Source organism: Bacteroides sp. 14(A), from assembly GCF_000526555.1.
Taxonomy (GTDB): Bacteria; Bacteroidota; Bacteroidia; order Bacteroidales; family Bacteroidaceae; genus Bacteroides; species Bacteroides cellulosilyticus.
Genome location: NZ_JAGH01000002.1, coordinates 2825902 through 2941244, shown reverse-complemented (window position 1 = coordinate 2941244; position 115343 = coordinate 2825902). Strand labels below are relative to the sequence as shown.

Genomic DNA, 115343 nt, shown 5'->3' with positions numbered 1-115343 from the left:
TTCATGCTGGCACAAACGCCATTCTGATCTGCATGTACCACCTCACCCGCCAACAAAGGCACATTAGCGGCAGATAATCCTAAATCGTTCAAAAGATTATCATACACTCCCTTTACTTTTAAGGCCCAGTCTTTATCATTTGTATTCGACTCTCCCTGATGTAACAGAATACCTTTAATCACTCCGTCTTTTTGAGCAAGCTTTGCCATCTCAACCAAACGCGCATAAGGATTGCCGCCATATTCCTTTACCATATTCTTCAGCCAGTCCGGAGAAGTTTCTACATAGGATTGATAGTTATCCTTGTCAAACAGTTCTATCCTACAACCGCCTACGGCAACATTGATAATTCCTACCCGTACATTAGATGGAAGATTAGCCACCATAGCCCGGCCGAAATAATCTCCCGGGGTCAAGCCCGTATAGCAACGAGCCAAAGGAGGAACCGCCTTATACCAATTCCCTTTGGTCCTCCCCAAATTAGGACAATCGACAGCCGCTAATACCTGAAAGCGACTGTCAACTGCCACTGTATCCTGTTCTTCTACCTTTGCATTTCCTTCCATGTTCGATTGTCCCAAACACAGATAGATATGGAAATTCGCGTCTTGTGCAAATGTCGTCATGCCTAAAAGAAGCAAGCATGTAAATACAAATGTTCTCATAATCTGTCTATTATTGTTTGTTTATATGTATATTCATTCCTTACCAAATATCCGGGTTACGAAAGGTAAACACTGATAAAGAGCCGAGTGCCAATATTCCCAATCATGTCCTCCATCGCGCACCCTGAACTGGCAAGGTATACCGGCATTACGCATTGCTTGATAGAACTCTATATTACGATCAAGCAGGAAATCATCATCTCCACAATCTACAAACCAGGCAACATTACGTAAATCAGCCTTACGGTTCTCATCAGCCTCAGTCACATATTTCACACAGCTATTTTCAATAACACTACGAGTCAGTATCGCTATTTTAGAATTCGGATCATCAGCAGATACTGCTCCCTGCTCAGGAATAGACATCAGAGCACTCATCGCATAGACTGCACAAAACATATCACTATGGCGCTGGCCATAATTAGTAGCTCCGCCACCTCCCATCGACAAGCCGGCAATGGCACGATGCAGCCTATCGCCTATCACCCTGTATTTTTTCTCTATATAGGGCAAGAATTCCGTATAAAAGAATGTCTCATATTTCCAACCAGGCATATCAAAATATCCGTTCCATTCCATATGTATATTGCCACCGGCATTCGGAGTAACAATAATCATCTCACATGCTTCTCCACTGGCTACAAGGCGATCCATCACATCTTTTACATGTCCACGCTCGGCCCAGACAGGATTGGTCTCCCACATACCATGCAAAAGATACAGGACCGGATATTTTTTCTCTTTATTTTGTTCAAAACTCTTTGGCAGAAAAACGGTATAAGCACGCTTTGAATTTAACACTTTACTGAAAAGAGTATCCGTGACTACTTTACTCTGGAAATTCCAAGGTGCATTTTGTGCATAACCGGACAATGTATACATCATTACAGCCAACCATACAATTATCTTCTTCATCATATCTTTTATTTAAAGTTTTTCAAACTATTCATATGTATCTGCAAAAATAAGGCATGAATCTGATCACCGTTTTACAATTTTAGATATTTGAATATCAATATTAGATAATACTCAATCCGCCAAAGTAATATTAGCTATTACAATCGACTTGCCACCCATAGACCAAAAACCTATTATATAAAGATGTGAAGGATCAATCTTCACTCCATTCTCATCGACCATCCGGTTCAATTCAATAACAACCTTTCGTGACGAACCAAAATCATAAGTAGCAGGCTTTGTCCAATAACTGGTTTTATCAAACAAGCGGAATGATACATTACTCTCATTATCGTTACCCAACTCTACAGTCAGTGTCTTATACCCTGACAGATCAAGCCCGTCAGTATACTGCCAACCACCAAAACCATACTGCCCCGTCACCAAAGTCCGGGTAGCTTCATCAAAAGTTCCATTTTCCCAAATAGACGGATTGAATACATCTGTGGTCAAAGAGAAAGGAGATATTACCGTAACTTCCAGTGATAACTGTTTACTAACACCAGTCGCAGATTGATAAGAAACGCTCACTATAGCTTCACCCGGTGCCATAGCCACCAATTTGCCGGTTCGTTCTACTTTTAATACAGACGTATTCGAACTGCTGACAACCGCCTCCGCCGTCACCATTCGTGATGTTCCGTCCGAATAAGTAGCTTTCACTTTGAGATAACTTGCACCTCCCATTTGCAGGCGAAGTTCTCCCTCCTGGCCCATCAGCTCCAAGGTTTCTAACTCTCCATTCACTACCATACCTTCAGCATACTCTTTGAACCAATGATACATAGCCCATGGGCATGCTTCAGGATCATTGAGAAAAGTATAGTTGCCCGGTTCTCCCAGTACATCCTTAAATGCTGCCAGTTCATGAGACTTCGTAGTAAAAAACAGCCAAGAAACATTGCCCGAATTATCAGCTATATACTTGAAGTTAGCACCAAAGCCTTCACTACCAGCTGTACCCGTAACACTTTTCCCCCAAGTAGCGCCATACTTCTTGGGCGCCCAGTCTATCTCCGTCACCATGATAGGAGCAAAAGCAGCCACTGGTCCTACCTGCGCATCCCATCCACGCTGAAAAGCTTCGTATCCTCCCCCTGTAGAAGAGCCAATTTCTTCACCGCTATCCTGCTCCGCATCACTACCGTACCAACCCGGATAACAGTGAACTGCAAAACCTATATTTTCACCTTCAATACGATGAGTGGCATATCCCGCATAGGAAGACTGATACGCAAGTCCGGGAACCCAAATAATGTTATTGCAATGGCTTCGTATTTTATCAACAATAGCTTGAAAATAGATTTTCATGTTAGCAAAGCAAGCATCCCCCGTACTTCCATAGTTTCCGTCCGTCCCTTTTATATTGACCGGTTCATTAGCCAATTCAAACATGATTCCGGTATTGTTCTTCAACTTTGAGTGTTGTGATACGATATCCCAGACTTTTAATAAGAACTGCTGATAAGTATCCCCTACTTCTATCCCCTGATATTTGTCAGCAGGTTCCCTGTTAGGACACACGCCGGGCGGACGCATCACTACATACATCCCTTTGGAAATGAAATATTCCGCCATCGGCACAAATAATTCATCCAAATATTTCCGGAAACGCGTTTCAGAGAAACGTTCATGTCCCTCATAACGCACATACGGCATAGAAGCGTCATCACTCCAATAAGGATCCAAGTGCAAACGAACAAAATTAAACTTCCAGCCCGCATTCAAAATCCCGTCCACCATACGTTTATTATAACTCAAGCAGGCCTGCACATCATAGTTTCCCCAAGCATTGTTGTTGAAGAAAGGACTGTAAGTCTGTGTAAATCCATGTAGGTTTACAATCTCTCCTTTCGCGTTTTTGAGATAACGACCTACTACACTTAAGAGAGGTAACGTATTATTATCTCCTGGTTCAGGATCAGGATCAACGGGTGCCACAGGTTCTTCGGGCAGTACTACTTCTTGTATCGTATTATCGGAGCAAGATGACAGTAATATAAAACCTACGAAGAAAAATACCTTTATAATTCTTTTCATTTTAATCAAAATATTGTTTTCACACCTACCATGTTACATTTCAAAGTTTTGTATTCCTGCACACTCTTCACAGAGGATGCAGGAAAGATATTATAAAATGCACAAATTATATCCAGTTCTCGGAAAGATGAGAACCGATATATTTTTTCTAATATTACTTTTTCTCTATTAATTCTGTTACAAAAGGCTTCGGTTGATAACTCCGGTCGAAAAGTAATGGATAATCACGACGACCTCTTACCGGAAAATCGTTTTTCCAAGAATCACCATCAGTCACTCCCCATGCCGTCACACGGGTAATAACATCAGAATGTTTAATAAACAAGTTGAAGAAAGCTTCCATTCGCGCATTCCATTGTTCGGAAACGCTATCAGGCAAAGCCTCTGGATACGGATTCAATATTTTCCGGTAAGCCACTGTATCTGAAATATTAGCACCCTGTTTTGCAGTAGGCAGCGCGCTCATATCCCATTCCGTAATCATCACCTTAGCACCGGTAGAAGCAAAAGCCCAAATACTCTCTTCAAACTCTTTTATGTCCGGATAATCCATACCCATATGTCCTTGCATACCGATAGCATCTACCCGCAGGCCTTTTTCCTTCATATCCTTCACCATCTTCACTACCGTATTTCGACGACCTTCTACATTCATGCCGTAATCATTGTAATAAAGTTCGGCATCCGGGTCCGCTTCATGGGCATATTGAAAAGCCAAAGGAATAAACTCTTCACCCAAGATTTCATAAAATTTCGTCTTGCGATAAGAACCATCTTCAATTATAGCTTCATTCACTACATCCCATCCTTTCACACGACCTTTATATCTACCTACCACTGTATAAATATGATCTTTCATACGTTGTTTCAGTACTTCCGGTGATACATTCTTCCCTTCGGAATCTGTGCAGAACCATCGTGGTAACTGAGAATGCCACATCAGACAGTGTCCTATAATAAACATACCGTTTTCCTCTCCGAATTTAACGAATTCATCTGCCTGAGAGAAATTATAACGATTTTCTTCCGGATGAATAACCGCACTCTTCATGCAATTTTCGGCTACAATTGAATTAAAATGTTTCTTTATCAGTTGTACAGCTGTAGTATCACGTCCTGATGATTGCGCCGTATTTATGGCGACACCAATATAAAACTTATCACCAACTGATGCTTTCAAAGAAGTTTCATCATCCGTTGTAGAATTGCTTCCACAGGAATATAAAGAAAAGCCTATTAATAGTGCAAGCAAAAAAATCTTGTTTTTCATACTATTTCATTTTATCTTTAACTACAAATTCTGATATCATTTTCCGGTCCCAAATGTAACAGATAGGAATAGAACAACTCACATTTTCATGCTACATAGTTATTCACTGATGTTACATCTTTAATATCCATGTTACATTTTCTTGTAGAAACATACCATCTTCCTTTCTTAATACTCGTTATATACTAACAGAAAGGATAAATAAACGCCCATACAAGAGGTCCTGTATGGGCGTTTATCATAAAGAGCTCTTATTTACCAGACAAGCCATCTGCAAATCCGGCATAAGTATGCTTACGACTGTAGTTCGCATCCCACAAACCTACGGGTTCGCCACCACGCCAGCTGGAATTACTTGGACTATCAGTAGCACACCACTGAGTGATGCCATATTGTTGGGCAGCAGGAATAATCTCGAAGTACTTTTTCACGATGAACTTGTAATAATCGGACATCGCCTTATGCTGTGCTTCAGTCATATTCTCCGTCTTCACACTAGTGCCATTCTCGTCTATATAGCCCATATCGAGTTCGGTAATCTTCACGAGTTTACCGCTCTCTGCCAAGATTTGGAACATCTTTTCCACATGATCTTCCTTGCTCTTCTGTGTAACAGCATTAGCATAGCAACTCACGTGCATCTGTGTACCAATACCGTCAATCTTCGTCACACCGTCAGCTTCCCACTTTTCAATCCAATGTACCAGACTCTTAACCTTCTTATTGTCATCCCAGTCAGACTCCAGATTATAGTCGTTGACAAAGAGTTTCAGAGGATTAACACCACCATTCTCGGCATAATACTTACGGGCAGCAGCCACAACAATGCGCACATAGTCTTCGTTACCCAAGTAGTCTTGCCAGTAGAAGTTATTCTTAGCATCTTCTGCAGAGACATTTTTGGCAGACTGCAAAGTATAGAATCCTTCACCGTCATCACCGCCTCCGGAAATAGCTTCGTTCACTACATCCCAAGCGGTCACATAACCGCCAGTAGCTTTCATCATACCTTCTACCCAGTTGTTCATGGCCCATGTAAGGGTATCTTTCTTCTCTTCGGGAGTCAAAGGAATAGAATTCATCTTCACAACTTTGCAAACAGTAACAGATCTAAGGTCAAGTGCAGCATCAGCTGTTTGTGGTTTAAGAATAACATCATAATTGCCACCTGCAACATCAGGGAAATTCAACCTAACCTTATGATTACCTTCCTTAATAGGTACAGCAACTGTTATACTCTGAGCATCTCCACCCCATCCATTCTGCATTGTCAGTTGTACGCCACTAGCATCTTTAGAAGCTGTCAAATCTAGATAGATAACGTAATTTCCTTCTTCAAGCGGATTATCTCCACCGGGAAAAACAAAGAACTGCGCCCAATCACCGGTGGGAACAAAATGTAGGCAACTATTTATAACAGGAGGCTCGCACCCCATTGCATAAAATGGGAAAGGACCATCTTTATAAGTCTGTACATTCACCTCTTGTTCAACTTCTACAGTAGGAGCTTCAGAATGGAATATTTTAACGTATTTAATTTGAATAGTTCCAGCAAAAAGCCCAGATTGTGTCATTACATGACCACCATCTGCCACTGCTGTAAAAGTAAAATCATACTCTTTCCATTCAGTATCGAAAGAAAAAGCCCCCTCGGCTCTACCACTCCAAGGTCCTACTCCGAAATTAAGACTACCGGCTGCCGAACCTTTAATCATGATTCTTAACTTATATTCCTTACCTATAACAGTCGGCAGATTGTCAGCGATATGATACTGAACATAGTGATTCTGAGCAGCAGCAACAGAAGTCTTAATTTCCAAACAACCTTCGGCATCATTTTTGCCTATAGTCGTAGTTTCTTTTACTTCTGCATTAACTTCATTCCAGAAAGTATATCCGGAAGTAGAGTAATCCACCGCATAATCTTCGACATCAACTTTTTCGTCAGGATCTACGTCCATCTCTTTATCTTTCAGCAACCCATTTAAATACTTATTATTCTGTTGCGCATGCCAGCCCAATGTGTGTCCGTAAATAGTAAGTCCTCCAGCTTTAGCCGCAGAGACAAAGTTCTCTACAGTTCCAAAATTCATAGATCCGTCATCAGCCACACACGAAGCGTACTTCATTGCATTCCCTGCCGTCATATCATGAAAATTAGAGTTGGCCAAGCGTGTTACCAGCCCACCTGCAATATAATCATTCGCAGCCAATGCAATTCCCAACTTAAAGTCGGGATTGGCACTGCTGTTTACATAAGTTTTCAATGCGTCATACGCATTGAGATACTCCATATCTGCAATGGATGTTGGCTTCTCAACACTAAACAGCAACTTACTGTCGTCCACACAAGAGGTGGCTACAACAGCCGCAGCCGTCAAAAGCATTGTACCTAATATTTTTTTTGTATGTTTCATATAAATACTTTTTTTAGTAAGAAACCCTATTATTATTTCTTCACAGGAGTAAACCATTCAGCCTTCACGCCACGGTAATGCGTCACCAGAGTGTCTTTAGTAGCACAATGAATGCCAGCGTAGTCCATGGTGTAGTCCAGATAGATTACATCGCGGTCTTTATTTCCCCAGCTGTTCTTGTCACCTTTGGCAACGAACTTACCGCTACCGTTAGCTTCTACACCTTCGGTATTAGAAGTAATGACGCAATTGCCGCTCTCGTCGAAAGTGAGTATTAAATTGGCTTCAACATTCTTTCCAGCAGCATCTTTAGTAGGACGCTCCCACTGCACTTTGTTCAAGCCCAGCGTACTAAATCCGCCAATGGTTTCATCCTTCTCCACATTAGCAGCATGGCGAACTTCCGTACCGGTCTTGTTACCAGTATAAGTATCAACCCCCCGACGCAAGTAATGTGAATCGTATTTACTGATATACTTCACGGCATAGAGAATATAATCTTTGGATTGTACTTCCCAATCTTCCTTGTTCACGCGATCGGGAGTATCCACCGAAGGTTTACCTTCCAAGATGGAATCAGCGTTCTGCACACCGGTCATTACTACCGGAATAACATAGTTCAACTCCGTAGCCTTGGGATCATTAAAGAATGCGTCGGTCAAGTTCACCGTAACGCCACCCAATACCTGACCTTTCTTGATAACAATCTTGTCATCACTCAGCGTGTAGTGCGATGTGGGCAAAGGCATGATATCACCTTTTGTGCTTTCGAAAGTGTAACCATCGCACAACGAATTGTCTACCCGGATACCAATCTCCACATTCTTTTTGTTCTCATAAACACCAGCTATCGTAGCCATAATCTGACACTTGTGCTCGTTATCCAATGAGTTATCTACGGATGGATCCTCGCCCAGTGTGATGGTACGAATGGGACTTTGATAGGCAAAGTAGACCGCAGAATATTTAAAGTCTGGGAAATCCCGGTCACCGTTTTCGCATGCAGTGAACAAGACTCCCGCCATAGCGGCTATTATCCAGAATGATTTTTTCATTGCTATTTTCATTTATTCAGTTTATATAAATTCGTTTACATACAGCCTGTCGCTTACCATCCCTTATTCTGGATGAGAGCATCAAACTTCAACATTTCGCTATAAGGCACAGGACCATAGTACATATAATCTTTATAGTCGCGTTTCTCTACGTCCACCACCTCGTGGTGAGTTCCCGTAATCTTCATACCCTTTGCAGTTTCGTTCAGTTTGCTGATATCTACCTTCCAACGGCGAAGATCCCAGAAACGGAAACCTTCGAAACAAAGTTCTAGACGACGTTCGTTGCGGATGAGTTCGCGCATTTTGTTCTGGTCATTCTTCACCGATTCCAGATAGGGATCACCACCATTCTCACCGACACCGGCACGCTGACGGATAGCCTTAATCACATCATAAGCAGAGTAGCTGTTTGCACCTTTACCTTGCGGCCCCCAAGCCTCGTTAGCAGCTTCAGCATAACCCAAGAAAATTTCAGTATAACGAATCCAAGGCTTAATGTGATAACCGTTGGTCGTATTGCTGGGATTAGCATTCACGTTCATATCCAAGAACTTGCGAAGATAATAGCCGGTACGTGTAGAAGCACCGTCGAACTTGTTCATGGCATCATTGTTGGTGCCATCTACAGCAGTAGTGATGACGCTACTTGAGTTACCTGCCTTGCTGCCATTATAAATAATGTATAGAGCTAAGCGAGGATCGCGATCAGCATACGGATTCTGAGCATTGTATCCGCTCTTCGGATCGCTGATGGGATAACCGTTCAGCGCAGGAAATGCATCTACCAAATTCTGCGTCGGGTTAACGCGACCTTTTCCGAAAAGTGAAGGAGGATACTGATCCTTTTCAAGGTCGGCACTCTCGTTCTTGTTGCTACGCCACAAGAATTCGGGGCGGTTGTAGCCTGCTACCAAGTTCTTGATACCGTTGGAATCCTCGTACCACTTGTTACCCGTAGCATCAATAGCCGCAATGGGGTTAGTGCCAAGATTCGCCAATATTTCAGCCATACGGTTGGCAGCCTGTTCCCAAGTAACACCTGAACCTTCACTATAAGCGGGACTGGCAGCCAACAGAGCGGCCTGAGCACGAACAGCGCGAGCTACGCGGGCACTCATACGATTCTTGGCATGATCGCCAAAGACACGGTTGTACTGACTAAAGTCAGCACCCATCTGAGTATATTTAGTGGGCACCTCAGCCGTAGTTTCCACATCGCCATACTCTTCCGGAAGCATTTCAATAGCTTTCTCCACATCCCGGTTCAGCTGGTCAAGACATTCACGGAATGTGTTGCGCGGTTTATTGAAATCGGAATAGATAGTCTCAGACTCCAGCAGAATGGGTATGCCCAGCAGTTGTCCATCGGCAGTCCATCCGGCACAACTCATCAGCAAATGATACATATAGAGAGCACGCATACCATACGCATCGCCTTGAAAACGTATTCTAAATAGCTCGGAAGCCATTTCGTCTTTGGCCCATTCCACTTTGTCGGATATTTCGAGAAATTGATTGAGGTATTGCCAAGAGGCACGCAAGTATTGCCAACTATCCACAGGATTGTTGTCGGCACGCCATGCACCGGTCGCCATTCTCAGATATCCATTGCCCACATCGTTGGACACGGCATCGTCAGTAGCCACATCGGTAAACTTCCAAGAGTTGGCGTTTTCACCCAGCGGATTACTGATATAAGCATGTCCCAGCAAACCGACAGCCCATGCAGGCATATTCTCCAAGTCTTCCACAGTCTTATGGTTTTCTATAGCCGGCTCGAATAGGTCATCGCAAGCACAGAATCCCACCAATAATGCTGTTGACAAGATGATATTTTTTAGTTTCATAACTTCTTATTTTTCAATCTTCATATTATTTATTATTCACATTATTAGAACGTACCCTTGAAACCAAGTTGGTAGAAACGTGTCTGAGGTGCGCTTCCTACATTCATTTCCAAAACCTTACGTTCCTTGGCAATCATCAGCAGATTGTTAGCATTGGCAAAAAAGCTCAAGCCTTTAATGAAAGTTCCTCGCAACACATTTTGGGGCATAGCATAAGTAAGCTGCACCTGAGACAGATTAAAACGGTCGTTCTTATATATCCAGAAGTCCGAAGTACGGAGATTGTTAGCACCATTGGTAGTTGTCAGACGCGGGTAAGTAGCTGTAGCCGCAGTCTCGGGAGTCCAGCGGTTGCGTGCTATTTCTGAGTATTTGCTATCGCCACTCATCCAATAATAAGAGTTGTCTTTCATGCCGTGACCACCCAAGTAGAGGTTACCCATTGCAAAGAAAGTAAAGTCACGCCACTTGACAGTGAGGTTGATGCCGCTCATAAGCGGAGAGTCCCAACGACCCAGGAATACGCGGTCATTATCATCAATCTTGCCGTCGTTATTCTGATCCTTGTAGCGGATGTCACCCGGTTTCACGTCACCAAACGTCTGTGTAGGAGCCGAAGTAATTTCAGCTTCATCTCGGAAGAAGCCTTCGCTCTCCAAGCCCCAGTATCCGTTCAGCGCACGTCCCACAGCCGATAGATAACTGAACTCGATGTTCTCGTCACGCTTTTTAGCAGTGCTCTTATAATACATACCGCTAACCCCCAGAGTCAGATCTACCTCGCCCACCTTCTTATTGGCATATACGCTGAAATCGAAACCTGTGCGCTGATCCACATTGAAGTTTACATAAGGGATGATAGATGATGACGGATAACCAATCTGCGTGAAGTAGTTAGGATACAATGAACCGGGACGAACCAATCCGCCATCCATCTTGCTGGTGAAGAAATTGATGTCAAAATTGATCAGATTGCTCCACATTGAACCACGCAAACCGGCAGTGAACTCTTTACGCTTCACATAGGTCATATCGGGATTGTTACCACGCTGAAACTCTGTTGCAGCCAGACCACCGTTATCTCCCCAACTATACCAACCACCTTTTTGTACCACTGTCTTGTAAAGGTAGTAGCCGTCTTCATTGTCACTGGCAGTGATGTCGAGATCCTGATTAATGATACCTACAGAAGCTGTGAGCATCAAATTGTCGAAAATAGAGTTTTCTAGGAACTTCTCATTCGCTAGATTCCAGCCTAAAGTCACCGTAGGCGAGAAGGCCACGCGGTTGCCGGTGGGCAACTTTGTAGAATAAGGCATTGCAACGCTGAAATCAGCATAGTACTTGTGCTGATAATTGTAGGATGCCTGGAAGCCCAAGTTGGCGTTAGTGGTACGATGATAATGTCCGCTGCGCTGTGTCTGCCAGGCATTGGCCAGAATCATACCGAAGACGTTATGATCTTCGTTGAAAGTATTCTGATAGTCGAACTGACCGGACACGTTGTATGTATAACGATAAGCCGAGTTACTGATGTTCTCAGTGCCACTCTTCTCATCTTTACCATACTGAGTGATGCTTGAAATGATATCCTCGCCATTGTAGTTACTCCACGTAGGGGCAAAAGTGGCATAACTGTTGCTATAACCCTGATTGTAGGTCGATGCATAGTCGATACCGTATTTAGCACGGAAATAAAGCCCTTTGAGCAACGGAGAGAGATTGACGTCAAAACGGGTATTGAACTGGAACTGACGGCTTACGAACTTGCTATCGCCGGCTGCATAAGCATCGGCCACCGGATTGGTGGGATGTTGCTGCGTACCACCGAAGAAGAATTTGCCATCTTGAAGATAGCTACTGTTCAGCACGGCATTCAATGAATTCTGATCGGTTGCCTCAATGTAACTCAAGGGAATGAACGGAGTCACCAAGTGTGGACGCAACGTGGCTGTCTGTCCCCACCAGTCTACATTAGCCGAATAGGAATCATAAAAAGTAACATTGGCATCAGCTTGAGCAGTGATAAACTTATGAAGCTGCATGTCCACGTTACCACGTACAAAGAAACGGCTGACATAGTTATCCTCAGTCTTGCCCACCTTCAGCAATGATGATTCGCGATAGTAACCGGTAGTCGTATAGTACCTTACCTTCTCACTACCACCTGAGATTTCGGCTATTGCTTCCGAACGGTTGTAAGCTTTTTTTAGGTATTCAGAAGAATACATGTCGAAGTTGGGATAGCGATAAGGATTCGAACCGGAAGCATGATTAAATATATCTTCCTGCGAGTAGTTCGCAGCCAGTCCATCATTGGCACGAGCCTCATTATAGAGAGTCATATACTCTGCCGAACCCAAATATTTGGGATAAGACTTGGGAGTATAGAAACCGGTATTGGCATGAATATTAATTCTGAGATCGCCAATTTCACCACGTTTGGTGGTGATGGAGATAACGCCTTTGGCCGCACGCGGACCATAAAGCACTACGGCCGACGCCCCTTTCAAAAGCGTAATCTGGTCTATCTCGTGAGGGAGCACGTTATTCGCATCGCGTACCATACCGTCTACGATAACGAGGTATTCGGTATTTCCCCAGATGTTTCCGTTGAAACCGCCCACCACATTGTCTACAAAGCCTAAACTATTGCTTGTATATGCTTTCTCTGACATTTCCTTCATATCAATCACTGATACTCCACCCAGCAGGTCACGCTGGTCGATGGAGCGGAATGCCACTTGCACCTTTGAGAGCGTATCAGCTTGAGTAGCTTCCAACATATCTGCCAGCGGTTCTTGAGCGGCAGTATGTGTGTAAGCGAAAGCCAACGTTGCACAAAGTACAAGTCCTTTATATATATGTTTCATTTTATTAGAGTTTTTACGTTAATAAAACCATTACCAACCGGGATTCTGGTAGAATTCAGGATACATCGTCACATCATCGGTCTTGAATGGTAGCCAGTAGTGCTTGCTGGAGAGCTTGCGCTGCGTCACTACCTCTTCGCGGAAGTTAACGACTTTACGTTCTTTCGGGTCGGCATTAGGGTCAAATGCTTCCGCGCGATCGAACCGCTGCGTGGTCTTGATGTTGTAAGGAGATTCGGTCAGCAGTTTCCAACGACGCAGGTCGTTGAAGCGATGTCCTTCGTAAGCTAGTTCAACAGCGCGTTCACGACGAACCTCACCCATGAATTTTTCAAGATCGGCAGTGTATACAGTGGCAACATCTTCCACACCCGCACGTTGACGGACTACGTTAACCGCTTCCACAGCATTCTTCGTGAAAGAAGTAGACTTGCCGGAAGGCGAACCGTAACCTTGCGCAGCAGCTTCGGCATACAGAAGATATACTTCTGCCAGACGCAACCATGCTAAATGGAAATGGGTAGCCTTACCGTATCCGTAGTCGTTATCAGCCTTGTTGGCTCCCAACGGAATAAACTTATAGTTGAGATAGCCCGTACGGCTGGTTCTCTTAGGATCGTTGCAGGCATTACCGCCTTCATAGAGGTTAGCATACTCAAAAGCTTTGAATTTATCGTCCGTCGGCGCTTTAATCATCTTCACACCATCATAGAGAAAGTTATTGTAGAAACGCGGGTCACGACCTTTCCAAGGTTGCTCCTTACTGAATCCGGAATTGGGATCACTGAGTGGCAGACCATTCGCCATACCGAAATAATTTACATAGTTGGCAGCAGGACAGAGAATGATACCATCACCTTCTGCAATATCCTGAATCTGATAGGAGTTCATCTGACGCCAGTAAGAGTCGGCACCGTAAGTAGGGCTACGCATAATGGCTTCTGTACCACCGGGCATCAGCCAGTTCTGCTCTTTAGTATAAAACAGACTGCTGTATTTGTCAAAGTTTACCAAAGCATATTGTGTCTGACCACCTTCAACCATAGCAAGCACCTTGCCCAAAGCATCAGCCGCACGTTTACAATAATCCGCATCGTATGAACGGTTGCTATTTTCACCACCATTCACCATTAAAGGGCTACCGGCATAGAGCAGAGACTTACCTAGGTAAGAAAGTGCCCAAATCTTGTTGGGACGGAAAGCGTTGTTACCCTTAGTACGGTTGCCTGCAGCAGTGTTATCCCAGTCAATAGGAAGCAGCTCGGCAGCACGCTGAAAGTCTCTCGCCATCTTTTCGGCATTCTCCTGATAGCTTTCGCGCGGCAAGTTGAACTGTGCATCGGATGGCAATACACTTTCCATATATGGCAAGCCACCCCAATAAGTAGTAAGCTGGAAATAGAACCAAGCGCGGAAGAAATAGAGTTGCCCTTCGACAAAGTCACGTTCCTCCTGCGTGGCATCCTTCAACAAACCACTCTGCAGAGCTTCAAGACCGAGATTGGCCTGACGAATGGCATACCAGCCACCACCCCACAGAGCCTTAGCAAAACGGTCTCCATCAACTTTCCAGCTTCTATCCAGGAAGCAGTCACCTTTACCAATATAAGTGCGGTAGTTACCACCATCGATAGCATACCCCATCAAACCTTCACCATTACCGGTAGTAATAACCTCATCGTCACCCCAGTTGAAGGAGCTTACCCAGTTATGCTTGGCCACGTCGGGGATAACGTTATACATCACTTCGATAAATCCTTGGAAGTTATTGAAGTTTTTGAACGCATCTTCTGCTGACAGCACAGAGTCAGAATCTCTGTCCAGATAGTCGGTACACGAAGTAAACGTGAATCCGGCGGCGAAGAATACGAAAAGTATGTGAATAATCTTATTTTTCATCTTATCTCAGATTAAAGTGTTATTTTAAAACCTAAATTGAAACGACGTTGAGTGGGGTATGCGCTCCATCCACCGGTATTCGACTCACGGTCATCGGGCATATCAGTCCAGAGAAAGAGGTTGTTACCATTGATAAACAGCTTCAAAGTGCCCAAACCCGATGCCTTCAGCCATTTTTCCTTAGAGAAGGTATATGAAAGTTCAGCATACTTCAAACGTGCGTACGAACCGTCGAAGAGGAAGCGTGTACCATCGGTATACCGGCTTGTCTGGTTCAACCAGCGAGGCAGAGGTACATCACCGTTTTGATTCTCCGGAGACCAGTAGCTGCCCTCGTGGAAAGCGGTGTTTCTTGTACCGCCCAAGCTACTGAGGCCTACAGAACGGCTTACGTTAGTCACACCGTAAAACTGAACGAAGAAGCTCCAGCCTTTGTAGTCAGCACCGATCTGAAGGTTCATTGTATTCTGCGGAGTACCTGTATAGCCATAAGGAATATTGTCGTTCACGGAAATAATACCGTCGGCATCATAATCGAGGATGACATAGTTACCGGGCTTACGTCCTTCATCGTATTCATCGTGCGCCGTACTACCATAGAGTTCATCCCAACTATTATAATATCCATGATCCACATAAGAATAATTCTGATCAATGGCCTTACCAGCCTTCTTCTGATAGTCAGGTTTCAGTCTGGGATCATCCGCCTCCTTGATCTTGCTGACAGCATGAGTCAAAGAGCCATTACCCCAAAGACGCCAGTCTCGGTTGAGCTGCTTATTCCAACGAATATCCAACTCGAAACCTTCACTGTCTACCTTGCCGAGGTTGGCTACAGGAGCGGAAGTACCAAAATATGAAGGAACGGCACGATTGGCACCGGTTACTAAAATATCGGTACGCTTTTCCTTAAAATAGTCAAACGAACCCGAGATAAGGCCGCCCAAAATAGCGAAGTCAGCAGCGATATCAAGTTTGGTAGCCGTCTCCCATTGCAAGTTCTTGTTGCCAAGCTGGCTCTGTTGCCACCAGCTGTAAGGGCTCTTGGAAGGATCTACACCCGTCAACGACTGACGATAGCTGCCACCATTGCTCCAAGTATCCATATAAAGCCAACGTCCGCTTACATTGTCATCGCCAATCTGACCATAAGACGCGCGAAGCTTCAACATATCCAGCCATTTGAGATTGAGTTTCTTCACAAGGGGCTCTTCTGAAACCATCCATCCGATAGCACCCGAGTTGAAGAAGGCAAAACGATTTTCCTTAGCAAAGATCTCGGAACCATTGTAAGCACCGTTATATTCCAACATGTAGCGATTTGCAAAATCATATGTGCCACGGAACACCCAGTTCTCACGATAATGGGGCTGTTCGCTACCTGTAGCATACTGTTCGCGGCTAAAGTTACCCATGGCACCCACAGTGTGATTTCCAAACTTATTGGAATAGTTCAATTGAACAGAATAGTTCATACGGCGGTAGGTAGCCCAGTTTTGAACAGCACCCGCACCAGTCATCCAAGCGCTGTTATTCTTAAAGTCGAACTTATATAAGGCATCAGGAGAAATGTCGGTATACTCTATACCTGTATCGGGATCGATCCATTTGTGCATTTCACTTTCCCAGTCGTTTGTGTCATCCACTCCACGACCTGTTTCACGGAAGGCGTTGTCGAATGCTAACTTAGCCTGTATATTCAACCCCTTGAGTACGAAACCAAGATCTTGTTCGAGGGTGAAGTCAGTGTTCAGGCGATCATCTGTTGTATAACCTATACCGTTGACGCTGAGTCCCTCGTAAGAGTTAGTGGCAGCCTGTGTGGGGTTGGGATAATAGTAACCAAAGGTACCGTCACTGTACACCGGCATGAAAGAGTCGGGAGAGATGCCATAGAAAGCACTCCAAACAAGATTCTCGTACTGACCTTGCGTAGCCTTCTTCACAGCATGCGAACCGGAAAGATTGACGTGCAATTTAGTAGTCTTGGTCAGGTTGAAATCGAGGTTACTGCGCACGTTGATACGGTCGTATCCGAATCCTGGGTCATAGCCCTTAATATTGGTTACCTTCTTATATATATCGCCTTCATGCGTATAGTCCACACTGGCGAAATATTTCACGAACTTAGTACCACCACTGATGTTGACGTTAGCATTATAAGAAGTAGCTACGTCCTTCAACAGATAGTCCACCCAGTCCATATTGGGGTAGCGTTCAGCTTCTGCCTGATTGGCCGGATAGCGATACTTGTTCAAACGGTCCTGCGTCAGATAGTAACTCCAGGCTTCCGGCTTATAAGCCAGTTCACTCTCAATAACTTGGTTACGGAGCGAAAGCGCATCATACGAGTCCATCATATCGGGCAATTTAGAGTAGGTCTTCAATGTCGTACTGGCATTGATGTTGATCACTGCCTTGCCCTCTGCACCACGTTTGGTGGTAATCAAGATTACACCGTTGGCACCGCGTACACCGAATACGGCAGTTGCCGACGCATCCTTCAATACAGAAATGGTTTCCACAGAGTTGATATCCACCGAATTCATGGGACGTTCTACACCGTCCACCAATATAAGCGGATCGCTTGAGTTCCAGGATGTCACACCACGAATGGTGATCTTCGGATCTTCTTCACCCGGCATACCGGTAGTAGTCATAGTCACTACACCCGGGAGGTTACCCGTCAGCGCCTGACCTAAACTGGAGACACCACCGGTGCGCTCCAAAGCTTTCGAAGTGGTTTGTGCAATGGAGCCCACCACCGAGGCCTTCTTTTGCTGACCAAAACCCACTACCACAACTTCTTCCAGCTGTTGGCTGTCATCTTCCAACACGACTCTGATCGATTGCTGAGGGGGTACTTTCACCTCTTGTGATTTCATACCGATATATGAAATAACAAGAGTTACATTATTATTAGGAACAGTCAACGTAAAATTCCCATCTATATCTGATATCGTACCTATTGAAGTGTTGCCTTTCACAACGACAGAAGCACCGATAATCGTTTCACCGGTACTATCAAGAACTGTTCCTTTTACCGTTACTCCATTTTGCGCTAACGTTGGCAAGCAACTTAATAGCAACAAAAGCAATAAGTAAGGTAGCTTTTGATTTTTTTTTGTTACATTTTTCATTACCATTAGTTTAAGATATTAATAACTACATTCTCTCTTCATTAGCTATTAAAGATAGCATCAACTGTCATCGTACTTGCATTTCATAATCAATCAGTCTTTTAAGATTAATAATTTGACGGTTAATAATCATATTACTATTATTACATATATTAGCGTTTCATGTCATAAGAGGAAAGAAAAATGTTTTCCATACGCATCTCTCCCAATAATATAGTCGCTTTTTCTCAGCAGCAAATGTATGCATCAGAAATGGAACATCAGACACGATCATGCTACACGTTTTTTTGATGGCATTACATCTTTCTCTTCGATGTTACATTCTTTTTTGACTGCATTTCGTAAAACAACATATCAAGCTATATATCAAACAATTACAAACAAAACAAAGAACCCTTTTTTAAGACAAAAAGAGAGCTTAAGAAATCACTTTAGAGAGAGAAAAACAGTATAATAATGAACCCAAAATATCAAGAGAAATGCAAGAAAAGACAGCGTGGTAACGTATCACAAAAAATATGTAACCCATTTGTTAAAGCTAAAAAATAACTTTCATTCATTTATTGCAGCAATACATCCATTAACACTTTTAAGCCTTTTTGATTATTTTCTATCAAGATCAGACAGGGGATGGACATATCTTTCGGAAATGAATATAAACAAGCGAAAGAAATAGTAGAAGAAAGTGCACTTGATTAGACTCACTATGCAAGGAAAGAGATCCTTGAGAATGGAGGGGTTATATGGCAAAAGAAATATGCTGACAGATAAAGATAGAGTAAAGGGAAAACCTGTCAGGCTACTTACGTAATTTGAGCAAAATGAGCAGCTTGAGCGAAATGGGCAATATGACAAAATGTAAATCGTGATGTCTGAGGTTGCTTTCTTTCGTACCATTAGTTGCCGTGATACAAAAAAAGCAAGGATTACCTGTTAGGCGAATGCAGTATGATTTGTAATGGTAAAAGGAAGCGCATTTTAGAAAGAGATTCCTTCTTATTTCGTTCTTATTAATTGCGCTTTGATCGTATTTTCTTCAAATATGATTATTTGATTCCGCCACTTATCTTCTTTGAAATAGAAGAATATTACCTGCTTTTCAGAAAGGCTACACCCTTTTTGGGTGATGGTGTCACCTTTTGGTAAGGATGGTGTAGCCTTATGGGGCAAAAGGTGTAGCCATTTCTCAAATTATATCAGCCGTTTAGGGAGAATAGATGATCTGATTGATTAGAATAGATCATGTAATGGAGCAGAATAGACCATCTGTAGCATAACAATAGATGATATGAATCAGATAAAACAAGGTTTTATCCTTCTGGAAGTAACTTTCTGATTGGGACCTTTGTTATTAATAATGAAAAAAAACAGATGTATTGCAACGAAACACATCTGTTTCACTATCTTATTGTCATATTGCACCGGGCGCGTAAATTCCGGTGTTTCTCAGTCAATCAAGTTTAGGGAATCATGGAACATCCATTTGAAACGGCGAAGCCGGAAGTCCCGCCTTATTCTTCAAATTAGCCTCTTGCGGATTATCATCCCAAGCATAGCGAACCTTTGTGGGCTGAGCAATCCCTTCACTCCAGACTATCACTTTATTGCCTTCCACGGTCGCCTCAGCCCATTTATAACGTCCGTCCGTTCCCGCCAATGCAAAACCTTTAAGTTGAGCTACAGGCATTAAATCATCCGTTCCCGCCTCAAAAGATAGAATGACCTTTCCTCCCTCAATAGCGGCGGCAGTGCACAGCGGACCACTATGAACTATATCTTTGTGCCCGTATACTTTCTTCTTGACCTGAAGCGCCACTCTCCTTGCCAGTTCCTTCTTATTCAGCGGATGAATATCATTCCACTCTCCTAAGTCTATTGCCACAACCAAAGAGGTATTAGGCAACTTCAACGTCACCTGCCGCTGTGCTTCACGCATACCTGCCCAACCACTTTCTACAGGCTGCTGATGCGTCTGCATAAAATTGGGTAGCTGCATTATAAAGAATGGCAAGTCTTCATCTGCAAATTTCACCCGCCAGTCTTTGAGCATGGCAGTCAATAAAGCTTCATATTCACCCGGACGTCCTGCATTCGATTCGCCTTGATACCACAAAGCTCCCTTAAAAGTAAGATTCCTCAAAGGAGAAATCATGGAATTATACATACCGGTCGGAATGTTCTGAAAAGATACACCTCCTCTTCCGGCAGGCATTTCACAACCCAGCCTATACTTCCACTGCTCGGACAAGCGAACCGTATCCCCATCTATCGCCATGCAATAGGGTTTACCTTTTACAAAACTGGGACGACCACCGGAATTAATAAGACGTACCGTAACCAGATTCTCTCCCGCTTTCAACACCGATGCAGGAACTTTATAAATGCGCGGCGGATATTGATAAGAAGTAGTGCCTACAAAAACACCATTCACATATACAGAGTCCGCATTTACCATACAGCCTAAACGCAATATGGCATCTTTATCAGCCTGCTCGGCTGTAAGGCGAATGTTCTGCCGGAACCAGTGCGATCCGCTTACCGGATAACCATCCTTGCTGCCCAACTGATAAGAAAACATATTCACCTCCTCCCAGTCGGAATCATTCAATTCCGGTTCATACCATTTAACCGGAGCATGAAGGCCTTCATCACCTTTATATAAAGAGAGGCTCCAGAATCTCGACATCATTCCTCCCGCTTTATTCATCAAGGCCTTGTATTCGTCGGAGTTATAGATATCCCGCTCGCGCAGGTTCTTCGGAAATGCCTGAAGCGCATCTTCACTCATCCAAGCTTCAATGGAACTTCCTCCCCAACTGGAATTAATAATGCCGACAGGAACTTTCGTCTCATTATACATCTCTATTGCAAAAAAGTAAGGTAATGCGGCATAAGACTGGGCAACCTGCGGATTCAACGCTGTCCAGTTCATTTGGGATATGTCTTCTTTGGGACCATGCAAATCATTACCATAGGGAGTCTTGACATAGCGGACCATTGAATTCTCGTAAGTAGCCGTCTCTCTACCGAACATATCCGCTACACGCGCCACCGTCAGTTCCATATTCGATTGTCCCGAGCACAACCATACATCTCCTATCAGGATATCCTTCACTGTCATTTCGTTCACTGTCAGCTCATAAGGGCCACCGGCCTTCATTGCAGGAAGTGTTACCAGCCATTTGCCATTTTCATCGGCTACTGCCGTATATTTCTTCTTCTTGAACGTGACAACCACATTCTCACCCGGATCAGCCGTTCCCCATATTTTTATGGGACGTTCACGTTGCAATACCATCCCATCCGAAAGAACGGATGGGAGTTTCACTTTAGCCTCAGCCAACACAGAACAGATGCAGGCCAGTACTATCAATAAAGCAAATCTGTATTTCATAATCTTTTTTTTAGGAGTTATGGGAGTTCCTTACAAACATTCCCTTCTCACAGAACTCTCCGGCGCTCCCAGGAAAGAAGGTTTCAAACCTCCGAAGTCAATCATTATCTTCTGCATGACAAGTGCCGGATCAAGCGGACGGATGCGCAAGGTATGCTTTTCTTTCTTATCAAGCAAATGTTTCGTTTGGGTAGTGATGATATGCTCCGCCTGCAATCTGCCAAGTTCACCTTTATAATCACCGTTGATGTTGACTATCTGTTCGTCACCGCCATCCAGTGAAACCGCATATCGCAGTCCTTTATAATCATTGAAATTCAATGTCGAAGAGAAACGTACGATAACTGTTGCTTCACCACTCTTCTCCGTTTCAAAATCATATTCCAGATACATATCTTCGCTCGGAGTAGCTGTGGAAGGCAAAGTAGTGACGGCTGACAAGGTACGTCCCAGGTTAGGGATCGTAATCCAATCAGCAGATGTACCATTTGCTGAACGGGTATAATGTTCTGCTTCAATAGATATATATCCATCCTTTTCTACAAACACAGGTGGTGCAGGAGCTATACGGGGCTCGGGTACAAAGGTCACTTTAGGCATTATATTGCGCTTCGGATCATTCCAGGATCTATATCCGATGTGAGTCTGATCCATGATATGATTCCATTTGCCCCCACTCATTACATGATTATAATGATAAGTCAGCACGGAGTCGCGCTCGAAACAAGCACGTGCCTTATCCGCCCATTTATTGGCTTTCACATCATTGACCTCTGCCAGTTTACGGTTCATTGCCACGGCATAGTACATATCATATAAGTTGGAACATGCCTGTATCGGGAAAAGTACCAGTTGGTCGAAAGCATCCCGGTATTCGGCAGGCATCAGATAATAAAGTTTCAAGGCATCTAGACACAATGCAGCGTATTCATCTTTTACACTTTGCCATTCGTTATAATTTTCCAGGCTGTAAGTCCGGTCATTCAACATTTCCGGAGTAACCCTACGGTTGTATTTAGTATAAGTGTCGATCAGACGAGCCGCTTCTTCGGCATAGTATCCGCCAAATTGCTGACGACAGAAATCCACCGTATGCTGAAACAGATTATTTTCATTGAAACGTTTCGGTTCCCAGGCCATATCTAAAAAGCAGGTGATGGGATATTCCATCGGCTTCAAGTCACCTACGTTCACCACCCACAATTCGCGCACGCCATAGTCATAGGTCAGCATCATCTGCTCCCACGTGCGTTGTATCTGAGTAATATTTATCCATTTGGAGTTACGGGGAGCCCCTACATAGTCGAAATGATAATACATGCCGTAACCACCTTTACGAGGCTTCGCTTTCAAGTCGGGCAATTTACGTACATTGCCCCAGTTGTCATCACAGAGCAGCAACGTTACATCGTCGGGCACTCGCATACCTTTATCATAATAATCCTGCACTTCCTTATAAAGCGCCCATACCTGCGGAGTTTCTTTAGCCTTCTTACCGGTTACCTTCTCTATGATTTTCCGCTGATCTTTCACGATATTCTGCAACAAGGAGATATTGGCATCTTCGCTCATCGGTTCATCGCCGTCGCCACGCATGGCAAGGGTGATCACCGCTTCCCAATCCTTGCAGCGTTCCATCCCCTGCTGCCAAAAGTCGCGCAACACGACACCGTTCGTAGTGTAATTCCACTCTCCTTTTCCACGACGTTTCCAGTCCTTTTGAGCCTGTCCCATCGGTTCATGATGGGAAGTACTCATCACAATTCCCATCTCGTTGGCCAACGGACCGTTCATCGGGTCATCATCGTAGAAAGCACTGTTCCACATGGCAGGCCACATAAAATTTCCTTTGAGGCGAAGCACCAGTTCGAACACCGTTTCGTAGAACTTACTATTGAACCCACCAAAGGTAGCAGACGCCCAGCCGCCTAAGCTGGGCCATTCATCATTCAGGAAAATACCGCGGTACTTCACTGCCGGTTCACCATCGGTATATACACCTTCTTTAATAGATATAATATCATGCTTCTCCACCGGAACATCTGCCCAGAAATACCAGGGAGAGACACCCATCTGCCGGGAAAGCTCGTAAATACCGTAAATAGTTCCCCGCTTGTCACTACCAGCAATGACAATTGCCTCTTCTACTCCTTCCACGGGCTGCTTCACCGTCTGAAGAATGTACTTCTCACGTTTCCCTTTCAAATCTGCAGCTGGGATCTTTCCTGCCTGCACCAGCTGTTTGATCCAGGAACTATTTTCAACAGAACCGACAATCAGCATACGATTACCGGATGGGGAATAAATAATTTCCGGAGTAGCGCCTGTCACTTTACCTGCATCTGTCTGCAAATTGGCAACAGCCCTCAGTACACCTTTATCTTCCTGCGAGTCTACCAGTATCGGATACGCCTTTCCTTGCTGTATCCAGGTAAAACCATTACTCTCATTTGTCACAAAACGCTCTGCCGCCGACAAAGAGGGAAGTAACATGAAACTTACTAAACAATAAAAAATCCAACTAATTCTTGTTTTCATGGTAAGATACTTTTTAATTAACCTTCGTTTTGTACAAAGATAGTTCATTACAAAGTACTTTTCGAATCTTCGTGTTCCCATTTGCTACGGTCAATGTTACATCCCGTCTTTTCATGTTACATAAACTTACATTGATGTAACATTCGCTCAAAAAATGGCTCTGGTCGGCCCTAAAACTGCATCTTACCTTTGATTTACCTCCATCACTCATGTCCCCTGGCCTTGGCCTATCATCAATGCCGATGATGCCCACCATCAATACCATTGATGATAGGCATCACACTCAAAGTAAAGTTACTCCATCTGGTCAGAGTTTTACCGTCACCTTCTTTCCTGTATAAGTAACCGTCTTACTGTTACCGTCCACTGTCTTCACCGTAAACTGGCGTTTTTCAAGCATGCCGTTATATTTTCCCTTGCGTGCACCGATAGTGAGCGTACGGGAAGCATTATTCCATGTCATAGGAATTTCCGTATATGCTCCTGATTCATAGTTATAATTATCAAATTCATCTTCGTAAAGGGTGAAACTGCCATTAGCACCTGCATACACTTTCAACTCAAGATTATCCCAGGTTTTTTCTGTCGCATATTGCACATCGGGGCCGATGGGAACAATACTTCCGGCTCTGACGTAAAGTGGAATCATATCAATAGTCGTTTCTCTTGATATTTCCTGGCCGCCATCATATTTCTCATTAGTCCAGAAATCATACCATACAGTACCTGCGGGCAGATAAACCTTTGCAGTTTTCTTTGTAGTGAAGTCTACTGTCATGCTGCCTTTGCTCTTATTTTTATTGTCATCCCTGTCCCAGCCTGTCTCTTCCGATGCAGTAGCTGCCACTTCCGGAGTATATTGCGCTTCCACAATCGGAGCCACCAGGATGGACTTGCCAAACATATATTCGTCATTCATGTCCCACACCTTCTTGTCATCGGCAAAATCCATCATCAACGCACGCATAAAGCTTGACTGCTTATTGGTGACCTGCCAGGAAGTAGAATATATATAAGGTAACAGAGAATAACGCAAACGGATAGCTTTTTCGATAGCATCGTAAATGGGTTCTCCTTTCTTTCCAAACTGATAAATCTCTCTCGGAGCTTCCGTTCCGTGCGAACGCATCATCGGATTGAACGCTCCAAACTGTACCCAGCGTACGTATAATTCCTGATAGGACGGATTCTTTGTAGCCGATCCATCATTCCATCCCTTGTTGTAATGGCCTAAGAAAAAGCCCCCGATATCACTATTGAAGTTGGGATTTCCCGTAAGGGTAAAGTTCAGCCCGGCAGGTATCTGTTTACGCAATGATTCCCAAGTAGAAACGATATCACCCGACCATACATTACATCCGTAGCGCTGCTGCCCAGCAAATCCTGAACGGGTAAGAATAAACACACGCTTGTCTGAAGTAGTAGCGCGTTGGTGATCATAAACACCACCTACGGCCATCAACGGATAGGCACTGCGTACTTTGCGGAATGAACCTAAATAGGTAGGTGTATCAAAATCTTCGGGTTTTGCATCCAGATGATCTGGTTCGGTGGAGTCCATCCACCAACCGTCCATACCCAAATCATAGAGGCGGGTCAGATGTTTCCAGTAAATATCACGTGCAACGGGGCTGTAGGCATCATAAACTCTCACGCCCGACAGATAGTCTTCTCTGGGAGGCCACGTATCAGTGCCTGCAAGAGGCCAAGTCCTAAAATTAAACAATAGTCCTTTTTCATTCAGCTCCTTATAAGGCTTGGTCTGTGGACCGAATGAAGACCAGATCGTGATAATCATGTGCGCATTCTTTGCATGAATCTCATCCAGCATCTGCTGGGGATTATAGTAATTACCATCCAAAAATTCCATTGCATTCCACAAGTAGTTACTACCCCAGTACTGCCAATCCTGCACGATACCATCCAAGGGAATCTGTAATTCACGGTATTTGTTCAGTACGCCCAGTACTTCATTCTGACTTTTATAACGCTCTTTGCTCTGCCAGTAGCCATACGTCCACAAAGGGAACATGGGTACTTGTCCGGTAAGAGTACGCATTTGGGCAACTACGCCATCGGCATCTCCACCATACATGAAATAGTAGTCTGTGCAATCACCAACTTCCGATTCAAATGAAGTCTCATTCTCATCATCAGCAAAGTTAGTCGGAGAATAGTTATCCCAGAAAAGACCATAGCCTTTCACGGACTGGAAGAAGGTGATTCCGTCTTCCACATTGCCCGGCATCAGATACTTCCGTTGGTTACGTTGCGACATTTTTCCATTCTGAAGTATTCCTAATCCATATATAGCCTCCTCTTTTTCAAGCATAAAGGCCTGGCGAACTTTATAAGTGCCCTTATCGGCTTTGCCCTTATTCGGATAAAAAGAAGGGGTTCCCTTTTCTGCCAGTAATTCGTTGTTTTTTGTATCGGTGAAGCGTACCGTTCCATCGGTCTTGTTTAAAGTAACAATCATATCAGACGTTTTCAATCTGACATCATCTCCCTGTTCCTTAAAATCAATCTTAGTTTGTTCCGGCACCAATGTTACGGAAAGACTTTCTTTGTCCGGCATCTGATCCTTTACCGAAGGATACTTCACTATACGGACAATAGAAGGAGAATAAAAAATAACTTCTGCATTGAAGTTTCCTTCCGCCACATTTACCTTTACACCCTGTGGCGTCCTATTCACATTTTGCGCCATCAGTAAACCGGATATTAAAAGAAATATACCGGTAATTCCTACTTTTACTTTTCTCATGATATTTCATTTAAAAATTGAATTATGAGGGCAAAAGTAGCCTGAAGCCTATAAAACACGTGGTACAAATGTTGCAAGAAGCAACAATCTCGTTGAAATGTGACTATTTCGGTTGTTCTTTCAGACTATTAACGTACTGCAAAGGACGCATACCAAACTCTTCCTGAAAACATTTACTCAGATAACTGGATGTACTGAATCCAACCCGGTCAGCAACTTCGGCCACCGTATGTCCTTCTTCCAAAAGTTGTGCGGCACGTTTCAGACGAATGGAACGGATAAAATTTGTCGGTGTCTTTCCTACCACTGAAACCAGTTTTCGATACAGCCCCGTGCGATCCATTCCCATGTCCCGACTCAATACCTCTACTGAATACTCGGGATTGTCTAGATTCTGTTCTACAAATTTCAAAGCCTTACGAAGAAACAATTCATCGGCCGCCGATAGCAAGGAGTTGTCCGGCGCAGCTTCCGGAGTTGCTTTCAGTTGTTCTTTCCTTTTCTCCTGTTGTTCCAGCAACTGGCGCATATTCATCAACAGTTCTTCCAAAGCCAATTCATTTTCAGCAGGCGACAGAGGGGACAGGACTCCTTCCGAAAGCTGGTCAACCAGTTCTTTCAACTCTACGGCATTATTCTGTATTTCCTTCAATTGCAGTTTGGTTCTGCCTTCATCCGTATGTTTTAAAATGGTATCCAAGGGAGAGATTATACGACTAATAGGTTCTGCCAGTTCCTGATTGATGTTTTGCAGGAAAGTGGACTTCATTTCATCCAGTTTCTCTCTTTGTTCACGTACCAGTTTTCGGCGTTTGCGTCGTATATATACAAAAACTAGGGCGATCAAGCTTCCCGTTGCGAACAGGAAATAAGAGAGATAAGCATAAGTGGTTTTCCAAAACGGAGCTTTTACGGTTATTTCAATTTCCGCATATTTTCCCGTCCACGACTCACTATTATCAGCGGCTTGCACTCTGAAAGTGTAAGTGCCAGGCGGCAAGTCAGTATAAGTGGCAGTACCCTTACCATCGGAAGAGCGGATTTCCCGTTCCGAATAGTCAATACCCGTCAGTTGGTAACGATAATAGGTCTGTGTGGGATTGATATAATTCAAGGCAGAAAACTCTAAAGTGAAAAAGTTCTGATCATAGTTCAGGATAATCTCTTTGGTCAAGGTTATAGGGCGTTGAAGTATCCTGTTACCATGATACATTTTTCCACTTTCCACACGTTCACCAAACAGATCAAAGCCCACGAATAAAGGTGCGGCATACGCCCGCTCCATTGTGGTATGAAGCGGAACAAACTTATTAAATCCATTAATACCACCCCAGTAGAGAGTTCCATCTTCTGCGACAAAAGAGGACCGCTCGCAGAATTCATCCGTAATCACACCATCGTACCGATTGAAATTAGCAAACGAATATCGTATCTGTTCTCCCTCTCCTGTTACAGTGATACGTGTTATCCCGTTAGAAGTAGATACCCAGATAGCATGATCTTGTGTTTGAATGATGGAACGGATAGAGTTATTGACCAAGCCGTCCATGGTATGAAACGTTTTTTGTTGTCCGGTAGCTGTGTTGCAAAGCAACAACCCATCTTCCAGACCAATCCAAACTTGCTTTTGTCGGTCTACAAAGATGGAAGTACACACATGAAAACTGGGGTTAAAGGTATATTCTTTTTGGGTACAATCATAAACAAACCAACCTTTCCGTGTAATGCCTGCTAAACGATCCTTCCCCAAAGATGCCAATTGGTAGACAGTCAAATTCTCCGTCTGAGGTAGTCCCTGCTCCTTTTCATATTGTCCGGTTTCGGGAGTAAATGTACCGAAACCCTGGTTTTCAGTACATAAATACAGAGTTCCGTCCGGTTGCTCCATAATGGAATGAATTGTCTGGCCGGACAACGGATAATGTCTGGTTTCTCCATCCGGCAGCATACAATAAAGTCCCTGTCCGACACTTCCCAACCAAGTACGTTGCCGACTGTCCTTAAACAGGGTATTGCAATTGACTGTGGACAATTCCTTGGAATATAAGTTTATGTCTCCATTAGAAAGATGATAGGAGAATAGTCCTTTCCGGGTCCCCACCCACATATTCTCCTGGTTTTGTGTTGCAATGCAAGTTACATAAAGATTCATATTTTCCGTAACGGGAAACAATGTCCTGCCAATATTCTGAAAACGGAAACGGTCCGGATGATAATACAGGATTCCCCGGTTCAAGGTCCCTACCCACATGCCACCTTGGCTGTCATTGTAAAGCGTACTCACTTCTGTATTTATATTGCGTCCGTCCACTAATTTCAAGGTTGGTATATATTGTTTTCTTTCCAGCCCCGCATCTATATTCCATAATCCTTTATGACAACTAATCCATATGCTTCCGTCTTTATCAACAGACAGGTAATTCAGCCAATAGCTTGTCTGCAACACGATGTTCCATTTTCTTCTTTCTACATCATAAGCCAACATTACCCCGCCTCTGTTACCATTGCATAACTGGTAGAAAGTATTCGTTCCCGGCACTACGTAAGATGTATTCCCATACACTCCTTCAGGAAGTTCATCCGACAGTTTCTGCCGATATATTTCCTTTTGTGACTCCATAGCGTAACAAATCAATAAACCGGAACGATAGAACAGATATAAGTTCCCGTCCAACACCCCAAGATCATAAACCTGATCGGTGGTATCTCCAATCAATGAAACACGATTCAGAAAAGTACTTGCCTGCAGAGTTGTCTTATCTATGCGTACCAAATCATCCTTATCCGTTATGACCCATAAATTCTTTGTCTTATCCATGAAAAAATCCTTCATCGGAGTATCTATCCCCCATAAAGCCAGCAAACTGTCCGGTCGCTCAATAAAACATTCACGTCCTATATCCACCACCATCAGTTGGCGTTGATTTTTAAGCCACATATATCCGTGAGCATCTATATATTCGTGATGAAATCCGGAATAGTCTGATAAACGGCAGATATCTTCCCGATCATAGTGCAGGTAACTGAAATTAGTACCGTCATATAAGTTCAGTAATCCTTCCGTAGTTATCATCATGCGCCCGTCCGGCAACTGAGTGATATTGCGCACCTTATTTCCGGACAATCCATGCGTTCCGTTAATTGGAGTAAAGACACAATGCTTTTCCGCAATACCGGATAGTGGAAAAATCAACAGAAGTAGCAGAATCAATATGTATTTCATAGCTTGGCATATACTTTTAGTATTGCAAATATACATCTTTATCACCATATAAATGAGGTATGAATGAAATGAATATTTCAATATTGAAGAGATGAGGTATAGACATAAAAAAAGGAGTACCGCTGTACTCCAACCTTTGTTAACCTTAAATCTAATACTATGAAAAACACAGTGCAAAGGTACGCACTTTTTTGAAAGTAGCAAGTTCCGTGTGCGAAAACAACGCATTTATAACACCATTTAAGAGAAGGCATTCTCTTTTTCACTTCCTTTTTCATATTTAGCTTTAAAACGAAGACAAGCTGCACTTTAGCATTAAAAATAATCAAGCTTATTTTGTATTGCTTTCGGTTTGCATTATCTTTGTAGAAAAATAATCAAAACGACTTATGCCTGACTATGATTTGATAGCTATATTAGGTCCTACCGCTTCCGGTAAAACTCCTTTCGCCGCAGCACTGGCAGATGTTCTTGACACAGAAATCATCAGTGCAGATTCCCGGCAAATCTACCGTGGTATGGATCTCGGTACAGGTAAAGACCTGGTAGACTACACTGTAAATGGTAAACCAATCCCCTATCATCTGATTGATATTGCCGACCCGGGTTATAAATACAATGTTTTTGAATATCAGCGTGATTTTCTGATAGCGTACGAGACTATTAAACAAAAAGGGAAACTTCCCGTTTTGTGTGGAGGTACCGGTATGTATCTGGAATCCGTATTGAAAGGCTATAAGTTGCTGCCAGTTCCCGAAAACCCGGAGTTACGTGCACGCCTTGCCGATAAATCCCTGGAAGAACTGACTGAGATGCTGAAGCAATACAAAGCCCTGCATAATACTACAGATGTCGACACCGTAAAACGAGCGATCCGGGCCATTGAGATAGAAGAATATTATGCACATACACCGGTAGACGAACGGGAGTTCCCGAAACTGAACAGCCTTATCATTGGTGTAGATATAGACCGGGAATTACGCCGTACGAAGATATCCAACCGCCTGCGTCAACGTCTGGACGAAGGGATGGTAGATGAAGTACGACGCCTGATAGAACAGGGTATCCAACCAGATGATCTTATCTATTATGGCCTGGAATACAAGTACCTGACTCTGTACGTTATCGGCAAATTGACATACGAAGAGATGTACAGGGAACTGGAGATTGCTATTCATCAGTTTGCCAAACGGCAGATGACCTGGTTCCGGGGAATGGAACGACGCGGCTTTACTATCCATTGGATGGATGCCGGGCTGCCTATGGAAGAAAAGATTGCTTTTGTACAAGCGAAACTCGAAGGGAATTAGTATCTTTGGGGCAACAAAGACAAAGACTGCGGGGAGAGTACAAAAATGATTATGTAGGACTTTACTAAGAGATAACAATATGAGCGTAGAACCCGAAAAGTGGGGAGTGATATACAATCCCAAAGCCGGCACGCGGAAAGTGCAGAAACGGTGGAAAGAAATCAAAGAATATATGGACAGCCGAGGCGTGTCTTATGACTATGTGCAGTCTGAAGGGTTCGGATCTGTGGAACGTTTAGCCGGCATTCTTGCCAATAATGGATACCGCACCATTGTTGTGGTGGGCGGTGATGGAGCACTAAACGACGCCATCAACGGTATCATGTCGTCCAATGCAGAAGATAAAAGAGAAATCGCCATAGGTATCATTCCCAACGGTATCGGAAATGACTTTGCCAAATACTGGGAAATGACTTCGGAATACAAAGATGCCGTAGATTGCATCATAAATAACCGACGCCGGAAGATAGACGTCGGATTTTGCAACTATTACGATGGTGAAAAGCATGTAACACGCTATTTCCTCAATGCAATCAACATTGGTTTAGGAGCCCGTATCGTGAAGATTTCCGACCAGACCAAACGTTTCTGGGGAGTGAAATTCCTGTCCTATCTCATGGCCCTCATCTCACTTTTTTTTGAACGGAAGCTCTACCGGATGCATCTCAAAATAAACGGAGAACACATCCGGGGACGTATCATGACGGTATGTATTGGCAGTGCATGGGGATACGGACAAGCACCAAGTGCCGTGCCGTATAACGGTTGGCTCGATGTATCCGTTATCTATCGTCCGGAGCTGTTACAACTCGTATCAGGACTGTGGATGCTTATCCAGGGACGTATTCTGAATCATAAAGTCGTGATGCCTTACCGTACCCAGAAAGTAAAAGTACTACGTGCACAAAATGCTTCGGTGGACTTGGACGGACGTATTCTCGACCGGCATTTTCCACTGGACATCGGAATTATGCATGAAGCGATAACATTGATTATACCCAACTAAGAATAACGATTAACGTTAAGCACTATACACTAATTACTTATGATTGAATTAAAGAATAATCCTGCCAGAAATTTCTTTTTATTGGCAGGTCCTTGTGTGATTGAAGGAGAAGAGATGGCAATGCGTATTGCCGAACGTGTGGTAAATATCACGGAGAAATTACAAATACCTTATGTATTTAAAGGCTCTTATCGCAAGGCCAACCGTTCACGCCTGGATTCATTTATGGGAATAGGCGATGAAAAAGCGTTGAAAGTGTTACAGAAAGTACACGATACTTTTGGTGTGCCTACTGTTACAGATATACATTCTGCAGAAGAAGCCGCAATGGCCGCCGAATATGTAGATGTACTGCAAATACCAGCATTCCTTTGCCGCCAGACAGACATTCTGATAGCTGCTGCAAAAACAGGAAAGGTGGTTAACATCAAAAAAGGACAGTTCCTGTCTCCACTCGCCATGCGCTTTGCTGCAGAAAAGGTAGTAGAAGCCGGAAATAAGGAAGTTATGATTACCGAACGTGGAACAACTTTCGGATATCAAGACCTTGTTGTAGACTACCGTGGCATTCCTGAAATGCAAACCTTCGGTTATCCGGTCATTCTGGATGTTACACATTCTCTGCAACAACCCAATCAGACAAGTGGAGTGACAGGTGGTATGCCACAGCTTATTGAAACCGTTGCCAAAGCCGGTGTTGCGGTTGGTGTAGACGGATTGTTTATTGAAACACATGAGCACCCCGAAATAGCCAAAAGCGATGGTGCCAATATGCTGAAGCTCGATTTACTGGAAGGACTACTGACGAAACTGGTACGAATTCGTGAGGCGATAAAATGATAATTTGCTAAATTATCATTCATATAAAAAATATATCCTTCCTGTGATTTCTCCTCTCCCTCTTCGACAAATAGGTCAAGAAACAATTTTAATTTTCATCAACATGAAACATTTATTTCACAGTTTACTGGCAGTAGCATTCGTTCTATGTGCCGGTTTCCAACAAGCGGTAGCGCAGCAAATGCAGTTTCCGCCCCTTCCCGTGGACAAAAATGTCCGTATCGGCCAATTAGACAATGGCCTGACGTATTACATACGCCACAACAAATTACCCGAAAATCGGGCTGAGTTCTATATTGCCCAGAAAGTAGGTTCCATTCTTGAAGAACCGCAACAACGCGGACTTGCCCACTTCTTGGAGCACATGGCCTTCAACGGTACTAAGAATTTCCCCGGTGATGATAAAGGCCTCGGCGTCATCCCTTGGTGCGAAACCGTAGGTATCAAATTTGGTACTAACTTAAATGCTTATACCAGCATAGACGAAACTGTTTACAACATCAGTAATGCTCCGATTGACCGCACCGGTGTATTGGACTCCTGTCTGCTGATCCTGCACGACTGGTCTAACTATATCCTACTCAAAGACGATGAAATCGACAAAGAACGTGGTGTGATCCGTGAAGAATGGCGCAGCCGCAACAGTGGTATGTTGCGCGTCTACACTGACCTGCTCCCAACTATATATCAGGGTGACAAATATGCAGATTGTATGCCTATCGGCTCTATTGATGTAATCAACAACTTCCCTTATAAAGATATCCGCGATTACTATCACAAATGGTATCGTCCTGATCTGCAAGGTATCGTTATTGTAGGTGATATCGATGTAGACACCGTAGAAGCTAAACTAAAGGCAGTATTCGCCGATGTACAAAAACCGGTAAATCCGGCAGAACGCACTTACTATCCTGTTACTGATAATAAGGAACCCATCGTAGCTATCGGTACAGATAAGGAAGTAGACGACCCGTCAATTGAGATTTACTTCAAGCAAGATGCGACTCCTGATTCAGAAAAGAATAATGTAGGCTACCTTGCTTCACAATATATGACGAGCATGATCAGTAGTATGTTGAACGCCCGCCTGAGCGAATTGGTGCAAAGTGCCAACCCACCGTTTACCCGTGCAAGCAGTTACTATAGCGACTTCTTTGTCGCCAAAACCAAAGAAGCCTTCGCACTTTCTGCCTCAAGTAAAGCCGACGGCATTGAAACAGCTTTGAAAACCTTACTACAAGAGACTGAACGTGCACGTCGCTTCGGCTTTACCGAATCAGAATATGCACGCGCACGCGCCAACTATTTGCAGAGTTTAGAGTCTGCCTACAACGAACGCGAAAAGACCAAGCACGGTTCTTACGTAAGAGAATATGTACAGAACTTCTTGAATGGCGAGCCTATCCCGGGGATTGAAGCTGAGTACGCTATGATGAACCAACTGGCTCCTAACATTCCCTTACAGGCCATGAATATGGTAATGCAGCAACTCGTTCCGGATAGCAATCAAGTAGTTATAATTGCCGGTCCTGCAAAAGAAGGCTTGAAATACCCGACAAAAGAAGAAGTTATCAACTTACTGAAAGGTATGAAAGATCTCGACCTGCAAGCATACGTAGACAAAGTATCTGACGAACCGCTGATGAAAGAAGCTCCGAAAGGTGGTAAAATCATTTCTGAGAAAGAAGGCGATATCTATGGTAGTACAAAATTAGTTCTTTCAAATGGTGTAACTGTCTATGTAAAGAAGACTGATTTCAAAGCTGATGAAATCCGCATGAAAGGTACCAGTCTGGGTGGTAAATCCATTTTCCCCGACAAAGACGCACTGAACTTTGCCGTTATGGACAACGTAATAGCTGTAGGTGGTTTGGGTAACTTCAGCCAAGTGGACTTGACGAAAGTACTGGCTGGCAAGAAAGTTTCCGTCAATGCCGGTCTGGGTGCTACCACTGAGAATGTATTCGGTACCTGCTCACCAAAAGATTTTGAAACTATGATGCAGCTGACATATCTCACCTTCACCGCTCCCCGTAAAGATGCGGAAGCATTCGAATCTTTTAAAAACCGTATGAAAGCCCAATTGGAAAGTGCGCAGGCAAATCCTCTTTCTTCTATAAACGACTCTTTACAGAAAGCAATGTACAATAATCACCCGCGTGTAGTAATGATGAAACCGGAAATGGTGGATCAGATTGATTACGACCGTATTCTGGAAATGTACAACGACCGTTTCAAAGATGCCAGCGACTTTACATTCTACTTTGTCGGAAACATTGACCTTGAAACTGCCAAACCACTGATTGCCGAATACTTAGGTGCACTGCCTGCCATCAATCGCAAAGAGACCTTCAAAGATACGAAGATGAGTATACGCAAAGGTGTGTACAAAAATGAATATGCCAAAGAGCAACAAACTCCTACAGCAACCATCGTATTCCTGTACAGCGGTAAAGCTCCTTATACTCTAAAGAATGACATTTTGCTGAGCTTTGCAACTCAGGTTCTTGATATGGTTTATACTGAAGAAGTACGCGAAAAAGAAGGTGGTACATATGGTGTAAACTGTTTTGGCGACTTACAGAAGTATCCGAAAGAACAATTATTGTTGCAGATTGTCTTCCAGACCGATCCTGCTAAGAAAGATAAACTGGCAGGTATTGTAGTAGATGAGTTGAAGAAACTTGCAGCCGAAGGACCGTCAGACGTACACTTGCAGAAAGTAAAAGAGTACATGCTGAAGAAGTATGCCGACAACCAGAAAGAAAACGGATACTGGATGAATAATCTGAACGATTACTTCTATTATGGCATGGATATGACAGAAGGATACACGGATATCGTAAATAGCATCATAGCTAAAGATATTCAAAAGTTTGTATCTGACCTGTTGAAACAAGGAAATGAAATCGAGGTAACCATGACGGTACCCAACAAATAGTGATAAAGGATAAGTGATTAGTGATAAGCGAGTGCATTCTTACTTATTACTAATCACTACCTTCCAATCACTCCATTAATCACTAACAACTAATCACTAAACAGCATGAATCTATTTCTTGAGCTACGCAGACACGGAAAGTTAGCTGAAAAGCGGCATCCGATGTACGAGAAAAGTAAGTTCGGAAAGTTTTGGATGTACTTCATGAGTGTATTCTGGGCAGGGTATCTCATTTTCTTCGGAACAACATTCGCTTTCGCCTTCGACGGAGGCGCCAAAGAAGCCTATCACGTAATGAACAGCGGCCTGATCTTCATACTCGCCCTGGACTTCCTTTTGCGGTTACCCTTCCTGAAAACACCGACACAGGAAGTTAAACCATACTTACTGCTCCCCATCAAAAGGAGTCGTCTTATCGACTTCCTGCTCCTACGCTCGGGACTTAACAGCTTTAATTTGCTTTGGCTCTTCCTGTTCGTTCCGTTCGCTATTATCACTGTTACCAAATTTTATGGAATAGGAGGTGTATTGACCTACTGCATTGGTATTTGGTTGCTCATCGTATTCAATAATTACTGGTATCTGCTATGTCGTACGCTGATGGACGAACGCATCTGGTGGGTTCTCTTGCCGATAGTCGTATACGGAGGTATTGCAGCTGCACTTTTCGTTCCAGATGACAGTCCGTTATTCGGTTTCTTCATTGATCTGGGTGAAGGATTTATCACGGGAAACATACTCACATTTATCTGTGTCCTGGTAGCCATTTCCCTTATGTGGTTCATCAACCGGAGCATTATGCAAAAACTGGTCTACAATGAACTGAATAAAACAGAAGACACTACCGTTCAAGTAAAAACAGTATCCGAATACAAGTTCCTGGACCGTTATGGCGAAATAGGCGAATACATCCGACTGGAGTTGAAATTGCTACTACGCAACAAGGTGTGCAGGAAGTCACTTTATTCCGTTACCGCTATAGTACTGATTTTCAGTCTTACCATCAGTTTTTCTGATATTTACGATGGTGGCTCCCGCGACTTCTTCGTACTTTACAACTATATCATCTTCGGAATTCTGTTCCTCTCTCCGCTGATGAGCTACGAAGGCAACTACATTGACGGACTGATGAGCCGCAAGGAGTCCATCTATTCATTGTTGCGTGCCAAATACATCTTGTACAGCATCGCACTCATCATCCCGTTTGTGCTGATGATACCGGGTATGGTGACGGGTAAAGTATCTGTACTGGAATGCACCGCTTGGATTATATTCGTTCCGGGTGCCGTATACTTCTGTCTGTTTCAGTTGGCAGTGTATAACAACAAGACGCTTGACCTTAATGCCAAAATGACTGGACGGCAAAATGTGGGTACCGGTTTGCAGAACCTCATTGCAGGAGGTGCATTCGGAGTGCCGTTGCTACTATTCTTCGTACTGAATGCGACGGTGGGCAAAGAAGTAACCCCATGGATTCTCTTAGTTGTCGGCATACTATTCATCGCAACTTCAAGATGGTGGCTACGGAATGTATATCATCGCTTTATGAAGCGCCGATATAAGAATATGGAAGGATTTCACGATAGTAGACAAAAATAATAACGAATATGATAGAGATTAACCAACTTCAAAAAAACTTCGGCGAAAAGAAAGCCGTAGATATCGAGAAATATAGCATCTACCAGGGCGATATGTTAGGATTGGTAGGCAACAATGGTGCGGGTAAGACTACCCTCTTCCGTCTGATACTGGACCTGCTACAGGCAGATCTGGGAAATGTGACAATCAATGACATCGATGTATCCAAAAATGAAGACTGGAAACAATTCACAGGTGCTTTCATCGATGATGGTTTCCTGATTGATTACCTCACTCCCGAAGAATATTTCTACTTCATCGGTAAAATGTACGGTCTGAAAAAAGAAGAGGTAGACGAACGTCTGCTTCCATTTGAACGCTTCATGAGTAACGAAGTCCTCGGACAAAAGAAATTCATCCGTAACTTCTCTGCCGGAAACAAGCAGAAAATAGGTATTATCTCCGCCATGCTGCATCATCCGCAATTGCTGATCCTGGATGAACCGTTCAATTTCCTTGATCCGAGTTCACAGTCCATCATCAAGCACCTGCTGAGAAAATACAATGAAGATCACCATGCCACAGTCATTATTTCAAGTCATAACCTGAACCATACGGTGGATGTGTGTCCGCGTATTGCTCTGATGGAGAATGGAGTGATTATCCGTGATATTCAGAATGAGAATAACTCGGCAGAAAAGGAGCTTGAAGACTATTTTAATGTCAGAGTAGAAGAAGAAATTGAAGAAGAGAAAATGGAAATGACGGCTCAGGAAACAGCAATTCAAGAAGTGCCAGTTCAGGAAACGCCCGTTCAGGAAACAATTGTTCAACCGGAAGAGAAAGAGGAACAAGCATGAAGAAATACCTCTCTTATATAGTTGCACTTATTGGACTGACCTTTAGTTTAAGTTCTTGCCATACATCAGCACCTCGTCTCGACTACAAAGCGCTGGCAAAAGCTTCTGTCCGCATGGGAATAGACATAAATAAGGAAGATAACCACAAATTGTACATAGCCTCTGCGGAGTGGATAGGTGTCCCCTACCGCGCAGGCGGTGACAACAAACGCGGAACAGATTGTTCCGGACTGGTATCACAACTCTATAAGCAGGTATACAACATCCGTTTATCCAGAAGCACCGATGAGCAACTCAAAGAAAGCAATAAAGTCTCCCGTCGCAACCTGCGTGAGGGAGATTTGGTGTTTTTCACCAGTCGTGCGTCCAAGAAAAGAGTGGCCCATGTAGGTATCTATCTTAAAAATGGGAAATTCATACATGCCAGCACAAGTAAAGGAGTTATTGTCAGCAGTCTCAACGAGCAATACTACACGCAATACTGGCTTCGCGGAGGACGAGTAAAATAATAAGCAATATTCAAATGAACTCTAAATAGAAAAATAATGAAAAAGATTTTAGGTATTCTCCTTTTTATCGGCATCGCACTGAATGCCAATGCGCAGTTACTCTGGAAAATATCCGGTAACGGCCTGGAAAAGCCCTCATACATTTTAGGAACGCACCATTTAGCTCCGCTAAGCATAAAAGACAGCATTGCCGGCTTGCCACAGGCAGTAGACGGGACTTCACAAGTATATGGAGAAGTAGTTATGTCCGAAGCAATGTCTCCTGAATTCATGCAAACGATGCAGCAAAACATGATGATGGCGGGAGACACGACCCTTCAAGTTCTCTTCACCCCCGAACAATATGAGTTAGTAGGTAAGGCTGTAAAAGAAAACCTGATGGCGGATATTGCCATGTTAGCTAAAATGAAACCGGCTTTCATCACCCAGCAATTGACTCTTATTTTATGTATGAAGCATTTGGGTGGTTTCAATCCACAAGAACAACTGGATACTTACTTCCAACAACAAGCTATACAGAGTGGCAAGAAAGTAGGCGGTTTGGAAACTCCGATATCACAAATCAACGTACTGCTCAATAGTCAGACATTGCAACGCCAGGCAAATCTGCTTTACTGTTTAGTAAGTGACATCGATAAAGCTATGGATCAAACCAAACGCTTGAACAATGCCTATAAAGCTCAAAACCTGGACGAAATGTTGAAACTGATGGAAGAGCGTGACGGCAACTCTTGTGACCCTCAACCGGGAGAAATGGAAGATCTGTTAGACAACCGCAACAAAGCCTGGATTGAGAAGATGCCTTCAATCATGAAAGAAATCCCTACTCTCTTTGTAGTGGGTGCAGGACATCTGCCAGGAACAAATGGGGTATTGAAGCTATTGAAAGAAAAAGGTTATACAGTGGAACCTATGAAATAAAATACTATAAATTCTCTCTTTACTAACATTACCTAAACACGAAAACAATGAAAATATCGGGTGATCGCAAGTGGTTTGTGATCACCCGTTTTTTTGATCAAAGTTGTTTTTATCTTCTCTTCTTTATACTATCGAAGTATAAATCTCAGCACTCCACCTTTTACCAGTTCTTCATGACTGATACGGTAGCGGGATAATTTCTTCCCTCCTAACTCCATCTCACGAATGTATAAGGACTCTGTTGAAGGGCGCCCAGTTTCTATCACCAGCTTATCGCTTCCCCAAGTATCAGAGTCAAGACGAATCACCACCTTGTCGAATACAGGCGTAGTAAGGGTATAATACGGATCACCAGGACAGTCGGGGTAAAATCCTATCATGTTAAAGATGGCCCAGGTAGACATGGTACCGGTATCATCATTACCGGGAATACCATCGGGAGCATTTTTAAAATACTTCTGCAAAAGCCTTTGAGTCTCCTTTTGCGTACGCCATTCTTCGCCCTTGAAATAAGAAAAGAGATGAGCATAGGCAATGTCGGGTTCATTGGCAGGATCATAGAGACCATCGTCAAAGACACGCTGAAGTTTTTCAATGAAAGGTTTCTGTCCACCCATGAGACGGGCAAGCCCTTTCACATCGTGGGGAACATAGAAACTGTAATTCCAGGCACATCCTTCATGAAAACCGGGATTCGGTTCAAAATTCTCTCCCTGTCTCGGATTGAAAGGTGAATAGAACTGACCGTCAGGCAGAATGGGACGGAAAGTACCAAATTCCTTACTATAATAGTGTTTATATCCCAATGAACGGTTATAAAAAAGACGGGCATCAGCCTGATATTTCCGTGCTTCTGCTTTTTTACCCTGTTCCGCAGCCCTCTTACCTAATGCATCCGCCAGCAGGGAAAGAGAATAATCCGCAATATAATACTCCAATGCATGAGAAACTGAATTATCGTACTGTTCACGCAAAGGAACATATCCTAATGACATATAATCATCATTATCCGGCCTTAGCAAATTCTCTGCACCGGGCAAAGTGGCAGATTTATACATAGCCTCATAAGCCAGATCGATATCAAAATCACGTAATCCTTTCAACCAGGTATCAACGATGACAGGAATAGACGGGTCACCCTCCATAGTCAACGTTTCACGTCCGTAGAGTTCCCATTTAGGTAGCCAACCATGTTCGCGATACATATCGAGCATGGAACGCACCATTTGTAACTGACGTTCGGGATAAACCAACGTAAGGAGTTGGTGAACATTACGATACGTATCCCAAAGCGAGAAAACAGTGTAACGCTCTCCCTTTGTTGTCAGAATCTGATCACTTTCCATGGCGGGATACTGACCATTGACATCTTGCAGGATATTGGGATGTATCAATGTATGGTAAAGAGCAGTATAAAAGACAGTTTTCTGTTCTTCCGTTCCGCCTTCGACAAGGATACGCGAAAGATCCTCATTCCAACGCATACGGGCATCAGCCAATACCTGACTGAAATTCTTTCCACTTTGCTCTGTATCCAGATTCAAACGGGCATTCTCAATGCTTACAAAAGAAACTCCCATTTGCACTTCGATCTGTTCACCTTCCGTCGTGTTGAAAGTAAGAAAAGCACCGATATCATCTCCGGCTATTTCCTTACGATAACGGGTATAAAGTTTGTAGCGTCCGTTGTCGGGATCCCATTCAGCTTCCACTCCGGTCATGGGACGCTGCTTTTTCCAATAACCGCTGGATGCCGGTTGCTTGTTGACACGCATTACAAAATAAATGGGAAATACCGCCTGGGGGTTATAGCAGAAAGTTCCCAATAATTTCATACCTTCAAATTCGGTGTCGCTCACCTGTTTCAAGAAAGCACCGGTTTCATTCGTCAGTCCTTCACCCAAATTCAGTAATACATGACTCTGTCCGGCAGGAAACGTAAAACGTGAAACACCCGTGCGGGGAGTGGCAGACACCTCAGTCTTTACATTATAGCGAGTGAGGAAATTACTGTAATATCCCGGAGAAGCCTGTTCATCTTTATAACGACTTCCATACTCTTTATAATCTACGGACAATTCACCCGTAGTAGGCATCAGCAATAAAGATCCCAGTTCGGGACACCCTACACCACTCAGATTGACATGCGAATAGCCGGTGAAAAAACAATTGTGATACTCGTAAGGAGTAGACCACCAACGAGCATCTTTATCATACTTATTATCTTCCGATCCCATCACATTGAAGGGGACCACGGACATCATTCCATTAGGACAGACCGCTCCGGGATTAGTGGTTCCAAAGTTGGTAGTACCGATGAAAGGATTGACATAGCTTATAGGTAAAGCCCCCTCTCCACCTCCGGCAAACGCCGGAAGCAGACAAAGGGCAGAAAGTGTGTAAGCCAATAAAATACGTTTCATAGTCGACTGATTCTTTAAGGGATTAACTATACAATGCTGTTTTTCTTCGTAAATTCTATGATTTCCGAAATATAGCCAAAGGCCATGCCAACAACTGTATCGGCAGCGCCATAATATACAGCTACTTTATCTCCATCCTGCAAAGAGGCGCAAGGAAATACTACATTGGGCACATCTCCCTGCAATTCATAAGGAGCAGCAGGTGCAAGCAGATACGGACGGGTGCGATATAACACTTTGGCAGGATTCTCTTTATCAAGAATGGCCGCTCCCACAGAATAGCGGAAACCGTTGCAAGTAGTAATAACTCCATGATAGAATATCAACCAGCCCTCTTCAGTAAGGAACGGAACAGAACCTGCCCCTATCTTCGTACACTGCCATGCACTTTCGGGGAAAGGAGTAACTTTCATCACACAACGGTGTTCCCCCCAATATTTCATATCCGGACTGTAACTGATGTAAATATCTCCAAACGGTGTATGACCGTTGTCGCTCGGACGACTCAACATAGCATATTTACCATCTATCTTCTGCGGAAAAAGTACCCCATTGCGGTTAAAAGGCAAGAAGGCATTTTCGCACTGGAAGAATTCTTTGAAGTCGAATGTATAACCGATACCAATTGTAGGTCCGTGGTAACCATTGCACCAAGTAATCCAATAACGATCTTCAATCCAGGTGACACGCGGATCATATTTATACTCGGACTCTATCATCTCCGTATTCCCCGCCTTAAAGCTAATGGGCTCGTGATTTATCTCCCAATTGATTCCGTCTTTACTAAAGCCCGCAAAGATATTCATCTGCACCGACTTATTGTCACAACGGAACACACCGGCAAACCCATCTCCGAACGGAACTACCGCACTGTTGAAAATACTGTTGGAACTCGGAATGTGGTAACGCCCGATAACCGGGTTCTTAGAATAGCGCCACATGACATCTGAGCAACCTTCAGGACGTTCTTCCCAAGGCATTATAATTTTACTGTCCATAATTCTTCTTATTTATATTGTTAATAATATCATTTTTTCTTTTCATCCGGATAGGTAAACGGCACAAAATACGTTATCAGGAATGCCGGAATAGTAGCAAACATCGTGAAGATGAAGAATGTCTTATATCCCAACGCGTTACTGACAAAGCCACTGATAGAACCCGGTAACATCACACCCAAATTCATGATGCCTGAAGCAAAAGCATAATGAGCCATCTGGTGCTTACCGGGTGCCACTTGCTGCATCATAAACAGCGACAAACCTACGAATCCGAAACCATAACCGAAATATTCAAGCACAATGGCACCGCCTATCAACATGCCGTTCTCCGGCTGATAAATGGCCAGTAGCGTATAAGCCAGAAACGGAAGATTGAAAATGCAGCACAGTGAAAACAGCGTGCGACTCAACCCTCTGTGAGATATATAATAGCCGGCCAACAGGGAACCCAGTACAAATGCAGCCGCCCCATAAGTACCATAGTACAAACCGATCTCCTGTTCTCCCAGTCCCAGACCACCGACTGAACGTTCCGCCTTCAGAAACAACGGCACTATCTTCATGACAAAGCCTTCGGCCAAACGATAAAGAATGATGAAAGTAATGTAATACCAGATATGTTTCTTCTGAAAGAAGTTCCGGATAACTTCCACCAACCGGTTCCAGGTTTCCTTGCCGGATGTCGTGCCCGTGGCAGCAGTGCCTCCCGAAGGCAACATACGCATGTGATACACTCCCAGCAATACCATTACAGCAGCCAGAATGAACATAACCGTCATCCAAGCCTGCACAGTAGCCTCATGACGAACAGTCTCCTCCACTCCCGGAACTCCCCCATAGTGTTTCAACAACCACCCTGCCAACCAAACCAACCCACCGGATGCGACAATCTTAGCAATATTATAGAAAGCACCTTGCCAACCGATATATTTAGCCTGATCCTGCTTATTCAATTCTGACATATAAACACCATCGGTCGCAACATCATGCGTTGCCCCGCTGAAAGCAATAATCGCCAGTAAAGCAATACATACAGCAAAGAAAGCCGGAAGATGCAACGCCAACGCTACCAGGGCAAAACCTGCCCCGGTAATCAGTTGTGTCAACACTACAAAGAATTTCTTCGTTTTGAACATCTCCAAGAACGGACTCCAAAGGAATTTCAGTGTCCAGGGCAGCATAATCAGTGATGTCCATAAAGCAATCTGCGCATCATCGATGCCCAGGCCTTTAAACATCAGTACAGATACCATATTCAGCACCACAAAGGGAAGCCCCATAGCAAAGTAGACGGTGGGTACCCAGGAAATCGGATTACGACTATTTCGACTCATACCTATTTGACTTTTATTTCAGCGGTTCACCGCCCATCGTTAATTCCAGAGTACCACCGTCTATCATATCTTGATGTGCAAAAAAGGGCGCATTCAGTTCTTTACCATTCAGGAACATCTTCTGCACATACTTGTTCTCGCGACTATTGTTATGTGTTACGATGGTGAAAGTCTTCCCGCCTTTCAGGTGAATGGTTGCTTTATCAAATAAGGGCCGGCCAATGGAATACACAGGCTTACCGGGACACACCTGATAGAATCCCATCGAATTAAGGATAAACCACGCCGACATCTGACCGCAGTCTTCATTGCCCGACAATCCATTCGGATCATTGAAATAGAGTGTGTGCAACACCTCGTCCACCAATTCCTGCGTTCTCCAAGGCTGACCGACATAGTTATATAGATGTGCGATGTGGTGGCTTGGCTCATTTCCATGCGCATACTGCCCTATCAGACCTGAAATGTCAACGGATACCGATTCACCTTCCATAGCCGAAGGAGCGATGAACAAAGAGTCCAGCTTGCCGATAAAAGCCTCCCGGCCTCCCATAAGATCTACCAATCCGTCCACATCATGAGGCACGAACCAGGTCCATTGCCAAGCGGTACCTTCACAATAATCATCATTGCGGTGATTGGAAGAACGAGGATTGAAAGGTGTACGCCAGTTGCCTTCACTGTCCAGTCCGCGCATGAAGCGGGTGGAAGCGTCGAAATAAACCTGGTATCCTTTGGCGAATGCGGCATATTTTTCCCGATTAGGGCCATCACCCAGAGCTTCCGCTAATAGCGAAATGCACCAGTCATCATAAGCATACTCCAATGCTTTGGCCACCGATTCGTTGTCTTTATCGCAAGGCACATAGCCTATTTTATTCTTCCAGTATTTGGCTTGCGGCATCAGATGAGGCAATACCAGCGGAGGACACAGGATGCCGGTAGTGTCATATTCCGCAGCACGGATGCAAGCCTTGTATGCGTCTTGCACATCAAAATCACGATAGCCTTTTGTGTAAGCGTCAGCAATAATGGATGCGGCATGGTAGCCAATCATGGTTCCGGTATAATTGCCTGCAAGTTCCCACATAGGGAAGATGCCGCCTTCGCGCTGCTTCAGGATGAGCGAACGGATAAAAGCCTGATTCAAATCCGGATCGATAATCGTCATTAAGGGATGATAGGCACGGAAAGTATCCCACAATGAGAAAACCGTGTAGACAGGATTTTCCACACTGCCTTGGTGGGGCTTCAGATCCATGCCCAGATAGCGTCCGTCGACATCCGTAAACAGATTGGGTTGCACACCCGTATGATAAAGTGCGGTATAGAACATAATCCGCTGATCATCATCGTCGGTTTCAATATCTATTTTCGACAAATAATCGTTCCATGAATTGCGGGCGGCACTGCGCACACTGTCAAAGTCCCATTCGGGTATATCAGCCTCCACATTCCGACGTGCTCCGTCCATATCCACGGCAGAAACTCCGACCTTCACAAGAACTTGTTCATCAGCCCCGGTCTGGAACTGCAACAGTGCTTTAGCTGTGGACAGCAACGGCCCGCCTTGGTCCAATGCCATAGAATCGGTCACCAAAGTATAGGTGAAAGGTTTGGAGAACTTGGCATAGAAATTAATGTATTGGTCGAAAGCCCAATATACCGTCTTCTTACGCCCGCGTATCTCGGTGTCGCTGATTACTTCCAGCTCCATTTCTTCATTCGTCTGGCGTTGCAGACTGTAATCCAGGTCAAGGATGAATCCCGCATCTTCCGCTTTCGGAAAAGTATAACGATGAATAGCCGCCCGCTGGGTAGCGGTCAGTTCGGCCTTCACTTTATAGCGCTCCAGAAATACCGAATAATAACCGGGTTGAGCCGTCTCGTTCTCGTGAGAGAAAGCGGAAGCATAAGCCATCTGCTGACTCTCCTCTCCCATCGCATGATAATCTTGCCTGCCCACGGTAGGCATCAACAATACGTCACCATAATCTCCACAGCCCGTACCGCTGAGATGCGTATGCGAAAACCCGTTAATGGTAGAATCTGCATAATAATAACCTGAACAGGCATCCCACTGATAAATGCGTGTATCCGGACCGGGCTGTATCATTCCGTTAGGCACTATAGCCCCGGGATAGGTATGTCCATGTCCTCCCGTACCAATGAACGGATTGACGTACGATGAATAGTCCTGCATTTTCGGAGTGCAACCATACATCCCGAGCAACAGAATTCCACCCATCATCATGGAATTAAATCTCATATTTTTCATATCTCAATAGTATTACATATTCATATCAAAGTGGCATAAAGGTAATGGCCTGTCCGCCCCCTTTCGCCATATTCACTGATAAAATATCAGTAGCGGTCACTTGCTTCTCTATGATTTCATAGGCCGTAGGATTCGTCACCCAGTCAGCATCCTTGCCATCGGCATAGATGACCGCCCGATACGTCTTACCCTTTTCCAGAAAATCCAGCGCGACAGTGACTTCACGGGCTTCCTCATTCGTAGCTGCACCCAGGAAGTATTTCTCTCCTGCCCGGCGTACGATAACCACAAATTCCCCCGGCTCACCCGCCAAAGCTTCCGACCAGTCGCAATCAGCATCAAAATCACGGAAAAACTGGAAAGCTGGATGGCCTTCATAGTTCTCAATCATATCGGCAGCCATCTGCAAAGGAGAATAAAGTATCACCCAGTTTGCAATTTGCTTCGCCAGCGTAGAGTTTATACGGCAATCTTTGCTGTCTTTCATATTCCACTGCTTGCGATAAGGAGAGTTCTTGGCACGCTCGTACATGATATCGAATATGCCCGGCGTATAATCCATCGGTCCGGCAAGCAAACGGGTGAAAGGCAACATGACATGATGTTCCGGCGGATTACCTTCGCTCCAAGCATTCCATTCCATGCCACGGGCACCTTCACGGGTCATCATATTGGGGTATGTACGTCGAATTCCGGTGTCCTTGATGGGCTCGTGCACATCGAGGGTGGTGTGATATTTAGCCGCGGTTTCTACAACATTGCGATAATGACGCACATTATACTGCCCGTGATGATTGTGTCCGTCGGGAAGTCCGCCTGCATAACCGGTTTTCACAGAATGAATGCCCAGATCAGCATACCATTTATATGACTTATCCAGTTGTTTCTCATAATTTATAATATTGCCTCCCGTCTCATGGTGTCCGATAATCCCGACTCCTTTTTCCCGGGCGTAGCGGGCAATTTCCTCTATATCAAAATCGGCATACGGACGGGTATAGTCGAACGTCTGAGAACCGCCCCAGTTTTCCCAACCTTCATTCCAGCCTTCATACATCACTGCTTCGATGTTGTTGGCCGCTGCAAAGTCGATGTACCGCTTTGCGTTCTCTGTTGTGGCACCGTGACGATCATTTATCACCCAACTTTCCACTCCCAGATGCATTCCCCACCAGATACCTACATATTTCATCGGACGTATCCAGTCGGTAGTTTCCAGCGCACAGGGTTCGTTCAGATTCAGGATAAGACCGGAGTTGATAAGCCCGACTGCTTTCGGGGCAATCTGTATGGTGCGCCAAGGTGTCTTAAAGCTTCCTCCGTTGAAGCGGGCTTTTATGCCGTCCGGCCAGGGAGCCAGTTCGGATTTAAAATTGCAGTTTCCCGTATTCTTCAAGGTCATCTCCGGAAAATCGGTCAATGCTGCTTCATGGATGCTGGCATATAAACCTCCGGTTTTGAAAGTCATGGGAGTATTGGCATTGTCTATCCGGCTGACAGGCTGTGTACGATATAGCAACTCATAAGTATCATAATTGGCAGGTATGGACCATGAAGTGCCATCCTGTGCTATATTGAACGCAGTCAGCTCGTCCGTCACCAGAATACTGTCAGCTCCGGGAACTTCATATTCATAGCGAAATCCCAATCCATCATCAAAGATGCGGAAGCGCAGGGTTAATTTGGTATTTGTCGTATCGGACAGGTGGACAGCCATTTCGTTGTAATGGTTGCGGATATTTTTGTTTTCTCCCCAAGGTTGGGTCCAGGTTTCGTCATGGGTGGTGAAGCCGGTGTTTACGACCTTGAAACCTTCGGCAAGATTCACTCCGTCCTTGGCTGTGAAACCTAACATGGAGGGCTTGATAAACAAGGTATCTCCAATATTTACCTGATAAGCTATCCTACCATTATCATCCAGAGTGAGGGCAAGCCGAATATGACCATCAGGCGAGGTTACTTCTGTCTGTTTAGGAGAAGTGCAACTTATCAAAAACCAAAAGGACACAATTATATATATAAAGCGTTGTTTCATATGTTTGATTGTATAGGAGAAGAGTAGCTACTACTTATATCATTGCGAGCCTCATCCTGGTGTCAGCATGAGGCTCGTTCTGACATATATAAAATTACCACTGTTTTACTTTTATTTCTTAACCAGCGTATACATACCGCTCGAATGTGGATTCTTCAGTTCTTCCACTGCATTATAGGTATCACCGTCCTTTGTGAACAGGCTGAAACCATAGCGTTTTCCCGAGTCATACATATAGACAGCTCCGCCACTCATAGATGTTTCAAGAACGAAAGCGTCGTCCGATGCTGCCATAGCAGCCCAGGCAGCACCGCTATATGTGGCACGAGACATGGCATAAGTCGTGCCATCAGCAGTACCGATGACCTGAGGAGAAGGACAAAGAGCTATTCCTCTGTCATCATAGTTCATAATGAACGGATATGTACCGGTAATATCCTTACCGTCCCAACCATAAACCTTGTAACTTTTTCCCTGAACATCCTCGGTAATAGTGATATCGAAAGCTTCTGCATTTGTCCAATCCCACCACTTAGGAACATCATTTTCATGATAAACATACAATGCTGCGCCCGGAGTTACTGTCCACTCTCCTAAATAGAATTCATAGCCGGGTACAGAACCTTTTTTGGCAGTCAGGTCAGTGCGGGTGTAATAATTACCGGTCCACGATACATTCTTGTTCCAGAGCTTCGCAGCCACCTTGTCGAAATAGGATTCGTACATACGGCTTGAACCCAGATTGTAGAATGCAAAGTATTTATAACCACCATTCACCACATTATCCAGATGAGTATCGTTCACACTAATCTTATTCAGATTTCCACCATCCTCACTCACTAATGTAATGGCATACGGTGCCTGAATTTCTTTCGGTATATCTTGACCGTAATAGTCACGGAATGCCCCATAAGTACCATATACAGAGTAGTCAATCAAATTTTCCAAACCGCTGCCTATCGGATGGTCGTCAGCAGTATACCAATAAATTCCGAATGTTACATCCTCTTCTTTTGGCATGATTTTACGACATTCTTCCAATAGTTTCTTGTAATTCTCCGGCGTACATTCGCTTTCGCTGGATACTACGCTACCGGAAGTACCTTTATAGTTACCTTCAGCATAAGAAGAATATTCATCATCAAAGTCAAACCCGTCCAGACCATAAATGTCGATATATGCTTTCAACTCTTTTGCAAAGGCTTTAGCACCTTTTTCATTCAAACTACGCATACCGGCATCATCGTGATTACCCAAGATAGATAAGTGAACCTTGATACCTTTTTGCTGCAACGGACGGATAATCTTGTCGGCATTTGCCAACACAAAAGATACCTGATCATTACAGAAAATATACGGTCTGCCATCACTATCCAGATTGATATTGGCTGCAAAAATACTGACGATATCAAAGAAAGGAACACCATCTACCATATATTCACCAGCATTCAACGGACTTTCATTGTTCACCTCTACATAGACCAGATTCTTAATATCACCCTTCGTAGCAGGATCAGGAGTTACCCCCAGATTCTCAACCAAATAAATGTAGGACTGAGTATTGGAAGACACCTCCACACCATTGCCGGCTGTTGCCGAAATGGCAACGGCATAAGTGGTGCCCACTGTTCCACCGGGATTGATATCCAGCTCCAGTGATTCGGATCTCTTACTTCCGGCAGCAATCGTCACCTTACCGCCATTCTCCAAGGACAACTTGTCCGTGGGGTACATCTGATAATTCGTACTATTGGCGGCATTATAAGCGGCCAACGCATCTGCATCAATTTTGAAAGTTACCTGTACATCCGTTTCTGCATTCTTACTCAATTCAAAGAACAAGTGACCGGCACCGGCTTTATTGTCCTTGATGGCAATAGTGGTCAGTTGCTTTGCTCCGGCAGCCGAACGCACACTACCATAAGTTCCGTCAACAGTCTCAAAGATATTATCGTTGCCTGTTGAGATGGTGAGGTCGTCTTCGCAAGCTGTAAATACAGCTCCGAACAATAGCAACGACCATGCAGCGATTCTTATTTTATAACAATGTTTCATAATAAGCACTTTTAATTAGATTAAGGGTTATCACTTTTTTGCAGGGAGTTCTACATCTACCCAAGTCAATTTAGCGGATGCTGTAGCATCATTTCCGCTGTTGCTGTAATCTTTGATAATATCTGCTCCGTCATCAAATTTCCAGTAGGCCACCAGATTTTGAGCATCTTCACTTACGGCATAGAAATGGTTTTCGGCATTTATTTCATCTTGAGTCAGCACTCGGTTCCAGATACGTACTTCCGAGATGTCGGCATCCAGAAAACGTTCGTTATTATAAGAGTAACCAATCCAGAAACAACGTGGTTTACCGTCCGATTCATCAGAATGAGGTATACCCCAGTTTACCGGACCATACGTAGCATCTGTAAAATCACCTACAAGTTTGCCATTGAAATAGACCCTAATAGTTTGTGCTTCCGAATCGTAAGTTACAGCAACATGTGTCCATGCATTCAGTGGAGCCACCATTGAGCTATTCGTAAAGTTTCCCTTGCCTGTTGCTATCTGCAATTGATTAGAAGGTACGCCCGAATCACCGAAACGGAACAAGAATTGTCCTTCGATACCCATCAAAGTATTCAACTGGTTATCAAAGCTATACGGATGAATCAAAGCTTCAGCCGTCATCGTCTTCATATTTTGAACAACATTCGGATTTACCCAGTCTACATATACATTATTTTTATTAATATTCGCTACTTTATTAATCAACGCAGCACCTTTGAATACATAATAAGATGTATTCGACGAGCCCAGCACATTGATACTTGCATCAACAACCGTAACCGGCAATACATAGGTTTTATTGAGGTCTAAGCTGCCGAGTTCGGTAAAAGAAACTGTGATTGGGGTCGATTTCAAAGCACCGGCTGCAATTTTTCCTTCCGTTGCGCTGAAACTGTAGTGACCTTCCGGGAGCATCTCCATATCACTGACATAATAAGTGTCCTCATATACGGAAACCAAACTTGCATCTGCTTTTATAGTGAAGGTGATATCCTGTTCTGAGGGTTTCGGAATAGACATAGAAAATTCTCCTGTGGCATTTTGAGTAATTGCCTTTACAAAAAACGTGGTCGGAGTCTTCGAGGTCATGAACAATTGGTTGTCAAAATTCTCCGTATCATCGGCACAACCGGAGAACATACCGGAAATCAGTGCCAAGGAGATAAAATAGATATTCTTAAGTTTCATAATAGTAATCATTTAACGGGAGCTGGATTCATTATATCAATCGCTTCTTTCACATAGGTGCAAGCACCACTGGTAGAGTAATAGTCATTCTGGACATTATAGATGGCAATGCCGGCTTTCTCATATCCAACAGCCTCTACAGTGGCCCAATAGGCTACCTCGCCCAATGCACGAGTACCATCCCAATATCCTGTCTTCTTATCAGTTGTATCATAAGAAATCGTAGACACAGCCATAACAAAACGGTCACTCGGAACCCCCTCCTCTAAGGCATTGTCCACCAGCAGATTTAACTCGGCAGCAGTAGTTGCACTTCCACTGTCCAAAATGATGTGCTTACAACTATTCAAGATGTTTTTGTCAATCAGATTCTGCGGTTTTCCTTTGAATGCAAAAAACTTATCTGCATTAGCTGTTTTCCATGTATTGACTGCATTCAGAAAAATGTTCTGTGTTGTCTGATAAGTTGCCAAATCAGTTACTGACATGAATGCCGGATTTTTTCCGGAAAACTCTGCAATCAGTCCGTCATAGTTAGGCAAATAGGCAAGCTGTGTGGTAAGTTCCTTTTGCAGGTAACTATCAAAAGCTTCCATAGAACCGCTTCCATCTGAAGCCAAATCATCATAAGCCGCCTTTATAGCATCATAACTAATGGTATAAACAACTTTCGTTCCTTTCTGATGAACAGTTTCTATATCAGCTTTCTCGAAGTCGGCTAACTCGGGATACATCATTGAAATAACATCAATACTGTCCGACATATTAGTAATGTGCTGCGCCGGACTATAAGGCGCCTTATTACTGTTATCGAAATAGGCATACACTACTTTATGCTCAGAAGCTTTATAGGCGGTCAGGTTGTTCAGGTACTTTGCATATGCTTCGGGGTTCTGATCTTTTATAGTAGACTCGTTGATGGAAAGGCTCTCCACATCCGTACAGGAAGCCAAAACAATGCTTGCCAAAACGAACAGACCGGTAATAGGTTTTATTATATTTTTCATAACTTATCGAATAAAATAGGGTTATCTGATTTTGGAATTACAATCCCACCATACACGGGTAGCATAATTGTCCGCACCTTTCAGGTAGCTTGACACTGCAGCTTCCACATTCGCCTTATTGCTGACATATTCGTCAGTGGGGAAAGGCATACGACGCGCTCCTAATTCATTGTCGACTACACCACCGCTCTTGTTTCCAGCAGGATCCGCAGGAATCAAGCGAGGATAGCCTGTACGACGGAAATCCGCCCATGCTTCGTTTCCAAGCATCCAGTTGGCAATCCATTTCTGGGTAATGATACGCTCTTGTTTCACATCCGGCGTATCTCCTTCATTCCATTTCACAGTAATGGTAGACAACTGTGAGCCATAACTGTTGGCTCCGGAAGGATCGTCATATATACCGGGCTTACTGGTAGCATTGTTTATATAATCAACTGCACTTCCGGCACCCCATTGTTCAAACGACAGTTCGATACCTCTTTCGTAGAAATCCTTTGCAGTACCACCCATACCGGTAAAACCAAATACAGCCACAGCCTCAGCGCGCAAGAAAGCTACTTCAGCAGCATTCATCCACATAATAGGATCACTCTGACCTACATTGACACCGGAATATTTATGTGCATCCGCACCCAGCGTAGAACGATTAATGCTCCGGCGAACACCTACATATTCATAACCAGTCCATTCGGACGGAACGAAGTATTTGGAACGACGAGGATCATTATATCCATTCATATAGCAGATGATGTCGGCAGCCGCATGTGTATCACCACCGGTGAGACAAGCATGGTCCGTAGCTGAATTATAGCGGGTTGCGGTATAGAGCGGATTGACAATCGAGCCGAAATAACTCCACTTGGCATTATCATTATTTGACTCAATCACTCCCCCCTGTATAGCTTTCTGAGCTTCTTGTTCAGCCAGTGTCTGGTTAGCATACACAATACGCATAGCGAGGCGTAATCTCAATGAATTGGCAAATAAAATCCATTTGTTGATGTTTCCGCTATATACATAGTCGGCGGTAGCAGCCAGGGCAGCTCCGGGATTATCATTCAAAGTAGCAATTGCTTCATCCAATTCGGTAAAGAACTGCTTGTACACAACTTCCTGCGAATCATAAGGAGTGGTAACAGCACCGTCCAGACCTATTTTTGAATAAGGAATAGGGCCGTAAGTATCCGTTACGCGACTCATGGCAGCTACCTTAATAATCTTTGCAATGGCAAAAGGGACAGGATTTTCAGTCTTTTCGGATATATTTTGAACCGAAGTCAAGTTAGTAAATAACTGTGGAATGAGTTTGTCGGACTTCAAGAATACATTAGTCCAATTATCCGTAGCATTAAAGTTCCCAATCGTATTTCCCCATCCAGTATTGGTATCCGAGAAATAACCGCCCATCGGTCCACCCAACAAGCAGTCGGTGAACTGTGCCGTATTTACGTCCGAAGATACCACGCAACTGGAAAGGTTGTTCATTGCCGACCCCAACATATAGTCGTCGGCTTGCATATCATCAGTTCCAGGTTGATAAGGATTCGAGTTAATGTCCATATAATCACCTGTACAAGATACTCCGGTAAAAACCAGTGTTCCTACTATTATTTTATTAATAATACTTCTTCTCATAACATTAAAATTTAAGAGTTACACTACAACCGAAATTACGGGTAGAAGGCATCATGAAATAATCGACACCCTGATAGAAATTGTCAGTGGATGCTACGCTTTCAGGATCGAACGGAGCTTTACTATAAATCATCCACAAATTACGTCCTACAAGCGAAATCGTCAGGTCACATACATTATTGAACATCTTGCGAGGGAATGTATACCCGATAGAGGCTTCCTGCAAACGTACGTTTGTTGCCGAATAGGTGTAATACTGCGCCACTGCGTCACCACCACCTATAGCACTATACCATGATTCCGGACTTACCCGGTCTCCTCCATTCACCGACACATATCCTAAGTCTCTTGCCGCGGCCGTAGCCTCTGATACGCCGAATTCATCCAAAACAGCTTGTGTACGTGAGAATACCACACCTCCCAAACGGGCTGAAATCATAAATCCCGCATTAAAGTTCTTCCAGGAGAAGTTATTGCGCCATGCCATATTGGCTTTCGGCAATACGCTTCCCAGCTTGATCCACTCATCCGAGTTTTCAATCTTTTCGGTAGTCACGTTGCCATTCTGATCTACATACACATTGCCATTGGCATCACGCTTCATATCTATATTAGAATAGATATCTCCCATAGAACCGCCTTCCTTCAACAGGAAACGTGCAGAGCCCAAACCACCCATATTCAATGTAGAAATAGAAATCACCTCATTGGTCACAGGATTAATGGCATTGTCTGCCAAAGTCGTAATCTTGTTCTGATTGGTAGAGAACGTATAGTTGCTGCTCCAGGTAAAATCTTTCCAAGTATTTTCATATCCCAATGCCAGTTCGATACCCTGATTACGCACAGCACCCGTCTGGATATACAACGCAGAATAACCGGATACTCCCAATTGAGGATTGAATGTCTGGTTCTTGGTAGTTGTATTATAGTAGGTCATATCAAAATTGAAGTTTTTCAAAAAACGCAAAGTCAAACCGACTTCCCATGATTCTGTACGTTCCGGCTTCAGGTTGTATACCGGATACTGGGTGGTGTTACTCCACTGCCCTGTACTTTCATTCCATTCGTAACGAGGATTGGCTATGTATCTCTCAAATGCCGTACCTACAGAAGCGAAAGAACCACGCAGCTTCATGAAGGAAAGATAATCACGATTCAGATTAGGCATCAATTCAGACAACACGACTGAAAGACCTACTGAAGGATAGAAGAACGACTTGCTGGTAGAGTTAGGTCCTGCCAACTGCGAAGGCCAGTCGTTACGTCCGGTCAATGTCAGATAATAAGTACTCTTGTAGCCCAGTTCAGCAGAAGCAAATACAGACTGAGTTTGCTCACGCCAGCCGTTCTGCATACGCTTTGTTTTCTTAGCACTCAGGTTCTGTACATTAAATACGTTAGCAAGTCCCGGAGTTTCACCCTCAAAGTTTTCGTCAGCAATAGGACCTCTCACTTCCAGTCCATCCGAACGCATATCCATAAATGAAGTACCGATATTTGCCGAAAGGTTCCAATTCTCTCCAAAGCTCTTGTTAATATTGATAAGGAAGTCGGCATACAATTGTTTATCTGTCGTTTTAGATATAGTATAGAGACCGCGTGTAGATGCCTCAGTCATCTGCGTATTTGTTCCGGCATAATACTTTTCAGTATAATCATTGAAAGAATTATCCAAACGGACACGACCACTGACACTCAACCAATCCAATATCTTGTAGTTCAAACTGGCATTCAGCATATAACGGTCTTTATTATTATTACGAAGTTGACGATAATTAATCCAGTATGGATTCTGCATTACCATACCCGCATCACCTACCGGCCAATACTGGGTATCCAGTTTACGAGAAGCATCATAACGTTCGTACATCTTGAAATCTTCCCAGTCATTGCCACGCGGGAACAGATAAGCACCCACCAAGGGGTTGTTATAAGTACCTTGGTTCACCATATTTTGGTCTTTCTGAAGCACATAAGTTGCACCCACATCCAAAGTCATCTTATCATCTAGGAAAGAGGTAGTATTGCGGAAAGTAAAGTTATAGCGTGCATACTTATTGTTCGGTATAAGCCCCTTAGAATTAACAGCGGCAGCCGAAACATACGTCTGGTTCTTATCTGTACCGGTAGACAAGGAAATGCTCTCCGTTCCGGTTACACCTGTCTGAAAATAATCGCTTGTCGGATTGTATCCATAAGAATTAGAAGAATTCAACAGATTTCCCCAACTATGTGTAATCTGACCGCCACTGGTTCCATAACGATTTTGAAAATCAGGGGTTACAAAAGCGTTGAAGATTTCGGTATTACTGTTCACAGTAATGTTTACGCGCCCCTCTTTACCTTTTTTCGTTGTAATGACGATAGCACCATTCGCAGCATCCGACCCGTAAAGGGCTGCTGCTGCCGCACCGGTCAGTACCGACATAGATTCAATATCTTCAGGATTAATATCAGCGATAGGTTCGGTAGATCCCTTTGAGTCAAACTCAGTACCTCCCTTACCAGTTCCGGCATACATCGGAACACCATCAATGACATATAGTGCATTGGAAGACTGCATGATAGACTTCGTACCACGCATCACTACCTTTGATACACCACCGACACCGGATGAAGAAGCGTTGATATTTACACCGGCAACTTTACCGTTCAAAGAGTTTACGAAATTGGCATCCTTTACACGGGTAATCTCATCACTCTTAACTTCTTGTACATTGTAGCTCAACGCTTTTGTAGCACGCTTGATACCCAAAGCCGTTACCACCACCTCTTCTATCAGTTGTGAGTCAGTTTCCAACATCACATTGATAGCATTCTGCCCTTTGGCTGCAACCTCCTGTGGCTTGTAACCCACATAGGAGAACTGTACCACCGGATTTGCCTCAGTAGTAGTCAGCGTAAAGTTACCATCAAGGTCAGTGATACACCCAATGCTTGTACCCTTTATTAATACATTCACACCGATAAGGGGACCCATGTCATCCGATACCTGTCCGGTAATGGTCCGTTCTTTACCTTGCTGATTACCTTCTTGCGGTGCAGCAGACTTCTCTGAAAGATAAACAATGTTATCTTCTACTTTAAAAGAAATGTTTTTTCCTTTCAAGATAGCATTCAAAGCATCTTCTATAGATGCGTTCTTCACTTTGACATTCTCCACTGCCATAGTAGCGAGCTTGTCGTCATAGAAAAATTGATACTTAGATTGAGATTTGATCTGTTCGATAACTGTACCTAACGTCGTACGAGAGACATTCAAATTCAGTTGGGCAAAGGTCCACTGAACGGATACAGTCATGAAGAACAAGACTAATAAAGCTCGTAGAAATTTCGAACTTTGAAAAGCATGATTGTTGTTCATAAACAAAGTTTAAAGGTTACACATTGGTTAATTTTAATCGACCGGGAGACTCTATTTCCTGACCGTCATATATAAAACAACGACCATAGAAAATACACTTAGTACAAAATGATATTTTTTTTCATTAAATAAAAAAGGGAATAGTTTTATTTCCTATTCCCTTCTTCATTACATTATTAACTTCAGTTTTTTATTTCTTTTTTATTTCATTGGAGAAAGAATACGGGTAATCTTCCACCTGTGTTCCTCGTTGTAAATTAGGTTTGCTACCCATATCAAATTTCAAGACACCACCCTTCAACAGATCTCCATGTTTCAGATAATTCTTCGTATACACATTTCCATCCAAACGGAGCGATTCGATGTACATATTTTCAGAATTATTATTAGCAGCATCGATCACCAATGAATTGCCATTTTCAAAATGAAGCGTTGCTTTTTTAAATAAGGGAGCACCCAAGACATACTCATCGGTTCCCGGACAAACGGGATAGAAACCTAATGCCGAGAATACATACCAGGCAGAAGTCTGCCCGTTATCTTCATCTCCACAATAGCCATCAGGACCGGGCATGTACATGCGATTCATCACCTGACGCAACCAATACTGAGCTTTCCAAGGCTGTCCGGCATAATTATACATGTAAATCATGTGCTGTATAGGTTGGTTGCCATGAGCATAATTACCCATATTCATCACCGTCATCTCACGTATTTCATGGATTACCTGGCCATAGTAGCTGTCATCGAATAAAGGAGGAACGATAAATACCGAGTCCAACATTTCAACAAAGACTTTTTCACCACCCATCAGATCAATCAAACCTTGAGGATCGTGGAATACAGACCAGGAATAATGCCAGCTATTTCCTTCCGTAAAGGCATCTCCCCACTTCAAGGGTGAGAAAGGAGCCTGGAACTGTCCATCTTTATTGCGTCCACGCATCAACAGGCTTTCCTTATCGAACACATTTTTATAATTCATAGCACGGTCAGCAAAAAGCTTCAGTTCCTTCTTCGGACGATTCAGAGCTTTTGCCATCTGGTAGATACACCAGTCATCATAAGCATATTCCAAAGTGCGGGCAGTGTTCTCATTGATTTTCACATCGTAAGGAACATATCCCAATTCATTATAGTATTCATAACCGAGGCGACCGGTAGAAGAAACTTCCGGATGCACATTCTTTGTTCCGTGGATAAGACCTTCGTACAAAGTAGTTACATCATCCACTTTAATACCTTTCAGATAAGCGTCGGCAAGTATAGAAGCGGAGTTATTACCGATCATACAGCCGCGATGTCCCGGACTTGCCCATTCGGGAAAGAAGCCACTTTCCTTATATGTATTGATAAGGCCTTCCTGTATCTGTTTGTTTACTGAAGGGTACATCAGGTTGAGGAAAGGGAACAGACAACGGAAAGTATCCCAAAAGCCTGTATCAGTATACATATATCCGGGCAAAACTTCTCCGTTATAAGGACTGTAGTGAACTGGATTTCCAGCCTCGTCAAACTCAAAGAAAGCACGTGGGAAGAGTACTGAACGGTACAAGCAGGAATAGAAAGTACGATACTGATCAAGGTTACCTCCATCCACTTCTATTTTTCCCAATACCTGGTTCCAGGCATCTTGTCCTTTCTGAACCAAAGTTTCAAAACTGTCACTCCCCAGCTCTTTCAGATTTCTGTCTGCTTGCTCAAAACTGATAAAGGAGGAGGCTACACGGGCATGTACAATTTCTCCCTTACGGGTTTTGAAACCGATGATGGCTCCCGCATGTCCTGCTGTTTGTTCACTCTGGTTTTCAACCAAAGCGCCGTCAGCAACAGAAGCCTGATAACTGAAAGGCTTATCAAATTCTATAACGAAATAGTTCTTGAAGTTATCAGGAACTCCACCGCTGTTACGGGTGGTATATCCGATTATCTTATTTTGCTCAGGAATGATCTTAATATAAGAGCCTTTATCAAAAGCATCTACTACAACATACGAATTCTCGTTCTCTGGAAAAGTGAAACGGAACAAAACGGCACGCTCTGTGGGCGTAAATTCCGTCACAACATCGTGCTCGGCAAGATACACCTTATAATAATAAGGTAATGCGATCTCTCCTTTGTGTGAGAACCAACTGGCACGTTTGTCTTCATCAAACTCTGGTTTGCCTGTTACAGGCATAATGGAGAACTGACCGTAATCATTAATCCACGGACTGGGCTGGTGGGTCTGCTTAAAACCACGAATCTTATTAGCAGTATATACATATTGCCAGCCATCTCCCATCTTTCCGGTCTGCGGAGTCCAGAAATTCATACCCCAAGGGCGTGCGATAGCCGGATATGTATTTCCCGTAGAAAGTTCAAAAGAAGACAATGTCCCCATCAGCGGGTTGACGTATTGCGTAAAATCTTTGGCTTGAGCCCAGAGAGCACAGCCTAAACAGCAAATCGATAAAAGCAGTTTCCTCATATTATTATGTTTTAAGATTATATACTTCCGATTTTTACCTATTTCTTTGAAGACAGAAATACACTATTTCCCACAATTTTATATTCAATGGGAAGCGCATTCGTACTCTTAATCAGATTCAGAGTCTCCTCGACATTATCTTTCTTCTTTAATGTACCGGAATATGTCTTTGTAGCATCCATATCAGGCGCCAGAATAATCTTCACCCCATAAGAATTCTCCAAAGTACGGGCAATCGTAAATATGTCAGCCTTTTCAAAGACAAACTGATTATTATGCCAGTTTTCAATGCCTGTATCCACCTGTTTCACTACCAGACGGCGAGTTACAGCATTCAATTCCGCTTTTTGTCCCGGAGCCAATACGATCATGCCTTCTTCGTGATTACCTTTCACTTCAATCTCTCCCTTTATCAGTGTAGCTACCGCAGAACGGTTAGTCTTGTCACTCTTTAAGTTGAAGACTGTTCCCAAAACTCTTACCTGCATGGCTTCACTGCGCACTATAAAAGGCTTCGCCGTATTTCGCTTTACTTCAAAATAGGCCTCTCCTTCCATATATACATTCCTTCCCTTTTCTGAGAATTCACGTGGATATTTTAAAGTAGTATGTTTGTTCAGCCAAACCTTAGTGCCATCAGGCAACATTAGTTCTTTCACTTCATCACGGGCAGTGACAGCAACCAATTTGCTCTCTTCACTTTGTGACTGATAAATATGATAACTCAAACCGGATATAAAAAAGATACCTATGAACATAGCAGCATACCGCATCCAGGTATTCAATCTTCTCACTTTATTTCGTTTAGCTTCTTCTTGTGCCAGCCGTTTGAACAGCTGCTTTTCAGCTTTTTCTATCTTCTTTTCATCCGCAAATTCTTCACTCTTTCCCAGATGGTATATCTGCTCTATCCTGAACAATTCACGAGCGTTACCATCCGATTCGTCCAGCCATGCATTTACCTTACAGAGCTCTTCTTCAGAGCATTCCCCCATAAGGAATTTGGCCATCAATTCTTCATCCAACTTATTCATTCCTTCTTTCATCATACTATTAAAACAACCGTTTCGATAAAAACACTTATACCTTACCTAATAAAAACAGGACTAACATAAAGTTCAGGTAGCCCAACCTCTCACGCAGAAACTTCAGGGCTTTATACATATGAGCCTCCACGGTCCGCAATGATATCCCCATAGTATCTGCTATTTCCTTATTCTTCATATCATGCAGATAGCTGAGTCTAAAGACCGTCTTACACTTATCCGGCAATTCATTTATAGCCTCGGAGAGTTCCTTTCTGAGTTCACGGTCTTCTATCCTCTTCACGACATCATTACTGTCCGGCTGATAAAACTCTATTCTTTTCTGGTTGATCTCCGTCACTACAGCTTCATAAGTATTCTTGATATCCCGGTGCTTCAGTACATTCAAAGCACGGGTATACACCGCCCGATACAGAAATGCCTGTATCTGCTCTCCTACCGTAATTGTATCTTTCCGCCGCCATAATTCTACAAATACATCTTGTACTACGTCCTCCGCTTCTTCATCACCCACGATGCGCGTGGCATAGAAAAGCAGATTGGCGTAGTACTTACGGAAAAGGAGTTTATAAGTCAGGTCAAAGTTATCACTCATAATCCCACAATTATATTATCTGGTACCATCCATCACTCCATCACTCTATCTCATACCACACTTTTCCCGGTTTATTCCCCATCTCAAATTCAAAGATAGAACCATTCATTATTTGCTCATGCGTGATATAACTTTTGTCATAAGGTTTTCCGTCGAGTTTTACCGACTGGATATAAATATTCTCTTTGCTGACAGCCGGTGCCAATATCGTAAATGTTTTACCGTTAGCCAGATGCATCTTCATCTCAGGATACATGGGAGTACCTATCTCATATTTGCCGCTAATCGGGTCTACCGGATAGAATCCCATTGCACTGAACACATACCAGGCAGACATCTGACCACAATCTTCATTCCCGCACAAACCGGCAGGTGTATTCTTATATAATTCATGCATCACCTCAGCTGCATACTTCTGAGTCTTCCAAGGTTGCCCTATGGCATTAAACAAATAAATGACATGGTGACTCGGTTCATTACCATGTGCATACTGCCCGATCATTCCAGTACTGAAAATAGGCAGATCTTCATCCGCAGAAGGATTGTAAGTGAACATACTATCCAGTTTCTGGGCAAAACGTTCCTTGCCTCCAACCAGACTGATCAGTCCATCAACGTCTTGTTGCACAGACCAGAAATATTGCCAGCCATTACTTTCGCAAATATGCGGAGTATAATCATCCGGACTGAAGTCCTCAATGAAGGATCCTTTGTTATTCCGCGGTTGCATGAAAGTAGTCTGAGAATTATACACATTCTTATAATTCCGGGAACGCTTATAAAATTCATCTGCAATTTGCTTTTCACCCAGTTTCTCCGCCATACGGGCAATGCAATAATCATCGTAAGCGTATTCCAGGGTTTTAGAAAGTGACCAGTTTTCCGAGTTATAGTGATCCGTTACATCATAAGGCACATAACCATATTTTTTATATAATCCTATTCCACGATATTCATCAATATTGGCTGTAGCTACACATGCGGCCAAAGCTTTCTTCGGATCAAAATCCCCAATCCCTTTCAAGTAAGCATCCACTATGACGGGAACTGCATGATAACCTATCATCATATCCGTTTCACTTCCATAGAAATTCCATACCGGAAGACGTCCGTTCTGTTCGGAAAAGGCAAGAAAGGATTTTACCATGTCATTTACACGCTGTGGTTCAATATAGGTATAAAGGGGATGAGCGGCACGGTAGGTATCCCATAATGAGAAAGTACTGTAATTAGTCCATCCGTCTGCCTGATGCACTTGCTTATCAGGACCATAATAGGCACCATCCACATCGCTATAGATAGTAGGAGCCAGCATGGAATGATAAAGGGCTGTATAAAACTTAACTTTCTCATCAATGTCATTGCTCTTGATTTCTACTTTGGAAAGTTGCTCGTTCCAGTTTTTACGGGTAACAGCCAGATACTTGTCAAAATCATCTGCCGGAGCTTCAGCAGCAAGATTGCGTGCTGCGCCTTCCATACTTACCCCCGAAATAGCGGTGGTAACAAGAATCTGTTCCCCTGCACTTGTGTGGAAATCAAAACGGGCAATAGCAGAGCTACCTATACGCTTACCGTCTTTGATGACAGCAGCAGTATCTAACTGTACGGATGCAAACGGTTTAGAAAAACGGGTACGGAAATAAATGTGCTGGTCGCGTGCCCAACCATCAGAAAAACGGTATCCTTGAATAGTTACCGAATCGACTACTTCAATACGGGTATCATTCGTAAAGTCCCAGTTCATAGCTTTCCGCAAATTGAGGAATATAGCTGCGTCCGCTTCAGGAAAAGTATAACGCTGGATGCCACAACGTTCGGTTGCTGTCAGTTCCACGTTGATATCATAATCTTTCAGCCGCACCTGATAATATCCGGCACTGGCTGTTTCTTCATCATGGGAAAATAAAGAGTGAATGCCCAACGGCGCATCTGCTTCTTTATAAGGCAGAGTCACAGGCATAAAAGATATATCATATAAATCACCGGCTCCCGTACCCGAAAGATGAGTGTGACTGAAACCTGCAATCGTGCTGTCCGGATAGAAATAACCGGAGATGCGATCCCAGCCGGGAAGACCATTATCGGGGCTTAACTGCACCATACCGAACGGGGCCTGCGCTCCGGGATAAGTATTTCCTGTAAAATCAGTACCAATAAAAGGATTGACGTACTCTGTTGCATAACACTCAGTTTCCGCATCCGGTTGTTGGGATACACACGCTGAAAAAGAGAAAAGAAGCAAAATCCCAAAAGATAATTCTGATAGTTTCATAATATTACATAGTTAACGTATGTATGGAACAACTCAGCGCAAAGAAACACTTAGCAGTTTTTAAAATAAATTCATAGTGCGAACAAATATAGTCAGAAAATTCCAATTAATTTATAACTTTGCCGCAAAAAGCGACATGGGCTATACGACTTATCTCTTTGACTTTGATTACACGCTCGCAGACTCTTCTCGCGGCATTGTTACTTGCTTTCGCAATGTGCTCAATAAACATGGTTATACAAATGTAACCGATGAAGACATTAAACGCACCATCGGGAAAACATTGGAAGAATCTTTTTCTATCCTGACGGGAGTAACGGATGAAGAGCAACTGGCCGGTTTTAAAAGTGAATACAGGAAAGAAGCGGACACCCACATGACAATAAACACCGTGCTTTTTCTGGAAACCAAGTCTGTACTGCTGGCCCTGAAAGATGCGGGTGCATTCATAGGTATCATCTCCACCAAATACCGTTACCGAATTAAGGAAATGCTCGACCAGCATTTCCCCGGCAGCTTCTTCAATATCATTGTCGGTGGAGAAGATGTACAAACGGCCAAACCTTCGCCCGAAGGTTTACTACTTGCCATAAAACAATTACACGTCACCAAAGCTGAAACCCTCTATATTGGTGACAGTACAGTAGATGCTGCCACAGCCAAAGCTGCAGGTGTAGACTTTGCAGGTGTAACCCATGGAGTAACTACCACCGAAGAATTAGCCAAATATCCACACTGGAAGATTATGAGTTCGCTGGAAGAACTACTGGAAAATGACGAACTACCGACCCATGATAAACAATCTGCTGACAACGAGGACTCGACTGCCAATAAAGTGATACCTCAACATCCGGTTGTCAGTACGCCTGCAGTTCCGGCTGTTTCCGCTTCTCCCATTTCTCCCGCTCCCCGCAGAAGAAAGATGATCAATATTTGGCAAATACTGATTTTGGCAATATTGCTATGGCTGTCTTTTGAAGAAGGAGAAGATAGCAATGTTTTTCTATGGTCTTTCATACTGGTACTTTGGTATATTCTTACCAAACGCAGGATTCTGCCAGACCGTGTATTAGATTTTATATCCCCCTGGTGGACTCCCTGTAAGAAGTACCTTCGAGCCTTGCATATCAAGATGGTACGTGGAAAAGAGATTCCGCCCATCAGTGAGGAAAGTAACATCTGTCTGAATTGTGATACCGTCTATACAGGTAGTTATTGCAACCGTTGCGGTCAAAGCAGGAACACTCCTCGCTACCGCTTCAGTAATGCATTCAAAAATATATTGGGAGGATTCACCAATATTGATAATGGCTTTGGTCGAACACTTCTGGATTTACTCTACCGTCCGGGGTACATGATCAGAGACTTCATTGCCGGCAAACGAATCTTATACTTCCGCCCCTTCCAGACACTATTTGTACTTGCCGCCCTTTACATCATGGCCGTACAACTAGTAGATCCTGAAGCCTTGAAAGAGAAAAAGGGAAAGTCTCCGGAAGCTCAAAGGCAAGAAATAGTCGCTGCACGTGAACAATTGCAAAAACGTATAGAAACAGCAACAGACCCGACTACCCAAAATATCCTGAATAAAACGATAGAAGGTCTGGATAAGAAACTGGAAAATCTGGAAACAGAAGATTCTACGGACATCCGGAAGAATAATCTGATAGCTGCACGTGAACTATTGCAGAAACAGATGAAAGAGACCAAGAAACCAGACCAAAAGGAGGTTTTGACCCAAACAATAAAAGAACTGAATCAGGATCTGGAAAAACTGGAAACCTCAAAAAACTTAAAAAAGGATAACATCACCCTTCAAATAAATGGTGATGAAGATGACGAACTCATAGATGAACTTCTGGAAGGTGGATCATCAGTATTTAATAAGCTTGAAAAAGCCATTCACAATACACCTTTTCTGGAAAAAGTATGGAACTTACTGAAAAGTTGGGGACATGGTAACAAGGCATTCCGTATTATCGCCACATTACCTCTCTTTGCTCTGGCAACGCTCATGGCTTTCCGTCAGAAAAAGAACAAACTGCACTATAATCTGACAGAACATGTATTTATACAGGCTTATATTGCTTGCCAGATACTCTTGCTCAGTATCATAGTGCTCCCTTTCAACGGCAGTGCACAGGTAGGCCATTTATACGAATTGCCCATACTATTCATCTTTGCCCTCTTCTGCCTGGATTATAAGCAACTGTATGGATATACCTGGTGGAGAAGTTTCTGGACTACAATACTGATGTTTTTCTATAGTTTGATACTGCTTATTATCTTTGCTATTATTGTAGTGGCACTGATAGTTGCGGCAGTTTATATACTAAAGCCACTTTTGTAATTTTTCAGGTAAATCCGGTTCGCATCCTGTTTTGCTACGGAGCAGGTACGGAGCAAGCAGGTCTCAAGTACGTTTTATATACATTCCGATTTAAACAAGAGAATATTTCGCCACTGATTACCAAAAGGTTACAAGCAGTCCTTTTTCTGTTTACAAGAAGTTAAGAGTTTGTCGACAAACTCTTAACTTCTTGTAAACGGGAAACTGCTCCCATTCCGCTTTCCTTACATGGAATAGAGGTAAACCATTTTTTCCGCAAAAAGAAGATGAAACACTTGCCCGTTCCGAAGAAAAGAAGTACTTTTGTGCCCGATTATTCCGCACCGGGTTCGACAAAGTGCTTTCTAAGTGATTAGAGACCACCCGACGGAGCTAACTTATACATTATATATAAGAAATGTACGCAATTGTAGAAATCAACGGTCAGCAATTTAAAGCAGAAGCTGGCAAAAAGCTGTTTGTACACCACATCCAGAATGCAGAAAACGGTACGACAGTAGAATTTGACAAGGTTCTTTTGGTAGACAAAGACGGTGCAATCACTGTAGGTGCTCCTACTGTAGAAGGTGCAAAAGTTGTTTGCCAGATTGTATCCAGCCTGGTAAAAGGTGACAAAGTTCTCATTTTCCACAAGAAAAGAAGAAAAGGTCATCGCAAGTTGAACGGTCACCGCCAACAATTCACAGAGTTAACAATTACAGAAGTAGTAGCTTAATCAATTTAAAACAGTAAGAAGAAATGGCACATAAAAAAGGTGTCGGTAGTTCTAAGAACGGCCGCGAATCACAGAGCAAGAGATTAGGCGTTAAGATATTTGGTGGCGAAGCTTGCAAAGCAGGCAACATCATCATTCGTCAAAGAGGTACTGAATTCCACCCGGGTAACAACATCGGTATGGGTAAAGACCACACTCTTTTCGCTTTAGTAGACGGAACTGTACAGTTCAAAGTAACCAAGGAAGACAGACGTTATGTATCTGTAATCCCTGCCGAAAGCACAGAAGCGTAAGTTTCAGAATAAGAAATAAAGATGAGGGATGCAATCTGATGGATTGCATCCCTTTCTTTTTATAGTTTCTTTTTTTGCATTACTTCTGATTTACATTATCTTTGTGCTCTCAAATCAAGATTTTAATCAAAACAAAGTATCAAGATATGCTTACCATCAAACAAATTACAGAAAACACCGACGCGGTGATCCGCGGACTGGAAAAGAAGCATTTCAAAAATGCAAAAGAAACAATAGACCAGGTAATTGCCTTTAACGACAAAAGACGTAGCACACAGTCTATATTAGATAATAACCTCTCTGAAGTAAACTCGATTTCCAAATCCATCGGACAATTGATGAAAGAAGGAAAGAAAGAGGAAGCAGAAACTGCCAAAAGCCGTGTAGCCGAACTTAAAGAAGTCAACAAGACTTTGCAGACTGAAATGGATCAGGCTGCCGAAGACATGCAGAATCTACTCTATACCATTCCTAATGTACCTTATGATGAAGTACCCGAAGGTGTAGGTGCTGAAGATAATGTAGTAGAGAAAATGGGCGGTATGGAAACCGAACTCCCCAAAGATGCACTGCCTCACTGGGAACTGACAAAAAAATATGATTTGATAGATTTCGACCTGGGCGTAAAGATAACAGGAGCCGGTTTCCCGGTTTATAAAGGAAAAGGTGCGCAGTTGCAACGCGCGTTGATCAACTTCTTCCTGGACGAAGCCCGCAAAGCCGGTTATCTGGAAATCATGCCTCCGACAGTGGTTAATGCCGCTTCCGGTTACGGAACAGGCCAGTTACCCGACAAGGAAGGTCAGATGTACCATTGCGAAGTAGACGATTTATATCTTATTCCGACAGCTGAAGTTCCTGTAACAAACATCTATCGTGACGTGATTCTGGAAGAGAAGCAACTTCCTATCAAGAACTGTGCTTACACGCAGTGTTTCCGTCGCGAAGCAGGTTCTTACGGTAAAGATGTACGCGGCTTGAACCGTCTGCACGAATTCTCTAAAGTAGAATTGGTACGCATTGACAAACCGGAACATTCCAGACAATCTCACAAAGAGATGTTGGATCATGTGGAAGGATTATTGCAAAAACTGGAATTGCCATATCGCATCCTTCGCCTATGCGGTGGAGATATGAGCTTTACAGCCGCCCTTTGCTTCGACTTTGAGGTTTACTCCGAAGCACAGAAGCGTTGGCTGGAGGTAAGTTCGGTTTCTAACTTCGATACTTATCAGGCCAACCGCTTGAAATGCCGTTACCGCAGTGGAGAAAAGAAGACAGAACTTTGCCATACATTAAACGGATCTGCATTGGCATTACCACGCATTGTTGCCGCTTTGTTGGAAAACAATCAGACGCCGGAAGGTATCCGTATCCCGAAGGCATTGGTGCCGTATACGGGTTTTGAAATGATTGACTAAAAATAGCTGCGCTATACGAGCGGGTGAATAATAATTCGCTCCTACATAGGTAACCACAGACGTTTATATGATTACGTCTATACAACCTGGTAGGGGCGAATTATCATTTGTCCACATCAGTTATACAGCTTTTTAGAAGAAACTTTCTTTGTTTTTACCAAATAACCCGTATCTTTGCAAACCGTAACAATCTGAAAGTGATTACGTAATTATACCAACAAAATTTATAGATAATGAACAAAATCATTAGCAAAGAACATTTTTCTGAAAAGGTTTTTAAATTAGAGATCGAGGCACCTTTAATAGCCCGCTCACGCAAGGCAGGACACTTCGTCATTGTGCGTGTAGGCGAAAAAGGCGAACGTATGCCATTGACTATTGCAGCGGCTGACACCGTACGCGGCACTATCACTTTGGTAGTACAGGAAGTAGGCCTCTCCTCTACCCGCCTTTGCGAACTGAATGAGGGCGATTACATCACCGATGTGGTAGGTCCGCTGGGACAAGCTACTCATATTGAAAACTTCGGAACAGTGGTTTGTGCAGGTGGTGGTGTAGGCGTGGCTCCCATGCTCCCTATCGTACAGGCTTTGAAAGCTGCCGGTAATCGCGTTATTGCCGTACTTGCCGGACGTAGCAAAGAGCTGATTATCCTTGAAAAAGAGATGCGCGAAAGCGCAGACGAGGTCATCATTATGACCGATGACGGTTCTTACGGACGCAAAGGATTGGTAACCGAAGGCGTGGAAGAAGTCATTAAACGGGAGAAAGTAAACAAATGTTTTGCTATCGGCCCCGCTATCATGATGAAATTTGTTTGTTTGCTGACTAAGAAATATGAAATACCGACTGATGTTTCGCTGAATACAATCATGGTGGATGGTACAGGTATGTGCGGTGCTTGTCGTATTACCATCGGTGGAAAGACCAAATTCGTTTGTGTAGACGGACCGGAATTTGACGGCCATCAGGTAGACTTCGACGAGATGTTGAAGCGTATGGGTGCTTTCAAGAGCATCGAACGCGAGGAGATGCACAAGCTTGAAGAAGACGAATCCTGCAAAGCTGTACCGGAACCGACACAAGAAGTTGACGAGAAAAGTCGTAATGCCGCATGGCGTTTGGAACTTCGCAAGGCAATGAAACCCAAAGAACGTACCGCTATTCCGCGTGTTGAAATGAACGAGCTCGATCCGGAATACCGTTCGCACAGTCGCAAAGAAGAAGTAAATCAAGGACTTACAGAGGAACAAGCTCTGACGGAAGCTAAGCGTTGCCTCGATTGTGCGAATCCAGGCTGTATGGAAGGCTGTCCCGTAGGTATTGACATTCCTCGTTTCATCAAAAACATTGAACGTGGAGAAATACTCGAAGCTGCCAAGACACTAAAAGAGACCAGTGCTCTGCCTGCCGTTTGCGGCCGTGTTTGCCCGCAGGAAAAACAGTGTGAGTCAAAATGTATCCACCTGAAAATGAAAGAAAAGCCGGTAGCAATCGGCTATCTGGAACGCTTTGCCGCTGACTATGAACGTGAAAGCGGGCAAATTTCCGTACCGGAAATCAAGGAAAAGAATGGTATCAAGATTGCCGTTATCGGCTCCGGACCTGCCGGACTTTCTTTTGCCGGAGATATGGCTAAATATGGTTACGACGTTACTGTCTTCGAAGCCCTTCACGAGATAGGCGGTGTATTGAAGTATGGTATCCCCGAATTCCGTCTGCCGAACAAAGTGGTGGATGTAGAGATTGAGAATCTTGCCAAGATGGGAGTTAACTTCATAAAGGACTGCATCATAGGCAAGACTATCAGTGTGGAACAGTTAGAAGAAGAAGGTTTCAAAGGTGTATTCGTAGCATCCGGTGCCGGATTGCCTAACTTCATGAATATTCCGGGAGAGAACTCCATCAATATCCTGTCATCCAATGAATACCTGACACGCGTCAACCTGATGGATGCAGCAAGCGAAGACTCTGATACACCGGTGCCTTTCGGTAGAAATGTAGCCGTTATCGGTGGTGGAAATACAGCAATGGACTCAGTGCGTACTGCACGCCGCTTGGGTGCTGAACGTGCCATGATTATCTATCGCCGTTCCGAAGAAGAAATGCCTGCACGTATCGAAGAGGTAAAACATGCGAAAGAAGAAGGTGTTGAGTTCCTCACGCTGCATAACCCTATCGAATACATCGCCGATGAGCAAGGAAAGGTAAAACAAGTTATCTTGCAAAAAATGGAGCTTGGCGAACCGGATGCATCCGGACGCCGTAGTCCCGTAGCTATCCCAGGTGCAACGGAAACCATTGATATAGATCTGGCTATCGTCAGCGTAGGGGTTTCTCCCAACCCGATTGTGCCTTCTTCTATTCCGGGACTGGAAATGGGACGCAAAGGTACGATTGCCGTAAACGAGAACATGCAGTCATCTATTCCGACCATTTATGCCGGAGGTGATATTGTTCGTGGTGGTGCTACCGTTATTCTCGCTATGGGCGATGGACGCAAGGCTGCTGCCTCAATGCACGAGCAGTTGAGCAAATAAGCAGAAAAGCCATTACTTGTCAAGAGCAAGTTTACATAACATTAACAAAGCGGAAAGATTTCGGTCTTTCCGCTTTTCTTTTTCCGAAACAGATGACCTGTTTACTTCGATTACATCATTCATTCGCTCTAAACAGATGGTATGTTTCGAGCGATTACATAGTATGTTTTACCCAATTACATAGTATATTATGAACCAAAACATAGTATCTTCCGAAAAATCCTACATACAGACACAAAAAAAGAGGAGCAACTAGCATCACTCCTCTTACTATCTTCGTTCCCGAAACTAAATCAGGATTACATGGGCAAAGATACGGAATCAAACAACTAAAGTCAAGCTTTCCACCGCTTTTCTTCCCGTTTATTTCACCACTTTGTTCGTTGCCGGATCAGGGAAAATCACCGACGGCTTGAACGACTTGGCTTCTTCAAAGTCCATCAAGGCATACGACATAATAATGATGATATCGTCCGGCTGCACCTTGCGGGCTGCCGCACCATTCAGACATATCTTGCCCGAACCACGTTCGCCTTTAATAATATAGGTTTCAAAACGTTCACCATTATTATTATCAGCTATGTACACTTTTTCACCGGCAATCATATTAGCCGCATCCAGTAAGTCCTCGTCAATCGTAATGCTTCCCATATAATTGAGGTTAGCTTCCGTGACGCGAGCGCAATGGATTTTCGACTTCAGCACTTCAATCATCATAAGGTCTGATCTCTCTTTTTAGGTTTATTACTCTTTATATTTAATATTGTCAATCAGGCGAACTTCACCACAGAACACTGTAATGCAACCTACAGCATACGCCGTATCTTCCCAATTGGCTATTTTCTGCAACGTGTTGCCATCCACCAGTTCGAAGTATTCCAGACGCAAACCGGGAGCGGCAGTAATGGCATCTTCTACAAACTTCTGAGTCTCAGCAACTGTATGAGAAGCCGCAAAGGTACGACTTTCAAATAATGTTTGCGATATTTTTAAAGCATTTTTGCGTTCTTCGACAGATAAACGAGCGTTACGACTACTCAGAGCCAGCCCATCCTCTTCACGTATAATAGGGCAACCCACTATTTCCAACGAATAATTCATCTGGCGCACCATCTCACGAATGATAGCTAACTGCTGGAAATCTTTCTCTCCGAAATAAGCGCGATCCGGTTTCACTGCATCAAACAGCTTACTCACAATCTGGCAAACACCATTGAAGTGTCCCGGACGAAACGCACCTTCCATCACTGTATCCAACGGCGCATAACTGAATTGGCGCGTATCAGGTTCAGGATACATCTCCGCAACCGAAGGAGCGAACACAAACGCAGCACCGCAAGCTTCCAACAAAGCACAATCGGCATCCAGCGTACGGGGATATTTCTCTAAATCATTCTTGTCGTTAAACTGTGTCGGGTTTACAAAAACACTCACTACCGCAGCATCATTCTCTGCAACACAACGCTTCACCAATGACGCATGACCGGCATGCAGGGCACCCATTGTAGGTACCAATCCTACCTTTTTACCTTGGGCCCGTAAAGCCGAGAGTCCGGCCTGCAAGTCCTTGATAGTATGTACTATTTCCATTTTTATAGGTTATATAATAACTTAGTTGTTCGCAAAAGCGGTGCAAAATAAACTATTATTTAGCATATAAAGAAGAAATATCGCAAATTAATGCAAAAGTTCTACTCGGACAACAACCTGCTTTGAAGCAATGTAACACTGAAAAACAAGCAGTTAACAATTCATAAGGAATTATAGAGTCGCCTTATTTGCTCAAGTGCCCGATTTTTTTTATATCTTTGCAGAATAATTGAGAACATTGTTATTATGACAAAGGCGAACAAGGTTTTATTTATTACCCAAGAGATTACTCCTTACGTACCAGAATCCGAAATGTCCCTTGTAGGCAGAAACCTACCTCAAGCAATCCAGGAAAAAGGCAGAGAAATTAGAACATTCATGCCTAAATGGGGGAATATCAATGAGCGCAGAAACCAATTGCATGAAGTGATACGTCTCTCCGGTATGAATCTGATTATTGACGATACCGACCACCCCCTTATTATTAAAGTTGCTTCCATTCAGTCTGCCCGCATGCAGGTTTATTTCATCGACAACGATGATTATTTCCAAAACCGCCTGGAAACAGCGGATGAGAATGGTGTGGAATATGAGGATAATGACAGTCGTGCTATTTTTTATGCACGCGGTGTATTGGAAACAGTTAAGAAGTTACGCTGGTGCCCGGATATCATTCACTGCCATGGCTGGATGACTGCCTTAGCTCCTTTGTATATAAAGAAAGCATATAAGGACGAGCCTTCATTCCGTGACGCTAAAGTAGTATTCTCCGTTTTCGAAGATGACTTCAAAGAATCGTTTAATGCTGATTTTGTAAACAGATTGGTATTGAAAGGTGTTACAAAGAAGGATGTAGCTCACCTGAAGGCTCCTGTAGACTACGCAACGTTGTGCAAACTGGCCATTGATTATGCAGATGGCATTATCCAACAAAGCGAAAAAGTCAACGAAGAAGTGATGGAATATGCTCGACAATCTGGAAAACCCATTTTAGAATATCAGACTCCCGAAACATTTGCCGATGCTTGTAATGAGTTCTACGACAGAGTATGGGAAACAGAACAAAAATAAACAAGATAACAAAGAAAACTATGAAAGTGAAGTTTTTAGGCGCTCTGCTATTGACAGCAACCCTTACTTTCTTTGGTTGCGATGATAATACCGGTACATTAGGAATAGGAATGTTACCCGGTTCTGACGGTATTTCCGCACTAACCACAGAATTTCCCGTCACTACACGTTCCGTTGTCGCTGACTCTGTATTTGCCAAAACCAGTACAGGTTATGTAGGGCGTTTTACAGATCCTCTTTTCGGATACTACGAAGCGAGTTTCTTAACTGAGTTGAACTGTATAGATAACTTCAAATTCCCTGAAAAATATGATTTTGATAAAAAGACGGGAATTCTGACAGAAGACACGGTAGCAGGTGTACGCTTAGTTGTTTTCTATTCCACTTGGTTCGGAGATTCTTTGAATGCTTGCCGTATGAGTGCATACCAATTGCAAAAAGAGTTGGAACGCAATCGCTATACCAATATTGATCCTGCAGAGTATTACGATAAACTGAATCCGATTTTATTAGGTCGCAGAGCCTATACAGCCTACGACACAAGCGTAACAGATGAAGAAAGAAACGCAACAGATTCATATGGTAATAAAACTTATTATCCAAGTGTTACTTTTACGCTGGATAAGGAAACCTATGGAAACAAGTGGCTTAAACTCAGTAAAGAACATCCTGAATATTTCAAGAACTCTAAAGCTTTTATAGAGAACGTATTTAAGGGCGTATATATTAAAAGCGATTATGGTGATGGAACAGTACTTTACGTAGATCGTGTAGACTTACAAATGAAATATCAATTCTATGTAATAGATACCGCAACTAATGTACCTTATAAACGGAAACAAGCAGGTTTCGAGAATGAGGACTCTACCGCCCACACATGGCGGACTGAATTTGCTTCTACTAAAGAGGTAATTCAGGCTAATCAATTCCTCAATTCCGATAAAATCCAGAAACTTGCTGCAGAAGATGAACATACTTATATCAAATCTCCCGCCGGTATTTTCACAGAGGCAGAATTACCTTATGATGATATCTACCAGAAGTTAGCCAATGATACACTGAATGCAGTGAAACTGACATTCACCAATTACAATAAGCAAGACAGCCCATACGAGTTCAGCATGAGTGCTCCAAGCAATGTTTTGCTATTACGTAAAGTAGACTTCAAGAGTTTCTTCGAAGAAAACAAATTGCCGGACAACATCACGTCTTACACCGTAAAGCATAATAATGTAGCAACCAATCAGTATACATTTAATAATATTGCCCGTTTAGTTACTACTTGCATTCAAGGAAAAGATGCCGCAATGAAAAAAGCCAAAGAAGAAGCAGGTGATAAATGGAATCAGGAAGAATGGGAAAAAGACTGGAGAACTGTATATCTGATACCTGTTTCAATCACATATGATACTACAAGTTCAAGTACTTCCAGTACAATGACAGGTATCCAAAACGATCTCCAACCCGGATATGCAATGTTGAAAGGCGGTCCGAAGGGTGAAGCTCTGAAATTGGAAGTAACTTATACTACCTTCAATAAATAAACTTCTCCTCAAAATAAGTAAAGGTACAAAAAAGCCTTCCGTTCTGTTTGAACGGAAGGCTTTTTTATTTGATGTATTTTCTCCTAAAAAGAAAAACTACTTGGCAGTTTCCTTCTTGGTTGTTGTGGCTTTCTTCGCAGCAGGTTTCTTTTCAGCTGTTTTCTTTGTAGCAGCAGGAGTTTTAGCTTTGGCAGCAGCAGCTTTAACCTTTGCCTCAGCAGTCTTTTCTTTTTCCAGTTTAGCCTGCAACTTTTCCACCTCTTTGTGTAATTCGTCTATCTCGTCACCCTGATTCTTGATAGTCGTCAGCAAGGCATTCAGTTCCTCATTATCTATATCCATCGGATAAAGAGATTCTACCCGTTTGATAAAATCACCTAAAATATTCATATAGTTAGTAAAAGCATCATAAGGAGACTCATAGATTCCCCTGTTCAATCTAATACCACTATTCTTCGTCGTCATGAACCGGAAGTTATTACTTGCCTGCAAATAATCCCAATCCTGCTTGATGCGGCGATCATCGGATAAATGAACGCGTTCAGCAATACTATACAATTTATTGAAAGCTTCACGCTGCATACAGTTGCCCAACCAGCAACTGGTATCTCTTTCCTCATCTACCCAGGACATTGGATACGGAACATCCAGTTGAGATACAGATTTCAATTTAGTGATAACCTCCGTCGGTGTAGAGAAAGTAATACCTTTATCCTTTGCACAAGCAGGCAACGCTTTCAGGAATTCCAGTATATTGGAAGAAAGCGGCTGTGACATTCCCAATGCACTAAGTTCCATAAAGATGTTGATAACCTGTTCTTCTTGTGGAAGAGCATCAATCCAACCAATATACTTATCGGCAAACAGTGGATATTCATTCCATTCGGAATTAGAGAAGCGCAAACTGATATCATCTGAAAGCTTGAAATCACGCAACAACAGTTTCAGGTTCTGGTTATAGCTGCAATGATACACATAGTGCGGACTCTTCCATCCTAAAATATGTTTTGCACCTTCAGTCAGCATACCCTTAAAGCCCATACTTGCCACCAATCCCCCTATTTCATCAGAGTAAATCAGACTGGAGTTACGGAATACTTTCGGTGCTTTACCGAACATTTGTTTCATCTTAGCACTCTGGCGCTTCACTTCTTCCTTGAAACAATCTTCATTTGCCAAAGAAGAAAGGCCGTGAGAATAAGGTTCGGCCAAGAACTCGCAACAACCTGTATCATTCAACTGGTGTAGCAGGTCAATCACAGCCGGTGCGTGGATTTCCAATTGTTCCAAAGCAACACCGGAAATAGACAAAGCCACCTTGAATGCACCGCCGGAATTTTTCGCCATTTCAATGAGGGTGCTCAATGCCGGAATATAGGAACGTTCGGCAACTTCGTTGATACTGTATTCGTTGGCATAATCATCATAATAATAATGATTCGTACCTATATCAAAGAAACGATAGCGTTTCAGGTGAATGATTTGATGGATCTCAAAATAAAGACAGATCGTTCTCATATCTATATTGTTTTATTGTTATCTATTATATTGTTTAATAACCTCTTCGTAGATGCGGCGCACTTTCAGTCCCACATCTTCCCACTTAATAGCATCCACTTCTTTCTTACCTTCATCACGCAAATACTCGTAAAGGTCAGGATAAGTGCAAATAGCATAAATTGCATCTGCCATAGCATGAATATCCCAGTAGTCAGTCTTGATGCACTTATCTAATATCTCGGCACAGCCGGATTGCTTAGAAATAATAGTCGGTACACTACATTGCATAGCCTCCAAAGGAGAAATACCAAAGGGTTCGGAAACAGACGGCATAATGTACACATCACTTGCTTTCAACATTTCGTACACCTGACTTCCTTTCATGAAACCTGGAAAATGGAAACGGTCGGCAATACCTCGTTCGGCCACCAAACGGATCATCTGATCCATCATATCACCACTACCGGCCATCACGAAACGGATATTGCGCGTACGGTGCAATACCATAGCAGCAGCTTCCACAAAATATTCCGGACCCTTCTGCATGGTTATGCGACCTAAGAAAGTCACAACTTTTTCATTCGGCTTCTTCTGCGGTACAATATCCTGTATCTCTTGTGAAAGCGGAGAAACGGCATTGTGCACGGTAGATACCTTGCGGGGATCCTGAAAATATTTATTAATAACCGTCTGACGAGTCAACTCACTCACACACATAATATGGTCAGCATTATCCATACCATTCTTTTCTATGGCATACACAGTAGGATTCACATTTCCACGACTACGGTCGAAGTCAGTGGCATGCACATGGATTACCAACGGTTTACCGGATACCTGTTTGGCATGAATACCTGCCGGATAGGTCAGCCAGTCGTGTGAGTGGATGATCTCAAACTCCTGCTGGCGTGCTACCACACCGGCCACAATGGAATAGTTATTTATCTCTTCATGTAAATTAGCTGGATAACGACCGGAAAACTCGATACAACCGAGATCATTCGTATTCAGATAATTAAAATCGGCATAAATATGATCGCGCAAATCATAATAGAGTTGGGGGTTCATATAAGAACCTACACGTCCCTGAACATAATCCCAGTTTACATCACGCCACACTACCGGAGTGCTATTCATGCCAATGATGCGTAAGAAGCTCTGATCTTCATCGCCCCATGGCCTTGGAATACAGAAAGTAATTTCCATATCTTCCTGCTGGGACATCCCCTTCGTCAGACCGTAGCTGGCAGTTCCCAAGCCACCTAAGATATGCGGGGGGAACTCCCATCCAAACATTAAAACTTTCATTTTCGTTCCTCCTCTTATAAATTATACTTAGACAACAATTTCAGGATGCGCAGTATTTCGGCCACATTCATGGCAAAAGACACTGCACCGCGACCTCTGAACGGTGGATTACCATCGAAGAGTTCGGGGAGCGAACCGATACAATGACTCGTCATCTCATCTTCAAAACCAATCAGATAACGCTCCACGAATGATACACCGCTCATCTTGTAAATACGCAGGTACGCCTCCATATAGAAGCCCATAAGCCACGGCCAAGCTGTACCCTGGTGATAAGCATAATCTCTCTGAATCTGAGGACCGACATAGTTCGGATTATATCCTCCACTCTTCGGACTGAGAGTACGCAACCCTTTCGGAGTAAGCAACTCTTTCGTCACGATATCAAGCACCTGCTTTTTCTGTGCCCGATCCAGCGGGGAATAATCGAAGGCAACGGTAAATATCATATTGGGACGGACGCTCCAGTCCATCATAAATCCATCCACATAATCGAACAGATAACCACACTCATTACGGAATACCTCTACAAAAGACTTTCCGGTTACTTCCGCCTGCGCATCCAGTTCGTCCGCCAGATGTACATTGCCATCTTCACGAACCAGATCGGCTATGAAACGAAGTGCGTTATACCACAAAGAGTTCACTTCCACAATGTATCCCGTACGCGGGGTTACAGGACGACCATTCACCGTAGAATTCATCCAGGTGATAGCCTTCTCCGTCCCGTTGGCATACAGTAAGCCATTTTCGTGCAGGAAGAGATTATCATGTTTACGGCTACGGATATAGTCCATGATGTCCTCCAGCAAACGACCATATTTCTGGCGGCATTGCTCACGTGAGGTCTCCTTAGCATACTGCTGTAAAGCCCATACAGCCCACAACAATACATCCGGATCTTCCATCTCATATATTTTATAACTCGATGGTTCTCCACTGATAAACTCCCGGATAGCTTTTTCGGCAGTCACCATAACATCTTCAAACTCATCTTGTTCATCCACTGCCAACGTCAAGCCGGGCAAAGAAACAAACAAGTCACGGGCACGACACTTAAACCAGGGATATCCCGCTAATACATAGTGGTTCTCCCCCTGTTTATTGTGGAACTGGTGTGCCGAGTTTTGCAGACAGTGATAGAAACTGTCGCGCGGTGTACGGTCAGCAACTTCCGCCTCAAAGGTTTGTTTTAGTTTACGCGGAGAAATTTCAGAAATGCCGGCAGAGAAAACGATACTTTCTCCTTTCTTTATATCTACTTCGAAATAACCGGGAACATACAGGTCTTCATTGAAGTCATATCCTCGCTCCTGTTCTTTAGGATACTCGATGCCACGATACCAATCCGGCTGATAATGGAATTCATTCTTCTTGTTCAGTTGCATGAAAAGTTCGGGATAGCCGGGATACATACAGGTTTTCACACCATTTTCTACCAATTGGTAGTCACGGTTCGCCTGCGGATTTTCGTGCGTATATTCGCGTACACTGCGAAAGGCCAAAAAGGGGCGGAATCGAAGTGTGGTTGCCGAATGGGCATCTACCAAGGTATAGCGAATCAGAATCCTATTCTCATGATGTACAAAAATCTTTTCCTTACGGAGGATAACACCTCCTACACGGTAAGTTGTTGCCGGGATATGCTCGCAATCGAATTCACGGATATACTTATGCCCGTTAGGACTAAAGTGGTCTCCCTGATATTTATGCAACCCCAGATTAAACTCCGCACCGTGCTGAATTACCGTTTCATCTAAAGAAGATAGCAGCACATGATTTTCATCGTCAAGATTGGGGACGGGAATCACCAACAGTCCATGATATTTGCGTGTGTTACAATCTACAATTGTTGTACAATGATAGGCTCCTGACTTATTTGTCCGAAGTATCTCCCTTGGTAAAGATTCTTCCAGATTGATCATCAGAGTCTTGTCAAATCGTAAATAACTCATAGTTGTGCATTATTTAAAGGTTAATTGTTCAGGTATCATGTTCCATACCTCGCATGCTATGCCTACGGGTATGGTACTGATGCCAAAAATACAAATTAAAGACAATACGCAAAATAAAAAGTTCATTTATTTTCGTTTTTTACTTAAATATTCGTAGCATTGTACCAAAATAACAGAAACCAGTAAGAAAGATGAAGCAAGATGTACGCCGGATAGCCCTGGCAGCAGTTATACCGTTATTCCTCATTTTTATTCTTTACTTGCTAAAGTTCCTTGAAGTCGGTATGGACTGGGATTTCAGGAGGTTAGGTGTGTATCCTATGGAACAAAGAGGGGTATTCGGTATCTTTGCGCACCCGTTAGTACACGGCAGTTTGAGGCATCTGTTAGCAAACACTTTGCCGTTATTCTTTCTGTCGTGGTGTTTGTTCTACTTTTACCGGCACATTGCTTCCTATATATTCTTTGCCATCTGGATAGGCTGCGGTGCACTCACCTTTCTTATAGGTAAACCGGGATGGCACATCGGAGCCAGTGGCATCATCTACGGCCTGGCCTTCTTCCTTTTTTTCAGCGGTATCCTGCGAAAGCATGTACCATTGATTGCCATCTCCTTATTAGTTACCTTTCTATATGGCGGGCTTATCTGGAATATGTTCCCATTCTTTGCCAAAGAAACCACCTCATGGGAAGGACACCTCAGCGGAGCGATAGCCGGCACTATCTGTGCCATAGCATTCATGGAATATGGACCTCAACGACCGGACCCGTTTGCAGATGAGGAAGAAACACCCGATGAAGAGTCCGGTGAAGAGGGGAAGGGATATGAGGAAGAAGAAAATACAGAAGTAAAGGCAGACTTCAATAGACCGGAAGAAGATCCGGCATCATAGTTTGCAAAACATAGAAACAAAGAATGGTACACTCATATCAATGAGTAAGCCGTGGAAAATAGCTATAGGCACCATCTCTTTCCCGGAATAGCGGGTAATTACAGGCAATATCACATCCATTGAATTGACACCAGCGGCTGATATAGGTGCCAATCTGCCGAAGTATCGTACCAATAGCGGTGCACCCAGCAGAGCCATCATTTCCCTGAATATATTAGCTAACAGAGCAATTGTCCCCAACTCCGTAGCCAGCTGAAGTCCGATTGAAGCTTCCTTGAACTGCGTTATCAGCACAGAAGAAAGAGAATAATAAGCAAAACCACTCCCCACCGCCATACAGTCAAATATACTCCAACGGCTAAGCAGCAGACTGGCCAGAGCCGAGAAAAGCAGAGTTCCACCAATAGTAGCCAACGGAATCAGCAAGAACTTCAGACGGAGCTGAGAAATCATGCTCTTCAGTTCCTTATTGGAACCAATACTGATGCCGATCTGGAACATCAACGCATACAATATATAGATAGACATATTACCTGTCTTCAAATCCACCGGGAGATATCCCAAAGCTCCCAAAAGGCATCCGCCCACAAAAAATCCCAATACAATCAAACTATCTTTCATACCTTTTTCTTTTTAGAAGTGAAAAACAATTTTAATACAAGCCATGAAGCCAAAATGCTGCCTACAGTAGCAGATAAAGCCAATAAGGCTGCCTGCCATCCAAAAGAGAACAGATTATCTACAATCAGTCTGTTGGACCCTATAGTGACGCCCAAAACAAATAGTAACAAAAATACTGTATAAGATATGGATACCTCCACTTTGCGCAAAAACGAGATACGACGCAAACCATAACCGATTATTATGCCTAAGATCATCAGGCCAAGTATTTTAAACATATCAACTCTAGTTTAGATCATACGCGGGGCAACAACCTGCCGGACAGAGGAGCTTATTCCTTCGCTCCCACTGGCAAGTATGCAACAACAACCGCAATTACAAAATAATTAGTAACTGAAAAACAGACTACCGGCATCATTGTATCCGGCAAAAAAGAAAAATAATGTAGGATAACTTAGATGAAACCGCTAAACCAATGTACATGCACGACACTACAGCAACAGATTTGTTCGTTCTGCAGCAATCGTTTCAGAGGATTATATGTACATAAATGTTTCATCATTGTCTTGAATTTGGGTGCAAAGGTATAGCTTTGCTGCATATTTTCCAAATATATATTCAACAAAATAAAGAAAAGGCTCAGTATAAGCCATATTTCAACAAGAGATTAAAACCGGAGAATATTTATGTTTTATGTAACGCCTCCACCAGCAACGTAATGTTCGCCATAAACAGCCTCACCGAAATAGCCAACAGAATGATACCGAAAAACTTACGGATAATATAAATACCGCCCTTACCCAGGAAGCGTTCCACACGCCCGGTCATACTAACAACAAAATACACCCATATCATATTCAGCACCAAAGCGATGATAATATTAACACTGGCATACTCCGCACGGAGGGAAAGCAAGGTGGTAAATGCACCGGCACCCGCCAGCAACGGGAAAACCAGCGGCACTAAAGTCGCTTCCTTAATAGGTCCCTGATTCTTAAATATCTCTACATCCAGAATCATTTCCAGCGACATCAGGAAGATAACAAATGCACCGGCCACCGCAAACGATTCAATATCTACATGAAATAACTTTAACATCATGTCTCCTGCGTAGAAAAAGCCAATCAACAATGCAAAAGATATTAACGTAGCCTTCAGCGCGTTCACTTCTTTGCCTTTTTCCTTCAAATTGATGATGATAGGAATAGAACCAATGATATCGATAACTGCGAACAGTACAATAAAAGCACTGATCATTTGTTGTAAATTGAATGCTGCAAACATGTGTCCCTCCTTTTTTTTGCAAAGATAATCGATTTTTATGCATTCCACAAGATTTAATTGCCTGAATGAATAGCACGTTTAAGAAATAATAAAAAAAACAAAAAGAAAGGCAAAGTGTTTACGGTACATAGCGATTATGCTTACATTTGTTTTCAAACAAGAAGTTGATAAAGATATGGAAACGATGTATGACACCCTGCTCCAATTGCCACTGTTTCAAGGACTCGCTCATGAGGACTTCACTAATATATTGGGAAAAGTAAAATTACATTTCACCAAGCATAAAGTTGGAGAAACTTTAGTAAAAAAAGGAACAACATGTGGACAGTTAATATTTATCTTGAACGGGGAAATCGCTTCATCCACCTCATCCACAGATAACTCTTACACCTTCACGGAGTATTTTCAGGCACCATACCTGATTGAACCGCAATCTTTGTTCGGCATGAATACGTCTTACGTATCCACTCACATAGCTCGTACAGAAGTAAATACCGTAACTATCAGTAAGGCATTTGTGATGAACGACCTGTTCAGATATGAAATTTTCCGCCTCAACTATATGAATATCATCAGTAACCGGGCACAAACGTGCTATAACCGTTTGTGGACGAAAGTTCCGGAGAAGCTCGAAGCGCGGATCGCCGATTTTATCCTCTCCCACATCGAACGTCCTTCCGGAGAAAAGATACTGAAAATCAAGATGGAAGAACTTGCAAATGCCATCAATGATACACGATTGGGAGTATCGAAAGCATTGAATGGCATGCAAGAAGACGGCCTGTTGGAATTACACCGGGGAGAAATAGTGATTCCGGATATAGAGAGGTTGGTTCCCTAAAACCTCTCTCAATTACCGTCCGGCTTTTCCAGTTCCGTAAACGGACTTTCATTCCACTTAAAAGTTTCGCGAGCATCCGGACAGGCAGGATCATATCCTTCATTATCCGTCCGTAAATACTTCACCAAAGGTAATCCGGCTTGTTTCATTCCTTCAATAACGCATTTGGCTATCTGATAAGCACCATACGGATTAAAATGAGTATTATCCGCCAAAGGTTTGTCTTGCCCCGGATAGGTATTGGCAGGATAGTGTACGAAAGCATGCTTGGATTCCTCCACTCCCATAGCCTCATACAGAATACGCGTCATGGCATGCAGGTCTATCAAAGGAATATTTTCCTTTTCCGCCAGCCAGCGCACTGCATCGGGAAAATCAAGATGGGTATCTTTAATCTTTCCATTTTCATCGAAGCTACGTCTTTGGGTAGGAGTTACCAATACGGGGTGCACTCCACGGGCACGGGCTTCATCAACAAAGGTTTTCAGACTTGTCATAAAAGAATAGAAGGCACCTTTGCCGGGACCTTTCTGCTTCTGATCGTTGTGTCCGAATTCCATGAAGATATAATCTCCCGATTTCATCTGCGTCAAGGCTTTCTTCAAACGTCCGGCAGCAATGAAAGTATTGGCAGACTCTCCGGATTCGGCATAGTTGGCAAAGCAAATGCTATCGGTAAAGAAACGGGGAACCATCTGTCCCCAACTGGCCCAAGGTTCATTATCCTGATCCACTACAGTGGAGTTACCGCATAAAAAGACTGTAGGAACATTTTCTATACGCTCAATGATTAGTTCGGTCAGCTGAGGAGTATCTCCGTTAAACTCTAAAGTCAGTTTGTCATCCCAATTCAGCTTGCTGCGTTCGCGCGGCTTGATGCGCACATCTTCTTTGTCGGAGATGTGGATATCGCGTTTGTTAATGGTAAAGGAACAAGGGAGCAATTCTCCTTTCTTTGTTTTTACATTTTCGTAAAAGAGGCGGCGTGATTCTCCTCGGAGTGTTGTCTCTCCTGCACTGCGTTTACTGCCGATGATAGCTGTGACGTGATAATTCCCGTCCGGTACGGCAACTGAAAAAAAGAAAGGAGCGTGGTTCTTTCCATCCGGAGACGGAGAGAGATCATATCCGTAGCCTTTCGCATTGGAATACCGATCAGCAGATGTTATCTTGATATATCCGTCCTTCGTTTTCTTACCGGAGGTAAAATCGAACTTGTAACTTTGTGCTCCGACATTCAAAGTTATAGATAGTCCTAAAATTATTAATGCAATAAGCTGTCTCATACTTCTTTCATTTTATGTTAGTTAGTTAATTCGTCAGATTAATAAATGATAATTTACCAGCGTAGCGCTGGAGCAAGGTTCTCCTTCGGCGTGCAAGTAATCTTTCAGACACGGATGACACGGATGACGCGGATTCTTTTTTCCTTCGGTGTGATATGCCGGTATGTATAGCGCAGCTTTAAAAATCCGCGTCATCCGTGTCATCCGCGTCTAAAAGATTAAAGTCCGCGTTCGTCCGCCTTATCCGCGTAGTCCGCGTACCCATTCCCTCGCCGATAAATTATCATTTATATGCAAAGAAAAAGAAAAGGAACGACTTCACAGCCCCTCCTTCCTCCTAATTGATTCTTTTATCAATTATACTATAATCTATGAAATCTGTTACTAATTAATTCAATTTATACACTTCCGTACCAGCCAGCAAGAAACATCCTATACCATAATCCTCAAAATCAGGTATTTTATCATAAGTCACCGGCTGGCCATCCTTTGGTTCCTTTCCCGTTCCCTGTACATACCCCAGACACCCGTCCGGATGAACAGCATCCTGCACCATCGCATTCCAGGCCTTCAGCAATACCGGAAGATACTCTTTTTTATCCAACAAGCCATTACGCACGCCCCAAGCCATTCCATAAACGAACAAAGCCGTACCACTTGTCTCTTTCCCACCGAAGTTTGTCTCATCATGCAAACTCACATTCCAGAAACCATCCTTACGCTGACATTTCTTTATTGCCTTACTCATGGCCAGGAAGTCATTGACATAATCCACACGATGCACCTCATCCGCCGGAATTTCTTCCAGCACCCGTACCAGTGCGGCATAAGCCCAACCATTGCCCCTACTCCAATAACAATCTTCCCCATTAGGTTCTTTATAAGGCGGAACAAAATCATGATCTCTCCACCACAACCCGTCTTTAGGATTGAACAGTCCGTTCTTGGCATATTCATTGCGGGTATAGCTATACAATTCCCACATCTTATCAGTATATTTCCGCTCTCCTGTCAGTTTACCCAGCTTAGCATAAATAGGCATCGCCATCTGTATGGCATCCACCCACCACCAATCATTCACCTGCGGAGTATTAACCACCATGTCAATATTGACCTTGATATTCTTAATCATCTCCGGGTCAGGACAGATATTATACAATTCGATATAAACCTGTCCGCAACACTGGTCGTCCGCATTGCGGGTAGTATTCCCGTTACGCATTCCCCATTTATGATAATCGGCCCACTGATAAGCGTAATCATAATACTCTTCCCGAGGAAAAACGGAATGCAACGCCATCAGTCCTTCATAGTACACTCCCCTTGTCCAGATATTGCTGGGACGAATAATACCATTATAAGACGGAGTACGATAGTCTGCGTACTTCTTCATGAAGTAATTATTCACTTTTATTAAGGTTTCGAGCGTCTCTTTTCTGTCAGGCAATCCTTGCGCACTGATGCTTCCGCAAACGAGACTCATTAGAAGGAAAACTCCTATTAGCTTCTTTTTCATGATGTGGTTATTATGTATCCATTATTCCGTTCATTAATTCATGTTGCGAAAATAGCCCATTTCACTGTCTCAATGAATGGAAACATGTACATTTGCATGGAAATTCATCTAAAAGAGTCCTATATTGCAGGGAATTGCACTATTTTCCATAGGCTCTTTTTCATGGGTAGCTTACCTTTGTATACATATAAATCCATCAAGAAAAACATCCATGAAAAAGCAGATCTTCACCCTACTCTGTACATGCCTGATGAGCGGAATGCTCTTTGCACAGTCCACTTGGTTCAATGACAAAGACCTCACCCTGACCGGCGTCTACTACTATCCCGAACATTGGGACGAAAGCCAGTGGGAACGCGACTTCAAGCAAATGCACGACTTAGGTTTTGAGTTCACCCACTTCGCCGAATTCGCCTGGGCACAATTGGAACCGGAAGAAGGTAAATTTGATTTTGCCTGGTTGGACAAAGCAGTCGCTCTGGCAGATAAATACAAACTAAAAGTAGTGATGTGTACCTCCACCGCCACCCCACCCGTCTGGTTAAGCCGCAAATATCCTGAAATCCTGATTAAATACGAAGACGGAACACTCCTCGACCACGGTGCACGTCAGCATGCCTCGTTCGCTTCTCCCCGCTATCGGGAGCTTTCCTACAAGATGATAGAAAAACTGGCGCAACATTATGGCAACGATCCCCGTATTGTGGGCTGGCAACTCGACAATGAGCCTGCCGTACAATTCGATTATAACCAGGCCGCGGAAGTAGCGTTCCGTGATTTCCTGAGGAATAAATATCATAATAATATCAAAGAATTGAATGATGCCTGGGGCACTGCTTTCTGGAGTGAAGTCTACTCCGCTTTCGATGAAATCACTCTCCCCAAGACCGCACAGATGTTTATGAATCATCACCAGATATTGGATTACCGGCGCTTTGCAGCCCGGCAGACCAATGATTTCCTGAACGAGCAATGTCTGCTGATTAAGAAGTATGCCCGCAACCAATGGGTAACCACCAATTATATTCCCAACTACGATGAAGGACACATCGGTGGAAGTCCCGATCTGGATTTTGTGAGCTACACCCGCTACATGGTTTACGGTGACAACGAAGGTATCGGGCGTCGCGGATACCGGGTAGGAAACCCTCTACGCATTGCTTTCGCCAACGATTTTTTCCGTCCCGTACAGGGAACTTACGGTGTGATGGAGTTACAACCGGGACAAGTGAATTGGGGAAGCATCAATCCGCAACCGCTGCCCGGTGCTGTCCGGCTATGGCTTTGGAGCGTATTTGCGGGCGGAAGTGATTTTATTTGTACATACCGTTATCGCCAACCGCTTTACGGAACAGAGCAATATCATTACGGAATTGTGAATACGGACGGAACAACCATCACTCCCGGAGGACGTGAATTCGAGCAATTCATTAAGGAAGTGAAGCAACTGCGCACGCAGGCAAAGGCACGTGATGTGAAGCCTGCCGATTATCAAGCCCGTCGCACCGCCATTCTTTTCAACCATGAAAACGCATGGAGCATCGAAAGACAAAAACAAAACCGCACCTGGAATACAATGGCACATATCGACAAGTATTACCGCACCTTGAAGAGTTTCGGTGCTCCGGTCGATATCATCAATGAAAGCAAAGACCTGTCACAGTATCCGGTAGTCATCGCTCCTGCCTATCAGATGGCGGACAAGACATTGGCAGACCGCTGGAATGAATACGTAAGAAATGGAGGTAATCTGGTATTAACCTGTCGCACGGCACAGAAAGACCGTTACGGGCGTTTACCGGAAGCTCCTTTCGGCTCGCTTATCTACGACCTGACGGGAAATGAAATGGAATTTTATGACCTGTTGCTCCCCGAAGAACCGGGAAAGTTTGTGATGGATGGCAAAGAATACACCTGGAACACTTGGGGAGAAATACTAAAACCAAGCAAGGATTGCCAGATCTGGGGAAAGTATATCGAAGAATTTTATGAAGGAAAACCGGCCATTACTACCCGTAAACTTGGCAAAGGTACTATCACATACATAGGAATCGACAGTACGGACGGAACCTTGGAAAGGGATGTTCTTAAAAAACTCTATGCGAAACTAAACATCCCTGTAATGGATCTGCCCTATGGTGTGACAATGGAATACCGCAACGGTTTGGGGATAGTCCTTAATTATAGCGACAAACCTTATAACTTTACCCTCCCTGAAGGAGCCAAAGCTTTGATCGGAACTACAGAGATTCCGACAGCAGGCGTACTGGTGTTTGCTTTAACTCCTAGTATGAACAATACAGGCTATTGGAACCGGAAGATACAACCCTTTCAGGTGGAAGAATAAGACCTTTCAGGTTCATCTCATAATCCTCTTATGCAAAAGATGGCATCTTTTGCTGCGAAAGGTGCCATGTTATGCTACAAAAGATGGCATCTTTTGATGTTAAAGATGCCATCTTTTGCATGAGGATACTAAGAGAAGAGCCTGAAAGGAATATACTATCGTACTACAAACTCACCTTGTACTTGTACACACTCTCCTTTGCTGTTAATCCCTTGCAGGGTTGCCACATAAGTTCCTTTCATATCCGATGTGTAGAAACTGACAGTATTCGTTGCAGACGTAATATCCGGATTCCAATAAAGCGTGTGGCGGAAATCGGGAATACGTGAATGCAGTTGCTCTTCCGAGTCATATACCGGAGCTGTAAAATCAGGACGGTTCTGCGGGAATTCATAAGCAAACAATTGGGAATTCTCATCCAGGCGTAGTCCGGGAAGGGTTCCACGATGTGTTATCATCGAAATGATTCCATCGTACAGTTTACCGCCAAACGTATATCTGCCGCTATACTGATGAATATAATGCAATAAACGCGCATTATAGTCCAATACTGCATCATGATCTTCAATAGGAACTCCGTCTATCAGTACCAACGCTTTTAAGCTACTGAACCGCTTTACATCATCCTGCAATATTCTGATAATCGTTGCGCCATCCGCCTTGCTTACGCGTACTCCCATTACAAATTCTACAAAAGCTTCACGGACCGTATTGAAACGAACATATTCATCCAGATTATAACTGAGTGAAGGGGTGAAATCGTGCAACTGTTCCAACACAGCCTGTTCGTGAGTGGAATCTACCGGTAAGATGTGGTGTAATTGCGCTCCGATACTACGTTCTATCAATGCTTCCTCATCATATGCCAATCGAAGCTTGGGAAGTTTCGCGGGCAGCACTTCTGCAAAAGGAGATATTACTTCCAACCGGCCCGCACGTCCTTTTCCCGGCAAAGCCGTCAACACTATATCTTGGGTATTCATGATTTCCGAGGTATAGAAGGCGTAAGTGCCATCGGACTGTAGTTGCCCGTCAAAGATACGGATATCCTTTCCAACACACGATAGCCGGGCATTCACCGAATCGGCCGATGCTCCTATTAATCTTCCGGTCACAATATGTCCTTCGCACTCGGCAATAAAGCGTTCTCCGGCAGTCTTATTGTTTTTTTGCACTTCAACGGCAGACGGAAAAGCCTGTAACGCACAATCCCTTCTCACCACAGACAAAGAAAAATCCTTCAGATCACCCGGCAGTTCCGGTAACTTCAAAGTCACCTTACTGCGATTTCCATACACGGCTTTATCGGTTGACAAACGTAACGACGAAAGTACCGGATTACCCGAAGTCAAAGAAACCGAATCTTTTAATAATTCCACATCATCTCCGTCCGTGGCCTGACTGGCGTTCAGAACAGCAATATATTTCTTCGGGAAGCGGTCTGCTGACTGATTTCTCATGTAACGGGTATAAGCCGTAAGCTGATAGGCACCCGAATGCATAGTTTGCGGGAATTTGATACGCCCCCATCCGGTTCCATTCTTCAAGGCAATCTTGCCTTGTGCATACACCTGGCGCATATCGCTGATCTCCACATAAGCCACTTTACTGAACGGAGCTTCTGCCGAATCCGTCACACAGACTTTTATCCACAAATCTTCTCCTGCCAGATAATTATCCTTATCCGTATATATTCGCATACATTCAGTGACCTGCGCCTGTAAGCCCAGCACCGAAATCAAACCAATAATGATCGATATAATTCTTTTCATAATACTCCGATATTAATATCCCCTGTCCGGTAACGGCCAGAAAGAAGGTTTATTGAGAGTCGCCCCCAAACTACGCACATCAGTACATTCCTTTTTAGCCCACTGATACCCCGTCATTTCAGAAAAGGCAATGCGATATCCCGCTATATATAAATCATAATTACTTTTGTTTTCCGTTTCTCCATCCGGTAAAAGACTACACTCATACGGATTATCATATTGTATGTCATTGGTAGAAATATAAAGACGGTACTCGCTTACATTCATATTGACTCCCACATAACCAATGGCTTGTTTATCCGAATTGCTGCAAGTGATATTAGTAGGCAGTTCCGAGGGTTGGGGAGTGAACAAACCGCCCATCTCTTCGCTCAATTTCACCTTGTTCTCATAATACTCGAACTCTCCTTTTGACAAGGCTCTCTGCTTCATCAACGTACTGTAATAATACGAAGCGCGGAGATTGTCGGAGGCAAAAGAATACATTTTTTTATTCTTCAATAGATTTTCGGCATTCGATTCCGTAGAGCCAACAAGCGTTTTAGTGGACTCCGCATGAATCCAGCCTTGCGCATAAGGTGCTGTTTCATAAATATGTACTTCATCTGTCACAGGATCATATATCCATTTAGAATAAAATGCCGCCCTTACTTCCCAGTCTTCCTCATAAGTCCAGATATAATATGCCGGTCCTGTAGCCCCTGCATTGCGCGTAGAGAGGCGAATGTGTATATCCCCGTAATCTTCCGGCTGCTCAAAAGTGACCTCTTCGATTGCAGCCGTTTCTATCGGATACTGTAGTTCAGAATTATACGTATCCCCTTCATATACAATTTCCAGTCCGTAACGCACTTGCTTATTCAGCGTTCCTATCCGTACCTGATACCGTCCGTCACCAATGGAAGTTCCCGCTATGCGCGAACCGTCTTCTCCCACAACACTGACATCGGCTGTAATCTTATTATATCCCGAAGGCAAGTCATCTTCATTTAAGGAAAAAGTACGGCTCAATGAAAACACGACAGTACTGTCTGATATAATATTACCCTCAACCACCAGCAAGCCTACACCGCCGTCCGGAATCTTAGCATCGAACTCATCTATACAGTTGCTCAAAGTAAAACCGAGCAAACTTATCAGGATTATTATATTCGTTCTTTTCTTCATATCCCTTTAGAATTTTATGTTATAAGTAATAAAAGGAATAGGAGCGCCGAAAATGGACATCTTATATCCCTGCACACTACCATTCTCAGATACATAATAAATGGAATAAACATTCTTCCTTCCGGTCAGGTTATAGACACCGAAGGAAATAGAACTATGCGTCAGCAGAGTCAGATGATGACTCGGCTCTATATTGAAAGCAAGATCAAGACGGAAGTAATCGGGAACCCGGTAACTGTTACGGTCCGTGTAGTACACCTGCATGGATTGCAATCCCTGGTCGTAATATTGTCCGGCAGGAATGGTAGTAGGGCGACCCGTACTATAATCCATATTGAAAGACACACTGTAACGACGGGTAAACTTATAGTTTCCCACCAACTTGAAGTCATGCGGTTTGTCATACTCCGTCGGATACCAGTCTCCACCATTGACCGGGCGGGCTATGCGCGGGTCATTCTGGCGCAGGAAAGTACGCGAATATGTATAACTGGCCCATCCGTTCAACTTGCCGGACGGCTTCTTTACCTGGAATTCAACGCCATAGGCATATCCTTCCGTATTAATCACGTCCGTTTCCAGATGATGATTCATGATCAGCCTGGCCGAACTGCGATAATCCAGATAATCGTTCAGTTTCTTATAGTACCCTTCCACCGACAACTCCAGTACCTGGCCGGGTGTATTATAATATGCCCCTGCTGCCAGCTGCCAGCCATTCTGGGGTTTAATATTCGTATCACTCAGTTTCCAGGTATCCGTAGGCGACATAATGGTAGTATTCGATACCTTATGAATATACTGCCGCATGGTGTTGAAGCCTGCCTTTACGGAGAAGTCATCATTGAAAGCATAGCGGGCAGACAATCTGAACTCCGGCCCCTGATAGGTCTTAACCACTTTTCCGCCACCCACTGATACAGAGTCAACAACGGTGGTGGAAGAAGGAAGCATACCATCCTGATAAGTATAATACGTGCGCGGACCCAAAAGGTTGAACATGGAATAGCGTATACCCGCATTTACGGATAGTTTAGGGGTTATCTCCCATTGGTCTCCAATGTAAATGGCACTTTCCAGCGCTTTATCCTTTTGAAGCTGGTCCCATTTCACCAGCGAACTTTCATACAGTGGTTCATAAGTTCCTGAGTTGATATTATAGAACTGGCTCATGAGCCCAAAGTTCAAGGTATGGTTATTATCCAGCTTGTAACTAAAATCAACCTTTCCAAACCATTGGTTGATAGCGAATGACAAGCGGGCAGCTGCCGCCTCTTCTACCGATTCATCATTCCGGTAATCATAATGATCATAACCGAAAGAGAAATTTGCCGTCAGCTTCTCAGAGAATATGCTTCTCCAGTTTGCAGAGAAGTTCATATTGTTGTAAGCGTACTTCTGGTTATCGTTAAAAGCGAAACGGTCATGGCTGTAATAGCCGTATATATTTAGTTTATTACGCTCATTCAATGTATGCGAGAATACGCCTCCCAAATCGTAAAATCCGGCTTTACCATCACGGTAGCCACTCTTTTCGGGCAGCATCTTCATGATCCAGTCCGAGTATGTGGTACGTCCGCTCAAAAGAAGTGAAGTCTTCTCTTTAATGATCGGTATTTCAAGATTCAGTTTACTGGTGACAAGTCCGATGCCCGCCGAACCCGTAAACTTCTCCTTACTCGCCTCTTTACTTGTTATATTCAGCACGGATGCAATACGCCCTCCATACTGACTGGGAATACTGCTTTTATAAAGTTCCGCATCCTTTATCATGTCCGAATTAAAGGCAGTGAAAAAACCGAATAAGTGGTTCGGATTATAAATAGTTCCATTATTCAGCAACAACAGATTCTGGTCGGCAGCACTTCCGCGCACGTTATAGCCACTGGATGCCTCCCCCACAGTTTTGATACCCGGAAGAGTTTGAAGCATCTTCAGTAAATCCACCTCCCCCATAGCTGTAGGAATGTTCTTCAGTAAACTGGGCTGGAACTTCTCCATTCCCAGCTGAGTGCTCCTTACATTCTGCATACGCCCGGAGACGATGAGAACCTCATCCAGCAAATGGTTTTCTTCTTCCAGTTCTATGTGGGTAGCTCCCTCTCCATACACCATGAACTGCCGGCGTGTTTCCTTTATATTCAGTCCATTGATTTCAATGGTATTATATCCGACGGGAAGCTTAATGGTAAAATTCCCCTGACGGTCGGTAGCTGTGGCAACCCACGGTTCCCGGTGGACGATGTTAATTCCTTCCAGATTCTGTCCGGACTTGAAATCCGTTACTTTTCCGGTCAGCACCACCATCTCTTCCGAAGAAGGCTTATATCTGTTCCCTATCTCGTAAACCTTATTCTCCGAAGAAGATTTTACGACAGGAATAAAAGAAGAGGCCTGTTCTTCTTCCTTCATCTGTTCTCCTTTCAAGATCGGAGTAAGCGTGGTAGATAAAAACGCTTCAGGCAGAACGAAGATCCGGTTGCCATAGACAGTAACTTTATAACGTGTTGCAGTCAATGCTTGTCGCAGACTCTCAGCAGTAGGTTTTAAGGTCTCAGCCTTTTTCACTTTAAACGGCTCTGCAATCGTCGTATAGATGCGGCACGAAGTGTTTTTCTCAACGGCATCTATCAGTTCAAAAATAGAAATACTATCTCCTGCCTGCTGCTGTGCAAATGCCACGAAAGGGGATATAATAAACAGAATGGCTGCTATATACCTTATTTTATATATTGTCATAACTATTTCTTATTAATTAGAGAATCTGCATGTCTTGTTAGCTCAGTCAACGACTCTGCACGAAAGAGCGTATTAAAACTCAATTGCTCTTCCTTTGCATACTTCTTCAATTGTTTCTTATAAGCCGGAAAGAGCTTCAGAAAACTGGAACGGGAAGTCACGGTATGGTCCACCCCATCTTTAGACAAAACAAAACGTGCAGGCTTTTCGAACTGTCTATAGCTGATCCGTCCTTTCTCAACAGGCGTCCCCACTTTGCACTGAACATACTGAGTCAATCGCATTTGCGGACTATCATATAGGATTGCAGCAAAAGTATCGTTATGCGGCACAAACTTTTTATCTCCAATAATGAAATAGTCTACTTTCCTCATGTCAACCTGGAGGAGTATTCGTTTTTCGGGAGTAATTACGATCAATTGCTTCTTAAAAGTATCATATCGAAGTTGCAGGTCGGTATACACTAACCCACCATAGCAAACCGCTCCTTTCTTAAACTCATCCGTATCCCAATAAGGATGGTTTATATAGAGATATGGACTATAGCCCACTTCCACTTTACTGGTATAAAGCGCTGCATAATCTCCTGCCGCTTTCCTGAATTCATCAGAAAGAGACTGCTGTGTATACACCGGAGACAAGATACAGAATGTGCATAACAGGATAAGTAAATATACCTTTCGAATGTCCATAAAATATTAAGATTTAAAAAAAGGATGCCTTTAAAAGACAATTATTTGCCTAAAGGAAGCAATTAATAATAGAGAAGTGTGCATAAAGGTTAAAACATTTAGATTTATTAAGTATTGCAGTCTATAGACCTATATATTCACCTGCCTATCACCAACATTACTAATATGAAAACCCGGAATAATTAAAATGCCATTGGGACTATTCATTTTGATTTTAGCCATGAGTATTGACACAATTTTCGAGTCAGAAAGACGGAATTTTCCATGCTTTGACACAATCCTACATTCCCTTTTCTACCCCATACATGTATATTTGCAACACTTTTTCACAGCAAGGAGACCTGAGAATCTCCTAAGAGAATAGAAAACTAACTTTTGTTTAACTTAATAATTAAAGTATGAAAAACAGCAAGAATTTAAGCTTGTTTGGTCGCACGGGTAAACTCCAGCGGCTGTTCCTCATCGCTTTGTTTTCAGTATTGGCTATAGGGGCTTATGCGCAAAGCAAAACAGTTTCGGGCACTGTGGTTGACCAAACCGGAGAACCGATCATCGGTGCTAATGTTGTAGTGAAAGGTACTACTAACGGAATTATCACTGATCTGGACGGCAGGTTTACTCTTTCCAACGTACCGGATAAAGGTACTATCTCAATTTCTTTCATAGGCTATCAAGATCAGGAGATTTCCGTTGCCGGGAAAACGAATTTGCAAGTGACATTACAGGAAGATAATGCCATGCTGGATGAAGTTGTAGTAGTAGGTTACGGCGTTCAGAAGAAGAGTGACGTAACCGGTGCTATGGCTCGCGTAGGCGAAAAAGAACTGAAAGCGATGCCTGTCAAGAATGCGCTGGAAGGAATGCAGGGAAAAACTGCCGGTGTGGACATCACATCCAGCCAACGCCCGGGTGAAGTCGGTGGTATCAATATCCGCGGTGTACGTTCTATCGATGCGGAGCAAGGTCCTTTGTATGTTGTTGACGGTATGATTATCCAAACCGGCGGCATCGAAAACATCAATCCTTCGGATATTGAAGCTATCGACATTCTGAAAGATGCTTCTGCAACTGCCATTTATGGTTCCCGCGGTGCAAATGGCGTAATCCTCGTGACTACCAAGAAAGGTAAACAAGGAAAAGTGACGCTGAACTATTCCGGTACAGTCACTTTTGAGACATTGCATGATGTAACCGAGATGATGAGTGCGGCAGAATGGTTGGACTATGCACGTACTGCCAAGTATAACATGGGTTCTTATGCTTCTGCAACTCCCGATTATACAGCTGATAAAGCTATTTTCGGCAGCGTCGCCGCTTCATGGGCAAATATTGAGCAAGCATGGTCAAACGGAACTTATGATGCTTCAAAAGTCGGTTCCTATGACTGGGCATCCAACGGAAAGCAAACCGGTATCACCCACGAGCATACTTTAAGTGCATCAGGCGGTTCAGAAAAATTCCAGGGATATGCCTCATTCGGTTATTTAAACCAGAAAGGTACACAACCGGGACAGGCTTACGAACGCTATACCCTGAAGACCTCATTTGACATTAATCCGATAGATTTCTTCAAAATGGGAACTTCAATCAATGCTTCTTATTCGGATCAGGATTACGGTTACAATTTCTCCAAATCAGTAACCGGTTCGGGCGACCTTTACAATGCTTTAAGAAGTATGCTCCCCTGGACTGTGCCTTATGATTCAAACGGTGACTACATTCGTAATCCTAATGGTGATGTAAATATCATCAATCCGATTCGGGAATTGGACTACAACACCAACCAACGTCGTACTTTCCGTGCCAACGCCAGTATGTATGCCCAGGTTGATTTCGGGAAAATATGGGAACCGCTGGAAGGTCTTTCGTACAGACTCCAGTTCGGTCCTGAATTCCAATACTATACGTTAGGAATTGCAAATGCCGCCGGAGGTATCAATGGTGATGGTAACAACGGCGCCCAGTACAAAAACGAACAGAAGCGTTCATGGACATTGGACAACCTGATTTATTATAATAAGAGATTTGCCGAACACCATAATTTAGGTCTGACATTAATGCAGTCAGCTTCAGCATATCACTACGAAATGGGCGATATGAGAGCCACTAACGTTGCTTCTGCCGATGAGTTATGGTACAATTTAGGTACTGCCGGCACTCTGAGTTCCTTTGGTACAGGACTGACTGAAACTCAAATGGCATCTTATATGGTCCGCGTGAACTATGGTTTCAAAGATAAATATCTGTTGACAGCTTCCATGCGTTGGGATGGTGCCTCACAGTTGGCTCCGGGACACAAATGGGCCAGTTTCCCCTCTGCAGCTTTGGCATGGCGCATTGATCAGGAAGACTTCATGAAAGACATTAACTGGCTCAGTCAATTAAAACTCCGTTTCGGTGTCGGTGTAACCGGAAATGCTGCAATTGATGCTTATGCTACTAAAGGTGCCATCACTGGTTTGTATTACAACTGGGGACAGACAGACTCCTCTCTGGGTTATGTTCCTTCAGATCCTTCTGCAAAAGATCCCGCCAAGATGGCCAACTCCGAACTAGGATGGGAAAGAACAACGCAGTACAACCTGGGTATTGACTACGGCTTCTTTAATAACAGACTGAGCGGTAGTATTGATGCTTACAAGACTAAAACCAATGATTTGTTGCTGGCCATGTCCATACCTTCACTGACAGGTTATACTTCTACTTATGCCAACGTCGGTAAGACTTCCGGTTGGGGTATCGACTTACAGGTAAATGCCGTTCCCGTTGAGACTAAAGATTTTACCTGGAACAGTACCGTAACCTGGTCAATGGATAGAAACAAGATTGATGAACTGTCCAACGGCAGAACTGAAGACGTAAACAATAACTGGTTCGTCGGAGAAGAAATCGGTGTATATTATGATTATGTGTATGATGGTATCTGGAAAACTTCGGAAGCGGAAGAAGCAGCCGTATATGGCCGCAAACCCGGTCAGATCAAAGTAAAAGACCTTAATAATGATGATAAGATTGATGCAACCAACGACCGTCAGATTGTAGGCCACGTACGTCCTCGCTGGACAGCAGGCTGGACTAACACATTCAATTACAAGAACTTCGAGCTGTCTGTCTTCATTCTTTCACGTTGGGGATTTGATGTACCCCAAGGTTCACTCACCTTGGATGGACGCTACATGCAACGTAAAATTGATTACTGGGTAGCAGGCACCAACGAAAACGCAGAATATTATTCTCCGGGGTCAAACGGTGAAGCCGCCGATACCTACAGTTCTTCTATGGGCTATCAGGATGGATCTTACATCAAAGTCCGTAATATTTCATTAGGCTATAACTTCACAACGAAACAGCTGAAGAACACAGGACTCAGCAATTTGAAAGTATATGTACAGGCCATGAATCCATTCTCCATTTACAAGGCTTGCGACTGGCTGGATACAGATTTAATGAACTATGACAACAATAAGAAGACATTCGGTTCGCCTACCACAATCAAGAGTTTTGTAATTGGTGTTAACATCGGATTCTAACAAACCATTAAAAAAGAAAGAACATTATGAAATTAAACAAAATATTATTTGCAGCCGCATTAGCCAGTGTGATAGGCGGTTCAATGACTTCATGCAGCGAATCTTTTTTGGATGAAGATTTAAAGACCCAATACAGCACAGACCGTTTCAAGACGCAGGAAGGTCTGGACGAATTGGTGACAGGTGCTTATCAGAAACTGAAATTCAAATTCAACTACATCTGGGCTATCGAATGCCACAACATGGGTGTAGACGAATTTACAGATGCCAACAACACCATGCCGGCATGGAATCACTATAGTCAGGACTTAAATTCTTCTGAGAACGGAGCCAACCAGCCGATGTGGGATAATTATTATGGATTAGTAGAACCGGCAAATATCATTATCAGCAATATGCCGCAATACTATAATCAGAGTAGCGCAACTTACAATACCCGCTTGGGAGAAGGTTATTTTTTAAGAGCCTATGCATATTTTGAACTGGTAAAGCAGTTCGGAGGAGTCCCCTTGAAACTGACTCCTTCAACCAGTGCAGAGACTTACTTTACACGCAACAGTGAAGAAGAAATCTATGCTCAAATTATAGCAGACCTGGAAGAGGCATATAGATTATTGCCTCAAAAAGGGGAAGCGACAGGGCGTATCACGAAATATGCCGCCGCACATTTCCTGGCAAAAGCCCATTTATTCCGTGCTTCAGAATTGTATAGCGGCTGGAACAGCAGTTATGTATCAACTGACCTTGATGCTGTCATCAAATACGGACAGGAAGTAGTTGCAGCACATCCCCTGTGCACTAACTATGTAGAACTGTGGGATTATAATGAGCCCAATGGAGCGAATGAAAAAGTAAGTGAAGTTATTTTAGCCGCTCAATTCTCCAATGACGAAGCCACATGGGGACGCTACGGTAATCAAATGCATCTTTACTATCCTTCCGTATATCAAGATATGGCGGGAACCAAACGTGATATCTCAGGAGGACGTGAATTCTCGTATGTCAGTGCAACCGAATATACCATGCAGGTGTTTGACCGCGTAAACGACTCTCGCTTCTGGAAATCATTCATCACCTGTTACGGAGCGAACGATACAAACGGTGCGCCCACCTGGACTAAAGAAGACATTGCCAGCGGATATGCTCCCGCAGGAGCGAAAGAAGGCGATAAACGTTTTGTTGCTGGTGAGCTTGGTCTCAAATATATCGTGAATAATCCGGGAGATACCCGTTATGAATCGTATGTGAATGATCCGACTCAGAACGTGCTGAAAAACGGTGTTATTTGTAATACCCATACTTATGTTCGCTATTTCAAAAGCCAAGCTCATAGCTGGAATGTATCCTCTTATACAGGCAACTATTATGGTATCATTCCTCACAAACGTTCTGTAGCTTTATCCAAATTCCGCGATGGATATCGTAACTCGATCGCTTCGCAGTTCGGTACACGCGACGCCATTATCGCCCGTTCGGCCGATGACGTTCTGATGATTGCAGAAGCCTATATCCGTAAAGGTGAGTCTAATTATAGCAATGCAATCGAATGGATCAACAAACTTCGTGAACGTGCAGGCTATGCGGCCGGCGAAGATCGTAGCAAAAATGTAGATGGCGGTCAGTCATACAAGAACAATTCTTATTGCTCCGGCAAAGGTGGAGGTTATTCCGCTGACGGTGCAATCTATTCTGATGCCAATACTTACTATGAATCCAATAATATGGAAGGACAGGAAACAACGGCTTCCACCAAGAATGCAATGATACTAAGCAGTGTAGAAGATGTTTATAACTCTTCTGCAGATGCACCTATCTATACAGAATTAGGTTGTAGCAGTAATGCAGACAAGATGATGTGTTTCTTATTGAATGAACGTACTCGTGAACTTTGCGGTGAGTTACTCCGCTGGGAAGACCTGGCACGTACCAAAACATTAGACACACGCTGGCACAAATTTAATGATGGTGTATCCAGAGGTATCGGTGAGTTTAATTCATCTAAACACTATTATCGCCCCATTCCACAATCATTCTTGGATGGTATTACCAATGCATCCGGCAGTGCTCTGAGCAAAGAGGAAAAGGACGCCCTGCAGAATCCCGGTTATTAATTGATTCTACAGAACAGACAAACGAGTTTTGGGAGTAAATACCCAGAACTCGTTTTATTTTATTATGCATAGTGAGGAATAATATATTTTACCGTACTTTTGTATTCTAATCAAAAAGAGATAAAACTATGAAACACTTATTTTCCATATTTTTGCTGACCTTTCTATGGACAAGTTTACATGCGGCAGCTTCCGAATCACGGGATAAATATAATTTCAATTCAGGTTGGTTACTATCCGTAGGAGATAAATCCGGCGCAGAAAAAATAAATTATGCGGATGCGGATTGGAAAGAAGTGACATTACCTTATGCTTTCAATGAAAACGAAGCTTTCCGACTGAGCATCGAACAACTGACAGATACCATCGTATGGTATCGGAAACATTTTCGCCTCCCCGCAAACAATCACCAGAAAAAAGTCTTTATCGAATTTGAAGGTGTACGTCAGGGTGCTGATTTCTATATCAATGGCAAATACATCGGCTTCCACGAGAACGGAGTTATGGCCGTCGGTTTCGACCTGACACCTCATATAAAATATGGACAGGAAAATGTAATCGCCATCCGCATTGACAATAACTGGGATTACAAAGAACGGAATACGGATACCAAGTATCAGTGGAACAACCGGAACTTCAATGCCAATTATGGTGGGATACCTAAAAATGTATGGTTGCACGTCACGGATAAACTCTATCAAACCCTCCCCTTATATAGCAATCTGAAAACAACAGGCGTATATGTATATGCTGACGATATCCATGTGAAGTCGCGCAAGGCAACCATTCATGCGGAATCTCAAATAAAAAATGAACATCGGAAGAATAAGCTTGTCTCCTACCAAGTGGAAGTGATAGACCGGGACAAAAATACAGTGAAGACTTTTTCCTGTGAACCGGTGTTGGTGAAACCCGGAGAAACCGCTACACTGAAAGCGGCGGCAGAAGTGGAAAAACTGCACTTCTGGAGTTGGGGTTACGGATATCTTTATACAATAAAGACCAGTCTGTGGGTAGATAATAAGAAAGTAGATGAAGTATCCACCCGCACAGGGTTTCGCAAGACGCGCTTCGGTGATGGTAAAATCTGGCTGAACGACCGTGTACTGCAAATGAAAGGTTTCGCACAACGAACCAGCAACGAGTGGCCGGGAGTAGGTATGAGCATACCGGCTTGGTTAAGCGATTACAGCAATGGATTAATGACAGCATGTAATGCCAATCTGGTTCGCTGGATGCACGTCACCCCTTGGAAACAGGACGTTGAATCGTGCGACCGTGTAGGGCTGATTCAAGCTATGCCGGCAGGTGACGCTGAAAAGGACTGTGTCGGCAGGCAATGGGAGCAACGAAAAGAACTGATGCGCGATGCTATCATATACAATCGTAACAATCCGAGCATCCTTTTCTATGAATCGGGAAATGAATCCATCAGCCGTGAGCATATGTTGGAAATGAAAGCCATACGTGACGAATATGATCCGTACGGCGGACGAGCCATCGGATCGCGCGAGATGCTGGATATACGGGAAGCTGAATATGGCGGTGAAATGCTTTACATCAACAAAAGTGCCCATCACCCCATGTGGGCTATGGAATACAGCCGTGACGAAGGACTGCGCAAGTATTGGGATGAATACAGCTATCCTTACCATAAAGAAGGTGCCGGACCACTGTACCGTGGAAAGGATGCAAGCGACTACAACCATAATCAGGACATGCTGGCTGTTGAAAATATACGCCGCTGGTTCGACTATTGGCAGGAACGTCCGGGGACAGGTACACGTATTAGTTCAGGTGGAGTGAAAATTATCTTCTCGGATACAAATACCCACTTCCGGGGTGAAGAAAACTATCGTCGCAGCGGAGTGACAGATGCCATGCGTATTCCAAAGGATGCATTTTATGCCCATCAGGTGATGTGGGACGGTTGGGTAGATATAGAGCAGCCGCGCATTCACATCATCGGACATTGGAACTACAAAGAAGATGTAATAAAACCGGTATATGTGGTTTCCGGTGCTGATAAAGTAGAACTTTTCCTGAACGGAAAATCTCTGGGAGAAGGTGAACGGGAATATCATTTCCTGTATACTTTCAAAGATGTACAGTTCGAAACAGGAAAGCTGGAAGCCATAGGCTATGATGAAACAGGCAAAGAATGTTGCCGTACGGAACTCCAAACGGCAGGAAAACCGGAAGAAATCAGACTGACTTTTGTTCAGAGCCCTGACGGATGGAAAGCGGACGGTGCAGACATGGTGTTGCTTCAGGTAGAAGTTATGGATAAGCATGGAAGACGTTGCCCGTTAGCCAATGATCTGATACATTTTGAAGTGGAAGGCCCTGCCGAATGGTGTGGCGGTATCGCACAAGGAAAAGACAACTATATTCTTTCAAAAGATTTGCCCGTAGAATGTGGCATCAACCGTGCCCTGCTCCGCTCTCTGACTACCGCAGGAAAAGTCCGCATAACAGCGAAAGCAGATGGCTTGAAACCAGCAGAAATCAGTCTTTCATCCTTACCGGTAGAAATGAAAGACGGGCTAAGCAAATATATCCCCGGAAACGAACTGGAAGGCTGGTTAACCCGCGGAGAAACTCCACTCACACCTTCTTACAAAGATACCAAGGTAGATATTGCCGTTTTATCCGCCGTGGCAGGTGCCAATAATGAAGATGCCGTCCATAGCTTTGATGATAATGAACTGAGCGAATGGAAAAATGACGGTAAAGTAAACACTGCCTGGATTACTTATCATCTGGAGCGTGCTGCACGGGTAGATGAAGTGTGTCTGAAACTAACCGGGTGGCGTATGCGCAGCTACCCGCTGGAAATTTATGCAGGTGACGAACTGATCTGGAGTGGAGAAACTGCAAAAAGTCTGGGATATGTCCATCTGAAAGTGAAGCCTGTATTAACCGACGAGATTACCGTCCGTCTGAAGGGAGCCAGCAAAGAAGGAGATGCTTTCGGACAAATTGTAGAAGTAGCTGCTCCTGTTGCCAATGAACTGGATCTATTCAAAGCCAAGAATGGGGATAAAGCTAACCACGAGTTACGTATCGTTGAGATTGAGTTTAAGGAAAATCTATGGCAATAAATTCTAAGATGAGCCGATAATTGTACGATATTCCATAAATATTGCATATTAGTCCATGGAAAGATCCCGTATGAAGTCGTAATTTTGCAACTAATGAGAACTACAAGTATTATGAAAAAACCTTCTTTAAAATTCTTGATAAGTATTGCAGCAATTACAGTGATCTCCATCGGAGTATCCGGTGCCCTGACTGCACCAAAATACAAAATAGCGGCTAATGCTCCGGCTTATGACTATTCGAAGCTGCAAAAGGAAAAGCTGGGAAGAGGTGTGGTAGCTATCCGCGAAAACCAGTCAGAAGTAGCTGTTTCCTGGCGATATCTCTCTTCCGATCCGGTAAACACCTCTTTCAACCTCTATCGTGACGGAAAGAAAGTAGCTGAAGTACCTGCCACAACAGGAACCTTTTATCGGGATACATATGAAAGTAAGAAAGCAGCCACTTATACCATAAAACCAGTTGTGGACGGTGCAGAAACCGGACACATCGAAGGTAGCTACACCTTGCCTGCCAACGCACCGACAGGCTATATCAATATTCCTCTTGATCCTCCGACAGATAGCACAACTCCTGCGGGACAGAAATATACCTATATTCCCAACGACGCTTCCATCGGAGATGTAGATGGCAACGGAGAATATGAGATCATTCTCAAATGGGACCCTACAAATGCTCATGACAATGCCCACGACGGGTATACAGGCAATGTATTCTTTGATTGCTACCGTCTAACCGGTGAAAGACTCTGGCGCATTGATATGGGACGCAATATCCGTGCAGGTGCACACTACACCCAGTTCATGGTTTATGACTTCGATGGGGACGGACGTGCCGAAATCATCATGAAAACTTCCGACGGCACTATTGATGGCCAGGGAAATATCATCGGAGATGCCTCTGCCGATTATCGTGAACCAGGGGACCCTACACAACCCACCGGCGGCGACTTCGATAAAGAAGATCCCCGCGGTAAACCACGCCAGGGAGATCCTTTGCGCAATCAGGGACGTATCCTGACAGGCAATGAATACCTCACCGTCTTCAATGGACTTACAGGAGCAGCCATGAAGACAATCGACTATATTCCCGAACGCGGACAACTGGAAGATTGGGGAGATAACCGTGCCAATCGTAGCGACCGTTTCCTGGCAGCCGTGGCTTATCTGGATGGTGTTCATCCCAGTGCAATCATGTGTCGCGGATATTATACACGTGCAGTACTTGCCGCTTTCGATTGGAATGGAAAAGAACTAAAGCAACGTTGGGTATTCGATAGTAACACTCCCGGAAATGAAGCTTATGCAGGTCAAGGCAATCACAATCTTCGTGTAGGCGATGTAGATGGAGACGGATGTGATGAAATCATCTACGGTTCCTGCGCTATTGATAATAATGGTAAAGGGCTTTATTCCACCGGAATGGGACACGGGGATGCCATACATCTGACGAAATTCTCCCCTACAATGAAAGGACTCCAGGTATGGGATTGCCACGAAAATAAAAGAGACGGCTCAAGTTTCCGTGATGCGGCAACGGGCAAGGTTTTGTTCCAGGTAAAAAGTGGTACAGATGTAGGACGTTGTATGGCAGCTGATATCGACCCGACGAATCCGGGTGTGGAAATGTGGTCGTGGGAATCGAAAGGACTACGTAATATTAAAGGAGAAGTAATCAATCCGGATATAGAAAGCTTTTCCACCAACATGGCTGTATGGTGGGATGGAGATCTGCTTCGTGAATTGCTGGATAAGAATGTAGTTTCCAAATACGACTGGAAAGCCGGCGTTTGCAAACCACTGGCTACTTTCACCGGAGCCGCATCAAACAGCGGCACCAAAGCAACTCCCTGTCTGCAAGGCGACATTATCGGTGACTGGCGTGAGGAAGTTCTCCTCCGCACGGAAGACAACACCGCTCTCCGTCTTTATGTCTCTCCGATAGTCACTGATTACCGCTTCCATACTTTCCTGGAAGATCCGGTGTATCGTATCAGCATTGCCACACAGAACGTAGCTTACAACCAGCCTACCCAACCCGGTTTCTATTTCGGTCCGGACCTGAAAGGGTGGTTCAGAGGATATAATTTTAAGTAATAACCCAAAAGATAAAGAACTATAAGTTATGAATATTAAGACTCTTTGCCTAACAGGTGCCTTGTTGTTAACCGGTATCAGTATCTACGCCCAGAAAAAGAAAGAAGTAATAAATGACTCCAACACTCCGTTGCATCTATTACAACCGGCTTACAAAGTCCCTTATAAAGAACTTACGACTACAGAAATAAAGACAGACATCGACCGCATACTCCGCTATCTGGAAAAGAACACTCCTACCCGCGTTGTTAGTAAAAAGACCGGAAAGGTAATCACAGATTACAAGAACCTACCGGCTGATGCACAGCTGGAACGAGGCGCTTTCCGCCTTGCCAGTTATGAATGGGGAGTTACGTACTCTGCCATGATGGCCGCTGCCAAAGCTACGGGAGACGCCAACTACATGAAATACGTCACTGACCGATTTAATTTCCTTGCAGAAGTAGCGCCGCATTTCCGGGAATTACAAGAGAAAAGTGGTCAGGTTGATCCGCAAATGAAACAAATTCTGACTCCCCATGCCCTCGATGATGCCGGAGCCGTATGTGCAGCCATGATCAAAGCCCAATTACAAGATCAATCTCTCAATCTCTATCCTTTGATAGACAATTACCTCGACTTTATCTTGAACAAGGAATACCGCCTTGCCGACGGAACTTTCGCCCGTATCCGTCCCCAATACAATACATTGTGGCTGGACGATATGTTTATGGGGGTTCCGCCTGTTGCCTGGTATTCTAAATTGGCCAAAGACAATAAGCCCAATTACCTTGCAGAAGCTACCAGGCAGATATTCCAGTTTGTAGAACGGATGTGGGTACCGGAAAAGAAACTATTCCGCCACGGTTGGGTAGAAGGTATGCAAGATCACCCGGCTTTCCATTGGGGACGTGCCAATGGCTGGGCTTTGCTCACCATGACCGAAGTACTGGACGTAATGCCGGAAAATTATCCTCAGCGTGCAAAACTCATGGAGCTGTTTCGCGAACATGTTCGTGGTTTAGCTGCCTGCCAAAGTGGAGAAGGACTCTGGCATCAGTTATTGGACCGGAATGACTCTTATCTGGAAACTTCAGCAACAGCCATCTATGTATATTGCATCGCCCATGCCATCAACCAGGGATGGCTGGATGCAATGGCCTACGGCCCGGTTGCTCAATTGGGTTGGCAAGCCGTCTCCACACAGATCAATGCAGAAGGACAGGTGGAAGGAACTTGTGTAGGCACCGGCATGGCATTCGATCCGGCTTTCTATTATTATCGTCCGGTCAATGTGTATGCTGCGCACGGCTATGGTCCTGTGATCTGGGCAGGTGCCGAAATGATCAATTTGCTAAATAAACAACATCCGAAGATGAATGACAGCGCCATTCAGTTCTACCGTACCGAACAGAAAACACAAGAACCGATTTTCAGTGTGACCGATTCCAATTAGCTCACTATAAACCAAAGTTACCATGAAAAGAGAAGCATTCAAAATGTTCCTGAAATCCGGCTACGAAAAGGAATATGAAAGAAGACATGCGGCCATCTGGCCGGAATTGAAAAAGATGTTGTCCGACGGTGGAGTGTATGATTACTCCATCTACTGGGACAAAGAAACCAACATCCTCTTTGCCTGCCAGAAAACGAAAGGCGAAGAATCCTCGCAAGATATGGGTGCCAACCCTATTGTACAAAAATGGTGGGACTATATGGCAGATATCATGAAGGTGAATCCCGACAATTCTCCGGTAACCATACCCCTGCCTGAAGTGTTCCACATGGATTAAAAAACAAAAGTGCATTGATAGTCTGTTACAATGCACTTTTTCCGTATTTTTGTTTCGCACTAAAATCTATGAAGTATGAAAAAGCATATCCTGCTTACGTGTGTATCTTTGTTAGTTAGCCTCCTTAGTATTTCTGCATCCATCGAAGTGCGCTCTACGCACATGACAACCACAGACGGACTGGCCAACAATTCCATCTGTTACATATTCCAGGATAGCAAAGGATTTATCTGGATGGGAACCCTGAATGGTCTCAGCCGCTACGATGGTAATTCATTTGTCACTTTCCTCCCGGAAAGCGAATCCGGTAACAACCGGATCTCCTTGTCGACCAATCACGCCAGAACCATCAGCGAGGATAAGAATGGTTTCCTGTGGATAGAAACTTCCGGAGAATTCTTCAATTGCTACGATCTAAGAAAAGATTGTTTCGTAGATTTCACCGGCTGTGGCGAATACAGACAAAACTACGACCGCAAGGCAGAAGCCGCCAATGGTGACGTATGGCTATGGAACAGCCGAAACGGCTGCCGGCGGGTGACTTATCAAAACGAAGCATTTTCTTCCGTCAGTTTTAGAAAATCTTTAGGCAATCTTCCCTCAGACAGTGTCGCTTATGTATACCCGGATGAGCAGGGAAATATCTGGATAGGTACCGATTGTGGCGTAGTGCAGGTAACCGGTGATAAGACTATCCTGGTTGAAAAGCGCAATACTTTTGCCGCACAATCTTTCGGAAAAGATATCTTTTTCCTGTCAACAAACGGTATCATCTCTAAAAAAGAAGAAAACAAGCCAAGCGTAACAGTTGCCCATTTACAAAAAGAGAAAAGTGCCTTGACCATATACGGCACGCTTTGTCTGCAAGATGACTGGATTATATTCACTTCGAACGGAGGATACCTGTTCAATACAAAAACAAACCGAATCCACCGTCAGGCAGAATTGGACATTAAAAACGGAAATGTCCTGACGGACAATCTCGGTAACTTCTGGATCTATAACAATACCGGTAAGGTGTGGTATGTCAACTCGAAGACCCGCGCCCTCAAGACTCTTCAACTCTCCACTCCCGACAAATTAAACTACGTGGATATGGAACGATATCACGTAGTACACGATTCCCGAGGCATCATCTGGATATCCACCTATGGCAACGGACTGTTTGCCTACGATACCCTTACAGAAGAACTCCAACATTTCGACTTTCAGATTGACGGCTTCAGCCATATCAGTTCCAATTATCTGCAATATCTCATGGAAGATAGTTCAGGTGCTATCTGGGTTAGTTCCGAATATGCCGGAATAGCGCGCCTGACGATTTTAAATGAAGGAATAAAGCGCATTTTTCCGGAGGCAGTCTCTTTGTCAGACCGTTCAAATACCGTACGTATGATTACCCGGTTAAAAAATGATGATATTTGCATTGGTACCCGGGGCGGAGGAGTCATTGTCTATGATCCGCAAATGAAGACACAGAAAAAGAAACTTCATTTCAACTCCAATATTTATGCGATAGCCGAAGATAATGAAGGAACCGTATGGATGGGAAGTCGTGGCGAGGGTCTTCGCATTGGTGATAAATGGTATACCAACCAATCCGGGAATGCTTCATCCATCAGCAATAATAATATCTTCATCTTATACTGCGACCAGAAAGGGAGAATGTGGATAGGAACTTTCGGAGGCGGACTGGATTTAGCCGTCAAAGGTGAAAACGGATATACCTTCCGGCATTTTCTGAACAAAAGTTTCGGACAGCGACGAACACGCGCCATCATGGAAGATAAAAACGGATGGATGTGGATAGGAAACAGTGACGGAGTATCTGTGTTTCATCCGGACTCTCTGATAGCCAATTCCACGAACTACCTGACCTACAATTACAATAATGGGAAACTACTCAGCAATGAGATAAAATGTATCTATCAGGACACTAAAGGCCGAATATGGATCGGTACATCAGGCGGCGGCTTAAGCATGTGTACCCCGGATAATGGCTATAAGAATTTGGAATTCAAACATTATGATACCAACAATGGATTGGTAAACAACATGGTTCAGGCTATTGCAGAAGACAGGCAAGGAAAACTGTGGATCGCAACCGAATATGGTATTTCACGCTTCACTCCTGAAACGCAGGCTTTCGAAAACTTCTTCTCCTCGGCTTATACACTGGGAGATGTATATAGTGACAATAGTTCATGCGTCAGTAAAGATGGCAGTTTACTATTTGGTACCAACTACGGATTACTGGTAATCAACCCCGGACAAACAGGAATTAATTTTGCTCTCAATCCGGTGGTTACTTTCACTAATCTGCAAGTCAACGGAATATCCATGCGCCCGGGAGATACTGATTCACCGTTAAACAGAGCCATGATGTACACAGATGAAATAGAATTGAAGTATTTTCAAAGATCATTCGTAATAGATTTCACGACATTCGATTATTCGAAAATAAACAGTTATACCTATACTTATCGTTTAGAGAATTATGATAAAGAATGGAGTAAACCCTCTCCGCTCAGCTTTGCATCTTACAAAAACCTACCACCGGGTAAGTACAGTCTGCATGTAAAAGTCTGCAATGCTACCGGCATCTCAGGCGATCAGGAGGCCGTTCTGAAAATTACAATAGCTCCTCCCTTTTGGCAAACATCCTGGGCATTCCTCATTTATACCCTATTGTTTATTGTTGCGCTTTACATCACCTACAAGTTAGTGCGTGATTTCAATCTTTTGCGTAATAAAGTGCAGGTAGAAAAGCAACTGACGGAATATAAGCTTGTATTCTTTACAAATATCTCACATGAATTCCGTACTCCCCTGACCTTAATACAAGGAGCGTTAGAAAAAATACAAAGTATAGACAAAGTTCCCAAGGAAATGACCAATTCACTGAAAGTCATGAATAAAAGTACACAACGTATGTTGCGCCTGATTAATCAGTTATTGGAATTCAGAAAAATGCAAAACAACAAACTGGCCCTTTCTTTGGAAGAAACAGATGTCATGGGCTTCCTTCATGAGATATTTTTAAGTTTTAAGGACACAGCGGCCTCTAAAAACATGGATTTCCGTTTCCAACCTTCGGTAGCTTCCTATAAAATGTTTATCGACAAAGGAAATCTGGACAAGGTGGTTTATAATTTATTGTCCAATGCTTTCAAATATACTCCAAGCAATGGTAAAGTCACACTTTCAGCCATAGTGGACGAGCATAAGAAATGTCTGGAAATTTCCGTAGCAGACACAGGAATAGGCATTGCCAAAGAGAAACGGGGAGAACTGTTCAAACGTTTCATGCAAAGCAACTTCTCAAGTAACAGCACCGGAATAGGATTGCACCTGACACACGAACTTGTAAATGTTCATAAAGGCAGCATTACTTACGATGAGAATCAGGGGGGAGGATCTGTTTTCACGGTTTCACTCCCCACCGACACCAGTGTATATGAAGAGAAAGACTTCCTGATTCCTCACGATGCCTTTCTGGAAGAAAAGGCATATCGGCAGGAAAGCTATGAAGAGGAAAACATTCCGGACGTAGATATTGCAGAGGAAAAAACTCCTTCAAATCAGTACAAACTGTTGATCATCGAGGATGACAACGATGTACGTGAGTTCCTGAAAGAAGAGTTCAAACCTTATTTTGAGGTGGTAACTGAAACGGACGGACTTTCAGGCTTAGAACGCGCACGTACTTACGATGCTGATCTCATCATCTGCGACGTATTGATGCCGGGGCTTACGGGATTCGAAGTCACCCGCAAACTTAAAAATGATTTCGATACCAGTCATATACCTATTATATTATTAACGGCTATGAGTTCAGCGGAAAATCACCTGAAAGGCGTGGAAAGCGGAGCGGATGCATATATCACCAAACCATTCAGTCCCAAGCTATTACTGGCAAGAGCATTCCAACTGATAAAGCAACGTGAAAAGTTACGAAAGAAATTCTCGGATGATCCGGGAATGATAACTCCTGCTATCTGTACGTCAGAGAAAGACAAACAATTTGCCGATAAGCTTCAGGCTATTCTGGAAGAACAGATTAGTAACAGTGAATTCGCCGTAGATGACCTTGCTTCAGTAATGGGACTGGGGCGTTCAACCTTTTATCGCAAGGTACGTGGAATAACCGGTTATTCCCCCAATGAATACATGCGTATCATCCGCATGAAGAAAGCTGCCGAACTTTTACTTGAAAATCGTTATACAGTGGCAGAGGTATCTTACAAGATAGGTATCGAAGACCCATTCTATTTCAGTAAATGCTTCAAGAAACAGTTCGGAGTATCTCCATCCGTATATTTACGCGGTAAGAATGATCCGGAAGAAAAGGAAAATGATGATAAAGAAGAAGAGACTTTTGAGCAAGAATGAATATAGAAATCCCGGGATTTAAAACTTCCCGGGATTTTCCATCTAAGAATAAATTAATTATTCGCTATCTTAACAAGCATCGATTAGACATATTTAAATATTTCCGTATCTTCTCAATCTATACTTTTTATTTCCTTCAATCTCTCTCAAAAAATCTCATCATACATATATTCTGTTATTTAAAACGAATCCAATCAATATTCATTAAATTATCAGAGCTATTTCCATAAAAGCGTAAAACGACATTATGAATATCCGTAATTTTTCCCACCGGGCATTCTAGCTCCACCCATACTTCCTCTCCACCTGTAGCAGGAACCTTACAATTACCAACTACTGTACCTGATGTATCATCAAGTACAACTTCTATCTCAGAATTTTCAGATAAACCAGAAACTCTAATTTTTAATTGAGTAGCCCCTTTTTTCCCAAAATCAATATTAGAGAATTGAATATAATCGAAATTATTACAGGAGGTCACATATCTATTTCCCTTATTGGACTGCACAATACTAGTTCCTGCCAACTTATCTGCATTTTCAGCCTCCATAGTCTCATATGGAGACATTTGATTTATTGAAGAGTTAGAAATCACACCAGTTACAGGTTTCACTGGTATAGGAATTACCTTCTTTTCAGGTGTACCTTTTACCACTATACGTATCCCTTTTTCTGTAATCTTTCCATTCCATCTAACCGCTATCTCTTTCGCATAGCCCGAGCCTATTCGTGTAAAAGGATATTTTTTGCCATTAATCGTTACAGAAATATTTTCTTCAAAATTATCTGATAAATATAAAGTACTTACAGGCATTGGACTCTCCGTCCGAATCACGATTTCCCTATCTTGCATATATTCACCGCTTTCCTTACAATCTATATAACCGTAACCTTCCGGAGAAATGAACATTGCATTTTTCATTTCATGATTCATCGTTTTAGGAATAATTGGTTTTATCCACAATTCTTTACTACGAAAATCGCGATGAAACCCTACAATATCATAATAATTTCTCCACATAGCAGGAATACTTATATATTGCTTTTTACTCTTTATATTTGTCGATACCCATTTCGGTTCATTCACAAGAGGCAAAATATTCAATGGATGATCAAAAACTCTGTTACGATCCAAATACTGTCGCAAATAGGAATCTTTCTGCATGGCATGCCATTGATCTAATCGACCAGTATTAAGTAATAATCCCCCATAATGGGCTAAAATATAAGGACTCCATTCGTCATAAGTACCTTCCGGATATCCAAGTCCACGATAATAAGGATAATAATAATTCTCCAATTTACTTAATATAAAATCTGTATCTTCCGCTTTCCATATTTCTCCTAATTTCAGATGAAAAGCCAACCACTGCCCGGCAAATATTGATTCGCAATGCTTACCTGCCACAAATTGTCCATCTCTGATATAACGATTATGAAAAGAATTCACTACCATCTTATACGCATTCTCATATAATTTTACTAAATCAGCCTCCCCTTTTTCACCTGCCAGTTGTATCATCATCTTATAAGCAACAGCTGAAAGATTAGAATTATACGGATCTGGATTTCCTCCGGCATCATAAGAGTTCTCTGATCCATCGAATGTAAATGGATACTTAGTACTGCCATATTGTTCTACCTGATCAAGGATTCGTTGCGCAGCCTTTTTAACATACGGCCATAATAAATCAAATTGCTTACGGTCAGCTGTCGCCCGGTAAATCTCAAAAACAGATATAATAAAACCACAATTCAAATCAACCCATTTCTGAATATTTCTATAATCTATATGCTCTGTATCATCCCAAGAAACAAGGATTGATCTTTTTTCCCGCTCTTTACCTACGCTCATTACATTAAAATCATGATGTATCTGTCCATTTTTCATCTGCGTTCTAGCCCAATAAGCTAATTCCTGCCATGCATAATAGGGAATCAACATATACATAATCTGCCTTGCCAACCACATTTGATCCATCGTACCAAAGCAAGTCCATTGTCCTTCAGCAAAAGCTACCCTCCCATCTTTTTTATACATTGAATTAGTCACAACATTAACCAAAGTATTCAACGTCTGATTTTTTAGCCAACCGGGTAAATTAGAAGCCCGCATTCCTG

68 protein-coding genes (2 of these 68 only partly in view) are annotated in these 115343 nt (G+C 43.4%); 25 read left to right on the top strand and 43 right to left on the bottom strand.

Annotated features, from left to right (window positions below; genetic code table 11):
* The 14 genes from K429_RS0118590 to K429_RS0118520 form a co-directional block, all read right to left on the bottom strand.
* Nucleotides 1–665, bottom strand: the start of a protein-coding gene (locus K429_RS0118590; protein ID WP_026367875.1) for a glycoside hydrolase N-terminal domain-containing protein. The gene continues 2560 nt to the left of window position 1, outside the view; 665 of the gene's 3225 nt are visible here — the first part of the coding sequence; the start codon lies at nucleotides 663–665; the stop codon falls past the left edge of the window.
* Nucleotides 666–698: 33 nt separating this feature from the next.
* Nucleotides 699–1580, bottom strand: a complete 882-nt coding sequence (locus K429_RS0118585) for an esterase family protein (RefSeq protein ID WP_007215496.1) — start codon at nucleotides 1578–1580, stop codon at nucleotides 699–701.
* A 114-nt stretch (nucleotides 1581–1694) separates the two neighbouring features.
* Nucleotides 1695–3662 (bottom strand): glycoside hydrolase family 5 protein, encoded by a 1968-nt coding sequence (locus K429_RS0118580; RefSeq protein ID WP_026367874.1) that lies wholly within the window; start codon nucleotides 3660–3662, stop codon nucleotides 1695–1697.
* Between the two features lie 154 nt (nucleotides 3663–3816).
* A complete protein-coding gene (locus tag K429_RS0118575) occupies nucleotides 3817–4932 on the bottom strand; it encodes an endo-1,4-beta-xylanase (protein WP_026367873.1) in 1116 nt (371 codons plus the stop codon).
* A 251-nt stretch (nucleotides 4933–5183) separates the two neighbouring features.
* On the bottom strand, nucleotides 5184–7349 hold the full coding sequence (locus tag K429_RS0118570; RefSeq protein ID WP_026367872.1) for an endo-1,4-beta-xylanase: 2166 nt from the start codon (nucleotides 7347–7349) through the stop codon (nucleotides 5184–5186).
* A 32-nt stretch (nucleotides 7350–7381) separates the two neighbouring features.
* The gene (locus tag K429_RS0118565) at nucleotides 7382–8404 is read right to left on the bottom strand and encodes a DUF5627 domain-containing protein (protein ID WP_026367871.1); all 1023 of its coding nucleotides are present in this window, start codon (nucleotides 8402–8404) and stop codon (nucleotides 7382–7384) included.
* Nucleotides 8405–8457: 53 nt separating this feature from the next.
* Nucleotides 8458–10254, bottom strand: coding sequence for a RagB/SusD family nutrient uptake outer membrane protein (locus tag K429_RS0118560; RefSeq protein WP_026367870.1), 1797 nt, complete (start codon nucleotides 10252–10254; stop codon nucleotides 8458–8460).
* A 44-nt stretch (nucleotides 10255–10298) separates the two neighbouring features.
* Nucleotides 10299–13127 carry a SusC/RagA family TonB-linked outer membrane protein gene (locus K429_RS0118555; RefSeq protein ID WP_026367869.1) on the bottom strand — a complete coding sequence of 943 codons (2829 nt, stop codon included), beginning with the start codon at nucleotides 13125–13127 and terminating at the stop codon, nucleotides 10299–10301.
* A gap of 30 nt (nucleotides 13128–13157) precedes the next feature.
* A complete protein-coding gene (locus K429_RS0118550; protein WP_026367868.1) occupies nucleotides 13158–15026 on the bottom strand; it encodes a RagB/SusD family nutrient uptake outer membrane protein in 1869 nt (622 codons plus the stop codon).
* A gap of 11 nt (nucleotides 15027–15037) precedes the next feature.
* Nucleotides 15038–18172 (bottom strand): TonB-dependent receptor, encoded by a 3135-nt coding sequence (locus K429_RS0118545; RefSeq protein WP_026367867.1) that lies wholly within the window; start codon nucleotides 18170–18172, stop codon nucleotides 15038–15040.
* A gap of 1462 nt (nucleotides 18173–19634) precedes the next feature.
* On the bottom strand, nucleotides 19635–21560 hold the full coding sequence (locus K429_RS0118535; RefSeq protein ID WP_026367866.1) for a sialate O-acetylesterase: 1926 nt from the start codon (nucleotides 21558–21560) through the stop codon (nucleotides 19635–19637).
* Nucleotides 21561–21590: 30 nt separating this feature from the next.
* Nucleotides 21591–24098: a glycosyl hydrolase 115 family protein gene (locus tag K429_RS0118530; protein WP_026367865.1), complete on the bottom strand. Its 2508-nt coding sequence runs from the start codon at nucleotides 24096–24098 to the stop codon at nucleotides 21591–21593.
* Between the two features lie 307 nt (nucleotides 24099–24405).
* Nucleotides 24406–26865 carry a TIM-barrel domain-containing protein gene (locus tag K429_RS0118525; RefSeq protein WP_026367864.1) on the bottom strand — a complete coding sequence of 820 codons (2460 nt, stop codon included), beginning with the start codon at nucleotides 26863–26865 and terminating at the stop codon, nucleotides 24406–24408.
* 103 nt (nucleotides 26866–26968) lie between these two features.
* Nucleotides 26969–30088: a two-component regulator propeller domain-containing protein gene (locus K429_RS0118520; protein WP_026367863.1), complete on the bottom strand. Its 3120-nt coding sequence runs from the start codon at nucleotides 30086–30088 to the stop codon at nucleotides 26969–26971.
* A gap of 389 nt (nucleotides 30089–30477) precedes the next feature.
* On the opposite strand from K429_RS0118520, the gene miaA reads away from it, so the two are divergent.
* The 8 genes from miaA (at nucleotide 30478) to K429_RS0118480 (ending at nucleotide 40053) form a co-directional block, all read left to right on the top strand.
* Complete coding sequence (miaA, locus tag K429_RS0118515; protein WP_022210293.1) at nucleotides 30478–31398, top strand: tRNA (adenosine(37)-N6)-dimethylallyltransferase MiaA; 921 nt, start codon at nucleotides 30478–30480, stop codon at nucleotides 31396–31398.
* Nucleotides 31399–31477: 79 nt separating this feature from the next.
* A complete protein-coding gene (locus K429_RS0118510; RefSeq protein ID WP_007212750.1) occupies nucleotides 31478–32404 on the top strand; it encodes a diacylglycerol kinase family protein in 927 nt (308 codons plus the stop codon).
* 39 nt (nucleotides 32405–32443) lie between these two features.
* Nucleotides 32444–33244 carry a 3-deoxy-8-phosphooctulonate synthase gene (kdsA, locus tag K429_RS0118505; protein WP_026367862.1) on the top strand — a complete coding sequence of 267 codons (801 nt, stop codon included), beginning with the start codon at nucleotides 32444–32446 and terminating at the stop codon, nucleotides 33242–33244.
* 103 nt (nucleotides 33245–33347) lie between these two features.
* The gene (locus K429_RS0118500; RefSeq protein WP_026367861.1) at nucleotides 33348–36185 is read left to right on the top strand and encodes a pitrilysin family protein; all 2838 of its coding nucleotides are present in this window, start codon (nucleotides 33348–33350) and stop codon (nucleotides 36183–36185) included.
* 105 nt (nucleotides 36186–36290) lie between these two features.
* A complete protein-coding gene (locus K429_RS0118495) occupies nucleotides 36291–37784 on the top strand; it encodes a DUF5687 family protein (protein ID WP_007215478.1) in 1494 nt (497 codons plus the stop codon).
* A gap of 8 nt (nucleotides 37785–37792) precedes the next feature.
* A complete protein-coding gene (locus K429_RS0118490; protein ID WP_026367860.1) occupies nucleotides 37793–38623 on the top strand; it encodes an ABC transporter ATP-binding protein in 831 nt (276 codons plus the stop codon).
* The gene (locus K429_RS0118485; protein ID WP_007215476.1) at nucleotides 38620–39132 is read left to right on the top strand and encodes a C40 family peptidase; all 513 of its coding nucleotides are present in this window, start codon (nucleotides 38620–38622) and stop codon (nucleotides 39130–39132) included. The genes K429_RS0118490 and K429_RS0118485 overlap by 4 nt, the downstream gene beginning before the upstream one ends.
* A gap of 36 nt (nucleotides 39133–39168) precedes the next feature.
* Complete coding sequence (locus K429_RS0118480; RefSeq protein ID WP_007212744.1) at nucleotides 39169–40053, top strand: TraB/GumN family protein; 885 nt, start codon at nucleotides 39169–39171, stop codon at nucleotides 40051–40053.
* A 128-nt stretch (nucleotides 40054–40181) separates the two neighbouring features.
* Here K429_RS0118480 and K429_RS0118475 read toward each other — a convergent pair whose 3' ends face one another.
* The 14 genes from K429_RS0118475 to K429_RS0118410 all read right to left on the bottom strand — a co-directional run bounded on the left by K429_RS0118475 (nucleotide 40182) and on the right by K429_RS0118410 (nucleotide 64774).
* Nucleotides 40182–42476: a GH92 family glycosyl hydrolase gene (locus K429_RS0118475; protein ID WP_026367859.1), complete on the bottom strand. Its 2295-nt coding sequence runs from the start codon at nucleotides 42474–42476 to the stop codon at nucleotides 40182–40184.
* 26 nt (nucleotides 42477–42502) lie between these two features.
* Nucleotides 42503–43474: a glycoside hydrolase family 130 protein gene (locus K429_RS0118470; protein WP_026367858.1), complete on the bottom strand. Its 972-nt coding sequence runs from the start codon at nucleotides 43472–43474 to the stop codon at nucleotides 42503–42505.
* A 29-nt stretch (nucleotides 43475–43503) separates the two neighbouring features.
* Nucleotides 43504–44811 carry an MFS transporter gene (locus K429_RS0118465; RefSeq protein WP_026367857.1) on the bottom strand — a complete coding sequence of 436 codons (1308 nt, stop codon included), beginning with the start codon at nucleotides 44809–44811 and terminating at the stop codon, nucleotides 43504–43506.
* Between the two features lie 13 nt (nucleotides 44812–44824).
* A complete protein-coding gene (locus tag K429_RS0118460) occupies nucleotides 44825–47089 on the bottom strand; it encodes a GH92 family glycosyl hydrolase (RefSeq protein ID WP_026367856.1) in 2265 nt (754 codons plus the stop codon).
* Nucleotides 47090–47114: 25 nt separating this feature from the next.
* Entirely contained in the window at nucleotides 47115–49124 is a 2010-nt protein-coding gene (locus K429_RS0118455) for a glycoside hydrolase family 97 protein (protein WP_026367855.1), read from the bottom strand.
* A gap of 111 nt (nucleotides 49125–49235) precedes the next feature.
* Nucleotides 49236–51179, bottom strand: a complete 1944-nt coding sequence (locus K429_RS0118450) for a BT_3987 domain-containing protein (protein WP_007212728.1) — start codon at nucleotides 51177–51179, stop codon at nucleotides 49236–49238.
* Between the two features lie 30 nt (nucleotides 51180–51209).
* On the bottom strand, nucleotides 51210–52376 hold the full coding sequence (locus K429_RS0118445) for a DUF1735 and LamG domain-containing protein (protein ID WP_026367854.1): 1167 nt from the start codon (nucleotides 52374–52376) through the stop codon (nucleotides 51210–51212).
* Between the two features lie 8 nt (nucleotides 52377–52384).
* Nucleotides 52385–53383 (bottom strand): glycoside hydrolase family 18, encoded by a 999-nt coding sequence (locus tag K429_RS0118440; protein WP_007212726.1) that lies wholly within the window; start codon nucleotides 53381–53383, stop codon nucleotides 52385–52387.
* Between the two features lie 21 nt (nucleotides 53384–53404).
* Nucleotides 53405–55021 carry a RagB/SusD family nutrient uptake outer membrane protein gene (locus tag K429_RS0118435; RefSeq protein WP_007212725.1) on the bottom strand — a complete coding sequence of 539 codons (1617 nt, stop codon included), beginning with the start codon at nucleotides 55019–55021 and terminating at the stop codon, nucleotides 53405–53407.
* Between the two features lie 4 nt (nucleotides 55022–55025).
* On the bottom strand, nucleotides 55026–58388 hold the full coding sequence (locus K429_RS0118430; RefSeq protein ID WP_026367853.1) for a TonB-dependent receptor: 3363 nt from the start codon (nucleotides 58386–58388) through the stop codon (nucleotides 55026–55028).
* Between the two features lie 190 nt (nucleotides 58389–58578).
* Nucleotides 58579–60858 (bottom strand): GH92 family glycosyl hydrolase, encoded by a 2280-nt coding sequence (locus K429_RS0118425; RefSeq protein ID WP_026367852.1) that lies wholly within the window; start codon nucleotides 60856–60858, stop codon nucleotides 58579–58581.
* Between the two features lie 38 nt (nucleotides 60859–60896).
* Entirely contained in the window at nucleotides 60897–61907 is a 1011-nt protein-coding gene (locus K429_RS0118420; RefSeq protein WP_007215450.1) for a FecR family protein, read from the bottom strand.
* 31 nt (nucleotides 61908–61938) lie between these two features.
* Entirely contained in the window at nucleotides 61939–62499 is a 561-nt protein-coding gene (locus K429_RS0118415; protein ID WP_007212720.1) for an RNA polymerase sigma-70 factor, read from the bottom strand.
* A 40-nt stretch (nucleotides 62500–62539) separates the two neighbouring features.
* The gene (locus K429_RS0118410) at nucleotides 62540–64774 is read right to left on the bottom strand and encodes a GH92 family glycosyl hydrolase (RefSeq protein WP_026367850.1); all 2235 of its coding nucleotides are present in this window, start codon (nucleotides 64772–64774) and stop codon (nucleotides 62540–62542) included.
* A 136-nt stretch (nucleotides 64775–64910) separates the two neighbouring features.
* Here K429_RS0118410 and K429_RS0118405 point away from each other — a divergent pair, with 136 nt between their 5' ends.
* The 5 genes from K429_RS0118405 (at nucleotide 64911) to K429_RS0118385 (ending at nucleotide 72093) form a co-directional block, all read left to right on the top strand.
* A complete protein-coding gene (locus K429_RS0118405) occupies nucleotides 64911–67124 on the top strand; it encodes an HAD-IA family hydrolase (RefSeq protein WP_022210309.1) in 2214 nt (737 codons plus the stop codon).
* A 397-nt stretch (nucleotides 67125–67521) separates the two neighbouring features.
* Nucleotides 67522–67839 carry a 50S ribosomal protein L21 gene (rplU, locus tag K429_RS0118400; RefSeq protein WP_007212716.1) on the top strand — a complete coding sequence of 106 codons (318 nt, stop codon included), beginning with the start codon at nucleotides 67522–67524 and terminating at the stop codon, nucleotides 67837–67839.
* Between the two features lie 23 nt (nucleotides 67840–67862).
* Entirely contained in the window at nucleotides 67863–68132 is a 270-nt protein-coding gene (rpmA, locus tag K429_RS0118395; protein ID WP_007212715.1) for a 50S ribosomal protein L27, read from the top strand.
* A 146-nt stretch (nucleotides 68133–68278) separates the two neighbouring features.
* Complete coding sequence (gene serS / locus K429_RS0118390; RefSeq protein WP_007215447.1) at nucleotides 68279–69553, top strand: serine--tRNA ligase; 1275 nt, start codon at nucleotides 68279–68281, stop codon at nucleotides 69551–69553.
* Nucleotides 69554–69786: 233 nt separating this feature from the next.
* Complete coding sequence (locus K429_RS0118385; RefSeq protein WP_007215446.1) at nucleotides 69787–72093, top strand: bifunctional dihydroorotate dehydrogenase B NAD binding subunit/NADPH-dependent glutamate synthase; 2307 nt, start codon at nucleotides 69787–69789, stop codon at nucleotides 72091–72093.
* 363 nt (nucleotides 72094–72456) lie between these two features.
* Here K429_RS0118385 and panD read toward each other — a convergent pair whose 3' ends face one another.
* Both panD and panC read right to left on the bottom strand, forming a co-directional pair.
* A complete protein-coding gene (gene panD, locus K429_RS0118380) occupies nucleotides 72457–72810 on the bottom strand; it encodes an aspartate 1-decarboxylase (RefSeq protein WP_007212709.1) in 354 nt (117 codons plus the stop codon).
* 27 nt (nucleotides 72811–72837) lie between these two features.
* Entirely contained in the window at nucleotides 72838–73683 is an 846-nt protein-coding gene (gene panC, locus K429_RS0118375; RefSeq protein ID WP_026367849.1) for a pantoate--beta-alanine ligase, read from the bottom strand.
* A gap of 246 nt (nucleotides 73684–73929) precedes the next feature.
* Here panC and K429_RS0118370 point away from each other — a divergent pair, with 246 nt between their 5' ends.
* Both K429_RS0118370 and K429_RS0118365 read left to right on the top strand, forming a co-directional pair.
* A complete protein-coding gene (locus K429_RS0118370) occupies nucleotides 73930–74754 on the top strand; it encodes a glycogen/starch synthase (protein WP_007215444.1) in 825 nt (274 codons plus the stop codon).
* A 20-nt stretch (nucleotides 74755–74774) separates the two neighbouring features.
* Nucleotides 74775–76298, top strand: coding sequence for a DUF4270 domain-containing protein (locus tag K429_RS0118365; RefSeq protein WP_022210313.1), 1524 nt, complete (start codon nucleotides 74775–74777; stop codon nucleotides 76296–76298).
* 96 nt (nucleotides 76299–76394) lie between these two features.
* On the opposite strand, the gene K429_RS0118360 is transcribed toward K429_RS0118365, so the two are convergent.
* The 3 genes from K429_RS0118360 to K429_RS0118350 are packed head-to-tail and all read right to left on the bottom strand — an operon-like array spanning nucleotide 76395 to nucleotide 81061.
* Nucleotides 76395–77816 carry a glycoside hydrolase family 57 protein gene (locus K429_RS0118360; protein WP_007212705.1) on the bottom strand — a complete coding sequence of 474 codons (1422 nt, stop codon included), beginning with the start codon at nucleotides 77814–77816 and terminating at the stop codon, nucleotides 76395–76397.
* An 18-nt stretch (nucleotides 77817–77834) separates the two neighbouring features.
* Nucleotides 77835–79106, bottom strand: a complete 1272-nt coding sequence (locus tag K429_RS0118355; RefSeq protein ID WP_007212704.1) for a glycosyltransferase family 4 protein — start codon at nucleotides 79104–79106, stop codon at nucleotides 77835–77837.
* 14 nt (nucleotides 79107–79120) lie between these two features.
* On the bottom strand, nucleotides 79121–81061 hold the full coding sequence (locus K429_RS0118350; protein ID WP_007212703.1) for a glycogen debranching enzyme N-terminal domain-containing protein: 1941 nt from the start codon (nucleotides 81059–81061) through the stop codon (nucleotides 79121–79123).
* Between the two features lie 191 nt (nucleotides 81062–81252).
* Between K429_RS0118350 and K429_RS0118345 the strand changes: the two genes are divergently transcribed.
* On the top strand, nucleotides 81253–81954 hold the full coding sequence (locus K429_RS0118345) for a rhomboid family intramembrane serine protease (protein ID WP_026367848.1): 702 nt from the start codon (nucleotides 81253–81255) through the stop codon (nucleotides 81952–81954).
* On the opposite strand, the gene K429_RS0118340 is transcribed toward K429_RS0118345, so the two are convergent.
* From K429_RS0118340 to K429_RS0118325, 3 genes are all read right to left on the bottom strand, one after another.
* Nucleotides 81949–82575, bottom strand: a complete 627-nt coding sequence (locus K429_RS0118340; RefSeq protein ID WP_007212700.1) for a lysine exporter LysO family protein — start codon at nucleotides 82573–82575, stop codon at nucleotides 81949–81951. The two genes, K429_RS0118345 and K429_RS0118340, sit on opposite strands and share 6 nt — an antisense overlap.
* On the bottom strand, nucleotides 82572–82853 hold the full coding sequence (locus K429_RS0118335) for a LysO family transporter (RefSeq protein ID WP_007212699.1): 282 nt from the start codon (nucleotides 82851–82853) through the stop codon (nucleotides 82572–82574). The genes K429_RS0118340 and K429_RS0118335 overlap by 4 nt, the downstream gene beginning before the upstream one ends.
* Nucleotides 82854–83259: 406 nt before the next feature.
* Nucleotides 83260–83859 carry a MarC family protein gene (locus K429_RS0118325; RefSeq protein WP_007215438.1) on the bottom strand — a complete coding sequence of 200 codons (600 nt, stop codon included), beginning with the start codon at nucleotides 83857–83859 and terminating at the stop codon, nucleotides 83260–83262.
* Nucleotides 83860–84034: 175 nt separating this feature from the next.
* On the opposite strand from K429_RS0118325, the gene K429_RS0118320 reads away from it, so the two are divergent.
* Nucleotides 84035–84700, top strand: a complete 666-nt coding sequence (locus K429_RS0118320; protein WP_026367847.1) for a Crp/Fnr family transcriptional regulator — start codon at nucleotides 84035–84037, stop codon at nucleotides 84698–84700.
* Nucleotides 84701–84708: 8 nt separating this feature from the next.
* Here K429_RS0118320 and K429_RS0118315 read toward each other — a convergent pair whose 3' ends face one another.
* Both K429_RS0118315 and K429_RS0118310 read right to left on the bottom strand, forming a co-directional pair.
* Entirely contained in the window at nucleotides 84709–85986 is a 1278-nt protein-coding gene (locus K429_RS0118315) for a rhamnogalacturonan acetylesterase (RefSeq protein ID WP_026367846.1), read from the bottom strand.
* Nucleotides 85987–86374: 388 nt separating this feature from the next.
* Nucleotides 86375–87502, bottom strand: coding sequence for a glycoside hydrolase family 88 protein (locus K429_RS0118310; RefSeq protein WP_026367845.1), 1128 nt, complete (start codon nucleotides 87500–87502; stop codon nucleotides 86375–86377).
* 250 nt (nucleotides 87503–87752) lie between these two features.
* On the opposite strand from K429_RS0118310, the gene K429_RS0118305 reads away from it, so the two are divergent.
* Entirely contained in the window at nucleotides 87753–89849 is a 2097-nt protein-coding gene (locus tag K429_RS0118305; RefSeq protein ID WP_369796090.1) for a beta-galactosidase, read from the top strand.
* A gap of 155 nt (nucleotides 89850–90004) precedes the next feature.
* On the opposite strand, the gene K429_RS0118300 is transcribed toward K429_RS0118305, so the two are convergent.
* The 4 genes from K429_RS0118300 to K429_RS0118285 are packed head-to-tail and all read right to left on the bottom strand — an operon-like array spanning nucleotide 90005 to nucleotide 96219.
* Nucleotides 90005–91621, bottom strand: a complete 1617-nt coding sequence (locus tag K429_RS0118300) for a hypothetical protein (RefSeq protein ID WP_026367843.1) — start codon at nucleotides 91619–91621, stop codon at nucleotides 90005–90007.
* A gap of 12 nt (nucleotides 91622–91633) precedes the next feature.
* On the bottom strand, nucleotides 91634–92788 hold the full coding sequence (locus K429_RS0118295; RefSeq protein WP_026367842.1) for a DUF4249 domain-containing protein: 1155 nt from the start codon (nucleotides 92786–92788) through the stop codon (nucleotides 91634–91636).
* Between the two features lie 6 nt (nucleotides 92789–92794).
* On the bottom strand, nucleotides 92795–95527 hold the full coding sequence (locus tag K429_RS0118290; RefSeq protein WP_026367841.1) for a TonB-dependent receptor domain-containing protein: 2733 nt from the start codon (nucleotides 95525–95527) through the stop codon (nucleotides 92795–92797).
* 2 nt (nucleotides 95528–95529) lie between these two features.
* A complete protein-coding gene (locus K429_RS0118285; RefSeq protein WP_044096739.1) occupies nucleotides 95530–96219 on the bottom strand; it encodes a hypothetical protein in 690 nt (229 codons plus the stop codon).
* A gap of 398 nt (nucleotides 96220–96617) precedes the next feature.
* Between K429_RS0118285 and K429_RS0118280 the strand changes: the two genes are divergently transcribed.
* From K429_RS0118280 to K429_RS0118250, 7 genes are all read left to right on the top strand, one after another.
* On the top strand, nucleotides 96618–99749 hold the full coding sequence (locus K429_RS0118280) for a TonB-dependent receptor (protein WP_026367839.1): 3132 nt from the start codon (nucleotides 96618–96620) through the stop codon (nucleotides 99747–99749).
* A 26-nt stretch (nucleotides 99750–99775) separates the two neighbouring features.
* Nucleotides 99776–101860 (top strand): RagB/SusD family nutrient uptake outer membrane protein, encoded by a 2085-nt coding sequence (locus K429_RS0118275; RefSeq protein WP_007215429.1) that lies wholly within the window; start codon nucleotides 99776–99778, stop codon nucleotides 101858–101860.
* Nucleotides 101861–101988: 128 nt separating this feature from the next.
* Entirely contained in the window at nucleotides 101989–104964 is a 2976-nt protein-coding gene (locus K429_RS0118270; RefSeq protein WP_026367838.1) for a DUF4982 domain-containing protein, read from the top strand.
* A gap of 111 nt (nucleotides 104965–105075) precedes the next feature.
* The gene (locus K429_RS0118265) at nucleotides 105076–107058 is read left to right on the top strand and encodes a rhamnogalacturonan lyase (RefSeq protein WP_026367837.1); all 1983 of its coding nucleotides are present in this window, start codon (nucleotides 105076–105078) and stop codon (nucleotides 107056–107058) included.
* Nucleotides 107059–107086: 28 nt separating this feature from the next.
* Complete coding sequence (locus tag K429_RS0118260; protein WP_026367836.1) at nucleotides 107087–108493, top strand: glycoside hydrolase family 105 protein; 1407 nt, start codon at nucleotides 107087–107089, stop codon at nucleotides 108491–108493.
* 22 nt (nucleotides 108494–108515) lie between these two features.
* Complete coding sequence (gene rhaM / locus K429_RS0118255) at nucleotides 108516–108830, top strand: L-rhamnose mutarotase (RefSeq protein ID WP_007215425.1); 315 nt, start codon at nucleotides 108516–108518, stop codon at nucleotides 108828–108830.
* A 75-nt stretch (nucleotides 108831–108905) separates the two neighbouring features.
* A complete protein-coding gene (locus K429_RS0118250) occupies nucleotides 108906–113222 on the top strand; it encodes a hybrid sensor histidine kinase/response regulator transcription factor (protein WP_026367835.1) in 4317 nt (1438 codons plus the stop codon).
* A 175-nt stretch (nucleotides 113223–113397) separates the two neighbouring features.
* Here K429_RS0118250 and K429_RS0118245 read toward each other — a convergent pair whose 3' ends face one another.
* Nucleotides 113398–115343, bottom strand: the 3' portion of a protein-coding gene (locus K429_RS0118245; protein WP_026367834.1) for a carbohydrate-binding protein. Its footprint extends 901 nt past the window's final position; 1946 of the gene's 2847 nt are visible here — the last part of the coding sequence; its start codon lies beyond the right edge, outside the window; its stop codon occupies nucleotides 113398–113400.

Coding starts and splice junctions, on each gene's coding strand:
- K429_RS0118585 (WP_007215496.1), bottom strand. CDS start 1,580: ATGAAGAAGATAATTGTATGGTTGGCTGTAATGATGTATACATTGTCC.
- K429_RS0118580 (WP_026367874.1), bottom strand. CDS start 3,662: ATGAAAAGAATTATAAAGGTATTTTTCTTCGTAGGTTTTATATTACTG.
- K429_RS0118575 (WP_026367873.1), bottom strand. CDS start 4,932: ATGAAAAACAAGATTTTTTTGCTTGCACTATTAATAGGCTTTTCTTTA.
- K429_RS0118570 (WP_026367872.1), bottom strand. CDS start 7,349: ATGAAACATACAAAAAAAATATTAGGTACAATGCTTTTGACGGCTGCG.
- K429_RS0118565 (WP_026367871.1), bottom strand. CDS start 8,404: ATGAAAAAATCATTCTGGATAATAGCCGCTATGGCGGGAGTCTTGTTC.
- K429_RS0118560 (WP_026367870.1), bottom strand. CDS start 10,254: ATGAAACTAAAAAATATCATCTTGTCAACAGCATTATTGGTGGGATTC.
- K429_RS0118555 (WP_026367869.1), bottom strand. CDS start 13,127: ATGAAACATATATATAAAGGACTTGTACTTTGTGCAACGTTGGCTTTC.
- K429_RS0118550 (WP_026367868.1), bottom strand. CDS start 15,026: ATGAAAAATAAGATTATTCACATACTTTTCGTATTCTTCGCCGCCGGA.
- K429_RS0118545 (WP_026367867.1), bottom strand. CDS start 18,172: ATGGTAATGAAAAATGTAACAAAAAAAAATCAAAAGCTACCTTACTTA.
- K429_RS0118535 (WP_026367866.1), bottom strand. CDS start 21,560: ATGAAATACAGATTTGCTTTATTGATAGTACTGGCCTGCATCTGTTCT.
- K429_RS0118530 (WP_026367865.1), bottom strand. CDS start 24,098: ATGAAAACAAGAATTAGTTGGATTTTTTATTGTTTAGTAAGTTTCATG.
- K429_RS0118525 (WP_026367864.1), bottom strand. CDS start 26,865: ATGAGAAAAGTAAAAGTAGGAATTACCGGTATATTTCTTTTAATATCC.
- K429_RS0118520 (WP_026367863.1), bottom strand. CDS start 30,088: ATGAAATACATATTGATTCTGCTACTTCTGTTGATTTTTCCACTATCC.
- miaA (WP_022210293.1), top strand. CDS start 30,478: ATGCCTGACTATGATTTGATAGCTATATTAGGTCCTACCGCTTCCGGT.
- K429_RS0118510 (WP_007212750.1), top strand. CDS start 31,478: ATGAGCGTAGAACCCGAAAAGTGGGGAGTGATATACAATCCCAAAGCC.
- kdsA (WP_026367862.1), top strand. CDS start 32,444: ATGATTGAATTAAAGAATAATCCTGCCAGAAATTTCTTTTTATTGGCA.
- K429_RS0118500 (WP_026367861.1), top strand. CDS start 33,348: ATGAAACATTTATTTCACAGTTTACTGGCAGTAGCATTCGTTCTATGT.
- K429_RS0118495 (WP_007215478.1), top strand. CDS start 36,291: ATGAATCTATTTCTTGAGCTACGCAGACACGGAAAGTTAGCTGAAAAG.
- K429_RS0118490 (WP_026367860.1), top strand. CDS start 37,793: ATGATAGAGATTAACCAACTTCAAAAAAACTTCGGCGAAAAGAAAGCC.
- K429_RS0118485 (WP_007215476.1), top strand. CDS start 38,620: ATGAAGAAATACCTCTCTTATATAGTTGCACTTATTGGACTGACCTTT.
- K429_RS0118480 (WP_007212744.1), top strand. CDS start 39,169: ATGAAAAAGATTTTAGGTATTCTCCTTTTTATCGGCATCGCACTGAAT.
- K429_RS0118475 (WP_026367859.1), bottom strand. CDS start 42,476: ATGAAACGTATTTTATTGGCTTACACACTTTCTGCCCTTTGTCTGCTT.
- K429_RS0118470 (WP_026367858.1), bottom strand. CDS start 43,474: ATGGACAGTAAAATTATAATGCCTTGGGAAGAACGTCCTGAAGGTTGC.
- K429_RS0118465 (WP_026367857.1), bottom strand. CDS start 44,811: ATGAGTCGAAATAGTCGTAATCCGATTTCCTGGGTACCCACCGTCTAC.
- K429_RS0118460 (WP_026367856.1), bottom strand. CDS start 47,089: ATGAAAAATATGAGATTTAATTCCATGATGATGGGTGGAATTCTGTTG.
- K429_RS0118455 (WP_026367855.1), bottom strand. CDS start 49,124: ATGAAACAACGCTTTATATATATAATTGTGTCCTTTTGGTTTTTGATA.
- K429_RS0118450 (WP_007212728.1), bottom strand. CDS start 51,179: ATGAAACATTGTTATAAAATAAGAATCGCTGCATGGTCGTTGCTATTG.
- K429_RS0118445 (WP_026367854.1), bottom strand. CDS start 52,376: ATGAAACTTAAGAATATCTATTTTATCTCCTTGGCACTGATTTCCGGT.
- K429_RS0118440 (WP_007212726.1), bottom strand. CDS start 53,383: ATGAAAAATATAATAAAACCTATTACCGGTCTGTTCGTTTTGGCAAGC.
- K429_RS0118435 (WP_007212725.1), bottom strand. CDS start 55,021: ATGAGAAGAAGTATTATTAATAAAATAATAGTAGGAACACTGGTTTTT.
- K429_RS0118430 (WP_026367853.1), bottom strand. CDS start 58,388: ATGAACAACAATCATGCTTTTCAAAGTTCGAAATTTCTACGAGCTTTA.
- K429_RS0118425 (WP_026367852.1), bottom strand. CDS start 60,858: ATGAGGAAACTGCTTTTATCGATTTGCTGTTTAGGCTGTGCTCTCTGG.
- K429_RS0118420 (WP_007215450.1), bottom strand. CDS start 61,907: ATGATGAAAGAAGGAATGAATAAGTTGGATGAAGAATTGATGGCCAAA.
- K429_RS0118415 (WP_007212720.1), bottom strand. CDS start 62,499: ATGAGTGATAACTTTGACCTGACTTATAAACTCCTTTTCCGTAAGTAC.
- K429_RS0118410 (WP_026367850.1), bottom strand. CDS start 64,774: ATGAAACTATCAGAATTATCTTTTGGGATTTTGCTTCTTTTCTCTTTT.
- K429_RS0118405 (WP_022210309.1), top strand. CDS start 64,911: ATGGGCTATACGACTTATCTCTTTGACTTTGATTACACGCTCGCAGAC.
- rplU (WP_007212716.1), top strand. CDS start 67,522: ATGTACGCAATTGTAGAAATCAACGGTCAGCAATTTAAAGCAGAAGCT.
- rpmA (WP_007212715.1), top strand. CDS start 67,863: ATGGCACATAAAAAAGGTGTCGGTAGTTCTAAGAACGGCCGCGAATCA.
- serS (WP_007215447.1), top strand. CDS start 68,279: ATGCTTACCATCAAACAAATTACAGAAAACACCGACGCGGTGATCCGC.
- K429_RS0118385 (WP_007215446.1), top strand. CDS start 69,787: ATGAACAAAATCATTAGCAAAGAACATTTTTCTGAAAAGGTTTTTAAA.
- panD (WP_007212709.1), bottom strand. CDS start 72,810: ATGATGATTGAAGTGCTGAAGTCGAAAATCCATTGCGCTCGCGTCACG.
- panC (WP_026367849.1), bottom strand. CDS start 73,683: ATGGAAATAGTACATACTATCAAGGACTTGCAGGCCGGACTCTCGGCT.
- K429_RS0118370 (WP_007215444.1), top strand. CDS start 73,930: ATGACAAAGGCGAACAAGGTTTTATTTATTACCCAAGAGATTACTCCT.
- K429_RS0118365 (WP_022210313.1), top strand. CDS start 74,775: ATGAAAGTGAAGTTTTTAGGCGCTCTGCTATTGACAGCAACCCTTACT.
- K429_RS0118360 (WP_007212705.1), bottom strand. CDS start 77,816: ATGAGAACGATCTGTCTTTATTTTGAGATCCATCAAATCATTCACCTG.
- K429_RS0118355 (WP_007212704.1), bottom strand. CDS start 79,106: ATGAAAGTTTTAATGTTTGGATGGGAGTTCCCCCCGCATATCTTAGGT.
- K429_RS0118350 (WP_007212703.1), bottom strand. CDS start 81,061: ATGAGTTATTTACGATTTGACAAGACTCTGATGATCAATCTGGAAGAA.
- K429_RS0118345 (WP_026367848.1), top strand. CDS start 81,253: ATGAAGCAAGATGTACGCCGGATAGCCCTGGCAGCAGTTATACCGTTA.
- K429_RS0118340 (WP_007212700.1), bottom strand. CDS start 82,575: ATGAAAGATAGTTTGATTGTATTGGGATTTTTTGTGGGCGGATGCCTT.
- K429_RS0118335 (WP_007212699.1), bottom strand. CDS start 82,853: ATGTTTAAAATACTTGGCCTGATGATCTTAGGCATAATAATCGGTTAT.
- K429_RS0118325 (WP_007215438.1), bottom strand. CDS start 83,859: ATGTTTGCAGCATTCAATTTACAACAAATGATCAGTGCTTTTATTGTA.
- K429_RS0118320 (WP_026367847.1), top strand. CDS start 84,035: ATGGAAACGATGTATGACACCCTGCTCCAATTGCCACTGTTTCAAGGA.
- K429_RS0118315 (WP_026367846.1), bottom strand. CDS start 85,986: ATGAGACAGCTTATTGCATTAATAATTTTAGGACTATCTATAACTTTG.
- K429_RS0118310 (WP_026367845.1), bottom strand. CDS start 87,502: ATGAAAAAGAAGCTAATAGGAGTTTTCCTTCTAATGAGTCTCGTTTGC.
- K429_RS0118305 (WP_369796090.1), top strand. CDS start 87,753: ATGAGCGGAATGCTCTTTGCACAGTCCACTTGGTTCAATGACAAAGAC.
- K429_RS0118300 (WP_026367843.1), bottom strand. CDS start 91,621: ATGAAAAGAATTATATCGATCATTATTGGTTTGATTTCGGTGCTGGGC.
- K429_RS0118295 (WP_026367842.1), bottom strand. CDS start 92,788: ATGAAGAAAAGAACGAATATAATAATCCTGATAAGTTTGCTCGGTTTT.
- K429_RS0118290 (WP_026367841.1), bottom strand. CDS start 95,527: ATGACAATATATAAAATAAGGTATATAGCAGCCATTCTGTTTATTATA.
- K429_RS0118285 (WP_044096739.1), bottom strand. CDS start 96,219: ATGGACATTCGAAAGGTATATTTACTTATCCTGTTATGCACATTCTGT.
- K429_RS0118280 (WP_026367839.1), top strand. CDS start 96,618: ATGAAAAACAGCAAGAATTTAAGCTTGTTTGGTCGCACGGGTAAACTC.
- K429_RS0118275 (WP_007215429.1), top strand. CDS start 99,776: ATGAAATTAAACAAAATATTATTTGCAGCCGCATTAGCCAGTGTGATA.
- K429_RS0118270 (WP_026367838.1), top strand. CDS start 101,989: ATGAAACACTTATTTTCCATATTTTTGCTGACCTTTCTATGGACAAGT.
- K429_RS0118265 (WP_026367837.1), top strand. CDS start 105,076: ATGAAAAAACCTTCTTTAAAATTCTTGATAAGTATTGCAGCAATTACA.
- K429_RS0118260 (WP_026367836.1), top strand. CDS start 107,087: ATGAATATTAAGACTCTTTGCCTAACAGGTGCCTTGTTGTTAACCGGT.
- rhaM (WP_007215425.1), top strand. CDS start 108,516: ATGAAAAGAGAAGCATTCAAAATGTTCCTGAAATCCGGCTACGAAAAG.
- K429_RS0118250 (WP_026367835.1), top strand. CDS start 108,906: ATGAAAAAGCATATCCTGCTTACGTGTGTATCTTTGTTAGTTAGCCTC.